General features: G+C 62.4%; 100 protein-coding genes, 1 tRNA gene and 1 riboswitch (1 of these 102 running past the window's edge). Of the genes, 58 read left to right on the forward strand and 43 right to left on the reverse strand.

The window, feature by feature from the left end; all coding sequences use genetic code 11:
* Positions 1-248: 248 nt before the first annotated feature.
* The 6 genes from ahpF to TRP66_RS03205 form a co-directional block, all read right to left on the reverse strand.
* A complete protein-coding gene (ahpF, locus tag TRP66_RS03180; protein ID WP_333399896.1) occupies positions 249-1,811 on the reverse strand; it encodes an alkyl hydroperoxide reductase subunit F in 1,563 nt (520 codons plus the stop codon).
* Between the two features lie 141 nt (positions 1,812-1,952).
* Positions 1,953-2,516 carry an alkyl hydroperoxide reductase subunit C gene (gene ahpC, locus TRP66_RS03185; RefSeq protein ID WP_333399897.1) on the reverse strand — a complete coding sequence of 188 codons (564 nt, stop codon included), beginning with the start codon at positions 2,514-2,516 and terminating at the stop codon, positions 1,953-1,955.
* Positions 2,517-2,894: 378 nt separating this feature from the next.
* Positions 2,895-4,154 carry a hybrid sensor histidine kinase/response regulator gene (locus TRP66_RS03190; protein WP_333400320.1) on the reverse strand — a complete coding sequence of 420 codons (1,260 nt, stop codon included), beginning with the start codon at positions 4,152-4,154 and terminating at the stop codon, positions 2,895-2,897.
* Positions 4,155-4,334: 180 nt separating this feature from the next.
* Positions 4,335-5,693: a glutathione-disulfide reductase gene (gene gorA, locus TRP66_RS03195; protein WP_333399898.1), complete on the reverse strand. Its 1,359-nt coding sequence runs from the start codon at positions 5,691-5,693 to the stop codon at positions 4,335-4,337.
* 103 nt (positions 5,694-5,796) lie between these two features.
* Positions 5,797-6,636, reverse strand: coding sequence for a UTP--glucose-1-phosphate uridylyltransferase GalU (galU, locus tag TRP66_RS03200; protein ID WP_333399901.1), 840 nt, complete (start codon positions 6,634-6,636; stop codon positions 5,797-5,799).
* A gap of 44 nt (positions 6,637-6,680) precedes the next feature.
* Positions 6,681-8,042 carry a UDP-glucose dehydrogenase family protein gene (locus TRP66_RS03205; RefSeq protein ID WP_333400321.1) on the reverse strand — a complete coding sequence of 454 codons (1,362 nt, stop codon included), beginning with the start codon at positions 8,040-8,042 and terminating at the stop codon, positions 6,681-6,683.
* Between the two features lie 221 nt (positions 8,043-8,263).
* On the opposite strand from TRP66_RS03205, the gene TRP66_RS03210 reads away from it, so the two are divergent.
* The gene (locus TRP66_RS03210) at positions 8,264-8,548 is read left to right on the forward strand and encodes a hypothetical protein (protein WP_333399902.1); all 285 of its coding nucleotides are present in this window, start codon (positions 8,264-8,266) and stop codon (positions 8,546-8,548) included.
* Positions 8,549-8,557: 9 nt separating this feature from the next.
* Here TRP66_RS03210 and TRP66_RS03215 read toward each other — a convergent pair whose 3' ends face one another.
* On the reverse strand, positions 8,558-8,908 hold the full coding sequence (locus TRP66_RS03215; protein WP_333399903.1) for a hypothetical protein: 351 nt from the start codon (positions 8,906-8,908) through the stop codon (positions 8,558-8,560).
* A 166-nt stretch (positions 8,909-9,074) separates the two neighbouring features.
* Between TRP66_RS03215 and TRP66_RS03220 the strand changes: the two genes are divergently transcribed.
* From TRP66_RS03220 to alkB, 3 genes are read left to right on the forward strand one after another with little or no spacing between them, the layout of a single operon-like run.
* Complete coding sequence (locus TRP66_RS03220; protein ID WP_333399904.1) at positions 9,075-9,380, forward strand: DUF1883 domain-containing protein; 306 nt, start codon at positions 9,075-9,077, stop codon at positions 9,378-9,380.
* 14 nt (positions 9,381-9,394) lie between these two features.
* Complete coding sequence (locus tag TRP66_RS03225; RefSeq protein ID WP_333399905.1) at positions 9,395-9,577, forward strand: hypothetical protein; 183 nt, start codon at positions 9,395-9,397, stop codon at positions 9,575-9,577.
* A 24-nt stretch (positions 9,578-9,601) separates the two neighbouring features.
* Complete coding sequence (gene alkB / locus TRP66_RS03230) at positions 9,602-10,279, forward strand: DNA oxidative demethylase AlkB (protein ID WP_333399906.1); 678 nt, start codon at positions 9,602-9,604, stop codon at positions 10,277-10,279.
* Here alkB and TRP66_RS03235 read toward each other — a convergent pair whose 3' ends face one another.
* Genes TRP66_RS03235 through gnd form a run of 3 tightly spaced genes read right to left on the reverse strand, consistent with a single transcriptional unit; the run spans position 10,280 to position 13,600 of the window.
* Positions 10,280-11,101, reverse strand: a complete 822-nt coding sequence (locus tag TRP66_RS03235) for an HAD family hydrolase (protein WP_333399907.1) — start codon at positions 11,099-11,101, stop codon at positions 10,280-10,282. It abuts the gene before it with no gap.
* Positions 11,094-12,626 carry a glucose-6-phosphate dehydrogenase gene (gene zwf, locus TRP66_RS03240; RefSeq protein WP_333399908.1) on the reverse strand — a complete coding sequence of 511 codons (1,533 nt, stop codon included), beginning with the start codon at positions 12,624-12,626 and terminating at the stop codon, positions 11,094-11,096. The genes TRP66_RS03235 and zwf overlap by 8 nt, the downstream gene beginning before the upstream one ends.
* The gene (gene gnd / locus TRP66_RS03245) at positions 12,626-13,600 is read right to left on the reverse strand and encodes a phosphogluconate dehydrogenase (NAD(+)-dependent, decarboxylating) (protein ID WP_333399909.1); all 975 of its coding nucleotides are present in this window, start codon (positions 13,598-13,600) and stop codon (positions 12,626-12,628) included. The genes zwf and gnd overlap by 1 nt, the downstream gene beginning before the upstream one ends.
* Before the next feature lie 322 nt (positions 13,601-13,922).
* Here gnd and TRP66_RS03250 point away from each other — a divergent pair, with 322 nt between their 5' ends.
* Positions 13,923-14,087 (forward strand): DUF6026 family protein, encoded by a 165-nt coding sequence (locus TRP66_RS03250; protein WP_333399910.1) that lies wholly within the window; start codon positions 13,923-13,925, stop codon positions 14,085-14,087.
* Between the two features lie 124 nt (positions 14,088-14,211).
* Here the strand turns inward: TRP66_RS03250 and TRP66_RS03255 are convergent, their stop codons facing one another.
* Positions 14,212-14,703 (reverse strand): GNAT family N-acetyltransferase, encoded by a 492-nt coding sequence (locus tag TRP66_RS03255; RefSeq protein WP_333399912.1) that lies wholly within the window; start codon positions 14,701-14,703, stop codon positions 14,212-14,214.
* A 619-nt stretch (positions 14,704-15,322) separates the two neighbouring features.
* Here TRP66_RS03255 and glgA point away from each other — a divergent pair.
* From glgA to TRP66_RS03295, 8 genes are all read left to right on the forward strand, one after another.
* The gene (glgA, locus tag TRP66_RS03260; protein WP_333399913.1) at positions 15,323-16,912 is read left to right on the forward strand and encodes a glycogen synthase GlgA; all 1,590 of its coding nucleotides are present in this window, start codon (positions 15,323-15,325) and stop codon (positions 16,910-16,912) included.
* Positions 16,913-16,931: 19 nt separating this feature from the next.
* The gene (gene treZ, locus TRP66_RS03265) at positions 16,932-18,743 is read left to right on the forward strand and encodes a malto-oligosyltrehalose trehalohydrolase (RefSeq protein ID WP_333399914.1); all 1,812 of its coding nucleotides are present in this window, start codon (positions 16,932-16,934) and stop codon (positions 18,741-18,743) included.
* Complete coding sequence (gene malQ / locus TRP66_RS03270) at positions 18,736-20,814, forward strand: 4-alpha-glucanotransferase (protein WP_333399915.1); 2,079 nt, start codon at positions 18,736-18,738, stop codon at positions 20,812-20,814. The genes treZ and malQ overlap by 8 nt, the downstream gene beginning before the upstream one ends.
* A complete protein-coding gene (locus TRP66_RS03275) occupies positions 20,811-23,594 on the forward strand; it encodes a malto-oligosyltrehalose synthase (RefSeq protein WP_333399916.1) in 2,784 nt (927 codons plus the stop codon). The genes malQ and TRP66_RS03275 overlap by 4 nt, the downstream gene beginning before the upstream one ends.
* Before the next feature lie 17 nt (positions 23,595-23,611).
* On the forward strand, positions 23,612-24,025 hold the full coding sequence (locus TRP66_RS03280) for a DUF2934 domain-containing protein (protein ID WP_333399917.1): 414 nt from the start codon (positions 23,612-23,614) through the stop codon (positions 24,023-24,025).
* Positions 24,026-24,184: 159 nt separating this feature from the next.
* Positions 24,185-26,368, forward strand: a complete 2,184-nt coding sequence (glgX, locus tag TRP66_RS03285; protein WP_333399918.1) for a glycogen debranching protein GlgX — start codon at positions 24,185-24,187, stop codon at positions 26,366-26,368.
* A 61-nt stretch (positions 26,369-26,429) separates the two neighbouring features.
* On the forward strand, positions 26,430-27,203 hold the full coding sequence (locus tag TRP66_RS03290; protein WP_333399919.1) for a PIG-L deacetylase family protein: 774 nt from the start codon (positions 26,430-26,432) through the stop codon (positions 27,201-27,203).
* Positions 27,200-27,820 (forward strand): class I SAM-dependent DNA methyltransferase, encoded by a 621-nt coding sequence (locus tag TRP66_RS03295; RefSeq protein WP_333399920.1) that lies wholly within the window; start codon positions 27,200-27,202, stop codon positions 27,818-27,820. Before TRP66_RS03290 ends, TRP66_RS03295 begins: the two co-directional genes overlap by 4 nt.
* A gap of 31 nt (positions 27,821-27,851) precedes the next feature.
* Here TRP66_RS03295 and TRP66_RS03300 read toward each other — a convergent pair whose 3' ends face one another.
* The 3 genes from TRP66_RS03300 to TRP66_RS03310 all read right to left on the reverse strand — a co-directional run bounded on the left by TRP66_RS03300 (position 27,852) and on the right by TRP66_RS03310 (position 30,817).
* A complete protein-coding gene (locus TRP66_RS03300; protein WP_333400322.1) occupies positions 27,852-28,895 on the reverse strand; it encodes an alpha/beta hydrolase family protein in 1,044 nt (347 codons plus the stop codon).
* A gap of 92 nt (positions 28,896-28,987) precedes the next feature.
* Positions 28,988-29,779 carry a 3-oxoadipate enol-lactonase gene (gene pcaD, locus TRP66_RS03305; protein WP_333399921.1) on the reverse strand — a complete coding sequence of 264 codons (792 nt, stop codon included), beginning with the start codon at positions 29,777-29,779 and terminating at the stop codon, positions 28,988-28,990.
* A gap of 207 nt (positions 29,780-29,986) precedes the next feature.
* Positions 29,987-30,817 carry an undecaprenyl-diphosphate phosphatase gene (locus TRP66_RS03310; protein ID WP_333399922.1) on the reverse strand — a complete coding sequence of 277 codons (831 nt, stop codon included), beginning with the start codon at positions 30,815-30,817 and terminating at the stop codon, positions 29,987-29,989.
* Between the two features lie 265 nt (positions 30,818-31,082).
* Here TRP66_RS03310 and pnuC point away from each other — a divergent pair, with 265 nt between their 5' ends.
* Positions 31,083-31,646 carry a nicotinamide riboside transporter PnuC gene (gene pnuC, locus TRP66_RS03315; protein WP_333399923.1) on the forward strand — a complete coding sequence of 188 codons (564 nt, stop codon included), beginning with the start codon at positions 31,083-31,085 and terminating at the stop codon, positions 31,644-31,646.
* Positions 31,643-32,221 carry an AAA family ATPase gene (locus tag TRP66_RS03320; RefSeq protein WP_333400323.1) on the forward strand — a complete coding sequence of 193 codons (579 nt, stop codon included), beginning with the start codon at positions 31,643-31,645 and terminating at the stop codon, positions 32,219-32,221. Before pnuC ends, TRP66_RS03320 begins: the two co-directional genes overlap by 4 nt.
* Here TRP66_RS03320 and TRP66_RS03325 read toward each other — a convergent pair.
* A complete protein-coding gene (locus tag TRP66_RS03325; RefSeq protein ID WP_333399924.1) occupies positions 32,165-33,490 on the reverse strand; it encodes a sigma-54 dependent transcriptional regulator in 1,326 nt (441 codons plus the stop codon). The two genes, TRP66_RS03320 and TRP66_RS03325, sit on opposite strands and share 57 nt — an antisense overlap.
* Before the next feature lie 375 nt (positions 33,491-33,865).
* Between TRP66_RS03325 and TRP66_RS03330 the strand changes: the two genes are divergently transcribed.
* Positions 33,866-34,132: a hypothetical protein gene (locus TRP66_RS03330; protein ID WP_333399925.1), complete on the forward strand. Its 267-nt coding sequence runs from the start codon at positions 33,866-33,868 to the stop codon at positions 34,130-34,132.
* A gap of 33 nt (positions 34,133-34,165) precedes the next feature.
* On the opposite strand, the gene TRP66_RS03335 is transcribed toward TRP66_RS03330, so the two are convergent.
* From TRP66_RS03335 to cobW, 4 genes are read right to left on the reverse strand one after another with little or no spacing between them, the layout of a single operon-like run.
* Positions 34,166-34,780, reverse strand: coding sequence for a vWA domain-containing protein (locus TRP66_RS03335; RefSeq protein WP_333399926.1), 615 nt, complete (start codon positions 34,778-34,780; stop codon positions 34,166-34,168).
* A gap of 53 nt (positions 34,781-34,833) precedes the next feature.
* On the reverse strand, positions 34,834-35,859 hold the full coding sequence (locus TRP66_RS03340; protein WP_442965160.1) for an ATP-binding protein: 1,026 nt from the start codon (positions 35,857-35,859) through the stop codon (positions 34,834-34,836).
* Between the two features lie 17 nt (positions 35,860-35,876).
* Positions 35,877-39,641, reverse strand: a complete 3,765-nt coding sequence (cobN, locus tag TRP66_RS03345; RefSeq protein ID WP_333399928.1) for a cobaltochelatase subunit CobN — start codon at positions 39,639-39,641, stop codon at positions 35,877-35,879.
* A 3-nt stretch (positions 39,642-39,644) separates the two neighbouring features.
* Positions 39,645-40,718, reverse strand: coding sequence for a cobalamin biosynthesis protein CobW (gene cobW / locus TRP66_RS03350; protein ID WP_333399929.1), 1,074 nt, complete (start codon positions 40,716-40,718; stop codon positions 39,645-39,647).
* Between the two features lie 106 nt (positions 40,719-40,824).
* Positions 40,825-41,036, reverse strand: a riboswitch (cobalamin riboswitch).
* An 89-nt stretch (positions 41,037-41,125) separates the two neighbouring features.
* Between cobW and TRP66_RS03355 the strand changes: the two genes are divergently transcribed.
* Complete coding sequence (locus TRP66_RS03355) at positions 41,126-41,584, forward strand: cobalamin biosynthesis protein (RefSeq protein ID WP_333399930.1); 459 nt, start codon at positions 41,126-41,128, stop codon at positions 41,582-41,584.
* A gap of 31 nt (positions 41,585-41,615) precedes the next feature.
* Complete coding sequence (cobM, locus tag TRP66_RS03360; RefSeq protein WP_333399931.1) at positions 41,616-42,362, forward strand: precorrin-4 C(11)-methyltransferase; 747 nt, start codon at positions 41,616-41,618, stop codon at positions 42,360-42,362.
* Between the two features lie 84 nt (positions 42,363-42,446).
* Here cobM and nfuA read toward each other — a convergent pair whose 3' ends face one another.
* Both nfuA and TRP66_RS03370 read right to left on the reverse strand, forming a co-directional pair.
* Complete coding sequence (nfuA, locus tag TRP66_RS03365; protein WP_333399932.1) at positions 42,447-43,040, reverse strand: Fe-S biogenesis protein NfuA; 594 nt, start codon at positions 43,038-43,040, stop codon at positions 42,447-42,449.
* A gap of 70 nt (positions 43,041-43,110) precedes the next feature.
* On the reverse strand, positions 43,111-44,133 hold the full coding sequence (locus TRP66_RS03370; protein WP_333399933.1) for an acyltransferase family protein: 1,023 nt from the start codon (positions 44,131-44,133) through the stop codon (positions 43,111-43,113).
* Positions 44,134-44,493: 360 nt separating this feature from the next.
* Here TRP66_RS03370 and metH point away from each other — a divergent pair, with 360 nt between their 5' ends.
* From metH to TRP66_RS03390, 4 genes are all read left to right on the forward strand, one after another.
* Positions 44,494-48,213, forward strand: a complete 3,720-nt coding sequence (gene metH, locus TRP66_RS03375; protein ID WP_333399934.1) for a methionine synthase — start codon at positions 44,494-44,496, stop codon at positions 48,211-48,213.
* A gap of 60 nt (positions 48,214-48,273) precedes the next feature.
* The gene (locus TRP66_RS03380; RefSeq protein ID WP_333399935.1) at positions 48,274-48,504 is read left to right on the forward strand and encodes a DUF2970 domain-containing protein; all 231 of its coding nucleotides are present in this window, start codon (positions 48,274-48,276) and stop codon (positions 48,502-48,504) included.
* A gap of 656 nt (positions 48,505-49,160) precedes the next feature.
* Positions 49,161-50,819, forward strand: a complete 1,659-nt coding sequence (locus TRP66_RS03385) for a nitrite/sulfite reductase (protein ID WP_333399936.1) — start codon at positions 49,161-49,163, stop codon at positions 50,817-50,819.
* On the forward strand, positions 50,803-51,297 hold the full coding sequence (locus TRP66_RS03390; protein WP_333399937.1) for a DUF934 domain-containing protein: 495 nt from the start codon (positions 50,803-50,805) through the stop codon (positions 51,295-51,297). Before TRP66_RS03385 ends, TRP66_RS03390 begins: the two co-directional genes overlap by 17 nt.
* A gap of 189 nt (positions 51,298-51,486) precedes the next feature.
* Here the strand turns inward: TRP66_RS03390 and sohB are convergent, their stop codons facing one another.
* Positions 51,487-52,521, reverse strand: coding sequence for a protease SohB (gene sohB / locus TRP66_RS03395; protein ID WP_333399938.1), 1,035 nt, complete (start codon positions 52,519-52,521; stop codon positions 51,487-51,489).
* A 200-nt stretch (positions 52,522-52,721) separates the two neighbouring features.
* On the opposite strand from sohB, the gene TRP66_RS03400 reads away from it, so the two are divergent.
* From TRP66_RS03400 to TRP66_RS03420, 5 genes are all read left to right on the forward strand, one after another.
* The gene (locus TRP66_RS03400; RefSeq protein ID WP_333399939.1) at positions 52,722-53,432 is read left to right on the forward strand and encodes a histidine phosphatase family protein; all 711 of its coding nucleotides are present in this window, start codon (positions 52,722-52,724) and stop codon (positions 53,430-53,432) included.
* A gap of 52 nt (positions 53,433-53,484) precedes the next feature.
* Positions 53,485-53,802 (forward strand): SCP2 sterol-binding domain-containing protein, encoded by a 318-nt coding sequence (locus TRP66_RS03405; protein WP_333399940.1) that lies wholly within the window; start codon positions 53,485-53,487, stop codon positions 53,800-53,802.
* A gap of 258 nt (positions 53,803-54,060) precedes the next feature.
* Positions 54,061-55,128 (forward strand): phosphotransferase family protein, encoded by a 1,068-nt coding sequence (locus tag TRP66_RS03410; RefSeq protein ID WP_333399941.1) that lies wholly within the window; start codon positions 54,061-54,063, stop codon positions 55,126-55,128.
* A 31-nt stretch (positions 55,129-55,159) separates the two neighbouring features.
* On the forward strand, positions 55,160-55,927 hold the full coding sequence (locus TRP66_RS03415; protein WP_333399942.1) for an SDR family oxidoreductase: 768 nt from the start codon (positions 55,160-55,162) through the stop codon (positions 55,925-55,927).
* 132 nt (positions 55,928-56,059) lie between these two features.
* The gene (locus tag TRP66_RS03420) at positions 56,060-56,839 is read left to right on the forward strand and encodes a TSUP family transporter (protein WP_333399943.1); all 780 of its coding nucleotides are present in this window, start codon (positions 56,060-56,062) and stop codon (positions 56,837-56,839) included.
* Here the strand turns inward: TRP66_RS03420 and nudC are convergent.
* On the reverse strand, positions 56,795-57,643 hold the full coding sequence (gene nudC / locus TRP66_RS03425) for an NAD(+) diphosphatase (RefSeq protein ID WP_333399944.1): 849 nt from the start codon (positions 57,641-57,643) through the stop codon (positions 56,795-56,797). The genes TRP66_RS03420 and nudC overlap by 45 nt on opposite strands.
* Positions 57,644-57,675: 32 nt before the next feature.
* Complete coding sequence (locus TRP66_RS03430) at positions 57,676-58,488, reverse strand: crotonase/enoyl-CoA hydratase family protein (RefSeq protein ID WP_333399945.1); 813 nt, start codon at positions 58,486-58,488, stop codon at positions 57,676-57,678.
* Positions 58,489-58,710: 222 nt separating this feature from the next.
* On the opposite strand from TRP66_RS03430, the gene TRP66_RS03435 reads away from it, so the two are divergent.
* The gene (locus TRP66_RS03435) at positions 58,711-60,195 is read left to right on the forward strand and encodes an ATPase domain-containing protein (protein ID WP_333399946.1); all 1,485 of its coding nucleotides are present in this window, start codon (positions 58,711-58,713) and stop codon (positions 60,193-60,195) included.
* On the forward strand, positions 60,192-62,225 hold the full coding sequence (locus TRP66_RS03440; RefSeq protein ID WP_333399947.1) for a response regulator: 2,034 nt from the start codon (positions 60,192-60,194) through the stop codon (positions 62,223-62,225). Before TRP66_RS03435 ends, TRP66_RS03440 begins: the two co-directional genes overlap by 4 nt.
* Before the next feature lie 34 nt (positions 62,226-62,259).
* On the opposite strand, the gene TRP66_RS03445 is transcribed toward TRP66_RS03440, so the two are convergent.
* The 5 genes from TRP66_RS03445 to TRP66_RS03465 form a co-directional block, all read right to left on the reverse strand.
* Positions 62,260-62,637: a response regulator gene (locus TRP66_RS03445; RefSeq protein WP_333399948.1), complete on the reverse strand. Its 378-nt coding sequence runs from the start codon at positions 62,635-62,637 to the stop codon at positions 62,260-62,262.
* 98 nt (positions 62,638-62,735) lie between these two features.
* The gene (locus TRP66_RS03450) at positions 62,736-63,917 is read right to left on the reverse strand and encodes a hybrid sensor histidine kinase/response regulator (RefSeq protein WP_333399949.1); all 1,182 of its coding nucleotides are present in this window, start codon (positions 63,915-63,917) and stop codon (positions 62,736-62,738) included.
* A complete protein-coding gene (locus TRP66_RS03455; protein ID WP_333399950.1) occupies positions 63,911-64,525 on the reverse strand; it encodes a chemotaxis protein CheB in 615 nt (204 codons plus the stop codon). The genes TRP66_RS03450 and TRP66_RS03455 overlap by 7 nt, the downstream gene beginning before the upstream one ends.
* On the reverse strand, positions 64,522-65,343 hold the full coding sequence (locus tag TRP66_RS03460) for a CheR family methyltransferase (protein WP_333399951.1): 822 nt from the start codon (positions 65,341-65,343) through the stop codon (positions 64,522-64,524). The genes TRP66_RS03455 and TRP66_RS03460 overlap by 4 nt, the downstream gene beginning before the upstream one ends.
* A 49-nt stretch (positions 65,344-65,392) precedes the next feature.
* Positions 65,393-68,923 (reverse strand): response regulator, encoded by a 3,531-nt coding sequence (locus TRP66_RS03465; protein ID WP_333399952.1) that lies wholly within the window; start codon positions 68,921-68,923, stop codon positions 65,393-65,395.
* Between the two features lie 340 nt (positions 68,924-69,263).
* On the opposite strand from TRP66_RS03465, the gene TRP66_RS03470 reads away from it, so the two are divergent.
* A complete protein-coding gene (locus TRP66_RS03470; RefSeq protein WP_333399953.1) occupies positions 69,264-69,626 on the forward strand; it encodes a response regulator in 363 nt (120 codons plus the stop codon).
* Positions 69,613-70,917 carry a glycosyltransferase gene (locus tag TRP66_RS03475; RefSeq protein WP_333399954.1) on the forward strand — a complete coding sequence of 435 codons (1,305 nt, stop codon included), beginning with the start codon at positions 69,613-69,615 and terminating at the stop codon, positions 70,915-70,917. Before TRP66_RS03470 ends, TRP66_RS03475 begins: the two co-directional genes overlap by 14 nt.
* Before the next feature lie 189 nt (positions 70,918-71,106).
* Here TRP66_RS03475 and cobF read toward each other — a convergent pair whose 3' ends face one another.
* Positions 71,107-71,865 carry a precorrin-6A synthase (deacetylating) gene (gene cobF / locus TRP66_RS03480; protein WP_333399955.1) on the reverse strand — a complete coding sequence of 253 codons (759 nt, stop codon included), beginning with the start codon at positions 71,863-71,865 and terminating at the stop codon, positions 71,107-71,109.
* Positions 71,866-71,962: 97 nt separating this feature from the next.
* On the opposite strand from cobF, the gene TRP66_RS03485 reads away from it, so the two are divergent.
* The 8 genes from TRP66_RS03485 (at position 71,963) to TRP66_RS03520 (ending at position 81,653) form a co-directional block, all read left to right on the forward strand.
* Complete coding sequence (locus TRP66_RS03485; protein WP_333399956.1) at positions 71,963-72,883, forward strand: AraC family transcriptional regulator; 921 nt, start codon at positions 71,963-71,965, stop codon at positions 72,881-72,883.
* A 240-nt stretch (positions 72,884-73,123) separates the two neighbouring features.
* Positions 73,124-74,446, forward strand: a complete 1,323-nt coding sequence (locus tag TRP66_RS03490) for an ABC transporter substrate-binding protein (RefSeq protein WP_333399957.1) — start codon at positions 73,124-73,126, stop codon at positions 74,444-74,446.
* A gap of 75 nt (positions 74,447-74,521) precedes the next feature.
* Positions 74,522-75,451 (forward strand): carbohydrate ABC transporter permease, encoded by a 930-nt coding sequence (locus TRP66_RS03495; RefSeq protein ID WP_333399958.1) that lies wholly within the window; start codon positions 74,522-74,524, stop codon positions 75,449-75,451.
* A 10-nt stretch (positions 75,452-75,461) separates the two neighbouring features.
* The gene (locus tag TRP66_RS03500) at positions 75,462-76,295 is read left to right on the forward strand and encodes a carbohydrate ABC transporter permease (protein WP_333399959.1); all 834 of its coding nucleotides are present in this window, start codon (positions 75,462-75,464) and stop codon (positions 76,293-76,295) included.
* 287 nt (positions 76,296-76,582) lie between these two features.
* The gene (locus TRP66_RS03505) at positions 76,583-77,686 is read left to right on the forward strand and encodes an ABC transporter ATP-binding protein (protein WP_333399960.1); all 1,104 of its coding nucleotides are present in this window, start codon (positions 76,583-76,585) and stop codon (positions 77,684-77,686) included.
* A 24-nt stretch (positions 77,687-77,710) separates the two neighbouring features.
* Complete coding sequence (locus tag TRP66_RS03510; protein WP_333399961.1) at positions 77,711-79,192, forward strand: mannitol dehydrogenase family protein; 1,482 nt, start codon at positions 77,711-77,713, stop codon at positions 79,190-79,192.
* A gap of 28 nt (positions 79,193-79,220) precedes the next feature.
* Positions 79,221-80,702 carry a xylulokinase gene (xylB, locus tag TRP66_RS03515; protein WP_333400324.1) on the forward strand — a complete coding sequence of 494 codons (1,482 nt, stop codon included), beginning with the start codon at positions 79,221-79,223 and terminating at the stop codon, positions 80,700-80,702.
* Between the two features lie 12 nt (positions 80,703-80,714).
* A complete protein-coding gene (locus TRP66_RS03520; RefSeq protein WP_333399962.1) occupies positions 80,715-81,653 on the forward strand; it encodes a carbohydrate kinase family protein in 939 nt (312 codons plus the stop codon).
* On the opposite strand, the gene TRP66_RS03525 is transcribed toward TRP66_RS03520, so the two are convergent.
* Positions 81,641-84,550, reverse strand: a complete 2,910-nt coding sequence (locus tag TRP66_RS03525) for a sensor domain-containing phosphodiesterase (protein WP_333399963.1) — start codon at positions 84,548-84,550, stop codon at positions 81,641-81,643. The genes TRP66_RS03520 and TRP66_RS03525 overlap by 13 nt on opposite strands.
* 328 nt (positions 84,551-84,878) lie before the next feature.
* Between TRP66_RS03525 and TRP66_RS03530 the strand changes: the two genes are divergently transcribed.
* Complete coding sequence (locus tag TRP66_RS03530) at positions 84,879-85,256, forward strand: hypothetical protein (protein WP_333399964.1); 378 nt, start codon at positions 84,879-84,881, stop codon at positions 85,254-85,256.
* Positions 85,257-85,360: 104 nt separating this feature from the next.
* On the opposite strand, the gene TRP66_RS03535 is transcribed toward TRP66_RS03530, so the two are convergent.
* Positions 85,361-85,437: transfer RNA gene (locus TRP66_RS03535), tRNA-Val, on the reverse strand.
* A gap of 144 nt (positions 85,438-85,581) precedes the next feature.
* Entirely contained in the window at positions 85,582-89,061 is a 3,480-nt protein-coding gene (locus TRP66_RS03540) for an indolepyruvate ferredoxin oxidoreductase family protein (protein ID WP_333399965.1), read from the reverse strand.
* A 171-nt stretch (positions 89,062-89,232) separates the two neighbouring features.
* On the opposite strand from TRP66_RS03540, the gene TRP66_RS03545 reads away from it, so the two are divergent.
* The 4 genes from TRP66_RS03545 (at position 89,233) to TRP66_RS03560 (ending at position 93,475) form a co-directional block, all read left to right on the forward strand.
* Positions 89,233-89,700 (forward strand): Lrp/AsnC family transcriptional regulator, encoded by a 468-nt coding sequence (locus tag TRP66_RS03545; protein WP_333399966.1) that lies wholly within the window; start codon positions 89,233-89,235, stop codon positions 89,698-89,700.
* 461 nt (positions 89,701-90,161) lie between these two features.
* Entirely contained in the window at positions 90,162-90,695 is a 534-nt protein-coding gene (locus tag TRP66_RS03550; RefSeq protein WP_333399967.1) for a sigma factor-like helix-turn-helix DNA-binding protein, read from the forward strand.
* A 234-nt stretch (positions 90,696-90,929) separates the two neighbouring features.
* Entirely contained in the window at positions 90,930-92,069 is a 1,140-nt protein-coding gene (locus TRP66_RS03555; RefSeq protein ID WP_333399968.1) for a M14 family metallopeptidase, read from the forward strand.
* Between the two features lie 92 nt (positions 92,070-92,161).
* Positions 92,162-93,475 carry a leucine-rich repeat-containing protein kinase family protein gene (locus TRP66_RS03560; RefSeq protein ID WP_333399969.1) on the forward strand — a complete coding sequence of 438 codons (1,314 nt, stop codon included), beginning with the start codon at positions 92,162-92,164 and terminating at the stop codon, positions 93,473-93,475.
* 171 nt (positions 93,476-93,646) lie between these two features.
* On the opposite strand, the gene TRP66_RS03565 is transcribed toward TRP66_RS03560, so the two are convergent.
* Positions 93,647-94,351 (reverse strand): YebC/PmpR family DNA-binding transcriptional regulator, encoded by a 705-nt coding sequence (locus TRP66_RS03565; RefSeq protein ID WP_333399970.1) that lies wholly within the window; start codon positions 94,349-94,351, stop codon positions 93,647-93,649.
* A gap of 302 nt (positions 94,352-94,653) precedes the next feature.
* Between TRP66_RS03565 and TRP66_RS03570 the strand changes: the two genes are divergently transcribed.
* A complete protein-coding gene (locus tag TRP66_RS03570) occupies positions 94,654-96,588 on the forward strand; it encodes a type VI secretion system Vgr family protein (RefSeq protein ID WP_333399971.1) in 1,935 nt (644 codons plus the stop codon).
* Here the strand turns inward: TRP66_RS03570 and TRP66_RS03575 are convergent.
* The gene (locus TRP66_RS03575; RefSeq protein WP_333399972.1) at positions 96,575-97,348 is read right to left on the reverse strand and encodes an enoyl-CoA hydratase; all 774 of its coding nucleotides are present in this window, start codon (positions 97,346-97,348) and stop codon (positions 96,575-96,577) included. The genes TRP66_RS03570 and TRP66_RS03575 overlap by 14 nt on opposite strands.
* Positions 97,349-97,423: 75 nt before the next feature.
* Positions 97,424-98,623 (reverse strand): acetyl-CoA C-acyltransferase, encoded by a 1,200-nt coding sequence (locus TRP66_RS03580; RefSeq protein WP_333399973.1) that lies wholly within the window; start codon positions 98,621-98,623, stop codon positions 97,424-97,426.
* Between the two features lie 180 nt (positions 98,624-98,803).
* Between TRP66_RS03580 and TRP66_RS03585 the strand changes: the two genes are divergently transcribed.
* Positions 98,804-99,280, forward strand: coding sequence for an LEA type 2 family protein (locus TRP66_RS03585; protein WP_333399974.1), 477 nt, complete (start codon positions 98,804-98,806; stop codon positions 99,278-99,280).
* Between the two features lie 35 nt (positions 99,281-99,315).
* On the opposite strand, the gene TRP66_RS03590 is transcribed toward TRP66_RS03585, so the two are convergent.
* Entirely contained in the window at positions 99,316-99,570 is a 255-nt protein-coding gene (locus TRP66_RS03590; RefSeq protein ID WP_333399975.1) for a hypothetical protein, read from the reverse strand.
* A 152-nt stretch (positions 99,571-99,722) separates the two neighbouring features.
* Here TRP66_RS03590 and TRP66_RS03595 point away from each other — a divergent pair, with 152 nt between their 5' ends.
* Positions 99,723-100,040, forward strand: coding sequence for a DUF883 family protein (locus TRP66_RS03595; protein ID WP_333399976.1), 318 nt, complete (start codon positions 99,723-99,725; stop codon positions 100,038-100,040).
* A 49-nt stretch (positions 100,041-100,089) separates the two neighbouring features.
* On the opposite strand, the gene TRP66_RS03600 is transcribed toward TRP66_RS03595, so the two are convergent.
* Complete coding sequence (locus TRP66_RS03600; RefSeq protein ID WP_333399977.1) at positions 100,090-100,458, reverse strand: SPOR domain-containing protein; 369 nt, start codon at positions 100,456-100,458, stop codon at positions 100,090-100,092.
* 295 nt (positions 100,459-100,753) lie between these two features.
* On the opposite strand from TRP66_RS03600, the gene TRP66_RS03605 reads away from it, so the two are divergent.
* From TRP66_RS03605 to TRP66_RS03640, 8 genes are all read left to right on the forward strand, one after another.
* The gene (locus tag TRP66_RS03605; RefSeq protein WP_333399978.1) at positions 100,754-101,821 is read left to right on the forward strand and encodes a M4 family metallopeptidase; all 1,068 of its coding nucleotides are present in this window, start codon (positions 100,754-100,756) and stop codon (positions 101,819-101,821) included.
* A gap of 16 nt (positions 101,822-101,837) precedes the next feature.
* Positions 101,838-102,134, forward strand: a complete 297-nt coding sequence (locus TRP66_RS03610) for a protealysin inhibitor emfourin (RefSeq protein WP_333399979.1) — start codon at positions 101,838-101,840, stop codon at positions 102,132-102,134.
* 273 nt (positions 102,135-102,407) lie between these two features.
* Entirely contained in the window at positions 102,408-103,037 is a 630-nt protein-coding gene (locus tag TRP66_RS03615) for a paraquat-inducible protein A (RefSeq protein WP_333400325.1), read from the forward strand.
* Positions 103,034-103,648, forward strand: a complete 615-nt coding sequence (locus tag TRP66_RS03620; protein ID WP_333399980.1) for a paraquat-inducible protein A — start codon at positions 103,034-103,036, stop codon at positions 103,646-103,648. The genes TRP66_RS03615 and TRP66_RS03620 overlap by 4 nt, the downstream gene beginning before the upstream one ends.
* On the forward strand, positions 103,641-105,323 hold the full coding sequence (locus TRP66_RS03625; protein ID WP_333399981.1) for a PqiB family protein: 1,683 nt from the start codon (positions 103,641-103,643) through the stop codon (positions 105,321-105,323). The genes TRP66_RS03620 and TRP66_RS03625 overlap by 8 nt, the downstream gene beginning before the upstream one ends.
* Entirely contained in the window at positions 105,320-105,940 is a 621-nt protein-coding gene (locus TRP66_RS03630; protein WP_333399982.1) for a PqiC family protein, read from the forward strand. Before TRP66_RS03625 ends, TRP66_RS03630 begins: the two co-directional genes overlap by 4 nt.
* A 297-nt stretch (positions 105,941-106,237) precedes the next feature.
* A complete protein-coding gene (locus tag TRP66_RS03635) occupies positions 106,238-106,687 on the forward strand; it encodes a helix-turn-helix domain-containing protein (protein ID WP_333399983.1) in 450 nt (149 codons plus the stop codon).
* A 210-nt stretch (positions 106,688-106,897) separates the two neighbouring features.
* Entirely contained in the window at positions 106,898-107,707 is an 810-nt protein-coding gene (locus tag TRP66_RS03640; RefSeq protein WP_333399984.1) for a class I SAM-dependent methyltransferase, read from the forward strand.
* A gap of 42 nt (positions 107,708-107,749) precedes the next feature.
* Here TRP66_RS03640 and araH read toward each other — a convergent pair whose 3' ends face one another.
* The 5 genes from araH to TRP66_RS03665 all read right to left on the reverse strand — a co-directional run bounded on the left by araH (position 107,750) and on the right by TRP66_RS03665 (position 113,282).
* Entirely contained in the window at positions 107,750-108,715 is a 966-nt protein-coding gene (araH, locus tag TRP66_RS03645) for an L-arabinose ABC transporter permease AraH (RefSeq protein ID WP_333399985.1), read from the reverse strand.
* Between the two features lie 61 nt (positions 108,716-108,776).
* Positions 108,777-110,300 (reverse strand): L-arabinose ABC transporter ATP-binding protein AraG, encoded by a 1,524-nt coding sequence (gene araG / locus TRP66_RS03650; RefSeq protein WP_333399986.1) that lies wholly within the window; start codon positions 110,298-110,300, stop codon positions 108,777-108,779.
* 100 nt (positions 110,301-110,400) lie between these two features.
* The gene (locus TRP66_RS03655) at positions 110,401-111,405 is read right to left on the reverse strand and encodes a substrate-binding domain-containing protein (protein WP_333399987.1); all 1,005 of its coding nucleotides are present in this window, start codon (positions 111,403-111,405) and stop codon (positions 110,401-110,403) included.
* A 125-nt stretch (positions 111,406-111,530) separates the two neighbouring features.
* The gene (locus TRP66_RS03660) at positions 111,531-112,349 is read right to left on the reverse strand and encodes an SDR family oxidoreductase (protein ID WP_333399988.1); all 819 of its coding nucleotides are present in this window, start codon (positions 112,347-112,349) and stop codon (positions 111,531-111,533) included.
* Between the two features lie 60 nt (positions 112,350-112,409).
* Complete coding sequence (locus TRP66_RS03665; protein WP_333399989.1) at positions 112,410-113,282, reverse strand: SMP-30/gluconolactonase/LRE family protein; 873 nt, start codon at positions 113,280-113,282, stop codon at positions 112,410-112,412.
* 256 nt (positions 113,283-113,538) lie between these two features.
* Here TRP66_RS03665 and TRP66_RS03670 point away from each other — a divergent pair, with 256 nt between their 5' ends.
* The 3 genes from TRP66_RS03670 to TRP66_RS03680 all read left to right on the forward strand — a co-directional run.
* On the forward strand, positions 113,539-114,687 hold the full coding sequence (locus TRP66_RS03670) for an aldose epimerase family protein (RefSeq protein WP_333399990.1): 1,149 nt from the start codon (positions 113,539-113,541) through the stop codon (positions 114,685-114,687).
* 119 nt (positions 114,688-114,806) lie between these two features.
* Positions 114,807-115,136, forward strand: a complete 330-nt coding sequence (locus TRP66_RS03675) for a hypothetical protein (RefSeq protein WP_333399992.1) — start codon at positions 114,807-114,809, stop codon at positions 115,134-115,136.
* A gap of 98 nt (positions 115,137-115,234) precedes the next feature.
* On the forward strand, positions 115,235-115,343 hold the 5' end (the start) of the coding sequence (locus TRP66_RS03680; protein ID WP_333399993.1) for a putative DNA modification/repair radical SAM protein. The gene runs 1,112 nt beyond the window's last position; 109 of the gene's 1,221 nt are visible here — the first part of the coding sequence; it begins with the start codon at positions 115,235-115,237; its stop codon lies beyond the right edge, outside the window.

The raw sequence follows: 115,343 nt of genomic DNA on the forward strand, positions 1-115,343 counted from the left end.
GCTTTGAGCCAAAGCGGGAAGAGTGGACGGCAGCTTGGCTCCTACACGTGCTCAAGGGCACCGCGATTAGACAGCTTGCCGTCCACCCCTCTCACCCCAGACTTTAGCCTGATGGAAGACACAAGCGGATTTATCCGCGATCCGGGTTGGCGTTCATCGCGGCTGAAGCCGCTCCTACAGATTCTGCCGATGCTGACGCAAAAAAACCCCATGATCGCTCATGGGGTTTTTTGTTCAGCGGCTATGGATCAAGCGGGAGCCGATGTGCGGATCAGGTGATCGAAGGCGCTCAGCGAGGCCTTGGCACCCTCGCCCAAGGCGATGATGATCTGCTTGTACGGCGTGACAGTCACGTCGCCGGCACCGAAGATGCCTGGTACCGAGGTTTCGCCCCGGGCGTCGACCACGATTTCACCGCGTGGCGACAGCTCGATGGCACCCTTGAGCCATTCGCTGTTGGGCAGCAGGCCGATCTGGACGAAGATGCCCTCCAGCGCCACGGTGATTTCCTCACCCGAAACGCGATCCTTGTAGCGCAGACCGTTGACCTTCTCACCGTCGCCGGTGACTTCGGTGGTCTGGGCGTTGGTCAGTACGGTCACGTTCGGCAGGCTGTGCAGCTTGCGCTGCAGAACCGCGTCAGCACGCAGCTTTACATCGAACTCCAGCAAGGTGACGTGGGAAACGATACCGGCCAGGTCAATGGCCGCCTCGACGCCCGAGTTACCGCCGCCGATCACCGCTACGCGCTTGCCTTTGAACAGCGGGCCGTCGCAGTGCGGGCAGTAGGCCACGCCTTTGTTGCGGTACTGCTGCTCGCCCGGAACGTTCATCTCCCTCCAGCGTGCGCCAGTCGCAAGGATCACGGTTTTGGCCTTGAGGCTCGCGCCGCTGGCGAATTTGACTTCGTGCAGCTCGCCGGCCTTGCCTGGAATCAACTGGTCAGCGCGTTGCAGGTTCATGATGTCCACGTCGTACTGCTTGACGTGCTCTTCCAGCGCAACGGCCAGTTTCGGGCCTTCAGTGTGCTGAACCGAGATGAAGTTCTCGATTGCCATGGTGTCGAGCACCTGTCCGCCGAAACGCTCGGCTGCCACACCGGTGCGGATACCTTTACGAGCCGAGTAGACCGCTGCTGCGGAACCGGCAGGGCCGCCGCCGACCACCAGCACGTCGAAGGCTTCTTTGCTGTTCAGCTTTTCGGCCTGACGAGCACCGGCGTTGGTGTCGATCTTGGCAAGAATTTCTTCCAGGCCCATGCGGCCCTGGCCGAACAGCTCACCGTTCAGGTAAATGCTTGGCACCGACATGATCTTGCGGTCGGTGACTTCGTCCTGGAACAGCGCGCCGTCGATAGCGACGTGCTCGATGTTCGGGTTGACCACTGCCATGAGGTTGAGCGCCTGAACCACGTCAGGGCAGTTCTGGCAGGACTGCGAAAAGTAGGTTTCGAACTTGAAGCTGCCTTCGAGTCCGCGAACCTGTTCGAGGGTCTCGGCGCTCACTTTGGGCGGATAACCACCCACTTGCAGCAGGGCCAGGACCAGCGAAGTGAATTCATGACCCATCGGGATGCCGGCGAAACGCAGGCTGATGTCCTTCCCGGGGCTGTTGAGCGAGAACGACGGGGTACGCACGTCGGTGCCGCTGTCATTGAGGGTGACATCCTTGGAAACGCTGATGATGTCATTGAGCAGAGCCAGCATTTCCTGAGACTTCGCGCCGTCATCAAGGGACGCAACGATCTCGATGGGGCGAGTGACCCGCTCCAGGTAGGACTTCAACTGGGCTTTAAGATTGGCGTCCAACATGTGTCGGCTTCCTTTTTCAATGAGTAGAAATAAAAACGCCCAGGCGAAGACCGCCCGGGCGTTTAGAGGGCGATGCGGTTTACTTGCTCAAGAGCTCAACGCCCTTGGCTGCTTCGAAAGATTCAGCCATTTCAACAGGACTCAGATCTTGCCGACCAGGTCCAGGGAAGGAGCCAGAGTGGCTTCGCCTTCTTTCCACTTGGCTGGGCAGACTTCGCCCGGGTGAGCGGCAACGTACTGAGCAGCCTTGATCTTGCGCAGCAGCTCGGTGGCGTCGCGGCCAACACCGCCGTCGTTGATTTCGACGATCTTGATCTGACCTTCAGGGTTGATCACGAAAGTACCGCGGTCAGCCAGGCCAGCTTCTTCGATCAGCACGTCGAAGTTGCGGGAGATAGCCAGAGTCGGGTCGCCGATCATGGTGTACTTGATCTTGCCGATGGCTGGCGAAGTGTTGTGCCAGGCAGCGTGCGCGAAGTGGGTGTCGGTCGAAACGCTGTAGATTTCAACGCCCAGCTTCTGGAAAGCTTCGTAGTTGTCAGCGAGGTCTTCCAGTTCAGTCGGGCAGACGAAAGTGAAGTCGGCTGGGTAGAAGAAAACGACAGACCACTTGCCCTTCAAGTCAGCGTCCGAGACGTCAACGAAAGCGCCGTTCTTGAACGCGGTAGCTTTGAACGGTTTTACCTGGCTGTTGATGATAGGCATCGGTACATCTCCTGATGGTGTGTGAACGTAAGGGGTTTGAAACTTTGATGGCGTGAATCTTAACGGTGATTCATGACGATGGCTCATTGGTAAAGCTCATGTCATCAATTGCTTTTGCCTATGAAACGCGCTTATCAATAGAAGAAACCTTTACACCGCCGCGGAGGATTGACGCCTCCGAGGGACGGCGAGGCGTCAATGTAGCGCATTGCGCGCCCGATGTCCTTTCAGCCTGCACAGGCTCCGGGGACGTGAAGGTCTGCTCGCCGGCCGGCTTCGTGCTGGCAGACCGCCAAGGCGGTGAGTTCCGGCTGTAACGTTGCCCTGACAGTCGACATCAATGCAACCGGAGCGATTCACACGCGCCCTGGCGTGATTTCAGTCCGATAACGAGGCGCCCTGGGTCTCGGTTGGCGCAGCGCAGCGCAAGTAGAGGCGGATGCAGGTTCCGCCGCCTTCAGCGCTGTCAATCTTTACATGCCCGTCGTTCTGTTTGACGAACCCGTAGACCATGGACAGGCCCAACCCCGTCCCCCGCCCTGGCGGCTTGGTCGTGAAGAACGGCTCACACACCCGTTCGACCAGCTCCGCCGGAATGCCGCAGCCGCTGTCGGTAACGCTCAGCTGCACATAGGTTCCCGGGGTGACGATGCCTTGCTGCCGGGTAACCTCGGCCAGTTCACTGCACACCCGTACCTCCCCGCCCTCGGCCATGGCATCGCGCGCGTTGATCACCAGATTGAGCAGCGCATTTTCCAGCTGGTGCTCGTCCGCGCGAATGGCTGGCAGCGGCTTGGCCAGATCAATGTGCAACGTGATGTTGTCGCCGATGGTGCGACACAACAGCTCTTCCATCGAGGTCACCATTCGGTTGACGTCCACTGATCCGGCGCTCAATGGCTGGCGCCGCGCAAACGCCAGCAGTCGATGGGTGAGCGCGGCCGCCCGATTGGCGGAGGTGATCGCCGCCTCGATATAACGGCCGATTTCGCTGACCCGACCTGAAGCGATACGCCGCTCGATCAACTCCAGAGCGCCCAGAACCCCGGTCAGCATATTGTTGAAATCGTGAGCGATGCCGCCGGTCAACTGGCCGATGGCGTCCATTTTCTGCGCATGACGCAAGACTTCCTCGGCCTGCGCCCGCTCGTCCATCTCGATCCGCAGCAGCTCATTGGCGCGCGCCAGTTCGCGGGTGCGCTCGGCGACCCGCAGTTCGAGGCTTTCATTGAGTTCTCGCAGCGCCTCTTCGGCCCGGACCTGAGCGGTGATGTCGGTGTGAGTGCCCAGCCAGTGGGTGATGTGACCCTGGTCATCCCGGATCGGCAAGGCTCGGGACAGGAACCAGTTGTAGCCGCCGTCCTGCCCGCGCATGGGAAAGGTGTCCTCCCAGATCGAGCCGGTCGCCAGACAATGCTGCAGTCGAGCGACCACGCGTTCGCGGTGTTCGGGGTGCAGCACCGACCGCCAGCCCAGCGCATGCATGGCCTCCGCCGACGCGCCGGTGTAGGCGCACCAGCGTTCGTTGTACCAATGCACGTGACCACGCGGGTCCGCGGTCCACGCCAGCTGGCTCATGTTCTCGGCCAGCGTCCGGAAATGGCGCTCACTGTCGCGCAAGCTGTCGATGTGGCGCATGAAATCCTTGGCATCCCGGTGCGGGAGCGCAGGTTCGGACGCCGAAGTGTCGTGACTCAACATAATGGACCTTCCTGGTATCACGGGTATGGCCCGACCCTCATCCTGACAGTCGGGCTTGCGTCGCGCGCTCAAGGCGGCGTGCAGAACGGCCCCATGGCCGGCTCTGCAGTCGCCCTGTCAACGCTCGACAGGGGTACGCATGGTGACGAATTCTTCCGCGGCTGTCGGATGCACGCCAATGGTGTCATCGAAGACCTGCTTGGTGGCACCCGCCTTGATGGCGATCGCCAGACTCTGCACGATTTCGCCAGCATCAGGGCCGACCATGTGGCAACCCAGCACTCGATCCGTGTCGGCATCGACCACCAGCTTCATCAGGGTGCGCTCCTGATCGGTAGTCAGGGACAATTTCATCGGCCGGAAACGGCTTTCGAAAATCTTCACCGAATGCCCCGCTTCGATTGCCTGCTCCTCCGTCAAGCCGACCGTTCCTATGTTCGGCAGACTGAAGACTGCGGTGGGTATGTGGTTGTAGTCCACGGGCCTGTACTGCTCAGGCTTGAACAGCCTGCGCGCGACGGCCATGCCTTCGGCCAGCGCGACCGGCGTCAGCTGTACACCGCCAATGACGTCCCCGATCGCCAGAATCGAAGGCTCGCTGCTCTCGTAGTGGTCGTTGACATCGATATAACCCTCTTCGGTGAGCCTGACATCGACCGTCTCCAGCCCCAGGTTGTCGAGCATCGGCCGCCGTCCCGTAGCGTAGAACACGCAGTCGGCTTCCATGACCCGCCCGTCCAGCAATGTCACTTGCAGCGTACCGTCCGTCTGCTTGTCGATGCGCTCGATGTCACTGTTGAACTGGATGCTCATGCGGCGCTTGATCAGCTCCTCATGCAAATGCGTGCGAACGCTGTTGTCGAAGCCGCGCAGGAACAGTTCCCTGCGGTACACGAGCGTCGTATCGGCGCCCAGGCCGTTGAAGATCGAAGCGAACTCGACCGCGATATAGCCGCCACCCACGACTATTACGCGTTTGGGCAGCTGCGGAAGATAAAAGGCTTCGTTGGAGGTGATGGCGTGCTCGCGTCCCGGTAAGTCCGGAACCTGCGGCCAGCCGCCGGTGGCGATCAGAACGCGTTCGGCGCTGTAGACCTGCCCGTTGACCTCGACTTTCTGTTTGCCGACCAGCCGGGCATGGCCTTCGAGCAACGTGACACCGCTGTTGACCAGCAGGTTGCGATAAATGCCATTGAGACGCTGGATTTCCCGGTCCTTGTTGGCAATCAGGGCTGGCCAGTCGAACGTAGGCTCACCCGCCGTCCAGCCGAAGCCCTGGGCATGCTCGAATTCGTCGGCAAAGTTCGCGCCATACACCAGCAGCTTCTTGGGCACGCAGCCGACATTGACGCAGGTGCCCCCAAGATAGCGGCTTTCCGCCACGGCCACTCTGGCGCCGAAGCCGGCGGCGAAACGCGCGGCCCGGACACCACCGGAACCCGCGCCGATTACAAACAGATCGAAGTCGTATGCCATTGCTGTCTCCTAAGCAGGTCGACAGCATACCTCCTCAGCGCTCTGTCACAAACGACAAAGCCACCCGAAGGTGGCTTTGCGTGAGATCAGGCGCGCCCGTGAATCAGTAGGCTTTGCCGGTCTTGTAGAAGTGCTCGAAGCAGAAGTTGGTCGCTTCGATATAGCCTTCAGCCCCGCCGCAGTCGAACCGCTGACCCTGGAATTTGTAGGCCAGGACGTTGCCTTCGGCCGCCTGCTTCATCAGCGCGTCGGTGATCTGGATTTCGCCACCCTTGCCAGGCTCGGTCTGCTCGATTTTCTCGAAGATGTCCGGGGTCAGGATGTAACGGCCGATGATCGCCATGTTGGACGGCGCGTCTTCAGGCTTGGGCTTTTCGACCATGTCGGTCACGCGGAACAGACCCGGCTTGATCTCGTCGCCGGCGATCACACCGTACTTGTTGGTTTCCTGCGGATCGACTTCCTGGATAGCGATGATCGAACAGCCGTAGTGGTTGTGCAGCTTGACCATCTGCGCCAGCACGCCGTCGCCTTCGAGGTTGACGCACAGGTCGTCCGCCAGCACCACAGCAAACGCTTCCTTGCCGATCAGCGGGCGACCGCTGAGGATTGCATGGCCCAGGCCTTTCATTTCAGTCTGGCGAGTATAGGAAAAGCTGCATTCGTCGATCAGCTTGCGGATCCCGACCAGATACTTTTCCTTGTCCGTGCCCTTGATCTGGTGCTCCAGCTCGTAGCTGATGTCGAAGTGATCTTCCAGCGCGCGCTTGCCGCGACCGGTCACGATGGAGATCTCATTCAAGCCAGCCGCAAGCGCTTCTTCCACACCGTACTGGATCAACGGCTTGTTGACGACCGGCAGCATTTCCTTGGGCATGGCCTTGGTCGCTGGCAAAAAGCGAGTACCGTAACCGGCTGCGGGGAACAAGCATTTCTTGATCATAAAGGTCCTTGTTAAGGGCTATGGGCATTAGCGGCGCAGTCTAATCAGGCGGCGGTCACCTTACAATGCCCCGCCGCTGGCCGTCCGATGCCATGATAGAGGAAGCCATGCGCGGATAGTTCCGCACAATCATAGATATTGCGACCATCGAACAGCATGGGCATGCGCATCAGACCACGCACCCGAACGAAATCCGGCTGGCGAAACTGCTTCCATTCGGTCAACAGGACCACTGCATCGGCGCCTTCGGCGCAGCTGTACAATGATTCGCACAAGCGTAGCTGACCAGCGGCAACGGCGTCGGGATAATGCGCGGCGATCGCCTCCATGGCGGCCGGATCGGTCGCCTGCACCCTGGCTCCCGCGCTCAGCAGCGCATCGATGAGCACCAGGCTGGGCGCCTCGCGAATATCGTCGGTGCCGGGCTTGAACGCCAGCCCCCAGAGCGCCACCACCCGCCCTTGAAAGTAACCGCCGAAGTGTTGCGCCAGGGCTTCGAACAGCACGGTTTTCTGAGTCGCGTTTCTGGCCTGTACCGCGCGCAGTATATGCGGCTCGAAGCCCTTCTCTTCGGCGCTGCGGATCAGCGCGCGCACGTCCTTGGGGAAACATGAACCGCCATAGCCGCACCCGGCGTAGATGAAGTGCGTACCGATGCGCTTGTCGCTGCCGATGCCGCGCCGGACCTGCTCGATGTCCACGCCCAGTTGCGTACACAACCCGGCCATCTCGTTGATGAAGGATATCTTGGTGGCCAGGAACGCATTGGCCGCGTACTTGCTGAACTCGGCGGCGCGCGGGTCCATCACCAGCACGCGTTCGCGATTGCGCAGGAATGGCGCATAGAGACGCTGCAGCAACTCGGCTGAGTCTGGCGCATCGCAGCCAATGATGACCCGCTCGGGGCGCATGAAATCCTCGACCGCCGCGCCCTCCTTCAGAAACTCGGGGTTGCTCGCCACTGTTATCCTCATGCCCAGCCCGCGCCGAGTCAGATGACTGTTGATGCGGCGCGCCACCTGCGCGGCGGTCCCCACCGGCACGGTGGATTTGTTGACCACCAGACAGGGGCGGTTCAGACACAGGCCCAGCTGGTCGGCAACGTTCAGGACATGAGACAGGTCGGCCCCGCCGTCCTCGTGACTCGGAGTGCCAACCGCAATGAACACCACGTCAGCGCCCGCCACTCCGGCGTGCAGGTCCGCGGTGAACGACAACAGGCCGCTCGCCTGATGCTCATCGAGCATCGCCTGCAGGCTGGGTTCATAAATGGGACACTCGCCCCGGCGCAGCATTGCCACCCGATCCAGCCTGGATTCGACGCAGCTGACCCGGTTGCCCATCTCTGCGAAACAGGCTGCGGTCACTAGCCCAACGTAGCCCGCGCCAATGATGCATAGCCGCATACCCAGACCCTCGTCCTGAATGTGCGTCGATTGCAACGCAGCGCGATTGCAGACGCGTGACATCCGGACGACAGCACCATGACGGCCATCGACTGTCGGCGTCCATTGCCGGAAATCGATGGTGGACGCGCGTTCATGGCGGAACGATGGCACAACAGACCAGTCAAACCGCTGTAACACTTACCCCAACCTGAACCTGTATCCCTAGCGAAGCAAACACCATGATCAGACTGATGCCGTTAATCCTAGTGCTGGGCCTGACCGGCTGCGCTACCGCCTCCAATACTTATCTGAAGAACGGCCAGCAAGCCCTGAGCATCGACTGCTCGGGCGAAGCCATGTCTTGGGCCGGCTGTTATGAGAAGGCCGACGCGTCCTGCGCCGGCACCGGTTATGAAATCGTCGGCACCGACGGCACGCCACAGCCTGCCGAGAGCGACAAGACACTGGGCGTCGACGTCGGCAACTACAAAAGCCGTAACGTGCTGGTGGTCTGCAAGTCCTGAAGCCTGGCGTCAGCCGGAGATGCAGGCTTCGGCGGCATGCTGAACGTCGCGGAAGCGAATCGGCAGGTTCGACAACCGTTCGTAGACCTTGATCGCGCTGCCGCCTGACCGGCTTTCGATGTCGACCACGGCGGCAGGTGACTCGCTCATCTTCTGCGCCACGATCAGGCGCAGACCGTCACGACGGGTTTCGACCACCGGCAAGTCGCGACTGCCGCTGATTTTACTGTTGAAGCACTCAGCATATTCCCGGGGGTTCTTGCCGGAAATCACGCTCATGGTGGCTGGGGTATGCTCGATATCCGAGACGGTCGCGCAGCCGGTCATTGCCAGTGCCAGGATTACAACAGCCGGTTTCATACAATCCCTCCAAATAAAGGTGCTACGACACGCCTGGCGGGAATTAAATCCCGATCACGCCGATTTTTGCTCGAAATGCCGTTTTTACCCGGACCTCGACGTCAACTGGCGTCTCTCGCGTGCTATCGTTTTGATTTTCAAGAAAACCGCTGTTTCGGAGTCCCGCATGAAGTTCGTACACCAGCGTGAGCATTTGAACGAGGACGACCAGGTCGTCATCGAGTGCTCGCAAACCTGCAACATTCGCCTGATGAACGATGCGAATTTTCGCAGCTTCAAAAATGGTGGCCGCCATACGTACCATGGCGGGGCATTCGACCGGTTTCCTGCCAAGATCACCGTGCCGAGCACCGGTTACTGGAACATCACCATCGACACCACCGGCCGCAAGCCCGATGCCCATCCCGGCCGCAGACCGCAATTCACCCATTCGATCAAAATCGTTCGCCGCTCGTCTTCCCGCTTGCGCTGACACCAGGAGCTCTCGTGACCAACCCCGATCCTCGCACCACCAAATTCGCCGTCAGCTACAAGCTCAATGGCGAACGACGTTTCGAATTCGCCAACCTGCACTCGGCGTCCATCGATGAAGCGCGCGCGGCGCTGGAGAAGATGCATGGGGAAAGCGGTGACCAGATCACCGATGTCAAAGTGAGCAAGGCTCTCTAACCCTAGCAGGCGTCTATCCGGTCCATGCGATCATCCGCCCCCTTTTCCGCTACCTCCGATCTGTTTGCCGACCAGCAGCCGGCATTCGAGTCCCGCGAACGCATCGGACCTGCCTCGATGCTGTTGCGCGGCTTCGCCCTGCCGGTGGCGCACTTGTTGTGGGAGTCGCTGCAACGAGGACTCGAGCAGGCGCCGTTGCGGCAGATGATCACGCCAGGCGGCCTGCTGATGTCGGCCGCCATGAGCAGCTGTGGTGAGCTGGGCTGGGTGACCGACCGCCACGGCTATCGCTACAGCAGCACCGATCCGCTCAGCGGTCTGCCCTGGCCGGCCATTCCCGAGGCCGGCATGGCGCTGGCTTGCGATGCCGCGCAGGCGGCCGGCTTTGAAGATTTCGTGCCCGACGCGTGCCTGATCAACCGCTATGTGCCAGGGGCGAAGATGTCGCTGCATCAGGACAAGGACGAGCGCGACCACGGCGCGCCGGTGGTCTCGGTTTCATTGGGGATAGCGGCGGTGTTCCAATTCGGCGGCATGATACGTAGCGAGCCTGCCCGGCGCATTCCGTTGCTACATGGTGACGTTGTCGTATGGGGCGGCGAAGATCGACTGCGTTTCCATGGGATCCTGCCGGTCAAACCGGCGATCCACCCCCTGCTCGGCGAACAACGCATCAACCTGACCTTTCGCAAGGCGGGTTGATCAGCTCGCCGAAAGGATGAAGCGATCGATCGCCATGGCGACGCCGTCTTCGAGATTGGTCGCCGTGACGCGGTCGGCCTGACCCACCACTTCGGCCTCGGCTTGCCCCATCGCGATGGCAAGCCCCGCAACACGAAACATCGCCACATCATTTCCGCCATCGCCAATGGCCGCTGTGTTCGCCAACGGAATATCTAGATAACGCGCCAGCGCGGCCAGCGCCGAACCTTTATTGGCCTCCAGCGCGGTGACGTCCAGGTAGTACGCTTGCGACCGCGCCGCCAGCGCCTGACCCTCGATGCGCGGATTGAGCCGGGCCTCCAGCCGCTTGAGCAACTCGAAATCCGCACTCGATGCCACGATCTTGTCGATCCGGTCCAGCCAGGGCTCGAAAGCATCGACGACTACCGGCTCGTAGCCCAAGGTGTCACGCTCGTGGGCAACGTAGTCCCCGGCCAGGTCGCGCAGCAACCACTGGTCATCGGCGAACACCCAGACCGCCACGGCGTGCTCGGCAAACAGCTCAAGACACGTTCGGGCGGCGGATTCGGGGATGTAATGCGCTGTCAGCACCTTGCCGTCAGCGTCGATGAGGGTCCCGCCATTGAATGCCACCGTCGGCAGCTCCAGACCCAGCGCCTCGATGATCGGGCGCATGGCCCGCGGGGGACGGCTGCTGGCGACCGTGAACTGCACACCCGCGTCGCGCAGACGCCGCACGGCGGCGACAGTCGCCTCGGCCAGGCTGTGATCAGGGCGCAGCAAAGTACCGTCGATGTCGGAAAGCAGCAGTCGGACAGCAGGCTCGGCGCGTTCAGACATCGATCTGCCGCCATTCCCGATCGTCGCGATCAAGCAGGTCGTCGGCCGCGGTCGGGCCGTTTTCGCCGGCGCGGTAGGTATGCAGCTCAGGGCTCTTGGCCCAAGCATCCAGGAAAGGCTGCACGGCGCGCCAGCCATTCTCGATGTTGTCCGCGCGCTGGAACAGCGTCTGATCGCCGGTCAGGCAGTCGTAGATGAGGGTTTCGTAGCCGGTGGACGGCTGCATTTCGAAGAAATCGCTGTAGGCGAAGCCCAGCTCGATGTCTTCCATATCCAGCGTCGGCCCCGGACGTTTGGCGAACAGGTCGAACCACATGCCCTCGTTGGGCTGGATCTGGATGCGAAGATAGTTGGGCTTGAGCCGGTCCACTTCCGTATCGCGGAACTGCGCGTAAGGCGCAGGCTTGAAGCAGATGGCGATCTCGGTGCTGCGGGCGCTCATGCGCTTGCCGGTGCGCAAGTAGAACGGCACCCCGACCCAGCGCCAGTTGTCGATCATCACCTTGAGTGCGACATAGGTTTCGGTGGTGCTGTCCGGCGCGACCCGCTCTTCCTGGCGATAGCCGGGCACTGTTTTGCCGTTCACCAGGCCTTCGGCATATTGCCCGCGTACCGAGTTGGCCAGCGCCTCCATCTCGCTCCACGGCCGGATTGCGCCCACCACCTTGGCTTTCTCGCCGCGTACCGCGTCGGCACCGAACGCCGCCGGCGGTTCCATGGCGACCATCGCCAGCAGCTGGAACAGGTGGTTGGGCACCATGTCGCGCAGAGCCCCGGTGTTCTCGTAGAAACTGCCGCGGGTTTCGACACCCACGGTCTCGGCGGCGGTGATCTGCACGTGATCGATGTAATGGTTGTTCCAGAAGGATTCGAACAAACCATTGGAAAAACGACTGACAAGGATGTTCTGTACGGTTTCCTTGCCCAGATAGTGGTCGATGCGATAAATCTGCTTTTCGCTCATGACCTTGAGCAGACAGGCATTGAGCGCCATGGCGCTGGCCAGATCGGAGCCGAACGGCTTCTCGATCACGACCCGGCGGAATTCGTCGCCGCTTTCCTGCAACAGTCCGGCTGCACCGAGCCGGGTGGCCACGTCGCTGAAGAAACGGGGCGCCGTGGCAAGGTAGAACACCGCATTGCCCGTTCCGGTGCTCTCGATCTTGCGGGCGATATCCTGGTAGGTGGAATCGTCGAGGAAATCGCCCTGCACGTAACTGATGCGCTCGGCCAGCCTGGACCAGAGCGCCGGGTCCAGCGGTTCCTGCCCGCTGGCCGCGACCTTGGCGGCGGCCTCCTGACGAATGAAATCCTCAAGCTTGCGGGCGAAGTCCCGGTCGCTGACCGGATTATGGTCGACCCCCACGATATGCAGGGAATCGTCCACCAGACCGTCGCGGGCCAGGTTGTAGAGCGCGGGCATCAACAGCCGCTTGACCAGATCGCCGTGCGCTCCGAAGAGGAACAAGGTCGTGGCCGGTGCGACCTCCGGTTTCTGCTCGATCTGCCCGCGCCCTGCTGCCATTACTTGGGTTCCTTGTGTCCACCGAAGCCGAAACGCATGGCCGACAACATCTTGTCGGCGTAAGAGCTGGTCTGACGCGAACGGAAGCGCGCCCACAATGCACTGGACAGCACCGGAACCGGAACGGCCTGTTCGATGGCCGCCTCGATGGTCCAGCGCCCTTCGCCGCTGTCGGACACCGAGCCCGAGAAGGCGTCGAGCTCTGGATCGGTCGCCAGCGCTTCGGCCGTGAGGTCCAGCAGCCAGGAGGACACAACGCTGCCACGGCGCCAGACTTCGGCGATGTCGGCGGTGTCGAGGTCAAAACGCTGGTCGGCAGGCAGCAGTTCGGAATTCTTCTGCTTGAGCAGATCGAAGCCTTCGGCGAAGGCCTGCATCATGCCGTACTCGATGCCGTTGTGAATCATCTTCACGTAGTGGCCCGAACCCGCGGGACCTGTGTGAATGTAGCCGCGCTCGGCGCGGTCGTCGGTCGAGCTGCGGCCGCGGGTACGCTCGATCGAGCCGATCCCCGGAGCCAGGGTCGCGAACAGTGGGTCCAGACGCTCGACGACCGAGGCCTCGCCACCGATCATCATGCAATAGCCGCGCTCCAGGCCCCAGACGCCACCGGAGGTACCGACGTCGATGTAGTGCAGGCCCTTGGCGCTCAGTTCCTGGCCGCGACGGATGTCGTCCTTGTAGAAGGTGTTGCCGCCGTCGATGATCACGTCGTCGGGTTCGAGCACTTCGCTCAGTATCTGAATAGTTTCTTCGGTCGGCGCGCCGGCGGGCAGCATCACCCAGATCGCCCGAGGCTTGTCGAGTGCCTTGACCAGTGATGCCAGGTCGTCGGCCGGAGTCGAACCTTCGTTGGCCAGGGCGCCGCGCAAAGCCTCATCGCGGTCGTAGACGACGGTGCTGTGCCCGTCGCGCATCAGTCGCCGCGCGATGTTGCCGCCCATGCGGCCCAGTCCAACAATCCCAAGTTGCATGAAGGTGCTCCTAAACTCTTGAAACGCGTAATGAAGGTGCCCCGTCGATCCGCGCAGCGAAGCGTGAAGCATGCTGCTTAGTCCAGCGGAGCCCGAATCGGTTCCCGCCCCGGAGGCGGAAAAGGCAGCCATCAGGCTGCCGGGTGACACATTTTGTCGCGATTGTGAAACGTTCGCGACCATTAAAAATAAAAAAGTTCCAATCCCGGGCAAAAGAAATCAGAATTAGCGCCGATAGAGAGGTAAGCAAAGACACTTCCGGGATGAAAAGTCATTGCCACGGGCCTCTTCGAGGTTGATTCCGCCATTTGCGAGGTGAGCAATGCGCACTGCACTACCAGTACTTGCACCACAAACCCTGTACGTCACGATTCGTCGCGATGAACTGCGCGCCCTGCGTGAAGAGCGCGAGCAACTGCAGAAGAAAGTCGCCAGCCTGAACCTGATGCTTCAGCAAGCACAACTGGGCGTCGCCCTGCAGGCCTGATTTCCAGCCTCGCCGACGAGCCCCGAGGGCAGAACCGCCGAACGGATCTGCCCCCTGCTTACGATTTCGACAGGCCTGATCCGAGCCACGACCGGCGTGCCGGACAGCCTGCCCCTCCCCCTGTTTACAGCGCCTTCTGCCAGAACATAGCCCGTCCCATGGCAGGGTCAAGCTGATAACCGTCGAAACCCATCTTGCGATAAGCGCCCTGGGCAACCTCGTTGCCTTCCAGCACTTCCAGGGTCAGTTTGCAGCAGCCCCGCTGGCGCGCGATCTCTTCGACCTTGGCGAGCATTTTCTGGCTGATGCCCAGGCCGCGGCATTTCGCGATCACCGCAACATCATGAATGTTGACCAGCGGCCGGCAGGCGAAGGTCGAGAATCCTTCGAAGCAGTTGACCAGTCCGACCGGCTCGCCGGCGATGAACGCCAGCACGCTGAAGGCATGGGGGCGCTTGCCCAGCTCGATAGCGATCTGCTCACGGGTATCGAGGGAAATCGGTACGCCGCCGCCCATCGCGTCCATGGCGTACTCATTCAGCACGAAGCCGATCGCTTCAGCATGCACCGGATTGGTGTAGCTCGCCTGCAGTACCAGTACCTCTGGGGAATCCATTGCCAACCTCTTTAACGCTTGAAACGAATTGATGCCTTGATACCGACCACTTCGCACGGGTCGGGGGCGACGATTCTAGCGTGTCACAGCCGTAAATGTGCCATCAGTGTCACAGGTTTTTTCCATACCCCGAACCGGTAGCCCTCAGCCGATGCACCGGCAGGAAGCACGATCGCGCAGCACGCACCCGATCGGACCCCGCTGGGCCGCACCTCACACCCCCGATTTTCCCTGTGTAATCAAAGCCTCCAGGCCAGCCGGGCGACCGGTCGTCCGAAACTTTTCGCAGGCCTTTGGACGGTGCTTTCCAGTCGAGACGGCCCCCCTGCGCTTGAAGGCTGGCTTGTTGGGCTCCCGTCCTGATCACGTGCCAGACATTTCGCCATCAAAAAGTCGAAACTTCTCCAGAACGGGTAGGTCATCTGCTTAGAGCGCCTATGCTGTTGGCTGGACACCTTGCATTTGGCTTCTTCGTGTCGCTCACCGCCGCGCAATTTTTCAGTCAGGTATCGATCTTGCGTAGCTGATATTGCGTAGCTCAGGTGAGCCACCCGGCCATAGGAAATGGCCATAAGAAAATCAATTGACGCACCAACACAGTTTTGTATGGGAGAAATCGATGATTAGCGCCGCTGTCAAAACCCAGCAGGGAGAGAGTTTTAATCAGACGGCCAGCGAGCTGACTCATCTGCCGGTCTTTGGCTCCAAGGTTCCAGTATTGCAGGTGGCCCCGTCGGCGGTTCAACCCACCATGTCTCAGGTCAACCGCCGCAAGGTCCTGTTCGTGACCTCCGAGCTCGCCGACCTGGTAAAGACCGGGGGCCTTGGCGACGTATCCGCCGCCCTGCCCCGTGCCATGCGTCATCTGCACGATGTGCGGGTCCTGATCCCCGGCTATCCGCAAGTGCTCAATAGCGGCAACCCGATTCACATCATCAGTGAGTTGGGCGGTTACGCCGCACTGCCGGCCTGCAAGATCGGCCGCATGGACATGAAGGACGGGCTGGTCATCTATGTTTTGATCTGCCCGGAGCTGTATGAGCGTGAAGGCACACCGTACGCGGACCCACAAGGTCGCGATTGGTCGGATAACCACATCCGCTTCGCCCGCCTGGGCCTGGCCGCCGCGGATTTTGCCGCCGGCGCCGTGAAGAGCCAGTGGTGCCCCGAGCTGGTTCACGCCCACGACTGGCCGGCTGGCCTGGCGCCCGCTTACATGCGCTGGCGCGGACAGACCACCCCGAGCATCTTCACCATCCATAACCTGGCCTATCAGGGGACCGTGAGCACCGGCTCGACCGTTGAGCTAGGCATTCCCGATGAAGCCTTGAGCACCGAAGGCATGGAGTTCTACGGCAAGCTGTCGTTCATCAAGGCCGGCATGGCCTACGCCAGCCACATCACTACCGTCAGCGCGACCTACGCCCAGGAAATCACCACGCCAGCGTTCGGTTGCGGCCTGGAAGGCTTCCTGCAGAGCAAGGCCGAACAGGGCAAGCTCAGCGGTATTCCCAACGGGATCGATGCCAGCTGGGATGCGTCGACCGACGAGCACCTGATCTGTCATTTCGCGCCCAACGAATGGCTGCGCAAAGAGATCAACGCCGATTACGTGCGGGAACTGTTCGAACTCGAACCCTCCAAAGGTCCGCTGTTCGCCGTGGTATCGCGTCTGGTCTATCAGAAAGGCCTGGACCTGACCATCGGCGTCGCTGAACACATCGTCAACAACGGCGGCCAGATCGCAATCATCGGCCGAGGCGAGCCTGAAGAAGAAGACGCGATGCGTGCGCTCGCGGCCCGCTTCCCAGGTCGTGTCAGCGTACGCGTCGGCTTTAACGAGACTGATGCACGGCGCATGTTCGCCGGCAGCGACTTCCTGCTGATGCCGTCGCGCTACGAGCCGTGCGGCCTGAGCCAGATGTACGCCCAGCGTTTCGGCTCGCTGCCGGTTGCGCGCAACACCGGCGGTCTGGCGGATACCATCGAAGATGGCGTGACCGGCTTCCTGTTCAACGAATCGACGGTGGAAAGCTACACCGAAGCCCTGAATCGTGCCTTCCAGGTCTACGCACACCCTGAACTGCTCAATGCAATGCGCTGCCGCGCCATGGCGGCCCCTTTCAACTGGCACCAGGCGGTTGAACCTTACGCGGAGCTGTATCAGGACCTGCTGAAGAAGAATTCGAGCGTCTCGCTCCACTATTGAAGAACAAAGGGGTTTATGGATGCCGCAGCGTAATGATGAAACCTGGCGCCACGGCGCGGTACTGTTGGACCCTGAACGCACACGGTTCGCCCTTTGGGCGCCGGACGCCTACTACGTAAGCGTCGAGCTGGAGCATGGCCAGTCACTGGCCATGCTGCCTCAGCAGGATGGCTGGTTCGTGCTGGAGGCCGATTGCCCGGCCGGCACGCGCTATCGCTTCAACATCGACGGTGAAATCGAAGTCCCTGACCCGGCTTCCCGGGCTCAGGTCGACGGTGTGCACTCCCACAGCATCGTCGTGGACCCCAAGGCCTATCGGTGGACGAGCGACGCCTGGCAAGGGCGGCCCTGGCATGAAGCGGTCATCTATGAGCTGCATGTGGGATCGCTTGGCGGATATGCCGGCGTTGAAAAGCACCTGCAGCGTCTGGTCGACCTCGGCGTCACCGCCATCGAACTGATGCCACTGGCGCAGTTCCCGGGCGACCGCAATTGGGGCTATGACGGCGTTCTGCCCTATGCGCCGCAGTCGTCCTATGGCACGCCCGAGCAGCTCAAACATCTGATCGACACTGCCCACGGCCTAGGTCTGTGCGTCATCATCGATGTGGTCTACAACCACTTCGGACCGGATGGCAATTACCTGGGTCGATACGCCAAAGGCTTTTTCCGAAGCGACCTGCATACCCCTTGGGGCGATGCCATTGATTTCCGCCGCAAGGAAGTGCGCAGCTATTTCATCGATAACGCCCTGATGTGGTTGCTGGAATACCGCTTCGACGGGCTGCGCATGGACGCTGTGCATGCCATTCGCGACGAGACCTTCCTGCCTGAATTCGCCGAGCGGGTACGCGCGCAGATCGACCCGCAGCGCCATGTCTGGCTGAACTTGGAAAACGAGTTCAATCAGGCCCGCTTGCTGGACAAGGGCTTCGACGCCCAGTGGAACGATGACGGCCATAACACGCTGCATGTGCTGCTGACCGGCGAGACCGACGCCTACTATTCGGACTTTGCCCAGGAGCCGACCCAGAAACTGGCGCGACTGCTTAGCCAGGGCTTCGTCTATCAGGGCGAATCGACGCGACACGGCCATGCACGCGGGGAGCCGAGTGCTCATCTGTCGCCGACGGCGTTCGTGCTATTTCTGCAAAATCACGATCAGATTGGCAATCGCGCATTCGGCGAGCGCCTGCATGCGCTCTGCCCTGCTCCCGCGCTCCGCGCCGCCACGGCGCTGTTGATGCTTTCACCGATGATCCCGCTGATGTTCATGGGCGATGAATGGGCCGCCAGCGAACCCTTTCTGTTCTTTACCAGCCATCACGGCGAACTGGTTGACGCCGTCCGTGAAGGCCGGCGCAGCGAATTTGCAGACTTCGCCGCGTTCACCGACGAGAAGCGCCGCGAGACCATTCCTGATCCCAACGATCCCAAGACCTTCGAAGCGTCGCGCCCGGCGCTGGATGCCCTGCAACTGGAAACCGATGTTGGCGAAGACCACCGCAGCTGGCTGGCGCTTTATCGCGAACTGCTAGCCATCCGCCACCGCTCCATTGTGCCTCGTCTGCCTCGGACCCAGGCACTGGGTGCCGAGGTCCTTGGCGACGCCGCCGTCAGCGCACGCTGGAGGATGGGCGATGGCAGCGTGCTGCGGATCGATCTCAACCTGAGTGAGCATTCGGTAACGGTGCCCGCGCTCGGCGACGGCTCACTGCTGTTCGCCAGCCCCCCCGGCGCGGTCGAGCCTTCCAGACAGGGCACGTTGAACGCCCATACGGCGATCGTCAGCCTGACAGCAAGCGATAGTGCGGAGACGCAGGATGAGTAATGAGCAGTTGGAACGCCTGGCGACCGAAGTCGGCCTGTCAGTACAGTGGGTGGACGCCAATGGGCGTCCCCAGACCGTCAGTCCTGACGTGCTGCGCAAAGTCCTCGCGGCGCTCGGGTATCCGGCCGACGGCAGCGAGGCCATCGACGCCAGCCTGACGAAGCTGAACAGTTCACGCCACGGCACGACCGCCCCGCCGCTGCTGACCGTCGATGAAGGGCGGAATCTGGACCTGTCCGAGTGGTTCGCGCCTTCCACACCCTTCATCCTGCACCTTGAAAACGGCTCGTCTCTCGATGCACGTCTCACCGCCAACGCCGAGCTGCCCGCACTGGCGCCGCCCGGCTACCAGCAGCTGGAGATCGACGGCCAGCATCTGACCATCGCAGTCGCTCCGAAGCATTGCTACAGCACGGCGATGGCGACCGAGACGGCACGCCCGAATGTATGGGGTCTCACGGCGCAGCTCTACAGCTTGCGTCGCGAGGGCGATGGCGGTTTTGGCGACACCCAGGCGCTGGAAAACCTGGTGCGCGCCGCGGGCGAACGCGGAGCCGACGCTCTGGGCATCAGCCCGATCCATGCCATGTTCGCCAACGACCCGCATCGCTACAGCCCCTACTCGCCGTCCAGCCGACTGTTTCTAAACGCACTCTACGCCTCGCCCGGCACTATTCTGGGCGAGCGGTCCTGGCGGCAGGCCATCGAAGACGCGGGCGTTGCCGAAGAGTTCAAGCGTCTGGAGCAGATGCCACTGGTGGACTGGCCCGCAGCGGCCACTGCCAAGTGGAAAGCCTTGCGACATCTTTACGATTCCTTCAGCGCCACGACTCATCCGCTGTTCGAGGACTTCAGCAGCTTCCGCCATAACGGCGGCGAGGCGCTGGAAAACCATTGCCGATTCGAAGCGCTGCGAGCGCAAAGCGGCAGTCTGGGTATCAGCGATAACTGGCACGAGTGGCCTGACGAACTCAAGGATCCGCGCAGCGAGGCCATACGCCGCTTCGCGGCGGAGCATGGCGAACTGATCGGCTTCCATGCATTCGCCCAGTGGCTGATCGCTCGAGGACTGGAGCGGGCCCAGATTGCGGCTCGCAGCAGCGGCATGCGCATCGGCCTGATCGCAGACCTGGCGGTAGGCGCGGACGGCGCTGGCAGTCAGGCGTGGAGCCGTCAGGACGAGCTACTGTCGGCTCTGACGGTCGGCGCGCCCCCGGACATTCTCAACCGCGCGGGCCAGAGCTGGGGCATTTCTGCCTTCTCGCCGGACGGACTGCGTCGCAACGGCTTCCGTGCCTTCATTGAAATGCTGCGCGCCAACTTCGCCCATGCCGGCGGCCTGCGTATCGATCACGTGATGGGCCTGCAACGCCTGTGGGTCATCCCGATGGGCTCGCCTCCCAATGAGGGTGCCTACCTCAACTTCCCGCTCGACGACATGCTGCGTCTGCTCAGCCTCGAGTCCGTGCGGCACAAGGCGATCGTGCTCGGCGAAGACTTGGGCACCGTGCCTGAAGGCCTGCACGAGAAGCTTTCCGAACGGGAAATCCTTGGCATGCGGGTGCTGTTGTTCGAACAGGACAATGCCCAGTTCAAACCGGTCGAGGACTGGGCGGATGACGCCCTGGCGACCACCAGCACCCACGACCTGCCGACCCTGGCCGGCTGGTTGAGCGAACTGGATATCGAATGGAACGCGCGGCTGGGCCAGATCGACGAACAGGCCGAGCGGCAGTGGCGCGACGGGCGCGCCCGTGAAATGGACGGTCTTCGCCAGGCGCTGGCTCAGCACAGCGACAGCTTGCCGACCGATTCCGACGATGCGCGGCAGACCATCGATGCCAGCGTGCGCTTCCTGGGTCATACCCCGGCTCCACTGGTGCTGCTGCCCCTCGAAGATGCCTTGGGCATCCAGGAACAAGCCAATCTGCCGGGCACCATCGACAGCCATCCCAACTGGCGTCGTCGGCTGCCGGGTGACAGTTCAACCCTGTTAGACCATGAAGATGCCGCGCGCCGACTGGAGCTGCTCTCCCAGGCCCGGCTACAAGCTGCGGAGCGTAATCGATGACCCCCCCTTTGCAACCGTTACGTGCAACTCAACGCCTGCAGTTCCACAAGGATTTCACCCTCGACGACGCCGTACCTCTGGTGCCTTATTTCGCCAGTCTGGGCATCAGCCACATTTATGCCTCGCCCCTGCTCAAGGCCCGCGCCGGCTCCATGCACGGCTACGATGTCGTAGACCCCACCGTCATCAACCCGGAGCTGGGTGGCGAGCCGGCACTGCACCGGCTGGTCGCGGCGCTGCGCGAGCATGGCATGGGGCTGATCCTGGATATCGTGTCCAACCACATGGCCGTCGGCGGTGCCGACAACCCTTGGTGGCTCGATTTGCTGGAGTGGGGCCGACGCAGCCCTTACGCGGACTTCTTCGATATCCAGTGGAATTCGCCGGACCCGCTGCTCGAAGGCCAGCTGCTGCTGCCATTCCTGAGCAGCGATTACGGCGCGGTACTGCAAGCGGGCGACATTCCGCTGCGGTTCGACGCCGAACGCGGTGCGTTTCACATCGAACACTACCAGCACCACTTCCCGATCAACCCCAGCACCTACGGACCGCTGCTGCACCTGGTCGCCCATCCCAAGCTCACCGAACTGGGCCAGCGTTTCTCGGCGCTGGAGCAGTACCCGCAGGCGTACGAACGCGCACGCCAGGCCAAGGCCGAGCTGGCGACGCTGGCCAGGGATCCGGAGATCCTCGAAGCCATTCAGCGTGGCCTGGAGCAGTTCGATTCCACCACCCCTGAAGGTTTCGAGCGCCTGCACCAGTTGCTCGAGCGCCAGCATTACCGGCTGGCGAGCTGGCGCACGGCGGGCGACGACATCAACTGGCGGCGCTTCTTCGACATCAATGAGCTGGGCGGCCTGCGGGTCGAACGGCCGACGGTGTTCGAAGCCACCCATGGCAAGATCTTCGAGCTGATCGCCAATGGACTGGTGGACGGCTTGCGTATCGACCATATCGACGGGCTGGCGAATCCGCGCGGTTATGGCCGCAAGCTGCATCGGCGGGTCAAGAGCCTGCTGGGCAAGCGTCCGGCGGAGGCGCGCCTGGAACATCTGCCGATCTTCGTCGAGAAGATTCTCGGCCACGACGAACCACTGCGCGAAGACTGGAGCGTCGACGGCACGACCGGCTACGAATTCATGAACCAGGTCTCGCTGCTGCAGCATGACCCCAAGGGTCAGGCACCGCTCACCGACTTGTGGAGCCGTGTCTCCGAGCGACCCGCCGACTTCCATCAGGAAGAGCTGATTGCACGCGACCTGGTACTGCACGGCACCCTGGCCGGTGATTTCGAAAACGTCGCGCAGGCGCTGCTGCAAGTCGCCCGCAGCGACCTGATGAGCCGCGACCTGACCCTGGGCGCCATTCGCCGCGCGCTGCTGGCGCTGGTGGTAAATTTCCCCATTTATCGCACTTACATCAGTGTCCGCGGCCGCTCGGAGCAGGATGAACGCTTCTTCCAGCAAGCCATGGAAGGCGCGCGGGCAACGCTCAACGAGGGCGACTGGCCGGTGCTCGACTACCTTCAGCGCTGGCTCGGCGGAGAAGCCTGGCGCGACCTGCCGCGCGGCAAGCGTCGCAAGCTGTACAAGAATGCCTGCGTGCGCTTCCAGCAACTGACCTCGCCGGTCGCCGCCAAGTCCGTCGAAGACACGGCGTTCTACCGCTCGGCCGTGCTGCTGTCGCGCAACGATGTAGGCTTCCATCCGGCGCATTTCAGTGCCCCGGTGGAAGATTTCCATGCCGCATGCCTCAAGCGCCACGAGTCCTTCCCGGACAACCTGCTGGCGACCGCGACCCATGACCACAAGCGTGGTGAAGACACCCGTACGCGTCTGGCGGTGCTCAGCGAACATGCACAGTGGTACGGCGAGCAGGTCGAGCGCTGGCGGCAACTGGCGATTCCTCTCAAAGGCGAGGAAGTCACCATCACCGGCGGCGACGAGCTGATGCTGTATCAGGCGTTGCTCGGCAGCTGGCCGCTGACGCTCGAAGGTGAAGAGGCGCACGAAACCTACGCCAAGCGCATGATTCAATGGCAGGAAAAGGCGCTGCGCGAAGCCAAATTGCTGAGCAGCTGGGGCGCACCCAACCAGGCTTACGAGACCGCGTGCCGCGAGTTTCTGCAGCGAGTCTTGCTGACGCCCGAAGGTCTGGCGCTGCGTCAGTCGCTGGGCGCGACCGCGCACCGGATCGCAACCGCCGGTGCGCTCAACAGCCTGGCGCAAACGTTGCTACGCTTGACCGTGCCAGGGGTGCCGGACCTGTACCAAGGCACCGAGTTCTGGGACTTCAGTCTGGTCGACCCGGATAACCGGCGACCTGTGGACTACCCTGCACGTGAGCGCGCGCTTGCCGAGCAGCTGGACGTTGGCCAGCTGCTCGCGCAATGGCAGGACGGCCGGGTCAAGCAGGCGCTGATAGCCCGTGCTCTGAACGTGCGCGCCAGTCATGCGGAGCTGTTCGCCCGCGGCGAGTACATACCGCTGGAGGTCACCGGCAGTCAGGCCGCTCATGTGGTCGCGTTTGCACGAAAGTGGCAGCACACGCATGCCATTATCGTGGTTCCTCGCACATGCAGTGAACTATTGGGCACCGCGCAAACTCCATTCATCAGCGCGGCCAGTTGGGGCGATACCCGCATCATGGTGCCGTTCGCCGATCCGGGCTCTGAATGGACAGGCCTGTTCTCCGAAGTCGTAGCGATAAACGACGGGGGAATCGCGGTAAGTGCAACGCTTGAACAGTTTTCTGTGAATCTGCTTATTCAAACTAAGTAATACCTGGGAGTGTCGAGATGAGTGCCGACGAAAAAAGAATTCGCGAGTTTGCGTATCAAATATGGGAATCGGAAGGGCAACCTGCCGGTCAGGAAGAACGTCATTGGGAAATGGCCCGCAAACTGGCCGAGGCTGAAGCGCTGGCCCCGAACAAATCCACGGTTCGCAAGTCGAGCAAGCCCAAGCTGCCAGCCGTGGACGGCGCCAAGGAACCCAAGACCGCTTCCAAGACCGTGAAGTCCGCACCGGTTCCAAAGCCTGCTGATCCTGCCAAGGCCAAGACTGCCACCAAGGCAGCCGACCCCGCCAAAGCCAAGACCGCTGCCAAGCCGGCGCCAAAGACCAAGGGCAATACCGCTGCCGCGCCGCTGCCTGAAGGCCAGGCGAGCGCTCCTGCCGCGAAGAAAACGCGCAAGCCATCGGCTACTTGAAACTCTGACAGCGCAACACCTGTCCACTGCCGCAGGAACCGCACTGGCTCGCCATGCGGACTGCGGCTCCCCAGCTCTCTCATCCAGCAATATTGAAGCCGTCCAAGCTTCGATAGCGGTTACGGCCGCGCAAAAAACACTCGACGTCAGGAAGGCATCATGACCACCAAGACAAAGAAATCGGGCAAAGAACAACCCGCGGTTCAGGAAAAACCTGCTGCGTCGACTTCTCGCATTCGCGAAGGCCTGCCCTTCCCGCTCGGCGCGAACTGGGATGGCCTGGGTGTCAACTTCGCCATTTTTTCGGCCCATGCCACCAAAGTGGAACTGTGCCTGTTCGACTCGACCGGCGAGGTGGAACTGGAACGCATCGAACTGCCCGAATACACCGACGAGATCTACCACGGCTATCTGCCTGACGCCCATCCGGGGCTGATTTACGGCTACCGTGTGCACGGGCCTTATGACCCGCAGAACGGGCATCGCTTCAACCCCAACAAGCTGTTGATCGATCCCTATGCCAAGCAGCTGGTCGGCCAGCTCAAATGGTCCGAGGCACTGTTCGGCTACACCATCGGCCACCCGGATGGCGACCTGAGCTTCGACGAGCGTGACAGCGCCCCCTTCGTTCCCAAGAGCAAGGTCATCGACCCGGCCTACACCTGGGGCCGTGACCAGCGCGTTGCGACGCCCTGGGACAAGACCATTCTCTATGAAACCCACGTTCGCGGTTTCACGATGCAGCATCCGGATGTACCTGAAGAGCTGCGCGGTACTTTCTCCGGTCTTGCGGTGAAAGAGGTCACCGACCATATCCGCAAGCTGGGCGTAACCTCGGTCGAGCTGTTGCCCATTCATGCTTTCGTCAATGACCAGCATCTGCTGCAGAAAGGCATGACCAACTATTGGGGTTACAACAGCATTGCCTTCTTTGCCCCGGACCCGCGGTATCTCGCCCACGGCAAGATCGCCGAGTTCAAGGAAATGGTCGCCCGCATGCACGATGCCGGGCTGGAGGTGATCCTCGACGTGGTCTACAACCACACCGCCGAGGGCAATGAACTGGGTCCGACCCTGTCGATGCGCGGCATCGACAACGCCTCGTACTATCGCCTGATGCCGGACGACAAGCGCTACTACATCAACGACTCGGGCACCGGCAACACGCTGGACTTGAGCCACCCCTGTGTCTTGCAGATGGTCACCGACTCGCTGCGCTACTGGGCGTCGGAAATGCATGTCGACGGTTTCCGCTTCGACCTGGCGACCATTCTGGGCCGTTACCACGAAGGCTTCGACGAACGGCACAGCTTCCTGGTCGCTTGCCGCCAGGACCCGGTGCTTCGTCAGGTCAAGCTGATCGCCGAGCCATGGGACTGCGGTCCGGGCGGCTATCAGGTCGGCGGTTTCCCGCCGGGCTGGATGGAATGGAACGACCGCTTCCGCGATACCGTGCGGGCCTTCTGGAAAGGCGACGAAGGTCAACTGGCTGATTTTGCCGCGCGCCTGACGGCCTCCGGTGAGATGTTCAACCAGCGCGGGCGTCGTCCGCAGGCTTCGGTCAACTTCATCACCGCCCACGACGGCTTCACGTTGCACGACCTGGTGTCCTACAACGACAAGCACAACGAAGCCAACGACGAAAACAACCAGGACGGCAGCAACAACAACCTGTCCTGGAACCACGGCGTCGAAGGCCCGACCGACGATCCGGAGATCAACACCCTGCGTCTGCGCCAGATGCGCAACTTCTTCGCGACCTTGCTGCTGGCCCAGGGCACGCCGATGATGGTGGCCGGCGACGAATTCGCCCGTACCCAGCACGGCAACAACAACGCCTACTGCCAGGACAGCGAAATCGGCTGGGTGAACTGGAACCTGGATGACGATGGCAAGGCGCTGCTCAAATTCGTCAAGCGCGTGATCAAGCTGCGCCAGAGCTATCCGATCCTGCGCCGCAGCCGCTTCCTGGTCGGCGACTACAACGAGGACATCGGCGTCAAGGACGTGACCTGGCTGTCGCCCGCGGGCACTGAGATGACCACCGAGCAATGGGAAGAGGCACACGGCAAATGCCTGGGCATGCTCATGGACGGCCGCGCGCAGGAAACCGGTATCCGCCGTCCTGGCGCCGACGCCACGCTGTTGCTGGTGGTCAACGCGCACCACGAGGGGGTCAACTTCACCCTGCCGGAAGTGCCGGAGGGCACCCACTACGTCTGCCTGATCGACACCAACCAGGAAGACGTGAAGAGCAAAGAGAAGTTTGCCTTCGGCTCCGAATACACAGTGACGCCGCGCTCGCTGCTGCTGTTCGAGCTGCAACGCGAAGATCAGCAATGATCGACGCGGCGGCCGGCTGCGTCCTGCGCGGTCGGCCGCCGCTGCATAAGATGGAGTCGCCATGAGCGAGTTCTTTGTGGACAGCGAAGACGCGCGCGGTCGCGGCACTTCGCTGGCAGCCTGGCACAGTTCTTCCAAGCTGGCCGCAGTGCCGGCCATCACCGCCGACATCCTGGTGCCGCCTAACAGCCGCGCCGTGATTGTCGCGCCTCATCCCGGCGACGAAGTCTTGTGCTGCGGTGGACTGATGTCGCAACTGGCGTTCTTGCAGCGCACGCTGGCGCTGATATCGGTCAGCGACGGTGAAGGCAGCCATCCCGGCTCCGCACTCTGGCCCGAACAACGGCTCAAGATCCTGAGGCCTCAGGAGAGTGTCGATGCACTGGTGCGTCTGGGCCTCGGGTCGACCGCCATCGACTGGTCCCGTGGCGGCTACCCGGACGGCCAACTGGCCGAATATGAAGATCAGCTGGTCGATTTCCTCTCGTACCATTTGCAGGCCACTGACAGGGTCTTCGCCACCTGGGCGCAGGACGGCCTCCCGGATCATGAAGCGGTAGGCCGGGCCGCGGCCCGTGCTTGTGAGCAGGTCGGCGCCCAGCTGTACGAGGTACCGATTCGGGCCTGGCATTGGGCCGGCCCCGAAGATGAGCGCCTGCCCTGGGAGCGAGCACGCAAGCTGCTGCTGGATCCGGCCACCCAGGCACGCAAACGCGAGGCTGCGCTTGCCTTCTCCAGCCAGTTGCAGGGCGATCCGGGGGTCGCCCTGTCGCCGGCTCTTCCCTCGGGCATCCTGGAGCGACTGCTGCAACCCTTCGAGCTGGTGTTTACATGAGTGTGGCAAACCATTACTTCGATGAGCTCTTTCGGGACAGTGATGACCCGTGGGCCTTCCGAGAGCGATGGTACGAACGACGCAAGCGCGCACTCACCCTGGCCGCGCTGCCTCGTGAGCGCTACGAATCGGTGTTCGAACCCGGCTGTGCCAATGGCGAGCTGAGCGCAGAGCTGGCGAACCGGTGCGAGCGCTTGCTTTGCTGTGACACGTCGGCGCGAGCAGTCGAGTTGGCGCGACAACGGCTGGCCGGGCTGAATCACGTAGAGGTCCTGCACGCGCGTCTTCCGGCGCAGTGGCCGGAAGGACGTTTCGATCTTATCGTGCTAAGCGAGATGGGTTACTACCTGGACAGCGACGATCTGGATCTCTGGATCCAGCAGGCCGTGGAATCCCTCACGTTTGACGGCCACCTCCTGGCCTGCCATTGGCGGCCCCACATACAGGGCTGCAGCCTGAGCGCCGAGCGGGTTCACCGGACACTGAGCATGAGTCTGCCCATGCAGAAGCTTTTTACCCATCACGAACCGGATTTTCTGCTCGACCTGTGGAGTCGGGACGGCACTTCCGTGGCCGAACAGGAAGACATGCTCGAACGCCCCGCTCTGCTTCTCTGAAACCCCGGAGCCGGGCCGCCCGGACACAGGTTCAGGGGTGATGAGCGGTCTGCATGCCAGCCCGCTCGTCGCTATCTCGCCCCAGCGCGTCCGCGAAGAAGCGCGCCGCTTCGGCGCTCAGGGTGCGATGGATGCCTTCCCGGTCTACACCTTCCCGGTCGGTACAGATCACCGGCATGCTGGCCCGCTGTTCGGCACTGCACGGCGCCATGAACACGAAATGACCGGCACCCGCGAGCAGCCGGTAATCAGGCGTTTGCGGCAGCTTGCGTGCCAGTGCCTCGGCGTTGCGGTCCAGCGCGAGCAACTCGTCGTTGTCACCGGCGTACATCAGCACCGGCACATGCACATCTCCCAGCGTCTGACGGCCGAACATCAGGCTCAGCGGCGCCATCAGCATCAGGGCAGCGACCCGTGGATCGGCCTGGGCATGCAGGTCGTCGCGATCGGCGACCAGCTCGCCCTGGGTGCGGCAAGCGTCGTGGTCATCCGGACGCTCCAGACAGTAACGCCGCAAACGGTTGAGGTCGGGGGTCGCGCCTGCCAGGATCAACGCGGTTTCTCCTCCCGCCGAATAACCGATCACCCCTACCCGACGATCATCCAGATAAGGCGCCAGGACCGGGTCCTGGAACGCGGCGCTGATGGCTTCGGAGATCTGCAAGGGTCGTCCGTACAGATTGCTCAGGCTGCCCAGGCGACTGTGGTCCAGATCGTTGTCGCCCGGATGCACGACCGCCACGATCACGAATCCGCGCCGTGCCAGAGACGTCGCCAGATCATGCAGGGCAAGTGGGTTGCCGGTATTGCCATGGGACAGCATCAGCATGGGGAAACGCCCCATTGCAATAGCACCGTCACGCGTGGCATCGATACGATAACCTTGCAGCGGACCCTGCCGCGACGGCTCAGTGGAGGGATAGAAGGCAATGGCGCGCATGGGGCCGGCGTCCAGCGGGTCGCGGAAACTCAGTTCGCGAAAGCCGGCGCTCCACTGCCCCTCGGCGGCCTGCAACTGCACTGACAAGAGGCCATTGAGCAAACAGACCAGCAGCGCTGCACCAATACGTGTCATGGTACTCATTCCCTGTCCTGAGGCCTTGCAAGCATTCAAGCTATAGAGCATCCGAACAGGGATTAGTGCACAAGCCGGGCCAGTTCGACCGATCAGTGCCCGGTCAGGAAATCCAGCACGGGGCGAGTGAAAGCGTCTTTGGCCTCGACATTGGACAGGTGTGCCGCCGGTAGCTCCACAAGCCGCGCGCCAGACACGCGTTGCACGATGAATTCGCCATCGGCCGTGGTCGTGACCGGATCCCGACCGCCGCAAACGACCAGCACGGGAAGCGTGACTGAACCGATCTGCTCACGGAAATCGGCGTCGCGCACCGCAGCGCAGTTCGCGGCATAGCCTTGGGGCGAAGTGCCTGCCAGCATGCCGACGATGGTCTCGACCGCAGCAGGTTCAGCCTGGGCAAATGCCGGTGTGAACCAACGCTCGATGGACGCGTCGCGCAACGCGGCCATGGCGGCCTGTCCATCCCGGCGAACGGTTTCGATGCGTGGATTCCAGATCTCGGGGGTGCCGATCTTCGCTGCGGTGTTGCACAACACCACGCGACGCAACCGCTGGGGCGCATTGATCGCCAGCCATTGCCCGATCAGCCCACCCATGGACAAACCGCAGAAATCCACAGTCTCGATCTCCAGCGCGTCGAGCAGCGCCAGCACATCGCGGCCGTTCTGCTCGATGCTGTAATCACCGGGTGTCACCAACGAGCGGCCATGCCCGCGGGTGTCATAACGAAGGACCTGGAAATGGCGGGTGAAGGCCGGAATCTGCTCGTCCCACATGTGCAGATCGGTGCCCAGCGAGTTGGACAGCACCAGAACCGGTGCGTCGCTTGGGCCATCGAGCTGATAATTGAGATCGCCATCGGCGAGTTGCGCGCTGGGCATCGAAGTCTCCTGACAGGCAAAAGCCCAACACTAGCCAGCTCGAGACGCACGAGCAACGTGCGTCACGTGGTTGTGTTCGGCTATCGCACGGGTTTCAGGGCCCTGTAGGAGCCAGGTTGCTGGCGATCTGCCGCGCAGCGGCTGCATCAGGCACATGGCGTAACCGTTCATCGCCAGCAAGCTGGCTCCTACAGAAGGAGGGCTGCATTACCCCTGCGCCGACGCCCAGTCGATCCAGCCGAACTGCCAGGTGGCCAGAATCAGCAGCCCGAACACGATCCGGTACCAAGCGAATACTGCGTAGCTGTGGGTCGCGATGAACTTGAGCAGGCCGCGCACAGCGATCATCGCGAAGATGAAGGAGACCACGAAGCCGACCGCAAACACCATGAAATCATCGGGTCGGAACAGATCCCGGTACTTGTAGCCCGAGTACACCGCCGCTCCGACCATGGTCGGCATGGCGAGAAAGAACGAGAACTCGGTGGCCGCCTTGCGCGACAGGCCGAACAGCAGCCCGCCGATGATCGTTGAGCCGGAACGCGATGTGCCCGGAATCATCGCCAGACACTGAACCAGACCCACTTTCAGCGCATCGCTCCATTTCATGTCGTCCACCGCCGGCACGCTGATCACGTGGTCGCGGCGCTCGGCCCAGATCATGATGATCCCGCCGATCACCAGCGCCATGGCCACTGTGATGGGATTGAACAGGTAATGATGGATGAGATCGGCGAACAGCACGCCCAGCACTACCGCCGGCAGGAACGCGATCAAAAGGTTGATGGTAAAACGCTGCGCCGAACGCTCCTTGGGCAGTCCCAGCACCACATTGAAAATCTTGCGCCGAAATTCCCAGACTACGGCCAGAATCGCCCCCAGCTGGATGATGATGTTGAACGCCATCGCGCGCTCGCCACCGAAGCCGATCAGGTCGGCGACGATGATCTGGTGCCCGGTACTGGAAATCGGCAGGAACTCGGTCAGCCCTTCTACAACACCCAAAATCAACGCCTGAGCGGCCGTCCAAAGATCCATCGTTCCTCCATGTGGCGCGGCCTTTAGCCCACCGGTTAAGTGACTGTTCGACTGAAGATTACTAACGATTACTATGAGCGGTGGAACCTGTACGGCGCTTGACCCGAACACTCATGCAAAAAACCGGGCAGATGCTAGCAGACCTGTTCCGGCAAAACCTGTGTTGCCTTGCGGGAAATTCGCTCTCGACTCGCGAGGCTCCCCGCGCACCGCGGAAATGCTTACAATCGCCGCCCTCGATCCTTCACCTGATTCCGGAGCCACCATGTCTGCGGTCGAACTGTTCGCTGCCGCCCTCGGCGTGATCGCCGTCTGGCTGACGGTCAAGCAGAACCCCTGGTGCTGGCCGGTCGGGCTGGTGATGGTGGTGATCTACATCTGGATCTTCTTCGACGTGAAGCTGTATTCCGACATGCTCTTGCAGGTGGTCTACGCAGGGCTGCAGGTCTATGGCTGGCTGCAATGGACGCGTCATGGCAACCGGCGCCCGCCCCGCGCGGTCAGCGTGCTGGGCGGTGGTTCCGTGCTGGCGGGCCTGGCGGTCGGCGCGTGCGTCAGCCTCGCATTGGGCGCGGCGATGGCGCATCTGACCGATGCCGCGCAGCCCTGGCTTGACGCCGCCCTGACCGGTTTCAGCCTCGTCGCCCAGGTCTGGATGGCCCAGAAACGGGTCCAGTGCTGGCCGCTGTGGATAGTGCTGGACGTGATCTTCGTCGGCCTGTTCATCTACAAGGCCCTGTTTCTGACCGCCGCGCTGTATGCGCTGTTCACCCTGCTCGCGGTGCAGGGCTGGCGCGAGTGGCGCAACGACCTGGCGCCGGCGCGATGAAGGTCCTGGTGCTCGCAGGTCCCGAGTCCAGCGGCAAAAGCTGGCTTTCGGCCGAAATACAACAACGCTTCGGCGGCGTGCTGGTCGGGGAATACGTGCGGCACTTTATCGACTTGCACGGTCGCGATACCTGCTACGCGGATATCCCGGCCATTGCCCGGGGCCAGCTGGAGTGGGAAGACGCGGCGCGCGCGAAAGCTCCCGAGCTGTTGATTCTCGATACGCATTTATTGAGCAACCTGTTATGGAGCCGGACGCTGTTCGGCGATTGCCCCGCCTGGGTCGAACAGCAATTGCTGAACAGGCACTACGACCTGCATCTGCTGCTGTCACCCGAGGGCGTGGACTGGGTCAGCGATGGCCAACGCTGTCAGCCGCAACTGGAGGAACGACTGGCGTTCTTCGCCGCCAGCCGGGACTGGCTGCACGACCATCGACAGCGCTACACAATCCTTGACGGCGACTGGACCGCCAGGCGTGAGCGAGCCCTGGCGCTGGTAGCGCGACTTCTGGCCGACTCACCGGATCTGATGCTTGTGCAGCAGGCGGTAGAAGGTCGGCCGGGAAATCCCTAGTACCTTGGCGGCGACGCTCAGGTTGTCGCTGTGCCGGGTCAGCACGTCACACAAGGCCTGACGCTCGGCGCGGGATTTATAGTCGTCCAGCGTTCCCATGCTGCTGGCGATGTCCTCCTCGCCCAACAGTCCCAGATCGGCCGCTTCGATCTGCCTTCCTTCGGCCAGCACCAGTCCGCGTCGTACCCGGTTGGCCAGTTCGCGGACGTTGCCCGGCCAGTCATGCTTGCCCATGGCGATCAGCGCGTCCTGGCTGAAGTTGCGCGCGCGCCTGCCGGTTTCCTGGCTGTAAAAATGCGCAAAGTGATTCGCCAGCATCGCCAGGTCGCCATGCCGCTCACGCAGAGGCGCCGTGCCGACCTGCAAGACGTTGAGCCGGTAGTAAAGGTCCTCGCGGAAACGCTTCTTGCGAATCGCCGCTTCCAGATCGACATGGGTCGCAGCCAGCACCCTGACGTCCACCGGGATGGGTTCGCTGCCGCCAAACCGTTCGATCTGCCGGTCCTGGAGAAAACGCAGCAGATGCGCCTGGGTTTCCAGCGGCAGATCGCCGATCTCGTCGAGAAACAGGGTGCCACCGTCCGCCGCCTCGATACGACCGACCTTCGCCTCCTGAGCGCCGTTGAACGCGCCTTTTTCATAGCCGAACAGTTCGGCATGGATCAGGTGCTCGGCGATGGCCCCGCAATTGACCGCCACAAACGGCTTGTTACGGCGCTGAGACTGCGCATGTAAGGTGCGCGCAACCAGTTCCTTCCCGGTACCCCGCTCGCCGCGGATCAACACCGGGGACTCGGTGGGCGCCAGCTTGCCCAGCAGCCTGCGCAGTTCGCGGATCGGCCGGCTTTCACCCAGCATTTCCTGGTCGCCCGCCGCTGCCTGGACCGTGCCTTGCGCCCGCAACCGGGCCATGCCGTAGGCACGTCCCAGGGTGACTTGCATGCGTGCTACGTCGAACGGCAAAGTATGGAAGTCGAAAAACCACTCGCAGACAAAATCGCCGATCTTTTCCCGGCGCAGATCTTCCGGCGCAAGCACTGCGATCCACTGGGTACCGCTGCGTGTTATGAGCTCCTTGACCACTTCGGGATGCTCGAAGTGGTTAGGCATCAAGCGTATCAGGCCGACGTCACAGCCGAGGTGGAGCGCTGACTCGATCGTGCTGCTGTCGACCGCCCATCCGGCCGCATGCAGCACGGGGATCAACTGGTGACAGTCGTCGCAGGGGTCCACTATCAGAAGACGTCGTGTTGGGGCCGACTCATGCATATAGGTTCCTTGGCGCCCGGCGTCTGGTTGGAGTTATAAAAATCGTTTTATAAACAGCATGTTGGCGAGCCCGACTGTTACATTAGCAAATATTTGACACAGCCTTGTACCGTTTACATCTAACCCTAATAACCAAACGTCATTAAGACTGTCACGCCGGTTTTACACCTCCTCTGAAACGCCCGCCTGATGGGCGGCACGAACTTGGTCACTTGCCCTGAGTCAATACGCACCGTTCGCCGATGTAAAAAAATTGAAATTAAGCGACGCCCTGTGTGACTCACTGCACCCTCACGCGCATCAACACCATTAACCAGCCGGACGGTAAGCCCGCCGACCCGACTGAACTGATATGGGCCTTTTGAGGAAACGACCATGAACGCCCCACTGCGCTTCAACGATGCACTTCTCATCGCTGGACACGCTTTCGAACCCTTCCGCTGCATCGCCTGGGCGCCGCAGTATGGGGATGGCGAATTGAGCCTGACGGTGCTCGATCGCATGAGCACTCGCATTGGCCGCAAGCACCTTTCAAGCAGCACCTATTCCGACAAGGCCCAACTGGCCAGCGCCCTGGAACAGGCGCGCGCCGAGCTGAGCAACGAGGGTTACACCCTCGAGCCATGGACCATGCCTGCCTGACGAGGCGTGCGACGGAGGGCGTTGCGCCCTCCGCTAGCGCAAGCGCCGCAGCTCTTCCAGATGCCGGTAATCGGCACCCAGTTGTCTCGCCAGATCGCGGGCCCGCCCCAGGCGAATCGGCCCGGTTTCAATATCCACCAACAGACTTTCGCAGCCCAGCGCATTCAGCTCGGGCACGGCTTTGATGCGGCCATCAGTCAGCAGCAGCGCGCGCTGTCGCTCGGCGGGATAGCGTTCGCGACGTCGGGCCAGCCAATCGCTGGCCTGCTCCAGCGCCTGACGCAATGGCGTCCCGCCTCCCGCGCCAAGGGCATCAAGCCAGGGCGTCAGTGAACGCGATGCCTTGAGACCCTGGTGCTGCCAGCGCGGCGCGGCGCCACTGGCCGTCAGCAAGGCCAGTCGCGCGCGTCGCCGGTAAGCGTCATCGAATACTTGGGCGAGCAAGCCCTTGGCCTGACTCAAGGCGCCGTTGCGACGAGTTGATGCCGAGGCATCGACAATCACCAACAACAGTTCGACGGGTCGGCTGCTGCGCGGCTGTCGCACCAGATCCTGCCGGGTGCGCGGACGCCCCTTGAGCAAGGTCGGGACCCAGGCCACCGGCCCGTCGCTCCCGGTTCGCGCGGCACCCTGCTTACCCATTCGCAACCGGCCGGGACCGGGGCGGGCATCCGCTCCTTGCGAAGGGCGAGAGCGGATGCCTAGGGCTTTTTTGGCCAGCTCGGGACCTCCCGGCGCGCACCCGTCGCGACCGGCCGTGCCGGCAATTGCCCCCACTGGCCCTGCCCGCCGTCAGGCTGGTCGGCCTCCGGCGGCTGCGGACGTGAACGGGGCGACTCCGACGCTTGTGGCTGCTCGGGTTCGCTGGCTTTCGGCTGGGCACGACGGCGGTGGCGCAACGCAAATTCGGCGACCGCATCGATATCGAGCGTCTCGATCCGGTGAACGCCTCGCCAGGCCGCGTGCGCCCGAGCCGCCCGTAGCCAGACGAGGTCGGCGCGCATGCCGTCCACGCCGGCGGCGAAACAGCGCTCGGTGATCTGCCCCAGGGAATCATCGTCCAGCTCGATGCTCGTCAACAATCCACGGGCTGCGGTGCACCGCTGCGCAAGGGCTGTCTGTTCATCGTTCCAGCGCTGACAGAAGCCCTGGGGATCCGCATCGAATTCCAGGCGCCGACGAATGATCTGTCCGCGCTCGGCAGGCGGCGTCTGCCCGTCCAGCGCCACGTTCAGTCCGAAACGGTCCAGCAGCTGCGGCCGCAGCTCGCCTTCTTCGGGGTTCATGGTGCCGATCAGCACGAATCGCGCGGAATGACGATGCGAAAGGCCATCGCGCTCCACCAGGTTGATACCGCTGGCGGCCACGTCGAGCAGCAGATCCACCAGATGATCGGCCAGCAGGTTGACCTCGTCGACGTAGAGCACCCCGCCATCGGCCTTCGCCAGCACGCCCGGAGAAAACCGCGCCTGACCTTGCGCCAGCGCCGCATCGAGATCCAGAGTGCCGACCAGTCGCTCTTCGGTAGCCCCCAGCGGCAGCGTGACGAAGCGACCGTTTTCCAGCAGATCGGCGACGCCGCGCGCCAGCGTCGACTTGGCCATGCCACGCGGCCCTTCGATCAATACGCCGCCGATCCGCGGATCGATGGCGACCAGGCACAGGGCCAGTTTCAACTCGTCGGCACCGACCACGGCGGCCAGCGGAAAATGCAGTGTGTCAGTCATGGAATCGGCCAGAGTCATCAGTTTTCTTCTATATCCAGCAGCAGCTCTTCCAGAGCATGACGGTAGTCGCCCGGCTCCTCCCAGAGTCCGCGTTGCTGGGCTTCGAGCAGCCGCTCGGTCATGTCGCGCAGGGCATCGGGGTTGTGCTCCCGGATAAAGTCGCGGGTCGACGGGTCCAGCAGGTAGGCGTCGGTCAGCAGCGCGTACTGGTGGTCGTCGATCAGCTCGGTGGTCGCGTCGAAGGCGAACAGGAAATCCACCGTCGCCGCCATTTCGAACGCGCCTTTATAGCCGTGGCGCTTCACGCCCTCGATCCATTTGGGATTGGCCGCCCGGGAGCGAATCACCCGATTCAGTTCTTCCTTGAGCGTGCGGATTCTGGGCAGGTCGGGCTGGCTATGGTCGCCGTGATAGCCGACGGCTTTTTGCCCACCGAGACTCTCTGCCGCCGCCAGCATGCCGCCCTGAAACTGGTAATAGTCGTTGGAGTCGAGCAGGTCGTGCTCGCGGTTGTCCTGATTCTGCAGCACAGCCTGTACCTGAGACAGACGTCGGCCGAACTCCTGACGCGCCGGCGTGCCTTCATCTCCGGCACCATAGGCATAACCGCCCCAGTTGAGGTAGACCTCGGCCAGGTCTTCGCGGCTCTGCCACAGCCGGCCGTCGATGGCACCTTGCACACCCGCGCCATAGGCGCCGGGCTTGGCGCCGAAAATGCGCCAGCCGGCCTGTCGCTCCGCCTGTCCCTGACTCAGGCCCGCCGCGAACAACTCATCACGCTCCGCGCGGACCCGGGCGGCCAGCGGGTTCAGATCGTCCGGCTCGTCCAGCGCCGCCACCGCCTGCACCGCGGCATCGAACAAGCGGATCAGGTTGGCGAAGGCATCGCGAAAAAAGCCCGACACGCGCAAGGTCACGTCGACCCGCGGCCGGTCCAGCAGGCTCAGGGGCAAGATCTCAAAATCGTCGACCCGCTGGCTGCCGGTGGCCCACACCGGCCGCACGCCCATCAACGCCATGGCCTGGGCAATATCGTCGCCGCCGGTGCGCATCGTGGCAGTGCCCCAGACCGAAAGGCCGAGCTGGCGCAGGTGGTCACCGTGGTCCTGCAGGTGACGCTCCAGCAGCAGGTCGGCGGACTTGAATCCGATGCGCCAGGCGGTGGTGGTCGGCAGGTTACGCACGTCGACGCTGAAGAAATTGCGCCCGGTGGGCAGCACGTCCAGACGTCCCCGGCTCGGCGCGCCACTGGGGCCGGCCGGTACGAAGCGACCGCTCAAAGCATCCAGCAGACCCTGCATTTCCGCCGGCCCGCAACTGTCGAGCCTTGGCGCGACCAGGGTTCGCAGATGTTCGAGGATCAACCGCAGATCGTCACCGGCCGGCACGTCCGCCAGCGGCTCGCCCCGCTCGACCCGCTCGATCAGCCGGGCGGCGAACAACTCCAGCCGCTCCCGGGTGTCGCCGGTGGTGCGCCACGGCTGTTCGGTCATCGCCGCCAGCGGTTCAGGCCGAGCGCCTGTCCAGGGGGCCGCCAGCTCGCAGTCCAGCGGGTCGAAGCCCAGTCCGAACGCTTCGCTCAATGCGCGCAGCAGACTGGAGTGCGCGCCCCGGCCGTCGCCACGCGGGATGCGTAGCAGCGCCAGCAGCGTGTCGGTGCGCAGCCGTCCCTGCGGCGACTCACCGAACACGTGCAGCCCATCCCGAATCTGTGACTCCTTGAGATCGCACAGGTAGGTGTCCAGACGCGGCAGCCAGACCGCCGCGTCTGCCTCGTTGTCCGCCGTGTCGTCCATCGCCAGCTCCCGGTCAAGACGCGTCTCGCGGACCAGCTTGAGAATGTCGCGTTGCAGTTCTTGGGCACGACGCGGATCGAGCAACTGCGCTTCGTAGTATTCGTCGGCCAGCTGTTCGAGATCGCGCAGCGGTCCGTAGGTTTCGGCGCGGGTCAGCGGCGGCATCAGGTGGTCGATGATCACTGCCTGAGTCCGACGCTTGGCCTGGGCGCCCTCGCCCGGATCATTGACGATGAACGGATAGATATTGGGCAGCGGGCCGGGTATTGCGTCGGGCCAGCATTCAGCCGACAGGCCTACGCCCTTGCCGGGTAACCATTCAAGGTTGCCGTGCTTGCCCACGTGGATCAACGCGTGGGCGCCGTACACCTTGCGCAGCCAGAAATAGAAGGCCAGATAGCCATGCGGCGGCACCAGATCCGGGTCGTGGTAAACCGCGCTCGGATCGACCTGATAACCGCGCGCCGGCTGGATGCCGACGAACGTCAGGCCGAAGCGCACCCCTGCCACCATCATCCTGCCGTCACGGAACATCGGGTCCGCTTCGGGCGAGCCCCAGCGCTGGATCACTGCCTCGCGATTGGCCTGCGGCAACGTGTCGAACGCAGTCCGATAATCATCCAGCGACAGACTTTGCTGGCAGGGGCGCTCATCGAGGGTTTCCAGATCATTGGTCACCCCGCCCAGCAGGGTTTGGATCAGCTCGGTGCCGTCCTGCGGCAACTGCGCCAGCGGATACCCCTCGACCGCCATGGCCCGCAGGATGTTGAGCGCCGCCGCGGGCGTATCCAGCCCTACCCCGTTGCCAATGCGTCCGTCGCGGGTCGGGTAATTGGCCAGGATCAGCGCCACGCGCTTGTCCGCATTGGCCAGCCGCCCCAACTCGATCCAGCGCCGCGCCAGCTCGGCGACGAAATCCATGCGTTCGGTCTGGGCGCGGTAGCACACCACATCGGACTGACTGCGCTCGCTGCGCCAGGCCAGGTCCTTGAAACTGACCGGGCGGCTGATGATCCGGCCGTCCAGCTCCGGCAGCGCAATGTGCATCGCCAGATCCCGCGCGCCCAGCCCCTGCTCGCTGGCCTGCCAGGCTGGCTCGTTGTCCTGCGCGCAGATCGCCTGGATCACCGGCACGTCACGGCGGAACGGCCGCAAATGCGGCGCCTCCGGGCTGGACTGGGCGAAGCCTGTGGTATTGAGGATCAGCTCGACCTCGGCTTCGTCGAGCCACGCCTGCACCTGATCCAGACAGCCAGGCTCCTTGAGGCTGGCGACCGCGATCGGCAGCGGATTGATGCCCCGCGCTTGCAGGCGCGCGCAGAACTCGTCGATGAACGCGGTGTTGGCCGCCTGCAGGTGGGAGCGATAAAACAGCAGCGCCGCCACCGGCTGGCCGACCGTCCAGTCGCAATGCCAGAGCGCCGGGCCGGAGCCTGTCAGCCGGGGATGATAGGCCGCCGTACGCGGCAGAGGCTGTGGCTCGGACCAGGGATAGTCCCGGCCCAGCCACTGACTGGCAATGCACCGATAAAGATCCAGCGCGTTGCCCAGCCCGCCCTGGCGCAGAAACTGCCAGAGCCGGTCACGATCCGCCGCCGGCACGGTGCTCAGGTCGCTGAGTTCCGGGTCAGGTCGGTCGTCGCCCGGCACCAGAATCACCTGCACCCCGGTGGCGGCCAGTTCCATCAGGCGCTCGACACCATAGCGCCAGTAGCCGATGCCGCCATGCAGCGAGATCAGGATGACCTTGGCATGGCGCAGGACTTCCTCGACGTAGAGGTCGACCGAGGCATGGTTCTGCACCTGCATCGGATTGGCCAGACGCAGGCTGGGGTACTCGTCCGGCAGCTGCTGCGCGGCCTGCGCCAGCAGCGCCAGACTCGAATCGCCGCTACAGAGAATCACCAGCTCGGCCGGCGTCTGACCAAGGTCGGCAATACTGTCGTCCGGGACGAATCCGCCGGGCTGGGTTCTCAGCAGGTGCATGGATCAACCGGCGAGCGCAGCGAGCGCAGCGGTGAGTTGCGCTTCCAAGGCCGGCGCATCCAGGGCCTGGCCGATCAGCACCAACCGGGTCAGACGCGCTTCGTCCGCGCCCCACTTGCGGTCGAAGTGCTTGTCGAACCGCGTGCCGACGCCCTGGATCAACAGACGCATGGGTTTGCCCGGAATCGCCGCGAAGCCCTTGACCCGCAGAATGCCGTGCTGCACCACCAGCGCGGTCAGCGCATCGAGCAGCACGCTCTCGTCGGCTTCGGGCAGCTCGATGGAGATCGAGTCGAAGGCATCATGGTCGTGGTCGTCATGATCTTCGTCGTCGTGGTGATCGTGGTGAGTCTTGCGGCCATCGATATGCAGCTCGGATTCGGCGTTGACGCCCAGCAGGACGCTCAGTGGCAGGCGGCCGTTGCTGGCCTCCACTACCTTGACCGCCGGCGACAGCTCTTCGGCGATTTCAGCCCGCACCGCAGCTAGCCCTTCGGCGTCGATCTGGTCAACCTTGTTGAGAATGACCAGATCGGCGCTTGCCAGTTGGTCGGCGAACAGCTCGTGCAGCGGCGACTCGTGGTCCAGGTTCGGATCCAGCTTGCGCTGGGCGTCCACCTGTTCGGGATAAGCAGCGAAGGTGCCGGCCCGTACCGCCGGACTGTCGACCACGGTAATCACCGCGTCGACCGTGCAGGCATTGCGGATCTCCGGCCACTGGAACGCCTGCACCAGCGGCTTGGGCAGGGCCAGGCCGCTGGTTTCGATCAGGATGTGATCCAGATCGCCACGGCGTGCCACCAGCTCGCGCATCACCGGGAAGAACTCTTCCTGCACGGTGCAGCACAGGCAACCGTTGGCCAGCTCATACACCCGGCCGTTGGCCTCCTCCTCGGTGCAGCCGATGCTGCACTGCTTGAGAATTTCGCCGTCGATGCCCAGCTCGCCGAATTCATTGACGATGACCGCGATACGGCGGCCTTGCGCGTTGTCCAGCATATGGCGCAACAGCGTGGTCTTGCCCGAGCCGAGGAAGCCGGTGACGATGGTGACGGGAAGCTTGGCCAGTGTTTTCATCAGATGCCCTTTGGCGCGGCGGGCAGACAGGACGACAGCCGGGCACGGCGCCCAAGGCTCGATTCGCCACCGGATCACCCCGCCCGGTTGTAGTGAGAATTCGCGGGCACAAGCCCGGTTCGAGGCAGGTCTCCTGGCTTCCGGTGGCGCGACGCGGCAGTAGAGGCCGCGTGACGCGTGTCGCCCGCGCCTTCCCGCGTGTGCAGTGGCTGTGCGAACGACCTGACCGATTACAGTTGCGGGGGCAGCTGCGGCCTATACCGCATTCCCGTCTTAGCTCCAGCCTTCAGCTGGAGAACCTCGAACCCGCAAGGCTACGCAGTGCCTGCGGGCAGGTCAATCGTTCAGATTGACGATGCCCGCCCTGCCGTGATTTGCTGCGGCGCATTTGCCGGCCGCAGGCAGCCATGATCGACAATTTTCCAACATCCGGAAGCGCCACTCACCGCCCGCTGCGCGCCAAGGTTCTGGTCGTCGGACTTGGCTGCCGGCAGGACTGCGAGGCCGCTCATCTTCGCGAACTGATCGACGGCGCGCTGGCCGAGCACGGTCTGGACATCCAGCGCATCGACGCGCTCGCCAGCACTACGGCCAAGGCGGAAGAGCCCGGCCTGCTGGAGCTGGCCCGGCAGCTCGGTTTGCCGCTTGTGCTGATGCCACCCGCGCAGCTGGCACCCTTCGATGCGCAACTCACCCATCGCTCGGCGCTGGCGTTCGCTCGCACCGGCTGCCATGGCGTCGCCGAAGGCGCTGCATTGGCGGCAGCCAGTCAGCTGGCCGGCGGTGGGGCGCGCCTGCTGATTCCGCGGCGCAAATCCCGTCTGGCGACATTTGCCTTGGCGTTGGCAGGTCCGGGTAACGGATAATCACTCGTCACCTTTCTGTCTGGAGAACCCATTGACCGTCTATTTTATCGGTGCCGGCCCCGGCGACCCGGAGCTGATCACCGTCAAGGGCCAGCGTCTGATCCGCAGCTGCCCGGTCATCATTTACGCCGGCTCGCTGGTGCCGTTGGCGGTGCTCGAAGGCCATACCGCCGATGAAATCACCAACAGCGCCGAACTGCATCTGGAGCAGATCGTGGCGCTGATGAAACTTGCTCATGAACGCGGCCAGGACGTCGCGCGCGTTCACTCCGGCGATCCGAGCCTCTACGGCGCCATCGGCGAGCAGATCCGCCATCTGCGCCGGCTGGGCATTCCCTTCGAGATTGTCCCAGGCGTAACGGCGACCGCCGCGTGCGCCGCGCTACTGGGCACCGAACTGACGCTGCCTGACCTGTCCCAGAGCGTGATCCTGACCCGATACGCGGACAAGACGTCGATGCCCGAAGGGGAAAAGCTCGGGGACCTGGCCCGCCATCAAGCGACCATGGCAATTCATCTCGGCGTCAATCACCTGGAAAAGATCGTCGCCGAACTGACGCCGCACTATGGCGTGGAATGTCCGATCGCCGTCATTCACAGGGCCAGCTGGCCGGATCAGGATTGGGTGCAGGGTACGCTGGCCGATATCGCCGCGAAGGTGAAGGCAAAGGATTTTCGGCGTACGGCGTTGATTCTGGTGGGAAAGGTGCTGGGGGATGACCCGTTCAGCGAGTCATCGCTGTATCGCGCCGGGCATGCGCATTTGTATCGACCGTAAATAAGCTATCGCCAGCAAGCTGGCTCCTACAACGGAACTGTAGGAACCAGCGGGCGGCGATCCGCATTGCTGGCGATCAACTGATCAGTAATACGCGTTTTCTTTCTGGGTATGATCGGTCACGTCGCGCACGCCGGACAGCTCAGGAATGCGTTCGAGCAAGGTGCGCTCGATACCGTCCTTGAGGGTGACGTCAGCCTGACCGCAGCCCTGGCAACCGCCGCCGAATTGCAGCACGGCGATGTTCTGCTCGCCCTCTTCGACCACGTCGATCAAGGTGACCTGCCCGCCATGGCTGGCCAGACCGGGGTTGATCTCGGTCTGCAGGTAGTAATTGATGCGCTCGTTGATCGGGCTGTCGGCGTTGACCATCGGCACCTTGGCGTTTGGCGCCTTGATGGTCAGCTGGCCGCCCATGCGATCGGTGGCGTAATCGACCACCGCATCTTCCAGAAAGGCTTCGCTGAAGCCGTCGATCCAGGCGGTGAAACGCGCAAGGCCGATAGCGGTGTCTTCAGGTTTTTCTTCCCCCGGCTTGCAGTAGGCAATGCAGGTCTCGGCGTACTGGGTGCCAGGCTGAGTGATAAACACGCGGATGCCGATGCCGGGAGTGTTCTGCTTTTCCAGCAGATCGGCCAGGTAATCGTGGGCGGCATCGGTAATTGTGATAGCGGTCATGAAAGTTCCTCGCAGACGTGCCGGCAGTTTACGCCAATCCGGCGCCTCGTACAAAGTCCTAGTATTTTTGTCAGGAAAGCACCCGGACCTCGCCGAGGCTGCGCCGGGCATCCAGCCAGGCGCGCATGCGACGGTACAGGCCCTTCTCGATCCACTCGTAGCTGAGCCATGCGCCGATGCCGATCACCGGCACGCAGAACGCGAAGACCGTGTAGGGGTCGAGCGCGTAGCGCTGCGCCATGAGCAGGCCGCCATAGAGCACCAGCACGTGCAGCAGGTAGACCGAATACGAGCAGTCGCCGAGCATTTTCAGCAGTCGACTGCCGCGGAACCAGGGTTCCATCGCCACGCAGGACAGCACGATCAGGGCGCTGGGCAGCCCCCAATTGAGCAACCGGCGCTCGTTGCCGAGCAGATAGATGGCGGTAAACCCCAGCGCGACGCCCGCCAGCGGCAGCCACAGCCCTTCCTTGATCCAGCCGCGCCGGTAGATCAACCCGATGCCGATACCTAGCAGAAATTCATAGACAATGTCGTTGCCATAGAAGCGGCTGATCAGCCCGGTGCGTGCCAGAACCTCGGTGACCAGCAGCAGCGCGGCGGCGATGATCACAGGCCGGTGACGGCGCTCGAACAGGAACACCATCGAGAACAACAGGTAGAAGAGCATTTCATAGTTGAGGGTCCAGCCCACGTTCAGCGTGGGGTACAGCCCGTAGCCGCCGGGGTTCTCGGAAGGAATGAAGAACAGCGACAGCATGAAGTTCTGCCAGCCGATCACCTGGTGCGGCAGGAACGGCGCCGCGACCAGCAACAGCAGGCCCATGGCCGCCGTGTATAGCCAGTAGGCGGGAACGATGCGAATCAGCCGATGAACGATGAAACGCCCCGCCGGCATATCGCTGTTCTGCGTCGACAGGAAGATCACCAGCCCGCTGATGACGAAAAAGATATCGACGCCTACCGCGCCTTTGGTCACGAAGAAATCTTCCACCGGCCCGCTGGCCTTGAAGTCGAAGAAAATCTGCATGAAGTGATGACATACCACGATCCATGCGGCGAACGCCCGCAAGGCCTGAACCGAAATCAACATCCTGAAAAACCTCTACCGCTTGCCAGTCTGACGCGCTTGGGCTCGACGACGAACCGTCTCCGCTACGCAGGCTTGGGACAACCATCGCGACGCAATGGTCAGGCGAATGCCGAGTTCGTTCAGGAAACTGCAATGGCGGCGGGCCATGTTTCGTCGTGTCACGGGCGCGAATACCCCACGTGTGCGGGCTGACAGCAAAGTGGCTGAAACGAAAACAGCGTTCAGGTTTGCCGGCGGACCAATGGCCCGTATACCCGCTCAACATGAGCGATTTTCATGAGAAACCCCGACCACCGCAAAAACCGCTCTGCTTTGCTATGATTCGGGCTTTTCTGTCATCGCGTTTTCCAGGTAGCTCCCATGTCCGATCGCAGCGCCCGCCAGCAAGCTCTTCTCAATGCCCTGAATCAGAGGATCCTGATCCTCGACGGCGGCATGGGCACCATGATCCAGAGTTATCGACTCGAAGAAGCCGACTATCGTGGTGAGCGCTTCGCGGAGTGGCCGAGCGACGTCAAGGGCAACAACGATCTGCTGATCCTGTCGCGCCCGGACGTGATCGGTGCCATCGAAAAGGCTTACCTGGATGCCGGCGCTGACATTCTGGAAACCAACACCTTCAACGCCACCCAGGTGTCCCAGGCCGACTACGGCATGGAGTCGCTGGCTTATGAACTGAACGTCGAAGGCGCACGCCTGGCCCGGCAGGTAGCGGATGCCAAGACGCTGGAAACCCCGGAAAAACCGCGCTTCGTGGCCGGTGTCGTCGGACCTACCAGCCGCACCTGTTCGATATCCCCAGACGTCAACGACCCCGGTTACCGCAACGTGACCTTCGACGAACTGGTCGAAAACTACACCGAAGCTGCCCGCGGCCTGATCGAAGGCGGCGCGGACCTGATCCTGATCGAAACCATTTTCGACACGCTCAACGCCAAGGCTGCGATCTTTGCGGTCCAGGGTGTCTTCGAGGAAGTCGGGTTCGAGCTGCCGATCATGATTTCCGGCACCATCACCGACGCATCGGGCCGCACGCTGTCCGGTCAGACCACCGAAGCCTTCTGGAACTCGGTTCGCCATGCCAAACCGATCTCGGTGGGCCTCAACTGCGCCCTCGGCGCCAAGGACCTGCGTCCCTACCTGGAAGAGCTGTCAACCAAGGCCGGCACCCGGGTTTCCGCGCACCCCAACGCCGGCCTGCCCAATGCGTTCGGCGAGTACGACGAAACCCCGGCGGAAATGGCCGCGGTGGTCGAAGAATTCGCCGCCAGTGGATTTCTCAATATCATCGGCGGCTGCTGCGGCACCACGCCCGCGCACATCCAGGCCATTGCCGAGGCAGTCGCCAAGTATCAGCCGCGCGAGATCCCGGACATTCCCCGCGCCTGTCGCCTGTCCGGTCTGGAGCCGTTCACCATCGATCGCCAGTCGTTGTTCGTCAACGTCGGCGAGCGGACCAACATCACCGGTTCCGCGCGATTCGCCCGCCTGATCCGTGAAGAAAACTACACCGAGGCACTGGAAGTCGCCCTGCAACAGGTGGAAGCCGGCGCCCAGGTGATCGACATCAACATGGACGAGGGCATGCTGGACTCGAAGAAGGCCATGGTGACCTTCCTCAACCTGATCGCGGGCGAGCCGGACATCTCCCGCGTGCCGATCATGATCGACTCGTCCAAATGGGAAGTGATCGAAGCCGGCCTCAAGTGCATCCAGGGCAAGGGCATCGTCAACTCCATCAGCATGAAGGAAGGCGTCGAGCAGTTCATTCATCACGCCCGCCTGTGCAAGCGCTACGGCGCGGCGGTGGTGGTCATGGCGTTCGACGAAAAAGGTCAGGCCGACACCGAGGCGCGCAAAAAAGAAATCTGCAAGCGCTCCTACGACATCCTGGTCAACGAAGTCGACTTTCCGCCGGAAGACATTATCTTCGACCCGAACATCTTCGCCATCGCCACCGGTATCGAAGAGCACAACAACTACGCGGTCGATTTCATCAACGCCTGTGCCTACATCCGCGACAACCTGCCCTACGCGCTGACCTCGGGCGGTGTCTCCAACGTGTCCTTCTCTTTCCGTGGCAACAACCCGGTGCGCGAAGCGATCCATTCGGTGTTCCTGCTGCACGCGATTCGCAACGGCCTGACCATGGGCATCGTCAACGCCGGACAGCTGGAGATCTACGACCAGATCCCCTTGCAACTGCGCGACTGCGTCGAAGACGTGGTGCTCAACCGCAATGCCGATGGCACCGAGGCGCTGCTGGCAATTGCCGACCAGTACAAGGGTGACGGCAGCGTCAAGGAAGCCGAAACCGAAGAGTGGCGCAGCTGGCCGGTCAACCAGCGCCTGGAACACGCGCTGGTCAAGGGCATCACCACGCACATCGTCGAAGACACCGAGGAATCGCGACTGTCGTTCAGCCGGCCGATCGAAGTCATCGAAGGACCGCTGATGTCGGGCATGAACGTAGTCGGCGACCTGTTCGGTTCGGGCAAGATGTTCCTGCCGCAGGTGGTCAAATCGGCCCGCGTCATGAAGCAGGCCGTGGCGCACCTGATTCCCTTCATCGAGGAAGAGAAAGGCGACAAGCCCGAAGCCAAGGGTAAGATCCTGATGGCGACCGTCAAAGGCGACGTGCATGACATCGGCAAGAACATTGTCGGCGTGGTGCTGGGCTGCAACGGCTATGACATCGTCGACCTGGGCGTCATGGTGCCCGCGGAAAAGATCCTGCAAGTGGCGCGCGACGAGAAGTGCGACATTATCGGCCTGTCCGGCCTGATCACCCCGTCGCTGGATGAAATGGTGCATGTTGCCCGGGAAATGCAGCGCCAGGACTTCCACCTGCCGTTGATGATCGGCGGCGCGACCACCTCCAAGGCGCACACGGCGGTCAAGATCGAACCCAGGTACAGCAATGACGCGGTCGTCTACGTGACCGACGCCTCCCGGGCGGTCGGGGTCGCGACTCAGCTGCTGTCGAAGGAGCTGAAGGCAGGCTTCATCGAGAAGACCCGTCAGGAATACGTGGAAGTGCGCGAACGGACCTCTGCCCGCAGCGCCCGCACCGAGCGTTTGAGCTACGCAGCTGCGGTCGCCAAAAAGCCGCAGTTCGATTGGGCCGCCTACACTCCTGTCAAGCCCACCTTCACCGGCACCCGCGTGCTCGAAGACATCGACCTCAACGTGCTGGCGGACTACATCGACTGGACGCCGTTCTTCATTTCCTGGGACCTGGCCGGCAAATACCCGCGCATCCTGAATGACGAAGTGGTGGGCGAAGCCGCGACCGTGCTGTTCGGCGACGCGCAACTGATGCTGCGCAAGCTGATCGACGAAAAACTGATCCGCGCCCGCGCCGTCTTCGGGTTCTGGCCGGCCAGCCAGGTCAACGATGATGACCTGGAAGTCTACGGCGAGAACGGCGAGCCGCTGGCGACCCTGCATCACCTGCGTCAGCAGACCATCAAGCCGGATGGCAAGCCCAATCTGTCCCTGGCCGACTTCGTCGCGCCCAAGGGCAGCGGCGTGACCGACTACCTCGGCGGCTTCATCACCACCGCAGGCATCGGCGCCGAAGAAGTGGCCAAGGCTTACCAGGACAAGGGCGACGACTACAACTCGATCATGGTCAAGGCTCTGGCCGACCGTCTGGCCGAAGCCTGCGCCGAATGGCTGCACGAGCAGGTGCGCAAGGAGTATTGGGGCTACGCCCGGGACGAGCAGTTGTCCAACGAGGCCCTGATCAAGGAAGAATACGCCGGCATCCGCCCTGCCCCCGGCTATCCGGCCTGCCCGGACCACACCGAGAAGGCGACCCTGTTCAACCTGCTCGACCCGCTCCCGGCCGACGCGCCGGTTCACACACCGGGCCGAAGCGGCGTGTTCCTCACCGAGCACTACGCGATGTTCCCGACCGCGGCCGTCAGCGGCTGGTACTTCGCTCACCCGCAGGCGCAGTATTTCGCCGTCGGCAAGGTGGACCGGGATCAGGTCGAGAACTACACCGCGCGCAAGGGCCAGGACATCAGCGTGACCGAGCGCTGGCTAGCGCCGAACCTGGGCTACGACGACTGACCCGCCGCCGCTGCGCCCCGCTGGCTATGCTGAGATTTTCGGCCCGGCCAGCGAGGGCGCATGAACGACTCTGGCGACGATCACCCTGACGGAAAACCGCCCACCTTCTGGCAGATGGTGCACAGCGTGCTGGCCGCGGCGCTGGGCGTGCAGAGCAACAGAAATCGCCAGCGAGACTTTACCCACGGCAAGCCAGTGCACTTTCTGTTGTTGGGGGCGGTGTTCACCGTGCTCTTCGTGGGGATTCTGTTCTCGGTGGTGCAGTTGGTGCTGTATCTGGCAGTGTCTTAAACGTGCTTTACCGTCGCGCTCAGCGGCTCTGCACCACCTCGTAGGAGCCAGCTTGCTGGCGATGGATTGCACAGACGCAACCTTTTTATCGCCTGTTCGACTGTATCGCGGCTGAAGCCGCTCCTACACCAATCCCGTAGGAGCGGCTTCAGCCGCGATAAATAGAACGCACACGATGTCTTGATCGTCTTGTCAATGGTTTCGCGCCAGACGTTGCGGGTATCACTGCCCGCTCACCCAGAACACCGCGCCACCTACCACCAGCACGATCAAAAAGAAAATGGCCCAGGCGTCGACTTTGCTGTCGGGTTTGGTGATCTTGGGGTGCTTGCTCATTGCATCGCCTCTTGTCTGTCTTGTCGGTGATTGCATACGAAAGAGCCCGGCAGCGCCGGGATGTTCTGAGTAAAGACCAGCTTTGTCCATACGACAATCATGGCTATTACCCACCCGTGATGCGCTTATCGTTTTTAGTGATTTGCATATATATAAACATCACTTTTACCGATAACCCCTTGCTGGTATCTTCGCCACCGCTCCCGCGGGGAGTGCGCGACCGTGCGCGCAGATTGTTGAATGGCGCGGGGCGGCCGAGCGGGATGCCCAGCATCCGCCGCTGCCTCAGTTCCATGACGAAGCCTGAGAACAGGACCTATATGTACGTATACGACGAGTACGATCAGCGGATCATCGAGGACCGCGTCAAGCAGTTCCGTGATCAGACACGCCGCTATCTGGCAGGCGAGCTGAGCGAAGAAGAGTTTCGACCGTTGCGCCTGCAAAACGGTCTTTATGTCCAGCGTTTCGCGCCCATGCTGCGTGTCGCGGTGCCTTACGGCCAGCTGACTTCGCGCCAGACGCGCATGCTGGCGAAGATCGCGCGGGACTACGACAAGGGCTACGCCCACATCAGTACCCGCCAGAACGTGCAGTTCAACTGGCCGGCGCTGGAAGACGTGCCGGACATCCTCGCCGAGCTGGCCACGGTGCAGATGCACGCGATCCAGACCAGCGGCAACTGCCTGCGCAACGTCACCACCGATCAGTTCGCCGGCGTCGCGGCGGACGAACTCGTCGACCCGCGCCCCTGGTGCGAGATCGTGCGTCAGTGGACGACCTTCCACCCGGAATTCGCCTACCTGCCGCGCAAATTCAAGATTGCGATCAATGGTTCGACCACCGATCGCGCCGCCATCGAAGTGCATGACATCGGTCTTGAACCGCTGCGCAACGCGGCCGGCGAACTGGGTTTCCGCGTGCTGGTCGGCGGCGGTCTGGGCCGCACACCGGTGGTCGGCTCGTTCATCAACGAATTCCTGCCATGGCAGGACCTGTTGAGCTACCTCGACGCCATCCTGCGGGTCTACAACCGCTACGGCCGTCGTGACAACAAGTACAAGGCGCGGATCAAGATCCTGGTCAAGGCCCTCACGCCGGAAGTCTTCGCCGAGAAGGTCGAGGCCGAAATGGCCCATCTGCGCGGCGGACAGACCACACTGACCGAAGCCGAAGTGCATCGCGTTGCGAAGCATTTCGTCGACCCTGACTACAAGTCGCTTGCCGACCAGACCGCCGAACTCGCCGCGCTGGAAGCCGAGCATCCAGGCTTCGCGCGCTGGCGCCAGCGCAATGTCGTGGCCCACAAGCAGCCGGGCTATGTGGCCGTGACGCTGTCGCTCAAGCCTACCGGCGTTGCGCCGGGTGATGTTACGGACAAACAACTCGACGCCATCGCCGACCTCGCCGATCGCTACAGCTTCGGCCAGCTGCGCACGTCCCACGAACAGAACATCATTCTCGCCGACGTCGAGCAGGCGCAATTGTTCACGCTGTGGAACGAGCTGCGTGAAAACGGTTTCGCCACGCCGAACATCGGCCTGCTGACCGACATCATCTGCTGCCCTGGCGGCGATTTCTGCTCGCTGGCGAACGCCAAGTCGATCCCGATCGCCGAATCCATCCAGCGGCGCTTCGACGACCTGGACTACCTGTTCGACATCGGCGAGCTGGACCTGAATATTTCCGGTTGCATGAACGCATGCGGTCACCACCACGTCGGCCACATCGGCATTCTGGGCGTGGACAAGAAAGGCGAAGAGTTCTATCAGGTGTCGCTCGGCGGCAGCGCCAGCCGTGACGCCAGCCTGGGCAAGATCCTCGGCCCGTCTTTCGCACAGGAAGCCATGCCTGACGTGATCGAGAAGCTGATCGACGTGTACGTTGAAAAACGCACCGAAGACGAGCGTTTCATCGACACCTACCAGCGGATTGGCATCGACCCTTTCAAGGAGCGCGTCTATGCAGCGAATCATTAAGAACAACCAGGTCATCGACGAAACCTGGCACCTGCTGCCCAAGGACACCACCTTCGACAGCTTGTCCAACTGCGACGACCTGATCGTGCCGCTGGCGCTGTGGCGTGAGCATGGCCATGCGCTCAAGGCCCGCGACGGCGGCCTGGGCGTCTGGCTGGACAGTGACGAAGAAGCGGAAGAAATCGGCGATGCCGTGGACCAGTTCCAGGTCATCGCCCTGAACTTTCCGGCGTTCACCGACGGCCGCAGCTTCTCCAATGCGCGCTTGCTGCGCGACCGTTACGGCTTCAAGGGCGAGCTGCGGGCCATCGGCGACGTGCTGCGCGACCAGCTGTTTTATATGCGCCGCTGCGGTTTCGACGCCTTCGCGATCCGTCCCGACAAGGACCCATACGAGGCGCTGGAAGGTCTGAAGGATTTCTCCGTGACCTACCAGGCCGCGACAGACGAGCCGCTGCCACTGTTTCGTCGTCGCTGAGCGAGTCGAGTGATACAAAAAAGCCCGGGCCTTCATTGAAGATCCGGGCTTTTTGTTACAGCTGATTTTCCGGTTGACACTGTCCAGTGGGAGGGAGCTTGCTCGCGACAGCGTCGGGTCAGTCAACAGCGAGGCGTCTGATTCAACGCCGTCGCGAGCAAGCTCCCTCCCACATGGATCAGGCTGCCGCTACCAGAACCGCTGCTGACTCAACCGCCCCCACAACTTCGTCAACACGCCATCCGCCGTGGTCGCCGCGGCCATGCCCATGCGTTCCTGCAGGCTTTTGCGCTGCACGTAATGCAGATGGAACACGTCCGCCTGTTTCGCCCGCTCGGCCAGGTATTCGTCGCTGGTCTTGAGCTCGTCGACCAGCTGATTGTCCAGAGCGGCCATGCCGAGCCAGACCTCGCCCGTCGCTACTTCATCGATGGACAACTGCGGGCGATAACTGGCGACGAAGCGCTTGAACAGGTCGTGGGTAATGTTCAGGTCCTGCTGGAACTTCTCGCGGCCCTTTTCAGTGTTTTCGCCAAATACGGTCAGGGTGCGTTTGTATTCGCCCGCGGTCAGCACTTCGACGTCGATGTCGTGCTTCTTGAGCAGACGATTGACGTTCGGCATTTGCGCCACCACACCGATGGAGCCCAGGATAGCGAACGGCGCGCTGATGATGCGGTTGCCGATACAGGCCATCATGTAGCCGCCACTGGCCGCCACCTTGTCGATGCAGATGGTCAGCGGGATGCCCGCTTCGCGAATCCTCGCCAGCTGCGAAGAGGCCAGGCCATAGCTATGGACCATGCCGCCGCCGCTTTCCAGACGCAGTACCACCTCGTCCTGCGCGGTAGCGAGGGTCAACAACGCGGTGATTTCGTGGCGCATGCTTTCGGTGGCCGACGCCTTGATATCGCCGTTGAAGTCCAGCACGTAGACCCGAGGCTTGCCCTCGGCAACGGACTGCTTGGCGGCCTTTTCCTGTTTCTGCGCCTTGCCCTGCTCCTTGCGCAGCGCCTTGAGCCGCGCCTTGTCCAGCAGCGACTGCTCAAGGCGCTCACGCAGTCCCTTGTAGAAATCGTTCAGCCGGGTGACCTGCAACTGCCCGCCCGTACGGCGCCGTCCCTTGCCACGCAGCGATGCGACAGTCACCAGCACGACCACGATGGCGACGACCAGCGTGACGGTCTTGGCCAGAAAAATGGCATAGTCGGCAATGAAATCCACGGATACTCCTCACTTGCATTTCGCTCTTCCAATCGAGAGCCGCGTTGCCGCAAGCATACCGACGCGTCATGCGCCGCACCAGTCGCGTACCGGGGCGCAGCTTAAACGGTGATTTCAAACGCCCGTATGTTTTTCCGTTGACAGGCTACCCGCATCGGTCCTAACCTCGCCCAATCTTCAACCCGCCGGATGACTCGGACGTGGGCAGCATCTACCTGATACGACATGGCCAGGCCTCTTTCGGTGCCGACGATTACGACGTCCTGTCGCCCATCGGCATCCGCCAGGCACAGGTGCTCGGCGCACACCTCGCGGAGCTGGGGCTTCAATTCGACCGCTGCCTGTCCGGCGATCTGCGCCGTCAGAAGGATACCGCCCGTCATACCCTTGCCGTGCTCGGCGAGGCGGGATTCGCGGCGCCCGCGCTGGAAATCGACAGCGCCTTCGATGAGTTCGATGCCGAGGGAATCCTCCGGGCATTGCTGCCCGAGATGCTGGATGAGGAACCTCAAGCGTTGCACATCGTGCAGAACGCCGCGGGCAACCCTGTCGAGTTCCAGCGCCTGTTTTCCCTGGTCATCGCCCGTTGGCTGGCCGGAGAGCATGACAGCCTGGGGCTGCAAAGCTGGACCGCTTTCGTGGCCAGGGTTCAGGCGGGACTGCGCGGTATCCTGGAGGCGGCGGGCGAGCATGAACGCATCGCGGTTTTCACTTCCGGCGGCACCATTACCGCCCTGCTCCACTCTATAACCGGTATGCCTGCCCAGCAGGCGTTCGAGCTCAGCTGGCATATCGTCAACGCCTCGTTGCACCAGCTCAGATTCCGTTACAACGAAGTGTCCCTGGCGTCGTTCAACAACTACACCCATTTGCAGCTGCACAAGGCGCCAGAGCTTATCACCTGGCGTTGAAGACGAGCACCGCATCCCACGAATGCACCACCCATCACATAAGGATCGAGACATGAGTTCAGCACGCGAATATGTCGAAACCATGCAGAGCAAGTTCAACCCGGCTGCCGCCGCGGGGCTGGATCTGGTTTTCGGATTCCATATCACCGATATCGACAGGCACTATGCGCTTATCGTTAAGGACAGCACCTGCGAGTTCCAGGACGGCGAAAATCCTGATGCCAATGTGACCCTCGTCATGGATAGCGTAACCTTCAAGGGTATCGTCACCGGCGAGACCGACGGCATGCAGGCTTTCATGCAAGGCAAGCTGCGCGCCGAAGGCGACATGATGCTGGCGATGAAACTGAGCGAACTGTTCCCGCAGTAATTGCGCCGCAGCGTTGCACAACAAAACCGGAACCCTGGGCTCCGGTTTTTTTTGGCCCGCGGTTCTTGTCCGAGCCGGGCTGCCCGGCGCTATGCTGGACTAAACCGCTCGATTGCCGCCGGGCATCAGTGGCGATGATCGCGCGGCAACAGCTTGACCTATAACACAGGGCCACGGTTGTTCCCGGATCGCCGGATGATTAGATTGCCCTGAAAGGACGCGAACGACGACCGACACTAACAAGCTGGAAGGACCGGCATGACCTCCATCGACCAAGCCACCGACATTCGCACCGGGGAGGAGCTGGACGCACAGCTCATCGACACCTGGCTCAAGGCCCATATGCCCGCTCTGAACGGCACGCCGGTCATTCGCCAGTTCCCGGGCGGCGCTTCCAACCTGACCTATCTGATCCGCTACCCGGAGCGCGAGCTGGTCCTGCGACGCCCGCCGTTCGGCCACAAGGCCCGGTCGGCCCACGACATGGGGCGCGAGTTTCGCATCCTCAACGGCTTGCGGGACGCCTTCCCCTACTGCCCCCGGGCACTCGCGCTGTGCGATGACGAGGCGGTGATCGGCTGCCCTTTCTACGTCATGGAGCGGCTTGAAGGCATCATTCTGCGCGAAGACCTGCCTCCCTCCCTGGGCCTGAACAGCGCTGACACCGAAGCGCTGTGCAAGAGCTTCATCGACAGGCTCGTGGAACTGCATCGGGTCGATTATCAGGCGTGCGGGCTGGGCGACCTCGGTCGGCCGGACGGTTACGTGCGGCGCCAGGTCACCGGCTGGAGCGAGCGCTATGCGAAGGCGCTGACGCCGGATGCGCCGCGCTGGGAACACGTCATGACCTGGCTGGCCGAGCGCATGCCCGCTGACCATCCCAAACCATGCATCGTGCACAACGACTATCGCTTCGATAATGTCGTGCTCGACCCTGAAAACCCGCTGCGCATCGTCGGGGTGCTCGACTGGGAGATGGCGACGCTCGGCGACCCGCTGATGGACCTGGGCAATACCCTGGCCTACTGGATCCAGGCCGACGATCCGGCGCCGGTCAGACTCATGCGCCGCCAGCCCAGCCATGTGCCCGGCATGCTGACCCGTCGGCAATTCGTCGACTACTACGCGCAGCAGGCCGGTCTGCGGATCGACAATATCGACTTCTACTACGCCTTCGGCCTGTTTCGTCTGGCCGGGATCGTCCAGCAGATCTACTACCGCTTCTACCACGGCCAGACCCAGGACAAGCGCTTCGCACCCTTCGTGCAGATGAACGCCTTGCTCGAACGCATGACGCTGCAGGTCATCGAACGCTCGGATGTCTGATCCGCTTCCCGCACTTCACAAGGAGTTTTGCATGTCCCCGACCGACCTTTTCGACTTGAATGGCAAGATCGCGCTGGTATCCGGCGCCAGCCGCGGCATTGGCGAGGCCATCGCCCGTCTTCTGGCGCGCCAGGGAGCCCATGTGCTGGTTTCCAGCCGCAAGGCCGAAAGCTGTCAACACGTGGCGGACGCGATCATTGCAGACGGAGGCCAGGCCACGGCGCTGGCCTGTCACATTGGCGAGCTGGAGCAGATCGACGCGCTGTTCGGGCAGATCCGCGAGCGGTTCGGACGACTGGATATCCTGGTCAACAACGCTGCCACCAACCCGCAGTTCTGCAACGTGCTCGACACCGATCCGGGCGCTTTCCAGAAGACGGTGGACGTGAACATCCGCGGCTATTTCTTCATGTCGGTGGCCGCTGGCAAGCTGATGCGCGAAAACGGGGGCGGCAGCATTATCAACGTGGCCTCGATCAATGCGATATCGCCTGGGGCCTTTCAGGGAATCTATTCCATGACCAAGGCCGCGGTGGTCAACATGACCAAGGTGTTCGCCAAGGAATGCGCCGGTTTCGGCATTCGCTGCAACGCGTTGCTACCAGGTCTCACGGACACGAAGTTCGCTTCGGCGCTGGTCAAGAATGAGGCCATTCTCAATGTCGCGCTGGCGCAGATTCCGCTCAAGCGCGTCGCCGAACCACGGGAAATGGCCGGCGCGGTGCTCTACCTCGCCAGCGATGCGTCGAGCTACACCACCGGCGTCGCGCTCAACGTGGACGGCGGTTTTCTGTCCTGAGACCTGCCCGGCAATTGGACCTTGGTCGCGCCGGCAGCGGCGCCCGGCAACTTCCTGCGAATGTGGCATGCGGGTAGAATGCCCGGCTTTCGGGCAGCCTTTCTGCCCCCCTGCCGATAAGCCCTGCCCGCCATGCCATTCGAACTGAGTGTCGATCTGACCACCCTTGCCGTCCTCGCCCTCGTCGCTTTCGTCGCCGGATTCATCGATGCCGTCGCCGGGGGTGGCGGCCTGCTGACCACCCCCGCCCTGATGACCGCCGGCCTGCCGCCGCACCTGGTGTTGGGGACCAACAAACTCAGTTCGACCTTCGGCTCGGCCACCGCCAGTTTCACTTATTACCGGCGCAAACTTTTCGACCCGCGCCAGTGGGTGCACGCGCTGGTGGGCACGGCAATCGGCGCGATCATCGGCGCGGTGGTGGCGCACTACCTGCCAGCGGAATGGCTGAACCAGATGCTGCCGCTGATCGTCTTCGCCTGCGGGCTGTATCTGCTGTTCGGTGGCACGCCCAAGGCGCCGGTGGACAGCAGCGCACCGATCAAGAAAAAGCGCCAGGTGCCGCAGAGCCTGGCCTTGGGGTTCTATGACGGAGTTGCTGGCCCTGGAACCGGCGCGTTCTGGACGGTCAGCACCTTGATGATGTACCCGCTGGATCTGGTCAAGGCCAGCGGCGTGGCCCGCAGCATGAACTTCGTCAGCAACGCGGTGGCGCTGTCGGTGTTCATCTTTTCCGGGCAAGTCGACTTCGTCATCGGCCTGAGCATGGGTTTGGCCGTCATGCTCGGCGCCTACTTCGGCGCCGGCACCGCGATCAAGGGCGGAGCCAAATTCATCCGCCCGGTGTTCATCACCGTAGTCCTGGGACTAACCGTGCGGCTGGCCTGGCAGCACTGGTTCGGGGGCGCCTGATCGCTCGGCGAGGTAGTGCTCGATGAGATAGCGAGCGATGGAGCGACTGGCAGGCAGCGGCGGCAGGTCGTCGATGCGGAACCAGCGCGCATCCTCGATCTCGTCGGCCTGGGGCACGATCTCGCCGCTTTCGTATTCGGCGTGAAACCCGAGCATCATCGAATGCGGGAACGGCCAGCACTGGCTGCCCATGTACTTGATGTTATGCACCCGCACCTGCACTTCCTCCATCACCTCCCGCCGCACACAGTCCTCGATCGACTCGCCAGGTTCGGCAAAGCCTGCCAACGTGCTGTAGACCCCCGGCACGAAGCGTGGCGAGCGCGCCAGCAGCACCTCCTCGCCCCGAGTGATCAGCACGATCATGCTGGGTGAGATGCGCGGATAGAAACGCAGGTTGTCATGCTCGCAGTACATGGCGCGCTCACCAGGAATTTGCACGGTGGGCTGCCCGCAGGCGCCGCAGAACCGGTGTTCCCTGGCCCATGTGGCGATCTGCGCCGCATAGCCGAGCATCTGGAATACCACGAACTCGCCTTCGAGCATGAACTGGCGCAGCCCCTGCCAGCCGCAGCCGTCGGCCGTGACCGGCTGTTCGAGCACCAGCATGAACACCGCCTCGCCATCAAAGTGGCCGATGCCGTGTTCGCTCTGCACCGGCAATTCCAGCCCCTTGAGCCAGGCACGGGAAAACAGTACGCCACTGGGGTCCAGCAAAAAGCCCTGAGGGCTGCAGACCACGGCCATTCCGCCCTCGGCCTGGGGGTCGAGCACGGCGGTAGTCCAGCGCTGCGGGGGTGTCATGAAAAACTCCTTTACGATGGGTGCATGGCCGATCAGTCGTCGAACACCGGCTTCTGCTTGCTCAGATGCGCAGCCATGGCCACGCGAAGATCGGCGGATTGCAGCATGGCGGCGTTCCAGATGGCAACCTGCTCCAGACCATCGTCGACCCTGTGATCGCGCATGTAGCCGATCATCTGCTTGGTGCCTTCGATGGCGATCGGCGATTTGGCGGCGATTTGCGACGCGATCTCGAACACGCCGGCGAGCAACTGTTGCTGATCAGCAAACACCCTGTTCACCAGCCCGATGCGCTGCGCCTCCTCGCTTCCCAGCATCCGGCCGGTGTAGGCCAGTTCCCGGAGCACGCCGTCGCCGATGATACGCGGCAACCGTTGCAGCGTGCCGACATCGGCCGCCATGCCCATGTCGATCTCCTTGATGCTGAACTGTGCGTCCTGGGCGGCGTAGCGCATGTCGCAGGCAGAGATCAGGTCGACGGCGCCACCCAGGCAATAACCGTGGACCGCCGCCAGCACCGGCTTGCGGCAGCGGTCGATCGCCGTGAAAGCCGCTTGCATTTGAAGTATCCTGCGCCGCAGCGATCGAGCGTTGCGGCCCGCGTCGGTGCCAAGTTCGGCGGCCACCGAAGCCAGCAACGCGAGATCGATGCCCGAGGAAAAATGCCGGCCTTCCCCGCTCAACACCACGACCCGCACTTCGTCATGGCTTTCTATCCACTCGAACAGCTCGACCATTTCGGTCCAGAATTCGGCGCCCATCGCGTTGAGCTTGTCCGGGCGGTTCAGACGTACCTGAGCAATGGAGCCGGTCAGCTCCAGGGCCAGGGATTGATAGTCGGGCATGGCGTGCTCCTTTTGGTGATTGAAGGTCGAACTGCGCTGGACTATAACAAGCGCCCGGACCTCGCCGTACCGGACGATCAGGACAATCGCAGGACGCTCTGGCAGAGCGTTCCCGGCTTGCCGGGCAGGCCGACAAACGCTGAAAAAGTCTGAACTGCAACCGCCGGCGGAGGTCCAGTGTCTTGGGCCGCGAAAACCTCCAGAGCCATACGAGGGTGTTACTTGGAAACGTCAAAAGCTGCAACCGGAATCACGGGCCTGGATGACATCCTTGCGGGCGGACTGGCTCGGGGGCATGTATTTTTGCTCGAGGGCCAGCCCGGCACCGGCAAGACCACGGCCGCCCTGCACTTTCTGCAGGCCGGCGCGCAGGCGGGCGAGAAGACGCTGTACATCACGCTCTCGGAAACCGAGGCGGAACTGCGATCCGGCGCGCGCTCCCATGGCTGGGAGCTGGACGACCACATCCAGATCTACGAGCTGACACCGCCGGACAACCTGCTCGATCCCGAGCAGAACCAGACGCTGCTGTATTCTTCGGATCTGGAACTGGGCGAAGCGACCCGACAGATCTTCGAAGTCGTTGAACAGGTCAGGCCGGTACGCGTGGTCATCGACAGCCTTTCTGAAATCCGCCTGCTCGCCCAGAGTTCCCTGCGGTACCGGCGCCAGATTCTGGCGATCAAGCATTACTTCGCCCGCTATGACGCCACGGTCGTGCTGCTCGACGACCTGACCACCGAAGCCCACGACAAGACTGTGCACAGCGTTGCCCACGGGGTCATTCGCCTTGAGGAACTAACCCCCAACTACGGTGCCGAGCGGCGACGTCTGAAAGTCATTAAATACCGCGGCCAGAAATACCGTGGCGGTTTCCACGACTTCATCATTACTCACGGCGGGCTCAATGTGTTCCCGCGTCTGGTGGCCGCCGAGCATCGGCAGCGCTATATCCCAATCCAGAGCAGCAGTGGCATCCAAGAGCTTGATGCGTTACTGGGAGGCGGCGTGGACAGTGGTTCAAGCACCCTGATTCTAGGCCCCGCCGGCACCGGCAAGTCCTTGATGGCTCTGGTGTTCGCAATGCAGGCGGTGGCCCGCGGCGAGCGGGCGGCACTGTTCATTTTCGACGAGGAGCGTGGGCTGCTCATCGAACGCATGCGCAAGATGGGCATGGACCTGGCGGCGATGGAGGAAACCGGCAATCTGCTGATCGAACAGGTGGACGCCGCCGAATTGTCACCCGGCGAATTCGCGCACCGCGTGCGCCGCGCCGTGGACGAGCGGCAGATCAAGACCGTGGTGATCGACAGCATCAACGGCTATCAGGCGGCGATGCCGGAAGAGAATGCCTTGATCCTGCACGTGCATGAGCTGTTGCTGTATCTCAATCGCCAGGGTGCGTCGACTTTCCTGACCGTCGCTCAGCACGGGCTGCTCGACCATGCGCAGTCCCCGGTGGACATCACCTACCTGGCGGACACCGTCGTCCTGCTGCGTTATTTTGAAGCGCTCGGACAGGTGCGCCGGGCGATCTCGGTCATCAAGAAACGTACTGGCTCTCACGAATCGACCATCCGCGAGTACCGCATCGGCGCTCAGGGCCTGCGCATCGGCGAGCCGCTGGAGGCTTTCCAGGGCGTGCTGCGTGGCGTCCCCAGTTATCAGGGTGAGGGCAAGCCCCTGCTGGTGGATGAGCCGTCGTGAACACGCGTGGATTGTTGGCGGAAAGAGCAGTCATCCTGACCCCGATCGGTCGGGACAGTCAGATTGCGGTGCGCATCCTGGCCGAGGCCGGCTACCCGGCGTTCGTGGTCACCGATTTGCTCGAACTGGTCAAGGAGCTCGACGCAGGCGCGGGGCTGGCGCTCATTGCCGTCGAGGCGCTGCTGCAGAGCGACGTCAAGCCGCTGCTCGGCTATCTCGCCGGACAGCCGGCTTGGTCGGACATGCCGATCGTATTGCTCACCCACCACGGCGGACAGGCTGCGAACCCGGCCGCGCATCTGGGCGATTTGCTGGGCAACGTGACCTTTCTCGAACGCCCCTTCCACCCGGTGACTCTGGTCAGTCTGGTCGCGACCGCCGTACGCGGCCGTCGCCGCCAGTACGACGCGCGGACGCGCATGGAGGATCTGGTCGAAGGCGAGCGTCGGCTACAGAACGCGCTCAAGGCCGGGCGGCTGGGTTCCTGGCAGCTGGAAGCCGATTCCCTGAAGCTGTCCTGCTCGGCCATCACCAAGTCGCACTACGGGCGCGAAGAGCAAGACTCGTTCAGCTATCACGAGTGGCTGGAAACCGTTTACCCCGAGGACCAGCCGCGCATGCTTTCGGCACTGCAGCGCAGCCTGGACACGGGGATCGACTTCGTCATCGAATACCGCACGGTATGGCCGGACGGCACGCTCAACTGGGTCGACGTACGCGCCCGGGCGATTCTCGGCAAGTACGCCCGGGTGACCGCGCTCTCGGGGGTGACGTCGGACATCACCGAGCGCAAACAGGCCGAAGAACAGCTGCGCAAGCTCAATGAAACCCTGGAACAGCAAGTCGAGGAACGCACGTCGCAGCTTCAGCACAAGGATGAAGTGCTGCGCCAGTCGCAGAAAATGGAAGCGGTTGGTCAGTTGACCGGAGGCATCGCCCACGACTTCAACAACATGCTGACCGGCATCATTGGCAGTCTGGAACTGATCCGTCGCCGCCTCGCCCGCGGACGTACAAACGATCTCGATAATCTGATCGATCTGGGCGTGACGTCCGCCAACCGCGCGGCCTCCCTGACCCACCGGCTGCTGGCGTTCTCGCGGCGCCAGTCGCTGGACTCCAAACCCATGGAGATGAACCACCTGATCACCGCCATGGGCGAACTGATCAGGCGCAGCATCAACGAAAATATCAAGCTGGAAATGCATCTGGCGGAAAACCTCTGGACCGCAGTGGCCGACGCCAACCAGCTGGAGAACGCCCTTCTCAACCTGGTGCTCAACGCCCGGGATGCGATGCCGGGCGGCGGCCTGTTGTTGATCGAGACCTCCAACCAGCGACTGGACCGAAACTATACCGACGCCCATGAAAACCTGCAGCCGGGCGATTATGTAGTGCTCAGTGTCAGCGACACCGGCAGCGGCATGCCCGAAAGCGTGATCAACCGGGCATTCGACCCGTTCTTTACCACCAAGCCCATCGGCCAGGGCACGGGACTGGGTCTGTCGATGATCTACGGTTTCTGCAAACAGTCGCACGGTCACGTGGCCATCCACAGCGAACTGGGCCGCGGAACCACAGTGCAGCTGTATTTGCCGCGCCATCAGGGCGAGGTGACCGAGGAAGAAGAGCTTTACCAGAGCAACGCCTTGCAGGCCAACGAAGGCGAGACAGTGCTGATCGTCGAGGACGATCCGGCTGTGCGCGCCCTGGTCAGCGAGGTGCTGAGCGAGCTCGGTTACCTGTATGTCGAGGCCGAGGACGCCCCCAGCGCAGTACCGGTGCTGGAGTCCGGTCAGCGAATCGACCTGCTGATCAGCGACGTTGGGCTGCCGGGCATGAACGGTCGGCAACTGGCGGAAATCGCCCGTCAGCTGAGACCGGACCTCAAGGTACTGTTCATCACCGGCTACGCCGAGCATGCGACCGTGCGCGCGGGCTTTCTGGACACCGGCATGCAGATGATCACCAAGCCTTTCGCCTTCGACCACCTGACGTCCAAGGTGCGGGAGATGATCGAAGAACTCTGAACCGGCCGACATTCGCCGGCCGGTTCAGAGCAGGTCAGGCCAACAGCACCTGGATCTGGGAGTGAAGTGTTTCCATGGTGAAGGGCTTGGCAAGGATCGGCGCCTTGGCCGCGATAGGGCTGCCCGAGTCGACGATTTCCGCCGGATAGCCGCTGATGAAAATCACTTTGAGCTCGGGGCGAAGCTTGACCGCCGGTTCAGCGATCATGACCCCCGAGATACCGCCCGGCAGACGATAGTCAGTGATCATCAGGTCCAGATGGGGCTTGGTCGCCAGGATCTCGAAAGCCTGCTCGCCGTTTTCGGCCTGCAGCACGCGATACCCCTCGCCCGACAGATAGTCGGACAGCAACATCAATATCAGGGGTTCGTCTTCCACGATCAGGACGACATTTTCTGCATCAGCACTCATTGAACTGCCTTTGATCTTAAATAGCTGCCATTACGACCACAGCCGTCATGGGAGGTTGCGCCTGTTTTCGATAATTCGAGAAATCTCGTCGAATTGTCTTACAAAGGCAGAACGACCCGAAAGGTCGAACCCAGACCTGGCGTGCTTTCCACCTCGATCTTCCCGCCGTGGGCAAGCACGATCTGCTCGGATATGAACAGTCCCAGGCCCAGGCCGGCCACCGCGTGACTGGCGGAAACCCGCTCGAACTGCTGGAAAATACGCTTCTGGTTCTCCGGCGTGATGCCGATGCCCTGGTCCTTGACCTCGACGCAGGCTCGGTCGCCGTCCTGGTAGACGCGCACGTTAATGGGTTTGTGCGCGCCATAGCGCAGCGCGTTGGTCAGCAAGTTGGAAACCACCTGCTCGATACGGAATTCGTCCCAGACACCTGTCACCGGCTGGTCGGCCTGCAGGTTGACTGTGCACTCGGCAGCGGCGATCTGCGCGGCGTAATTCTCCATCAACTGGCGCACCAGCTCGCTCAGGTCGAACGGACTGGTGCGGATCGACAACTTGCCGGTGCGGATCCGCGACACATCGAGCATGTCTTCGATCAGCCGGATCAGGCTCTGGATCTGTCGCTCGTCACGTTCGACCATGGCGTGCAGCTTGTCCATGGTGAAGGCGGCGGCGTTGTTCTTCGCCAGGTGCAGCTTGCGCAACTGGGTTTCCAGGATCAGGCCATTAAGCGGGGTGCGCACTTCATGGGAAACGATGGACATGAAGTCATCGCGCATGCGCACGGCGTGTTCGAGATCGGCCTGGGTCGCCTGCAACTGGGTCAGCAGGGCTTCCTGCTCACGACGACTCTGCTCCAGCGCCTCGACCTGCAGCTTGACCGCCTTGCGCTGGCGGTAGAGGTCGACGAACACGTTGACCTTGCTCTTGACCGCATGGATGTCCAGCGGCTTGTGCAGGAAATCCACCGCGCCGCTCTCATAGCCCTTGAAGGCGTAATTGAGCTCGCGGCCGGCGGCGCTGACGAACACGATGGGAATGTTCTTGGTCTTCTCGGTACTGCGCATCAGCTCGGCCAGCTGAAAACCGTCCATGCCCGGCATCTGCACATCGAGGATAGCGAGGGCGAATTCGTGTTGCAGCAACAGGGACAAGGCCTCGTCGCCCGACGACGCCCGGAAGACCAGGCGGTCTTCGCGCTTGATCAAGGCTTCGAGAGCCAGCAGGTTTTCCGGCAAATCGTCGACGATCAGCAATTTCGCCTGGATGTCATTTAGCATGCGATTCGTTCCAGCTCGACCAGCAAGTGGCCAATTTCGTTCAAGGGCAACAGGTAGTCCGGTGAGTGCAGCGCCAGCGCGGCCTCGGGCATCGTACGTGCCTGAGCCTGCGCCGGGTCCTGCACTGCGGTCATTCCGCCAAGGGATGCGATATGCGCCAGTCCCTGCGCTCCATCGTTGTTTGCCCCGGTCAGCAGTATGCCTGCCAGAGCCTTGCCGTATGCGTCGGCGGCGGACTCGAACAGAATGTCGATGCTGGGACGTGAGTAGAACACCCGGTCTTCCTGACTCAGGGAAAAGCTGCGATCGGCTTCGACCGACAGATGATAGCCGGCGCTGGCGAAATAGAGCGTGCCGGGCTTGACCGGTTCCTTGTCGTCCGCTTCCTTGACCGGCATCCGCACGCGGCTGCCGAACACGTGAACCAACTGGCTGCGGTGATCGTCCGGCAGATGCAGCACGGTGATGATCGGCAGGCTGAAGCCGGTGCGGATGCCACTGAAAATCCGCAGCAGCGCCTCGACACCGCCCGCCGAGGCGCCGACAACGAGCGCTTCGACCCGCGGCAGCGACGGCCCGTCGATTGCGCTGGAAAAGGAAGTCTTCATGACTTGCGGTAGATCCGCTCGGGTTTGATCAACGGCTCGAATGCACCGCTGTAGGCGGAGAATTCAAGGGTTTCCTTGCTGCCGAGCGCCAGGAAGCCGCGGTGACACAGCGAGTCATGAAACAACCCGAACGCCCGATCCTGCAGTTTCTTGTTGAAATAGATCAGCACGTTGCGGCAGGAGATCAGCTGGGTTTCGGAAAACACGCTGTCGGTCGCCAGACTATGGTCGGCGAAGGTGACGTTTTCACGAAGGGTCTTGTCGAAGATCGCGTACTCGTAGGCCGAGGTGTAGTAGTCGGAAAAATCTCGTTGCCCGCCGGCCTGGATGTAGTTCTGGTTGTAGGCGCGGACGTTTTCCATCGAAAAGATCCCCTGCTTGGCCTTTTCCAGCGAAGTGGGGTTGATGTCGGTGGCATAAATGATGGTGCGTTCCAGCAGACCTTCCTCGCGCAGCAGGATCGCCATCGAGTAGACCTCTTCCCCGGTACTGCAACCGGCGATCCACACCTTCAGCGAAGGATAAGTGCGCAGCAGCGGCACGACTTCCTGGCGCAGCGCCAGAAAGTGCGGCGGGTCGCGGAACATCTCGCTGACCGGGATGGTGAGCAGCTGCAGCAACTGCATGAACATCGCCGGGTCATGCAGCACCCGTTCCTGCAGCGCGGAGATCGTGCTGCATTCGAACTGACGCAACGCATGGGCAACGCGTCGTTTGATCGACGCGCCGGAGTAGTCGCGAAAGTCGTAGCTGTATTTGAGGTAGATCGCCTCGATCAACAGCCTCAGTTCGATGTCAGCGTTTCGATCGAGAAGCATGGGTGAACCTGAAGAAACTCATGGGGATGCTCGCTTTGGCCGTTGCGCTTCAAATACGTTCCATTTTAGGCAGCCAGACCCGGATCAGCGAAAACAGCCGGTCCAGATCGATGGGCTTGGCCAGGTAATCGTTGGAACCGGCCTGCAGGCAGCGTTCCTGGTCGTCCTTCATGGCCTTGGCGGTCACCGCGATGATCGGCAGCTTGCGCCAGCGCGGATCCTTTCGGATCTCGGCGGTCGCTTCGTAGCCATCCATTTCCGGCATCATCACGTCCATCAACACCAGGTCGATATCAGGAATCTCGTTGAGCCTGGCGATGGCTTCCAGGCCATTGCGCGCGATCTCCACGACCGCGCCCTTGTGTTCCAGAGCGCTGGTCAGAGCGAAGATGTTGCGCACATCGTCATCCACCACCAGTATCTTGCGGGCCTCGAACACCTTGTCGCGGCTGCGGGCGGTCTTGAGCATCTTCTGCCGCTCGTTGGAAAGCTGCGATTCCACCTTGTGCAGGAACAGCGTCACTTCGTCGAGCAGGCGCTCCGGCGAACGCGCGCCCTTGATGATGATCGAGCGCGAATATTTCATCAGCTCGGTTTCTTCGTCGCGGGTCATGTTGCGGCCGGTGTAGACGATGACCGGCGGGAAGGCGCAGATGTCCTCGGTGGACATGCGCTTGAGCAGCTCGTCGCCGTGCATGTCGGGCAGCTTGAGGTCGATGATCATGCAGTCGTAGACGTTATCGCGCAGCAGATCCAGACTTTCCTGGGCCAGCCCGACGGCGGTGATTTCGATATCGTCGTCGCCGATCAGCCGCGCGATACTGTCGCGCTGCAAGGCGTCATCCTCGACCACCAGCACGCGCTTGACCTTCTGGGTCAGCTTGGCTTCCAGCTTCGCGAAGACGTCCTTGAGCTCTTCCCGGGTGGTGGGCTTCACGGCATAACCGATGGCGCCCATGTGCATCGCGGCCTCTTGACGGTCCTCGACGGAGATCACATGCACCGGTATGTGGCGAGTGACCGCCAGTTCCTTGAGCCGCTGCAACACGGTCAGGCCCGAGTGGTCCGGCAGGCGCATGTCGAGCAGGATCGCGTCCGGTTCGAACTGTGCCGCAAGGTTGAAGCCATCGTCGGCGGCGTGGGCGACCAGGCACTGGTAGTCGAGTTCGTGAGCCAGATCAAACAGGATCCGGGCGAACGCCACGTCGTCCTCGATGACCAGAATGCGCCGCTTGCCCTCTGCCGACAGATCGCGGTCATCGGCGAACGCCGGCGCTTGGGCGCCGACCGACACGGCAACGGGTGCCGGCTGGGGCGCGACGGGCGCTACAGGGGGGGCAATCGCAACGGGCGCCGGCGAGACTTGCGCGATCAGCGGCTGGACTGCATCGTCCCCCGGACTCTGCTCGGTCTGCCCGCTGTAGCGTTCCGGCAGCACCAAGGTGAAGATACTGCCCTGCCCCGGCGCGCTGGTGACGCTGATAGAACCACCCAACAAGGCGGCCAGGTCGCGGGAAATCGACAGGCCCAACCCCGTGCCGCCGTAGCGCCGGTTGGTGGTGCCGTCGGCCTGACGGAACGCCTCGAAAATGCTCTGTTGATGCTCTTCGGCGATACCGATCCCCGAATCACGCACGGTAAAGGCAATGCCTTCGCCGGGCTGACGCGAGACGGTCATGCTGACCGAGCCGGTCTCGGTGAACTTGATCGCGTTGGACAACAGGTTCTTGAGAATCTGCTCCAGACGTTGCCGGTCGGTGTGCAGCATGGTCGGCGCGCCGGCTTGCAGTTCGACGCTGAATTCCAGGTTCTTGTCCATCGCCAGCGGCTGGAACATGCCGCGCAGGCCTTCCACCAGACGAGGCACGCTGCTGGTTTCCGGTCGCACTTCGAGCTTGCCCGCCTCGACCTTGGAAATGTCCAGAATGTCGTTGATCAGGTTCAGCAGGTCATTGCCCGCCGAGTAGATCGACTCGGCGAACTTGACCTGTTCCTCGGTGAGGTTCTCGTGCGGGTTCTCGGCCAGCAACTTGGCGAGGATCAGCGAACTGTTGAGCGGCGTGCGCAGCTCGTGGGACATATTGGCGAGGAATTCGGACTTGTAGCGACTGGAGCGCTGCAGCTCTTCGGCCCGCGCCTGCAATTCGACCTGCGCGATACTGAGTTCTTCATTGTTGCGGTCCAGCGCATCGCGCTGGTCGGCCAAGGCCTGGCTCTGTTCGGCAAGCTGTTCGTTGGTCTGTTCGAGTTCGGCCTGCTGGGTTTCCAGATTGACCTGGGATTCCTTGAGGATCCGCGACTGCTCTTCGAGTTCTTCGTTGGCCGTGCGCAGTTCTTCCTGCTGAACCTGAAGTTCTTCGTTGAGCTGCTGGGTTTCGGTCAGCACTTCCTGAAGGCGCTGGCGATAGCGCGCCGCTTCGATGGAGGTGCCGATGTTGTCGGAGATCAGCTCGAGGAATTCCTGATCGCGCTCGGTCAGCGGTCGCAGGAAGCCCAGTTCGATCACGCCGTTGACCTGGTCGTCGTTGCTGGTCGGCGCAATGATCACGCTGCGCGGCGCACCGTCGCCCAGACCCGAGGCAACCTTGAAGTAGTCGCCTGGTACTTCCTCCAGTGTGATGATGCGATCCTGCTGCGCGGCCTGGCCGACGATGCCTTCGTCGCTGTAAAGAGTCTGCTCGCGCTGCTCCTGTTCGCGGGAGAAACCGTAGGACGCGACGCGAACCAGGCTGCCGTGCTCCTGGCGCACATAAAGCGCTGCCACCGCGGCGCCCAGGTAGCGCGCCATAAACTGCAGCGTATTGCGACCCAGCATGTTGAGGGTCAACTGACCGAGCACCTGCTCGGCCAGTTCGGTCTGGCCGTTGCGCAGCCACGCGGCCTTTTGCAGGCGTTCGGCGTTGAGTTCCTGTTGCTTGATGTTTTCGCTGTAAGTTTCTGACAGGTTAAGCAAGTCCCTGCGCCCGATATAGGCCAGGATGCCGCTTACCACCAGCACGAAGATCAGGTACAGGGTCACGGACGTGATGGTGGTACGGGTGACTTCAGAATTGCGCGCCTGGCGCAACTGCTGTTCCATCGCGACCGCCTGGTCGTATTCCATGCGGATTTCGTCGGTGATGCGCTTGCCGCGGCCGGTCTGCACCGGACTCAGGTAATTGCCGTTGCTGCGCCGCAGATCGATCATCTCCTGAGCGAACTTGTTCCATTCGGTCTGCAGGGTCAGCAGACGACGGAAGCGATCGAGCTGGGTCGGATTGTCGGTCACCAGCTCCTTGATGCCCGCCAGCTCCGCCATCAGCACCGGCTTGGCAATTTCATAAGGATCGAGAAATTGCTGGTCGCCGGTGAGCAGGTAACCGCGCATGCCGGTTTCCATGTCGATCGACAGCTTCATCGCCCGGTTGGTGTTGTTGATCACCCGATCGGTATGCTCGACCCACTGGATCACGGACAGCAGATAGGTGATCAGGAGAATGAAAAAGACCGCACTGAGTACGCCGACACCCAATGGTAAACCGACGTTGCGCCCCAGCAGTTTGCGGAAGCGTTGTTCATCGACTACAGACGTCCGATTCATGAAAATTCCTTGGCGGGATAATTCAAACCGGGGAGTTTGCCGTAAATCGCTGAAAAAGACTCATTTTTCCTACAGGAGATGTTGAAATTTCACACGTAAATAAGCGATAAGCTGCGCCCAATTCCTGTCAGGTGCCAAAAATGACCGGTCGCTTCGAATGTCGTCGCATCCTGTGACCTGATGTACGGAACTTCCAGCGTCGTTTCATTTACTGATGGAGGACCTGCGCGGAATCTATTGGCGAGTCTGCCCATGCAGGCCGTCCGGCGGCTTCGGCGTGTCGCCGAGCAACAGCCTCCTGGCCCCATCGCGCCATTTTTCTTTTCAAAGGAGTCAACCAATGCCTGACGCAGCCAGCACGATTCTGGTGGTTGAAGATGACAATATCGTACGCATGCTCATCGTCGACGTGCTCGAAGAGCTTGAATACACCGTACTCGAAGCCGCGGATGCGGCCGAAGCGCTGAACGCGATCGAGAATGGCGCCCAGGTCGATCTGATGATGACCGATCAGGGGCTGCCAGACATGAAAGGCACCGAGCTGGCGACCCGCGTCCGGGCGCTGCGCCCGCAGTTGCCGATCCTGTTCGCCAGCGGCTACTCCGAAAACATCGACGTGCCCGACGGCATGTATTCGATCGGCAAGCCGTTTTCCATCGACGATCTTCGCGACAAGGTAAAAAGCATTCTTGGCCAGCTCTGATCCATTACAGGCCGGCACCCGCCTGCTGATCATCGGCTACGTATGGCCGGAACCTCGCTCTTCGGCCGCCAGCGGCCATGTGATGCAACTGATCCGGTGTTTTCTCGAACAGGGCTGGCAGATCACCTTCGCCAGCCCCGCCACCGAAGGCGAGCACAAGGCCGATCTGGCAAGCCTGGGCATCGACGAAGTACGCATCGAGCTGAACGACAGCAGTTTCGACGTCTTCATCAGCGAACTGGCGCCGGACGTGGTGCTGTTCGATCAGTTCATGATCGAGGAACAGTTCGGCTGGCGAGTGGAACAGCATTGTCCGAATGCGCTGCGCATTCTGGAAACCTCCGACTTGCAAAGCTTGCGACATGCACGTCATGAGCTGATCAAAGAGCACTTGAAAACCCATCCGCAACAGAACGATTTTTCAGGCGTCTTTGCCCTGGATAATCCAGATCTGTACAGCGCTGTCGCGCCCGGCGACCTGGCACAGAGAGAGATCGCCGCGCTGTATCGCTGCGACCTGAATCTGATGACTTCGGATGTCGAGATCGGCCTCTTGACCAGTCAGTTCGGCCTGCCGGCGTCAATTCTGCACTGGTGCCCGCTGATGCTGGACGTGGTGCCGGAAACGGCTCCTTCTTATGACCAGCGGCAGCACTTCCTGACCATTGGCAATTTTCGCCACGCGCCCAATTGGGATGCCGTGCTCTGGATGAAGAATGCCGTCTGGCCGCTCATTCGCCAGCGGTTGCCCGACGCACAATTCCATGTGTACGGCGCGTACACCCCGCCCAAGGCGACGGCGCTGCACAATGCCGCGCAGGGGTTTCTCGTCAAGAACTGGGCCGAGGATGCCTTGGCAGTCATGTCCCAGGCGCGCGTGTGCCTGGCGCCGCTGCGTTTCGGTGCGGGGATCAAGGGCAAGCTGATCGACGCGATGCTGTGTGGCACGCCTTCGGTCACCACGGCGGTAGGCGCCGAGGCCATGGGCGATGTGGAAGGACGCTGGCCGGGGCTGATCGCCAACAGCGCCCAGGGACTGGCAGATGCCGCGGTGCGGCTCTATGAGGACCGCGGCCTCTGGGATCAGGCTCAGGCCGATGGCCTGGCGTTGCTCGGCGCCCGCTATCGACACGCCACGCATTGCGCCAGCCTCATCGAGCGTATCCAGGCCATCCGCGCCGACCTGCCCCGCCACCGCCTGGGCAACTTCACCGGCATGATGCTGCGCCACCACCACCTCAAGAGCACCAAGTACATGGCGCAGTGGATCGAGGCCAAGAATCGCAAGTAACTGCCAATAACGCCCGTCGCGACCAAGGTCCCTCCCACAAATGATCGGCGTACACCCGTGGGAGGGAGCTTGCTCGCGACAGCGGTGGCGCGGTTGGCAGATAGACGGCGGCGACTGTATCGCCAGCAAGCTGGCTCCTACCAGATCACGGTGCCGTAGGAGCCAGCTTGCTGGCGATAATCCCCGAGCTCAGAGCGGTTTGCGCAGCAGATAAGTATCCATGATCCAGCCTTTGCGCAGACGAGCCTGGTGGCGGGCCTGCTTGATGGGCTCGCACAGCTCATCGAGCTTGCCGGCCATGAGGATTTCGTCGGGCGTTCCCAGGTACGCACCCCAGTAGATCTCCAGACCCTGGCCGAGAAAGCGTTCGAAAGTGCAGTGCGCATCCAGCATGATCACTTCGTTGCGGATGTCCGCAGGCGCGCATTCGGCGAGGCGACGGCCGGGCATGATCCGCACCGGCTCGCCGATTCGGTTCAGAGGGATGCGATGGCGGGCGGCCAGCGCCTGGACGCTGGTGATACCCGGAACGACCTCATACTCGAAGATCTCCCGCCCACGCGCCAGGATCCTCTCGATGACGCGCAAGGTGCCGTCATACAGCGCCGGGTCGCCCCAGATCAGCAAAGCCCCGGTTTCATCCTCACCGACATGCTCGCCGATCAAACGCTCGAACAGTTGTGCGCGTTGCCCATGCCAGGCTTCGACGCCCTGGGCGTAGGCTTGCGGCTGGTCGTCTCGCTGCGGATCGCGGACCTCGACCCAGCGGCAGTCCTGGTGCTGCAGATAACGTGCGCAGATTTCCTTGCGCCAACGCAACAGCTCGTCACTGTCCGGACCCTTGTCGAGCAGAAAAAAGACCTGGGTGCGGTTCAGCGCCTTGATCGCCTGCACGGTGATCTGTTCGGGATCGCCGGCACCGACTCCGATCAACAGAATCCGTTTCATCGTCATCGCCTCCAGGTACGGTCAAGGCACAGGTTACAGACACGGCCAGGAAAAATAAGGCACATTACCGGCTGCCATTCTGCGAAGCGGCCATCCGATGATTAAAACAACAAAAATCACCGATCCTTCCTACGAGCTGATGGACGACCATAACGGCCTGTCGATCATCTACCGCGAACATGGTTTCCCCTGCCCGCTGGTGCGCTGGCACTTTCACAAGGAGTACGAGCTGCACCTGATCGTTGCCAGTTCCGGCAAGGTGTTCATCGGCGACTACATCGGCAATTTCTCGCCCCACAGCCTGTTCCTCACCGGGCCGAACCTGCCGCACAACTGGATCAGTCAGGTGGGCGACGGCGAGGTCGTTCCCCAGCGCGACATGCTGGTGAACTTCACCGGCGAGCTGCTGGAAAGCGCCAATCAGGCGTTCGCCGAGCTGCGCACCCTGGCCCCGCTGCTGGAGCGCGCCGAGTACGGCATCGAGTTTCGCTGCCGGCGTACCATCGTCAAGGCTACGGAGCTGATGCACACAATCGCGGCCTCCCGCGGCATCACCCGCCTCGGCCACTTTCTGATTCTGCTGGAGCTTCTGGCCGCCTGCGACGACTACCAGTTGCTCTCCGCCACCGCCGCGCCGCACATGGCCGACGAGCAGAGTGTGGACCGCACCAACCGCGCCGTCGATTACATCTTTGCCCACTACGGCCGCGAGCTTCCACTCGAAGAAGTCGCCGAGCACATGGGCATGAAGCCGACCTATTTCTCTCGGGTGTTCAAGCAGGCCACCGGGCGCTGCTTCGTCGAGTTCGTCAACCGGCTGCGTATCAGCAAGTCCTGCGAACTGTTGGCCGATGTCAGCAAGCCGGTCACCGATGTGTGTTTCGAGTCGGGTTTCAGCAACATCTCCAACTTTAACCGGCGGTTTCTGCAACTCAAGGGCATGACGCCCTCCCATTACCGGCGCCTGGCCACCCAGCGCCTTGCCGTTCAGCCTCCCGGAGCCCGGAATCTGTACTGATCCGACCTGCGCTGCGGTGCATCGTCTAAGCTGAAACGGCGGCGCGACAGGTCCCGGCAGTCTTTGTCTGGATGGGCCGGCACGTCTCCAGTGCAAAAAAGTATCGGTTGGAGTGCGGTGCAGGATTTGTCAAGCGGACCGTGGGCCGTTGTAATCAGCGCACATCTTCCTCGCCTCCGGAAGACACAAAAACAATAACCAACCTTCTATCCCTCAGCGGCCATGGAAGAGGAGTGATCAATGAAGACCACCGCAAAACTGCTGCTGGCAGGCTCGATCCTCAGCGCCGGCGCCCTCGTGACCCCAGGCGCAACCGCTGGCACCGTCACCATCGCCACGGTCAATAACAGCGACATGATCCGTATGCAGCGGCTCTCCAAATCCTTCGAGCAGAAAAACCCGGAGATCAAGCTGAACTGGGTGGTGCTCGAAGAAAACGTGCTGCGTCAGCGCCTGACCACCGACATCGCCACCAAGGGCGGCCAGTTCGACGTGCTGACCATCGGCATGTACGAAGCCTCGCTGTGGGGCGCCAAGGGCTGGCTGCAGGAGATGAAAGACCTGCCCGCCACTTACGAACTGGACGATGTCTTCCCGTCGGTGCGCGACGGGCTGTCGGTGGACGGCAAGCTGTACGCCCTGCCGTTCTATGCCGAAGCTTCGATCACCTACTACCGCACCGACCTGTTCAAGGCCGCCGGGCTGACCATGCCCGAGCGCCCTACCTGGACCCAGATCGCCGAATTCGCCGGCAAGCTGACCGACCGGTCCAAAGAGCAGTACGGCGTATGCCTGCGCGGCAAGGCGGGCTGGGGCGAGAACATGGCGCTGATCACGACGCTCGCCAACGCCTACGGCGCGCGCTGGTTCGACGAGCAGTGGAAGCCGCAGTTCGACCAGCCGGAATGGAAGAACGCGCTCAATTTCTACGTCACCACCATGAAACAGTCCGGCCCGCCCGGCGCGTCCAGCAACGGCTTCAACGAAAACCTGGCGCTGTTCAACAGCGGCAAGTGCGCCATCTGGGTGGATGCCAGCGTGGCCGGCTCGTTCGTGACCGACAAGAGCCAGAGCAAAGTGGCCGACAGCGTGGGCTTCACTTACGCGCCCACCGAGGTCACCGACAAGGGTGCTTCGTGGTTGTACTCGTGGGCCTTGGCGATCCCGACCAGCGCCAAGAACACCAAGGACGCTGCCGCCTTCACCCAATGGGCGACATCCAGGGAGTACGCGGCTCTGGTCGCCGAGAAAGACGGCGTGTCCAACGTGCCGCCTGGCACTCGCGCCTCCACCTACAGCGATGAATACAAAGAGGCGGCGCCCTTCGCCAATATCACGCTGGAATCGCTCAAGGCCGTGACGCCCAAGTCGCCGACCCTCAAGCCGGTGCCCTATGTCGGCATCCAGCTGGTGACCATCCCTGAGTTCCAGGCCATTGGCACCAGCGTAGGCCAGCAGTTCTCCGCCGCGCTGATCGGTCAGACCTCGGTCGACAACGCCCTGCGCAGCGCGCAGAACTCCACCGAGCGCGACATGAAACGCGCCGGCTACGCGAAGAAGTAACCGCTCGGACACAGGCCGGACGCCAAGGCGTCCGCGCCTCTCGCGCATTGGCGTCACCCGGTTCGGAGCCCCTTCATGAAAACCTCTGCCTTGCCTTCTTCTACAGATGCCGGCCATGAGCACCGGCCCGCGGGCCGTCGCCTGAAACCCGGCTGGTTCCTGGTCAGCCCCTCGGTCGCCCTGCTTCTGGTCTGGATGATCGTGCCGCTGGGCATGACCATCTACTTTTCTCTGATCCGCTACAACCTGCTTTCGCCCGGCGAGAACGAGTTCGTGGGTCTGGAGAACTTCGAATACTTCGTCACCGACAGCGGCTTCCTGCCAGGCGCGGGCAACACCCTGCTGCTGGTCGGCAGCGTGCTGGCGATCAGCGTGGTGCTGGGCGTGCTGATTTCCGCGCTGCTGGAGGCGAGCGACTTCTTCGGCCGCGGCATCGTGCGCGTATTGTTGATCTCGCCCTTCTTCATCATGCCCACGGTCGGCGCGCTGATCTGGAAGAACCTGATCTTCCATCCGGTCTCCGGCGTACTGGCGGCCGTCTGGAAATTCTTCGGCGCGGAACCGGTGGACTGGTTCGCCCATTATCCGATGCTGTCGATCATCATCATCGTCTCCTGGCAGTGGCTGCCGTTCGCCATTCTGATCCTGATGACCGCCATGCAGTCGCTCGATCAGGAGCAGAAAGAGGCGGCGCGGCTGGACGGCGCGGGACCCATCGCAATCTTCTGGCACCTTACCCTGCCGCACCTGGCCCGGCCCATCGCCGTGGTGGTGATGATCGAGACCATCTTTCTGTTGTCGGTGTTCGCCGAGATCTTCACCACCACCAACGGCGGACCGGGCTTCGCGTCCACCAACCTGGCGTATCTGATCTACATCCAGGCGCTGTTGCAGTTCGACGTGGGCATGGCCTCCGCCGGCGGGTTGATCGCGGTCGTGATCGCCAATATCGCAGCCATCATCCTGATCCGGATGATCGGCAAGAACCTCACCGACAAGTCCTGAGGAACCGGCCATGATGACCCTCAAACAATCCCGGCGCGTGCAGAGTGTGCTGCTCGGCCTGCTGTCGTGGCTGGTGGCGGCGCTGATCTTCTTCCCGATCTTCTGGATGCTGCTGACCAGCTTCAAGACCGAGATTGATGCGTTCGCCACCCCGCCGCAGCTGTTCTTCACTCCCACGCTGGAAAACTATCTGCATATTCAGGAGCGCAGCGACTATTTTCATTTCGCCTGGAATTCGGTGGTGATCTCTTTCAGCGCGACGATCCTGTGCATGCTGGTGGCGATTCCCGCCGCCTATTCGATGGCGTTTTTCGAGACAAAGCGCACCAAGAGCACCTTGCTGTGGATGCTGTCGACCAAGATGCTGCCACCGGTGGGCGTGCTGATGCCCATTTACTTGCTGGCGAAGACGTTCGGCCTGCTAGACACGCGGCTGGCGTTGATCATTATCTATACGCTGATCAACCTGCCGATCGTGGTGTGGATGATTTACACCTACTTCAAGGACCTGCCGGGCGAAATCCTTGAGGCGTCAAGGCTGGACGGGGCGACCACGCGTCAGGAGATCTTTCGGGTGCTGATGCCGATCTGCAAGGGCGGGCTAGCGTCCACGGCGTTGCTGTCGCTGATCCTGTGCTGGAACGAGGCATTCTGGTCGTTGAACCTGACCTCGTCCGGCGCCGCGCCGCTGACGGCGCTGATCGCCTCGTATTCCAGCCCCGAGGGGTTGTTCTGGGCCAAGCTGTCGGCCGTCTCCACGCTGGCCTGCGCGCCGATCCTGATCTTTGGCTGGATCAGCCAGAAACAATTGGTACGCGGGTTGTCGTTCGGGGCGGTGAAATGAAAACAACGTATACCGGCGCGCTTGCCCGCAATGGCGTTGCTCCCGGGACCGCGTTCGACGGTGTCTGCACGATCTGCGTAGGAGCCAGCTTGCTGGCGATGAGCCGTGACGCGGTGTTTCTGATAATTCGCGCGTCCTCGTTGCTGCCGCCTCGCGGCAGATCGCCAGCAAGCTGGCTCCTACGGAACCGTGTTCAGTTGAGTGCCGCCGACCGCAGGCGACGCGAAACTGGCACCGACAAATTGAGCCAGCGTCCGAACAATGAAAAACAATAACCGGAGGCCATCATGGCTAATCTGAGCATCAGAAATCTGCAGAAAGGCTTCGACGGTCATCAGATCATCAAGGGCATCGATCTCGAGGTGCGGGATCGTGAATTCGTGGTGTTCGTCGGCCCTTCGGGCTGCGGCAAGTCGACGCTGCTGCGACTGATCGCGGGGCTGGAGGAAGTGACCTCGGGCACCATCGAGCTCGACGGTCGCGACATCACCCAGGTGACGCCGGCCAAGCGCGACCTGGCGATGGTGTTTCAGACCTACGCGCTCTACCCGCACATGACCGTCGGCAAGAACCTGTCGTTCGCGCTGGATCTGGCCGGCGGCGACAAGGCGACCATCAAGCGCAAGGTGGACGAAGCGGCGCGCATTCTGGAACTCGGCCCGCTGCTGGATCGCAAACCCAAACAGCTGTCCGGCGGGCAACGCCAGCGCGTCGCCATCGGTCGCGCCATCGTGCGCAACCCCAAGATATTCCTGTTCGACGAGCCGCTCTCCAACCTGGACGCGGCGCTGCGGGTGCAGACCCGTCTGGAATTGTCGCGGCTGCACAAGGAACTGCAGGCGACGATGATTTACGTCACCCATGACCAGGTGGAAGCCATGACCCTGGCCGACAAGGTCGTGGTGCTCAACGGCGGCAGGATTGAACAGGTCGGCTCGCCGCTGGAGCTCTACCATCATCCGGCCAACCTGTTCGTCGCCGGCTTTCTCGGCACGCCGAAGATGGGCTTTCTCAAGGGCCGGATCAGCCGGGTCGAAACCACAGGCTGCGAAGTCGAGCTGGACGCGGGCACCCGCGTCGTACTGCCGGTCAGCGGCCCCGCGCTGAGCGTCGGCGATCCGGTGACCCTGGGCATCCGCCCGGAGCATCTGAACATCGCGCGCGCCGGGGAATGTCAGTTGCAAGTCGTGGCCGACGTCAGCGAACGACTGGGCAGCGACACCTACTGCCACGTACGCACTCAGGCGGGCGAGGCGCTGACCATGCGCATCCGGGGCGATCTGGCCAGCCAGTACGGCGAGACGCTCAATCTGCACCTGGACAGTGCCCACTGCCACCTGTTCGATGCCCAAGGTCTGGTAATCGCCAGAACCCTGCAAGTCGCCGCCTGAAGCCCGCGTCCGGAGAGCCGAACCATGAAACTCGACAAGCACACCCTTTCGCAGTTGCCGGCGGATATCGCCCGGCCCGCCTACCTGCCGGCGGATACGCGCCAGGGCATCGCCCACATTGGCGTCGGCGGTTTCCATCGCGCCCATCAGGCGTTCTATACCGACGCCTTGATGAACCACGGCCAGGCGCTGGACTGGGCCATCTGCGGCATTGGCCTGCGCCCCGAGGATCGCAACGTGCGCGATGCGCTCGCCGGCCAGAATTACCTGTATACCCTGTTCGAACTGGGCGACACGCCTGACACCGAAACCCGGATCATCGCCTCCATCAGCGGCATGCTGCTGGCCGAGGACGGCGCCCAGGCGCTGATCGACAAGCTGTCCAGCCCTGAAATCCGCATCGTATCTTTGACCATCACCGAAGGTGGCTATTGCATCGACGACAGCAACGGTCAGTTCATGGATCACCTGCCGCAGATCCGCCACGATCTGGACCACCCCTATCAGCCGACCACGGTATTCGGCTTTCTGTGCGCCGCTCTCGCCCGACGCCGTGCCGAGGGTACGCCGGCCTTTACGCTGATGTCCTGCGACAACCTGCCGCACAATGGCGCGGTGACCCGCAAGGCGCTGCTGGCGTTTGCCGGACTGCTCGACCCGAATCTGCGCGACTGGATCGACCGGCACGTAAGCTTCCCCAACGCCATGGTCGACCGCATCACGCCCATGACCAGCGCGCAGCATCGCCTCAAGCTGGCGGACGAGAAGAACATCGACGATGCCTGGCCGGTGGTCTGCGAACCTTTCGTGCAGTGGGTGCTGGAAGACAAGTTCGTTGCCGGGCGGCCGGCCTGGGAGCAGGTCGGCGTGCAGTTCACCGACGATGTCACGCCCTACGAAGAAATGAAGATCAAGCTGCTCAACGGCAGCCATCTGGCCCTGACCTACCTGGGTTTTCTCAAAGGCTACCGTTATGTCCACGAGACCATGAACGATCCACTGTTCGTGGGTTTCATTCGGGCGTATATGGACCTGGACGTCACGCCGCAGCTGGCGCAGGTGCCGGGCATCGACCTGACGAACTATAAAGACACCCTGATCCACCGATTCTCCAACCGGGCCATCGCCGACCAGCTGGAGCGCGTCTGCTCTGATGGGTCATCGAAATTTCCCAAGTTCACGGTGCCGACGATCAATCGGCTGATCCAGGATCAAGGCAATCTTGAACGCGCTTCGCTGGTAGTCGCGGCCTGGGCCTTGTACCTCAAGGGCGTCGACGAAAACGGCGTGCACTACCGGATTCCAGACCCGCGTGCCGATTTCTGCCAGGCGCTGGTGGCCGACGACGTTCTGATCACCCAGCGCCTGCTGGAAGTCGAGGAGATTTTCGGCCTGGCGATCCCCCGGTCAGCCGAGTTCGTCGCGGCGTTCGAGCAGAATCTCAACAGTTTGCGGGAGCTGGGCGTCAGCGGCACCCTCGAAAAAATCCTCGCCAGACACGCCTGAGGCCACGATGAGCTACGCAAACACTCCGTTGTTTCTCGGCATCGATTGCGGCACCCAGGGCACCAAGGCGGTCGTGCTGGACATCGACAGCGGTCAGGTGCTGGGCGAAGGTTCGGCGCCGCACAGCATGATCAGCGACGCTTCCGGGCGTCGCGAGCAGGACCCGGCCGAATGGGTCGCCGCGCTTGAGCAAGCCACGCGCTCGGCGCTGGCGGTCGCGGGAGTGGCCGGCGAGCGTATCCGGGGCATCGGCGTGTCGGGCCAGCAACACGGGCTGGTGCTGCTGGATGCCGAAGGACAGGTGCTGCGCCCGGCCAAGCTGTGGTGCGACACCGAAACGGCGCCTGAAAACCAGCGGCTGCTCGACTACCTCGGCGGGGAAGCAGGCTCGCTGCAACGCCTGGGCATCGCCATCGCGCCCGGCTACACGCTTTCCAAACTGCTCTGGACCAAGGAGCGGCATCCGCAGGTATTCGAGCGAATCGAGCGGATTCTGCTGCCCCACGACTATCTCAACTACTGGTTGACCGGACGCTGTTGCACGGAGCCGGGCGACGCCTCCGGGACCGGCTATTTCGACGTACGGCGACGCGACTGGGACCGCCCGCTGCTGGATCATATCGACTCGAGCGGACGCCTGAGCCGCGCGCTGCCCGAATTGCTTGACGCCCGCGCGCCGGTCGGCCGGCTACGACCCGAGATCGCCCAACGGTTGGGCCTGAGCGATGACGTGCTGGTGTCCAGTGGCGGTGGTGACAATATGATGGGCGCCATCGGCACCGGCAACATCGAGCCCGGCCTGATCACCATGAGCCTGGGATCGTCCGGCACCGTGTACGCCTGTGCCGACCAGCCACGGATCAGCGAGCACCCCTCGGTCGCGACCTTTTGTTCGTCTGCCGGCGACTGGCTGCCCTTGATCTGCACCATGAACCTGACCAACGTCACCGCCGCGGTTCGCCAGTTACTGGCGCTCGACCTCGATGCCTTCAATCGAGCCCTGGATCAGGCGCCGATCGGCGCGCAGGGCGTCATGATTCTGCCCTTTCTCAACGGCGAACGGGTGCCGGCCCTGCCCCACGCCACCGGCAGCATCCTGGGGCTGGACAGCACCAATCTGACGGCCGAGAACCTGTGTCGGGCGGCGGTCGAAGGCACGACGTTCGGATTGCGCTACGGGCTGGATCTGCTGCGCGCCAGCGGCATCAGAAGCGAGACCATCCGACTCACCGGTGGCGGCTCGAAGAGCGCGATCTGGCGACAACTGGTCGCCGATATCATGGACACTCCGGTGATCTGCCCGGTGTATGCCGAAGCTGCCGCGCTGGGTGCCGCCATTCAGGCGGCGTGGTGCTGGTCGGCCAGCGAAGGAGCGGCACTGGAACTGGGCCTGCTCTGTCAGCGCTGTGTGCGGGTGGACCCGGCCAGTGAAACGATGCCAAGTGCCCCGAATGTCGCGGCCTATGAAACGCTGTACCAGACATACCGTATGCGGGTGTCAGCCCTTTAGATTGGAGCCTCTATGTTTCTCGTTTGCGGTGAAGCGCTGTTCGATATTTTCACCCGCCCCGATGACGGCGGTGCACTCAACCGGTTGGGTCTGGACGCCGTCGCGGGCGGGTCGCCGTTCAACGTCGCGATCGGTCTGCGCCGGCTCGGTGTCGAAGCCGCGCTGTTCACCGGCCTCTCCAGTGATTATCTGGGTCGCAGGCTCAGGTCAGTGCTGACCCATGAGCAAGTCGATCTTCAGCACCTGCGCGAGTTCGAGGCGCCGACCACGCTGGCGATGGTCGCGGTCGGTCCCGATGGCTCGCCGACCTACAGTTTTCGCGGCGAAGGTTGCGCGGACCGACAGCTGCGCCTTGAGCATCTGCCCGACCTGGGAAGCCATGTGCGCGGCATCCATGTCGGCTCCTTTTCGCTGGTGGTGCAACCTGTCGCGGACACCCTGCTGGCACTGGTCGCCAGGGAAGCCGACCGCCGTCTGATCAGTCTAGACCCCAACGTGCGCTTGAATCCGGCGCCGGACATTCATCTCTGGCGCGACCAGATACGAGCCTTTGCGGCCCACGCGCATCTGATCAAGGTCAGCGACGAGGACCTGCATCTGCTTTACCCGGACATCGAGCCTCAGCAGATCGCCGAGGCCTGGCTGCGCAAACGCTGCCAGCTGGTGGTGGTCACCCGCGGCGCGCACGGGGCGAGCATTTTCACCCGCGACCAGGGCACCTGGTCGGTCCCGGCCTGCGAGGTCGAGACGGTCGATACCGTAGGCGCGGGAGACACCTTTCAGGCGGCGCTGCTGACATTCCTCAGCGAGCGCCGCCTGGATACGCCCGCAGGGCTTGCCACGCTGCAGCGCGACACCCTGGACCAGATGCTGCGTTTCGCCACCCGGGCGGCAGCGCTGACCTGCACCCGGGTCGGGCCGGACCTGCCGTATCGCAGTCAGCTGGGCTGAAGCGACACCTGCGCGCAAGCGGAGGCCAGCGCCAGTTGCTCCTGCGGCATAGGCCTGGCGAAGTAATAGCCCTGAGCCTGAAGCGTGCCGATCTCGCGCAGCATCTCCAGGGTCGCGAGGTCTTCCACGCCTTCGGCCACCACCGTCAGGCCCAGCGACTCGGCCATGCGCACGATGGCCCGCACGATAGCGCGGCTGCGATCGCTGGTGCTCAGTTCGAGGATGAACGACTTGTCGATCTTCAGGCCGCTGAAGTGATACTGGTGCACGTAGCTCAGGGATGAAAACCCCGAACCGAAATCATCGAGCACCACCGACATGCCCTGGTCGGCCAGTTCGCGCATCGACTGCCGCGCCTGATCGGGATCCGCCACCAGCGCCCCTTCCGTCAGCTCAAGGCAGAGCCTCGATGGCGGCACGGAATGCTCGGCAAGCATCGCCAGCACTTCAGCGGCGAAGTCGGAACGGGTGATGCTGTAGCTGGAACAATTGACGTGGACCGGCGGCCAGTGCGCGTTTTCCGGTTTGGCGAGCATTGAGATCACGCTCGCCAGCATGTACAGATCCAGCCTTCCGATCAGGCGCAGCCCCTCCAGCGCCGGGAGAAAGCTGCCGGGGGCGACCACCCGCCCGTCGGGCTGACGCCAGCGAATCAGTGCTTCGAGGGCGTGCAGCTTGCCGGTCTTGACGCAGACGATGGGCTGGAAATAAGGCACCAGCTCGTCGCTGCGCTTGAGTGCGTTGCGCAGCGCGGCTTCCTGTTCGACCAGGTCGGACGCCTCGCGACGCAGCTCCTGATTGAACACCGCGAAGCTGTCGCGCCCGCCGTTCTTTACCCGGTACATGGCAGCGTCGGCGTCGCGCAGCAGATCGGCCGGCTCGTGGTGGAACTGGCGGTCGGCACTGACGATGCCGATGCTGCACGAGGAAAAGATCGAATGCCCGTCGATATGGAACGGCAGGTCGAAAGCGGCCAGGATACGTTCGGCGATGCTGACGCCGGTATCCTGCGAAGCGCCGATGCTGAGCACGGCGAATTCGTCGCCGCCCAGACGCGCCAGCAGGTCGCAGTCGCGCATGCAGTTGCCCAGGCGCTCCGCCGCCTGCACTAGCAGCAAATCTCCGCAATGATGGCCCAGACTGTCGTTGACGATCTTGAAACGGTCCAGGTCGATGAACATGACGATCAGCGGGTTGCCCGTCTGACAGAACGCCTGCCAGGCCAGGCTCAGTTGCTGTTGCAAATGGCTGCGGTTGGCCAGCCGGGTCAGCGAGTCGTGGGAGTTTTCGTATTGCAACCGCGCGTTGGCCTGATCCAGCGCGCGGGTGCGGTCCTGGACCCTGGCTTCGAGTTGCAGGTTGGCCCGCTGCACGGCCTGCGCCGCGCTGCGCCGTGACAGCGCGGTATCGATATGCCGGGAGACGAACGTCAGCAGCTCCTGATCCCGTTGCGTGTAGCGCACGTTCAGCGAGTAACTCTGCACCACGAGCACGCCGCGCACCCGCTCTTCCTCGAACAGAGGAATGCCCAGCCATGACGAAGACCGGGAATATTCCTGCTGAACCTCGATCTCGCCCAGGCGCTCCAGCTCGAAGGCATCTTCCCGATCGATCAGACACGGGCGCCGCTGGCGGATGACGTACTCGGTAAAGCCTCGTTGGCCGCGCCGGGAGCGCGGCGCATCGAGCGTGCGCTCGTCGACGTAATAAGGAAAGGTCACCTCGCCCGTGACGCTGTCATACAGAGCGATATAGAAGTTGAGCGCCACCAGCAGCTCGCCGACGATCGTGTGCAGGCGGTGGAACAATTGCGCCATGTCGCCGGGCTGGCTGGACAGCTCGGCGATCTGGAACAGCGCGGTTTGCAGATGCTCGGCGCGCTCGCGGTCGGCGATCTCCTGGCGCAGGGCCTGGTTGGCCGCCGAGAGCTGCTGGGTGCGCAGCAGCACGGTATGCTCCAGGTGCGCGCGATGCAGCAGGCGGTCGAGTGCCATTGCCACGTGGCCCGAGACCACTTCGAACAGCGCCCGATCTTCGACGCTATAAACTCTTGCGACGTCATACACCTGCATCGCGAGCATGCCGAACACCTCATCGGCCGCGTTCTTGAGCGGCGCGCCCATCCAGAATTCGGGCCGCCGCCCCACGCAGAAGAACCGCCCCTGCTCCTGCGCCTGCTGAATGCCTGCGGCGTCGACGAACAGCGGCTCGCCGCTGACCAGCACATGACCGGTCATGGACATGCGTTGCCGGTCCAGATATTCGAAGGTTTCCGGCTGCATGGCGTCGGCGTCGGCCGGGTCCACGTAATAGGGATAGGTGATTTTATCCAGCGCGTTGTCATAGAGCGCCAAGTAGAAATGCTCGGCATCAATCAGCGTTGCCAACTGCCGATGAATACCTCTGAGGAAAGTGCTTCGGTCACGGGTCGAGCTGGCGAGATGGCTGATCTCGTACAGCACTTTCTGGGTGTTCTGCGCACGGATCAGCGCCATGCTCTGCAACGCCGAGCCCAATCGGATCGCCAGGTCGGCCACGGCGCGATTGCACGCCTCCGCCGCCGGCGCGACGATCCAGCCCAACGCCTGTTTTCCGGCCCCGGCTACCCACGCCTGCAAACCCCGCGCGCGGCACCAGGCGTCGAATTCATGCTCGGCGATTTGTTCGGGCCAATCGAACGGCAACCGGCCCTTGCCCAGCAGGCTGCACCACGGCCCCGCGCCGTACGCAGCCCAGGCAAAGCGGGTCAGATACCCTTGGCCAGCCGCGAGCAGTACATCCACGGCGAGGTCCTCGCCGGATACCCTCGACGAGTCGTGGGGGGCTGCGGGGGCTGCATGCAGATCCGCGCCGTCACGGGCAACCTGAGAGTCCGGAATCCTTGGCGAAACATTCATGTACAGACCCGCTCCATTAACCGACCACGGCTATCATCGAGTGCCAGCACAATAGTGGCAAGCATGTTCTGCGCCAGCGTCGCTCCGCCGCCCGCAATCTCTCTGCCAATGTGTAAAGCCGGCGTTGCACATCGCTGGACATTGAAGCATCTCGGCGCAACTTCTCCATCTGACGGCGGGTACTGTTTGCATGATCATGTCGGTAACGTCCTTGAAACCTGGCGCTACCATTCGTCTTTCGAGCCTTTTCAGCGGTCACCCGGTGGTTGACACGCACTGTTTCGGGGCGCCGAATGCCAGCTCACTCTGCAACAGAGGAGAGACGCACATGGCCAGGATCAAGGTGTTAGCGGGAGATTTTCTTCAAGGTGATGGCGAATACTGCGCAGGCACGATCACGCTTGTAACGTCGCTGTGCCCATGGCCAGGCGTGAGCCTGAAACGGACCGATATCAGCCACATGGAAATTGCCAGCGAAGCGTCGGGCACACGCATGGAAGACGCTCTGGGACTGGGACTGGCTGGAGCGCTCGTAGCGGGCCCGGTAGGCGCTGCGGCCGGCGTGATGTTCGCGGGCGAACATAAAGAAGTGACGTTTCTGGCAACCCTGAAAGACGGCCGAACGCTGCTCGCGGCGACCGACGACAAGACTTACCAGAACCTTGCGCTGCATTCGGCCGGTTCGGATTTCGCCAGGATGCATTGACTGCGGCGCGGACGTGCGTCAGCGCCCAAGGAACACCGGAACGAAAAAAGGGCGATCCTCTCGGATCGCCCTTTTCACTACCGCCCAGCAGAGCGGATTTTATCTGGTAGGCGCGATTGGACTCGAACCAACGACCCCCACCATGTCAAGGTGGTGCTCTAACCAACTGAGCTACGTGCCTGCTGTGGGTCGGCATTCTACGGATATTGAAATGTGTGTCAACGGCTTTTTTCCCTAAGCGACTGAAAAAACGTATTTTTCAGCGGATGTCCGCCGAGCGCGTCTCCAGGCAAAAAGGACGGGGACGCGCTCGGCGAGACCAGACTCAGGCCGCTGCCTCGTACAGTTTCGGCGCGGTGGTCTCCCCGCTTTCCAGACTGCGTCTCAGGCTCTGCGCCTGCAGTGCCGCGGCATCCATGGCTTTCTCCTTGATGTAGCCATAGCCACGGATACGCTCAGGCAGTCGCGCCAGCGCCAGCGCGGTATGACGGTTACGCGCTTCAAGATGGCGCAGGATCAGTTCCACATCAGCGACGTAGTGTGCGATCAGCTCACGCTCATGACGTCGTTCCTTGCCATAGCCGAACGGATCCAGCGGCGTACCGCGCAAGAAGCGTAATTTCGCCAGGACGCCAAAGGCCTTGAGCATCCAGGGCCCGAAGCTGCGCTTGCGCGGCTGGCCGGTAGCGGGATCGGGCCTGGCCAGCCAGGATGGCGCAAGGTGGAATTGCAGGCTGTAGTCGCCTTCGAACCGCGTTTCCAGTTCTCGGATGAAATCACCATTGGTGTACAGCCGCGCGACTTCGTATTCGTCCTTGTACGCCAACAGCTTGAAGTAGTTGAACGCCACCGCTTCCGTCAGCGCCAGCGGCTGCCCGGGAAAGCTCTGCGATTCGGCTTGCCGGACACGTTCGACCAGATCCGAATACCGTTTGGCATAAGCGCGCCCTTGATAAGCGCGTAGCGTCTCGACGTTATTCGCGACGCGCTGATCAAGCGTCAGTTCGACAGGGGTCTGCTGCCCTTGCGGCCGGGCCAGCGCTTCGACCGCCGGCAAGTCATGGGCGGCCCTGCGGCCCCAGACGAACGCCTGGCGATTCAGCGAGACGGCAACGCCGTTCAATTCGATGGCCTTTTCGATCGCCGCCGCGCTCAACGGTATGAGGCCCAGCTGATAGGCGTAGCCCAGCATGAACAGGTTGCTGGCGATGCTGTCGCCCAGAAGCCGCGTGGCAAGGTCGGTGGCCTCGACGAAGTGAGTCTTCTCCGCGCCGACGGCGTCGATCAGGGTCTGTTTCATGGCCTGCGCGGGAAATACTGCATCGGGATTGCGGGTGAATTCGGCGGTCGGGGTCTGCTGACTGTTGACCACCGCGTGGGAAATCGCGGCGTCCAGCTTGGCGACCGCATCGGGGCCGGAAGAAACCAACAGGTCACAGCCCAACAGCAGATGGGCTTCGCCCGCAGCGATACGTACCGCGAACAGATCGTCCTGACGCTCCGCAATACGGATGTGGCTCACCACAGGGCCGAACTTCTGGGCCAGGCCCGCCTGGTCGAGCACGCTGCACCCCTTGCCTTCGAGGTTCGCCGCATAGCCGAGCATCGCTCCAACCGTGGTCACGCCGGTGCCGCCCACCCCCGGCAGCAGGATGTTGTAGGGCCGGTCGAGCGACGGCAGGCGAGGCTCGGGCAGTGCGCCGAACTCCACGCCGCCTGCCGCAGGGGCGGGCTTGCGCAGCTTGCCGCCATGCACGGTCACAAAACTCGGGCAGAAGCCTTCGACACAACTGAAGTCCTTGTTGCACGCGCTCTGGTCGATCTCACGCTTGCGTCCCTGAGCGGTTTCCCTGGGAAGCACCGACAGACAGCCCGACTTGGTGCCGCAGTCACCACAACCTTCACAGACTGCGGCGTTGATCATGACCCGCTTGTCGACATCGGCCAGCGAGCCGCGCTTGCGGCGCCGACGTTTTTCGGTCGCGCAGGTCTGTTCGTAGATGATCACTGAGACGCCCTTGAACTCCCGTAGCTCGCGCTGCACGGCATCCAGATCGCGTCGGTGGTGGAAGCTGGTGATGGGCGCGAACCCGGCCTTGTCGACATGCTTGTCGGGGTCGTCTGACACCAGCGCGATGCGCCGCACGCCTTCATCGAATACCTGACGGCTGAGCTGATCGACGCGCAGTACGCCGTCAATAGGCTGGCCGCCGGTCATGGCCACCGCATCGTTGTACAGAATCTTGTAAGTGATATTGACGCCGGAAGCGACAGCGGCCCGGATCGCCAGATGACCCGAATGGAAATAAGTCCCGTCGCCCAGGTTCTGGAACACATGGGGCGTTTCGGTGAACGGCGCCTGGCCAATCCAGGTCACGCCCTCGCCGCCCATCTGGGTAAAGGTGTCGGTGGCGCGGTCCATCCAGATGGTCATGTAATGACAGCCGATGCCCGCCAGGGCACGGCTTCCCTCGGGTACGCGGGTCGAGGTGTTGTGCGGGCAGCCCGAGCAGAAGTGCGGGGTCCGCTGGGTATTGAACAACGGGTCTTGCAGAGCCTTTTCCTTGTCGGCCAGGAACCGCAGGCGCGCTTCGATCTGTGGGCTGCTGTAGAACGGCGCGAGGCGTTTGGCAATGACCCGGGCGATCATCGCCGGGGTCAGCTCGCCCAGGTTGGGCAGCAACGACTGACCCTGCTCGTCGAATTCGCCGACCACCACCGGGCGACGGTCCACCGGCCAGTTGTAGAGCTGACCGGTCAGTTGGTCTTCGATGACGCTGCGCTTTTCTTCGACCACCAGAATCTCGTCCAGCCCCTGGGCGAAATCATGCACGGACACCGGCTCCAGCGGCCAGCTCATGCCGACCTTGAGCAGGCGAATGCCGACTTCGGCACACTTCTGCTCATCGATTCCCAGCTCTTCGAGCGCCTGACGGACGTCCAGATATGACTTGCCGGTGGTCACGATTCCCAGACGGGGCTGCGGCGAATCGAGCACGACCCGGTTGAGCTGATTGACCCGGGCGAAGGCCCGCGCCGCGTAGATCTTGTAGGTATTGAGCCGGGCTTCCTGAGCCAGCGGCGGGTCCGGCCAGCGAATGTGCAGGCCGCCTTCAGGCAGCTGAAAGTCTTCGGGTATCCGGGTCTGCATACGCAGCGGGTCCACTTCCACCACCGCCGAGGAGTCGACGTTCTCGGCGATGGTTTTCATCGCTACCCAGCAACCGCTGTAACGTGACAGTTCCCAGCCGATGATGCCGTAGTCAAGGATTTCCTGGACGTCGCACGGGTTGAGCACCGGCATCATCGCCGCGATGAATGCATGTTCGCTCTGGTGCGCGATGGTGGAGGACTTGCAGCCATGATCGTCGCCGGCAAGGACCAATACCCCGCCGTTCTCGGCGACGCCGGCCGAGTTGCCGTGCTTGAAGACATCGCCACAGCGGTCGACCCCCGGGCCCTTGCCGTACCACATAGCAAAGACGCCATCGTACTTGCCCTGTGGAAACAGATTGACCTGCTGGCTGCCCCATACCGCAGTTGCGGCGAGCTCTTCGTTGACCCCGGGCTGGAAATGAATGGCGTTCTGTTGCAGGTATTCCTTGGCGTCCCACAGGCTCTTGTCGAGGTTGCCCAGCGGCGAACCCCGATAGCCGGAGATGAATCCCGCGGTATTGAGCCCCCGCGCTTCGTCGCGCTGCTTTTGCAGCATGGGTAGCCGGGTCAGCGCCTGCGTACCGGTCAGGTACAGGTTTCCGGTGGCGAGCCGGTATTTGTCGTCCAGACGAATATCTGCCAGTGACATACGGATACCTCTGTTGTTTTTATTGGCGGTGGCGCGTGCGCCGGGACGGTCGGCCCGGCAGTCCTGACAATAGACTGCCTGTAGAAAACAGGCTTTTTCTTTCTAAAATCCAAAACATCTGCTGATATTGAGCATGTTTTCTTCGATAAAAATAAAAAACAGGGACAAATCATGCAGCTCAAGCTCAGCCCTATCGACCGCCGGATCCTGCGCCTGCTCCAGCACGACGCCAATCTGTCGGCCGCCGAAATCGCCGAGCGGGTCGAACTCTCCCAGTCACCCTGCTGGCGGCGGATTCACAGGCTTCAAGAGGAAGGGGTGATCGAACGCACGGTGGCCTTGCTCGATGCACAGAAGCTTGGTCTGGGAATGACAGTGTTCGTCAACGTCAAGCTTTCGGGCCATGGACGTCGCTATCTGGCGGAATTCGAGAACGCGATCATCGGCCACCCCGAGGTCCTGGAGTGCTACACCATGGCCGGCGAGATGGATTTCATGCTCAAGGTCATCGCCCAGGATATTTCCGGGTACGAACGCTTTCTGCGGGACCACCTGCTGCAACTGCCTCATGTGCAGGAAGCGCACTCGAATATCGCGATGAGTACGGTCAAGCGCACCACCGAATTGCCGTTGGGCTAAGCAGTGTGGTCAGGAAGGGGGCTGGAGGCGGGGTCAGACAATTCTTTCTATCGAGCGTAGAAAAAGGTTTGACTTGCAAATGATAATGATTACTATTGCATCAGCCGGTCGCGAGACTGGCTGGATAAGCCAGGGGCTTAGGTCGCCCCCGGATTATCTCCTCATCAGGCTAATCACGGTTTTTGACCCGGCTCTTTTGCCGGGTCTTTTTTTGCTTTCGTTTTGGTTCCGCTGCTTCAGGCTAATGAAGTCTTGTGGTGACGCCTGCCGCGCATCATAACAAAACGACCTGACAAGTCAGGCTATCTGCGATGTCAAACAGGTCAGGCGTCCGGTTTTTTACGCAACAGAAAGCCATTTTTACTTGAGAATGATTCTCGTGTGCACTATGCTGCATTCGTCATGGACGCAGCCTATCGACTCGAGGAGCACTTTCTATGGAAGATCAGCGGGAGCACAGCATGAGCACTTCACTCGCATCATTGTTGCATCTGCCCTCTCACAGCGGCGGGGCCGAGGCTACTGCGCAATCCAGAGCCCTGAGTCGGCGCCTGGCAAAACTATCGCGCCGTACTCGGCAGGTATTTCTGCTCAGCCGTCTCGATGATTACTCCTACGCGCAGATCGCCAGCCTCCTGGAAATCGACGTTCCGAAAGTCGAGCGCGACATGGCTCGCGTCCTGCGTCATGCACAGCGACACGAGGCGCAACCGGACGACCCGGTGCAGGAGCAGGCCAATCGCTGGTACGTTCATTTGCAGAGCCCGGCGGCGACCGCCAGCCAGCGTATCGAGTTTCGTCACTGGCTGGATGCCGACGCGGCTCACCTGACGGCGTTTCAGGTCAGCGAACACTCCTGGCGTCAGCTTCGCGCCCCAGCGGCCCTGCTCGGCGCAACCGGCTGGCATCACCGCAAACGGCGCGCCGGGCTGCTGTGGTGCGTCCTGGCGGCGTTCGTCTGCGGTCTGATGATGACCGCGGAAGCTTTCAGCTGATTTGATCCAAATGCGTCGCATTTCTGCCGATCTGCCCTGTAGGAGCCAGCTTGCCGGCGGTTTGCAATGCAACCTGTGTTGGGGTATCGCCAGCAAGCTGGCTCCTACAGGGTGCGCCTTACACATTGCTCTCGTGCGTCAGCTCAGCAGTCACGGATGCCACCCTCCGAGTTCACAACTGTTCGGTGTAGAGTAGCCGCTTGCTCCGGCACTCAACCTGAACAGGAACCTACCGTGACCCTCTCCATCAGCGCAGATTTCGACAGCGGCAACATTCAGGTACTCGACGCCAGCGACCGTGAACGCGTGACGCTGGCCATCCGGCCTGACGTCGCAAGCGCTCACTTCCAGTGGTTTCATTTTTGCGTCGAAGGACTCGAAATCGGCGAGGATCACCATTTCAGCCTCGTCAATGCCAGCGAATCGGCGTTCAACAGTGCCTGGACGGGCTATAACGCGGTAGCGTCGTACGATCATCAGCACTGGTTTCGGGTCCCGTCGAACTTCGATGGCAAGGCGCTCAATTTCAGCCTGGCTCCGAGCGAGAACCGGGTCTGGTTCGCCTACTTCGAACCCTACCCGCGCGAGCGTCATGCGTGGCTGATCAAGCAGGCCCTCGCGCAACCCGGCATCCAGTGCCTGGCGACCGGGCGCAGCGTTGAAGGTCGCGACATCCCGTTGCTGCGCAAGGGCGACGGCGCACCGGGCAAACGCAGGATCTGGATGATTGCCCAGCAGCATCCCGGAGAGCACATGGCCGAATGGTTCATCGAAGGCGTGATCGACCGGCTGCAGCGCAATGACGATCCCGTCATCGTCGAGCTGCTGGCCCGCGCCGATCTCTACCTGGTGCCGAACATGAATCCCGACGGCGCTTTCCACGGCAACCTGCGGACCAATGCGCGGGGCAAGGATCTCAACCGCGCGTGGCAGGACAGCAGCGAAGCGCTCAGTCCCGAAGTGTTCTTTGTCCAGCAGCAGATGGAGCACCATGGCGTCGACATGTTTCTGGACGTGCACGGCGATGAAGAAATTCCCTACGTATTCACCGCCGCCTGCGAAGGCAATCCCGGCTATACGCCGCATCAGGAACAGTTAGAGGCTCACTTCCGTCGCAGGCTGGGTGAAATCACCGTGGACTTCCAGAGCGTTCACGGCTACCCCCGCAGCGCCCCGGGCCAGGCCAACATGAACCTGGCATGCAACAGCGTCGGCGAGCGCTACCAGTGCCTGTCACTGACGCTGGAAATGCCCTTCAAGGACAACGACAACGCGCCAGACCCACACACCGGCTGGAACGGCAAACGTTCGGCGCAACTGGGCCGAGACGTGCTGACCGTATTGTCGGAAATGGTGCCTCTGTTGCGACCTTGACCGGGATCTCGCGCGAATGGTGACGTTCGCGCGAGCCTGGCCGCCCGTCACCCGTTATCATGGCGACTTTTTTCCAGACCAGGCCCTCTCTCATGCATACCCTCGCAGACCTGCGTGCCGGCAGACTCGCCGGCATCAAACGCCTGGACCTGTCCTGCGGGCTGACCGACTTCCCGCCGGAAATATTCGAGCTTGCCGACTCGCTGCAAGTCCTGAACCTGAGCGGTAACGCTCTGGACAGCCTGCCCCATGACCTGCACCGCCTGCATCGGCTCGAAGTGCTGTTCGGCTCCGATAACCGGTTCAATGAGCTGCCGGCCTGCATCGGTCAGTGCCAGCGACTGCGCATCGTCGGATTCAAGGCCAACCGGATTCAGCACGTACCGGCCGAGGCGCTGCCGCCTGCCTTACGCTGGCTGATCCTGACCGACAATTGGATCGAGTCGCTGCCCGATGAACTGGGCAAGCGAACGCAGCTGCAGAAGCTGATGCTGGCGGGCAATCGCCTGACGCGCCTGCCTGATCTGTCGGCCTGCCACCAGCTTGAGCTGCTGCGGATCTCGGCCAATCGTCTGACCAGCCTGCCCCACTGGTTGCTCAACCTGCCCGCGCTGGCCTGGCTGGCGCATGGCGACAATCCGTTGAGCAGGCCACCGGTTCAGAGGGCAATTCGAGAGATTCCCTGGGAAGACCTGCATCTGGAGCAACGCCTGGGCGAAGGCGCTTCCGGGGTCATTCAGCAGGCGCGGTGGAACGCCGAATCGGGACCGCTGCCGGTCGCGGTCAAACTGTACAAAGGCGAGGTGACCAGCGATGGCTCGCCGCTGAACGAAATGGCGGCCTGCATCGCCGCCGGCGCTCATCCGCAACTGATCGGCGTGCTAGGCCGGATCGACCGGCATCCGCAAGCGACTCGCGGGCTGGTGATGGAGCTGATCGCGCCGACGTTCTCCAATCTCGCCGGGCCGCCCAGCCTGGACTCCTGCACGCGAGACGTCTATCGAGCAGATCTGCGCATCGCACTTGGGGTACTGCTGCGGCTGGCAACCGATATCGCCTCGGTCACGGCGCACCTGCACACACAGGGCATTACCCATGGCGACCTGTATGGACACAATATCCTGTGGGAGCCGGACGGCCGTTGCCTGCTGGGAGACTTCGGCGCTGCGTCCTTTCTGCCCGAGCCCGCCTCAGGGTCCGAAGCGAGCCTCGCGCTGCAGCGCATCGAAACCCGGGCCTACGGAATACTGCTGGGCGAGTTACTGGACAGGTGTGAACGCCCGACCGGAGAAACCGGGCCTCTGGATCAGCTACGCCAGCTGGAGCGGGACTGCACCCAGGCCGACGTCGAACGCCGTCCAGCGATGCCGGAGGTCGCCCGCCGTCTGCGGGCAATGAGCATTTGATCCGTCCGTCGCCCATTGCCCGGTCTGCTGCCTCTGTGCGGCAGATCGCGAGCAAGCTCGCTCCTACACCGTGGGAGCCAGCTTGCTGGCGATGAATGATGAGGCGATCTACCTGACACACCGCACCCGCGGCCACCTCGACAGGTGTCCGCGGGCTGTGCGGGCGCCTTCTTAACCGGCCAGACCGACGTAGACGTTCTGCACGTCGTCATGGTTGTCGATGGCTTCGAGGAAGGCCTCGACTTCCGCCATCTGCTCGTCGCTCAGGCCGTCGACCGTGCTCTTGGGGCGGTAGCCCAGTTGCGCCGACTGCACCGTGAAACCGAATTCAGGCAGCTGCTTGCAGACCGCGTCCATGTCGGTCGGCTCGGTGAGGAACAGCGTAACGCCGTCCTCTCCCGGCTCGCAGTCCTGGGCACCGGCTTCGATGGCGGCTTCGTCCGGGTCAGCGTCCGGCGAGGTCGGCACCGCTTCGATCATGCCCTGATACAGGAAGTCCCAGGAAACCGAGCCCGCCGCGCCCAGCTGGCCCTTGCGGAACAGCACGCGGATTTCCGACACGGTGCGGTTGATGTTGTCGGTCAGGCATTCGACGATCACTGGCACCCGGTGCGGCGCGAAACCTTCGTAGGTCAGGCGCTCGAAGGTGACGCTGTCGCCCAGCAGTCCGGCGCCCTTCTTGATTGCACGCTCCAGGGTTTCACGCGGCATCGAAGCCTTTTTGGCCTGCTCGACGACCAGGCGCAGGCGCGAGTTCATGTCGGGGTCGGCACCTGAGCGCGCAGCGATCATGATTTCCTTGGACAGCTTGCCGAAAATCTTGCCCTTGGCATTGGCTGCCGCTTCTTTATGCTTGACCTTCCACTGTGCGCCCATGTTCTGCTCTCTTGATCCGTAGGCCTCGCCGTCGGCATCCGCATCAGGTGCGAAAGTCGGCGACGACGAAGCGCTGAAAAATGGTTACCGATGATGACGCCTCGGCCGCGCGCATTTTATACGCGCTGGCGCCAGATGAAACCCCTGAGGCCGTCGATCGCTCCTGCCAGAGTTTTCATGCGTGCCCTCACCCCGCGATTCGTTTTGATTTGTAGGCATTTTCCGAATTGTCGCTCACGCACGCTGTTCTCCCGCCGCATCTCGTACTCTGCGCACCTTCATGTCAAGGAGCGAGAACCTGTATGCACGACAACCAGCCGATGCCTGTCACCCTGGCGATTGCCGATTGCCGGCTGGAACTGCGGGTCCTGGGTTTCCGGGGACGGGACGGCCTGAACGAGGTGTATCGCTATGACATCGATCTGATCGCAAATGATCCTCATACGGACGTCTCGGACTGGGCAGGACGCACTGCCTTTCTCGGTTTCGGAACGGCGGACCACGGGATTCACGGCCAGATTCAACAGGCCGTTCAGCTTTATGCCGGGACCTGCCAGAGTCATTATCGACTCACTCTCGCGCCCGGACTGCAGCGCCTGGAACAGCGTCGTCGGCGCCGCGTGCACACCAATCTCACGACTCCGGGCCTCATCGCTCGCCTGCTGGACGAGCACGGCCTGGAGAACTGTGATTATGCGTTCGACAGGCTGACCGGGCTTTATCCCCTCCTGGCCGTACGGGTCCAGTATGACGAGACCGATCTACAGTTTCTGTGCCGGATCTGCGAAGAAGAAGGCATACACTTTCGCTTCGAGCACAGCCGCCAACGGCATCGTCTGGTGTTCGCCGACGACCCAGCCAGTTTCGCCGAACATTCGTCGCCACTGCGCTTTGATCCGGACAGCGGCGAGCCGGCGTTGCGGCATTTCGCGCAGCATTGGTCAGCCGCCTGCGTGGCGGCGCCGATGCCCGTCGGCACCCCGGACACGGAAGCTTTGACGTCATCCGAGTTCGACGCCTGCATCGTGAATTCTGCGCTCAACGAAACAATCGATATGGCCGACGCGCCTCATCTTGCCGATATCGACCGGGGCCTGCAGCGGCAGCGCGCCATGCGCGAACTCGAACGGCTGCGCTGCGCGCGGTACCGGGTGCGCGGCGCCAGCGACCAGCCTGACCTGCGTAGCGGGATGGTCGTTCAGGTCCTGGACCACCCGCAAGCCTTGCTCAACGACCAGTGGCTGACCACCGGCGTTGAACACCGTCTTGCCCGATTCGAGGTACTCGAAGGCCTGGACCCTCATGACATTGCCGCCATTGTCGCCGGCGTCCAGCAAGGCTCGTCGGATTGGGACGACGGCGCCCCACCCCAGGGATATCGCAACCGTTTCGAGGCCCTGCCCTGGGCCATGACCTTTCGCCCTCGGCTCGAACACCCTGGGCCGCGGGTGCACGGCGAACAGCCGGCCACGGTCATGAACGCCCCGCTCGATGATCCAGGGCTGGTATCGGTGCGTTACGACTGGCAGACGGTCCAGCCACCTGGGTCAACTTCGGCATGGCCGCTGGCGCAAGTGCTGCGCGGCACGCAGACCGATCTCGCTACCCTGCCCCCGGGCGCGCGGGTGCTGGTAGCGCATCTCGACGGTGATCCGCAGCGCCCCGTCATCTGTGGTCTCGAAGCCGAACAGGAGCGCTCGACGCCCCTGCAGATTCGTCTGGATGGAGTGGACGTTTGCGCGTCGCAGGCCGTCGTGAGCGCCGCCAGCGGTCAGCGCCTGCAGGTTCGCGCACGGCACACACTGCGCTTTCAGAGCGCGCACGGCACAGTCGAGCTTTCCGAGCGTGGTATTCAATTGAATGGAATGCCCGCCGTACGGCTGTCTGCCTGGCAGCCGGAACCCGGCGCGGGCCCCGACCTGCGGCTGAGCCTCCAGGCGGGTCCGCAAGGTGAGCCCCTGGCCGACTGCGCCTGGTACATCGTCCGCATGGCTCAGCCCGGCCTGGAGCATCTACCGAGAATCGATCCGCGCCATATCCTGTTCGAAGGCACAACCGACGCCCAAGGCTACCTCGGTCTGAGCGCCACTCAGCGCCGGACCCTGGCAACCCTGTATAACGCCGAGCCCCAAACGTTGTGCCTGGTTTATCCCGGGCACTGCCTGACGCTGCGCGCCTGGTTTCAGCAGAACTGGACCGAGCGGCAGCGCCGGGCTTTTAGGCTCAACAGCCTTTGAACTGCGGCTCGCGCTTTTCGATGAAGGCCTGCATGCCTTCCTTCTGGTCCTGGCTGGCAAAGGCCGCATGGAAAACTCGACGCTCGAAACGGACACCCTCGGCCAGCCCGACCTCGAAAGCCCGGTTGACGCTCTCCTTGACCATCATCGCCACCGGCAGCGATTTGGCGGCAATGCTTGCCGCGGCAGCCAGCGCTTCCTCCAGCAGACGTTCGACCGGTACCACACGGGCCACCAGGCCGGCGCGTTCCGCTTCGTCGGCATCGATCAGCCGGCCGGTCAGGCACATATCCATCGCCTTGGCCTTGCCCACCGCCCGGGTCAAGCGCTGGGTGCCGCCCATGCCCGGCAACACTCCCAGATTGATCTCGGGCTGGCCGAACCGCGCGTTATCCGCGGCCAGAATGAAATCGCACATCAGCGCCAGTTCGCACCCACCGCCCAGGGCGAAGCCGGCGACTGCCGCGATCATCGGCTTGCGCCGGGCCGCCACGCGATCACTCTCGGCGAACAAGTCGTCAAGATAGATCTGCGGATAGACCAGATCCGCCATTTCCTTGATATCGGCGCCCGCCGCGAATGCCTTGGCCGATCCGGTGAGCACGATGCAGCCGACGCCCGGATCTCGCTCCAGTGCGTCGAGCGCGTGATTAAGCTCGTCGATCAGCTGCGCGTTCAGCGCGTTGAGCGCCTTGGGGCGGTTGAGGGTCAGCAGTGCCACCCGGCCCTGGCGCTCCAGAAGAAGGGTCTCGTAACTCATGCAAGGGTTCCTGTTCAGACTGATTGACCGTGGCGCACGGGTAACATCGCCCGCGCGCTCACTGTCCATGTCACATCAAAGCACTTCGATTGCCATTGCCGTCGCCTCGCCACCACCGATGCAGATGGCGGCGACACCCCGCGTCAGCCCGCGACGCCGCAGGGCCGCCAGCAGGGTCACTAGGATGCGCGCGCCCGACGCACCCACCGGATGGCCCAGCGCACAGGCCCCGCCATGCACGTTGACCTTGTCATGCGACAGTTCCAGACGCTTCATCGCCACCATCGGCACCACCGCGAAGGCTTCGTTGATTTCGAACAGATCGACGTCGTCCACGGTCCAGCCTGTCTTGGGCAGCAGACGCTGGATCGCACCGATCGGTGCTGTGGTGAACAGCCCCGGCTCGTCGGCGAACGCCGCGTGCCCGACAATTTTCGCCAGGGGTTTCAGACCACGGCGCGACGCCTCGGACAGACGCATCAACAGCAGTGCGGCGGCGCCATCGGAGATGGAGCTGGAGTTGGCCGCAGTGACGGTTCCGTCCTTGCGGAACGCAGGCTTGAGGGTGGGAATCTTGTCGGGACGGGCCCGTGGAGGCTGTTCGTCATGACGAATCTCCCGGGTTTCCTTGCCGATGGTGGCCTGGACCGGAACGATTTCCTCGTCGAACCAGCCGTTCTCGATCGCCGCCTGGGCGCGGGTCAGGGACGCCATGGCGTAGGCATCCTGAGCCTCGCGATCAAAGCCGTTGGCCTGCGCGCAGTCTTCGGCATAAGTGCCCATCAGACGACCCGGCTCGAATGCATCCTCCAGTCCGTCGAAGAACATATGGTCCAGCACCCGGCCGTGGCCCATGCGGTATCCGCCGCGAGCCCGGTCCAGCAGGTAAGGCGCATTCGACATGCTCTCCATGCCGCCGGCTACCACGACCCTCGCGCTGCCGTTGATCAACAGGTCGTGGGCAAGAATCGCAGTCTGCATCCCCGAGCCGCACATTTTGTTGACTGTCGTGCACAGGGTCGCGGTGCCCAGCCCTGCTCCCAGCGCCGCCTGCCTGGCCGGCGCCTGACCGAGACCCGCCGGCAGCACGCAGCCGAACAGAACCTCTTCGACAGCGCCCGGCTCGATGCCGGCGCGCTCCACGCAGCCCTGGATGGCCGCCGACCCCAGGCGCGTCGCGCTGAGGCTTTGCAGTTCCCCCTGGAATCCGCCCATCGGGGTGCGGGCGGCACTGACGATGACGACCGGGTCGGTCTGCTGCTGTTCAAGGGCCATGGTTCACCTCCTGACGATTGTTATTATTGGCATCGCACAGATCATCGACCCGCAGGCTGCGTCGGGCAATGGTCAGATTGGGCAGATTAGCGGGTATTTGAGCGAAGGCGAGCGGCCACGGCCGCGAATATCCGCGCGCGGCTGTGGTCAGAGCGCATATTGCCCCTGGAGCCGCAGAAGATGACCGGTTTTGTCCGCTTGTTATGCACAATGGCCGCTGTACTGGCCTTGACCGCCTGTGCGCTGTTCCCCAACCGCGACCCGCTGAATATCAACGTGGTCGGTATCGATCCGCTTCCTGGCCAGGGGCTGGAGGTGCGAATGGCGGTCAGGCTGCGGTTGCAGAACCCCAATGAGACGACCATCGAATACAGCGGCGTGGCGCTGGAGCTGGACGTGAACGACCGGTTGCTGGCGTCGGGCGTGAGCGATCAGCAAGGCACCATCGGCAGGTTTTCGGAAGTCGTGCTGGTGGTGCCGGTCAGCGTCTCGGCCTTCGCGGCCTTGCGTCAGGCGGTGGGCCTGACGGAGACCGGGCGCCTGGACAACCTGCCTTATACGCTGCGTGGCAAGCTGGCGGGCGGCGTCTTCGGCACGATGCGGTTCGAAGACAGCGGCACGCTGAGCCTGCCGCGAGGCTATGGCAGCGGCTACTGACGGGACTCTGGTAAAGGGACTCTGGTACCGGGACCCTAGCGGGCCGCCGCCATCAGACGATTGACTTCACTGCGCACCATATTGGCGTATTCGGGCGGACTCATGGCATCCAGTTCGGAGCGAACCCACTCCGACCACTTGCCCTTGCGCTTGCCGCGCTCCGCCATCAGCCGGGCCGCTTCGCCCTTGGCCTTGCCCAGGTTGCTCTGCCACAGCTCGAACAGACGGGATTTTTCGTCCTCGATGGCGGCGCGCTCAGGAAGAGACCGATTGGCCAGATTGAAACTCATACGATCACCTGTAACTGAAAACTTCGCCATGTTACACCGCCGCGTGCCATGACTGAACGCCTGCGCCAACCGACCGCGAGACCGCCGTGCAACTTTTCACGGGTTCGTGGACTCCATTGGTCACTTACGCCATCAACTGAAGGAAAAACACCATGGCCCGTAACACCACTGCCAAGAACGCCGCCGACCAGATCAAGGATCAGGCGTTCAGCGAGCTGCAGGCGCTGATCGAAGAATCGGACAAACTGCTCAAGGACAGCTCGACCCTGGTGGGCGAAGAAGCCGAAACCCTGCGCGCTCAGGTCAGCCTCAAACTGCGTCAGGCAATGGACTCGGTCGCCAGCGTGCGCGAAAAGACCAAGCCCGTCGTCGAAGCGACTGAAAACTACATCGGCGTGCATCCGTGGCAGACCGTTGCGGCCTCGGCTGGCTTCGGACTGATCGTCGGCCTGCTGCTGGGTCGTCGTTGATCGTTCGGCATGGCAGGCCGGTATCAGGCCGGTCCGTCATGCCGCAGGGTCATTCGGCGCGCCGAACAACCGAAGGCTCCGCCAGCCGGTGTGACTTGGCGACCTTGGCCTGCAGCGCGACGCGCTGTTCTTCCGCCGCCGCCTGACTCTCATACGGCCCTACCTGCATCTGCTGCTTGCCGTCCACCACCACGATGACCGGCGCATAGCCACGCTCCAGCAACCAGGCACTGATATCGCTGACCGCCTCGCGGGAGTTCATCTGGATGAACCACTTGCCGCTCGCTGTCGCAGGGTCCTGCTCGGCCTGTCGAATCGGGGCCGGCGGTTGCGATGAAGCTGACTGCGAACTCTTGGAGCTACCTGCATCGCAGCCTGCCAGCGCCAGCACTGCCATGATCATTACCGTTTTGCGCACGAACGTCTGCTCCTCGTCTGAAGTGGCGCGAGTCTAGCACTGCCGCCCGGCGATGTGCCGAGGTGCGTCGTGGTGCCGCGGGCGCGGCAGCCGTGTAATCGAGGATAACGCCCGCACATCGGGCTTGGGCCACGCCGCCTGATCCTGTAATGAAATATTTCCTGGCGCTGATTCCCGCTGCCCGCGCCTGTCTGTCACTGCGGGTCAGAGTGTGAAGCTTGAAGCTCGTTATTCCGAACTGTCTATGCTCTGCCAAGGCGAAGCTGCCGTCGTGATGATCAACAGGAGTCCGTCAATGTGCAATCGCAACCCGCTGCAGTGCATCATCCCGCCGTATATCCTCGAACACATGGCGCTATCGGGGCAGGCCGTCCCCAGGGCGCGGGCAATCGTCAACCTCGCCAGCAGCTCGGCATTCGTGGCCTCGCGCCTGACCGCGCGGGTCATGCCCACCCTGCTGGCCGTGCAGTCTCCCGACGGAAACCGCCACAGGATGGTCTACGACGCCCAGGGCACCGACCGTCTGCCCGGTGTCCTCAAGCGCTCCGAAGGTGACCGGCCGACCGGTGACCCGGCGCTGGACGAAGCCTTCGATGGCTCGGGGGATGTCTATGACTTCTTTCTTGAACTGTTCGGCCGCAACTCTCTGGATGACGCGGGCATGAGCCTGGTGTCGACGGCGCATGTGGCCGAAGTCGGATTCGACGGGGATTTCGTGCCGCTGAGCAACGCCTACTGGAACGGCAGCCAAATGGCCTACGGCGATGGCGATGGCGTGGTGTTCAACCGTTTCACCAGCAGCCTGGAGGTCATCGGCCACGAACTGACCCACGGCGTCCAGGCGTTTACCTCCAATCTCGTCTACCAGGGTCAGCCGGGTGCGCTGAACGAGCACTTCGCCGATGTGTTCGGCATCCTTGTACGCCAGTGGAAACAAGGCACCAGCGCGGAACAGTCCAGCTGGTTGATCGGCAGCGAACTGCTGGTGCCCGCCCCCACCCGCCGCGGGATCCGGGACATGGAAAACCCTGGCACCGCGTACAACGACGACCCCGATCTGGGCGACGATCCGCAACCGGCGCACATGGCCGATATCTATACCGGTCCCAAAGACCGCGGCGGCGTGCATATCAATTCTGGCATTCCGAACCGTGCCTTCGTGCTGGCTGCCAAGGCGCTGGGTGGCAATGCCTGGGAAGCGGCCGGAAAAATCTGGTATGAAACCCTGCTGCAATTACCGTCGGACTGCTCGTTCGTTGAATGCGCCCAGGCGACCGTCAGAGTGGCCGCCGATCCTCGCTTCGGCCCGTCCGCGAAAAAAGCCGTGCAGACGGCTTGGAAAACGGTTGGTATAGACATCTAAGCCACAGGAGATCGTGATGAGAGTGTGTCTGGTGCAATCCGGCGGGTTCGTCGGAGCGATCAAAAGGTGCGAGGTCGACACCACCACCCTCGACCGGCCCGAAGCCGAGCGCGTGCACCGACTGGTCGAGGAAAGCGGTCTGCGCCAATCGGGCCAGAGGTTTTCCGAGGTCGCCACCGATCTCAGGCAATACGAGCTGACGATTGAAGACGACACGCGGGCGGTGTGCCTGACCTTCGATGACCACAACGTCCCCCAGTCGGCGCGGCAGCTGCTGGGGTATTTGCAGAAGCGTGGCGGAGCCGGTCGATAGGGCCTTGTGGGAGCCAGCTTGCTGGCGATGACGGCGATGCGGTCCTACCTGGTCCACCGCAGGCCAGATAGCTGCCGCTTCACGGCAGATCGCCAGCAAGCTGGCTCCTACGGGACGGTGGGCGGCATAATGGCCCGATGATACTGAACCCCGCCATCCGGCCGCGGTCCATGCTTGAGATGTGGCGATCAAGCACAAAAACATGCCATGGCAGCATTAAACAGGTATCTTCCCGTGCCGTCCGCCTACCCTACCACTGCATTAACGGCATCCATGACGACCGAGCCTTCCACAGCCCCCGACCAAGGCCTGCTCATTTGCGAGCATTGCGACTCGCTTTATGAGGCCTTGCCGCTCCAGCGCGGCGAATCGGCCCATTGCCTGCGCTGTCACGCCTTGCTGGGTCGCGGTCATCGATTGAGCATCGAACAGTTGCTCGCGCTAACCATCGCCGCGGCGTTGTTCTTTCTGTTCGCCAATCTGTTCCCGGTGATCAGCATCAACATGAAAGGCCTGACCAACGAGGTCACGCTGTGGGAATCGGTGGAAGCCCTCGCCCAGGGGCGCATCACCCTGATCGCCCTGGTGGCCGGTCTTGCAATCATCTTCGCGCCGCTGTTGCAGATCGCCCTGCTCTTCTGGGTACTGATCCATGCCCAGCAAGGCGTGATCGCGCCCGGTTTCAGAACCTGCATGCGCGCGCTAGAGCATCTGCGGCCCTGGAGCATGCTGGAGGTATGCATGCTCGGGGTACTGGTGGCGATCATCAAACTCTCGGGCATGCTCGATGTGCACCCGGGCGTGGGCCTGTGGGCCATGGCGATGCTGATGGTGTTGATTCTGCTGATTGCCAATCGTGACATCCGGCGTCTCTGGGACGAACTGGGGGTTCGTCCGCAATGAACGGGATTCCCTTTGCCCGGGAACGCAAGCTTGCCCTCTGCCATATCTGCGGCTACGCCTGCGATGAACAGGCCACCTGCTGCCCGCGCTGCGACTCGGCCGTACACCGGCGCAAGCCCAACAGCCTTGCGCGTACCTGGGCGTTTCTGATCGCGGGGCTGATCTTCTACGTGCCGGCCAACCTGTTACCGGTGATGTACACCTCGCTACTGGGCAACAGCAGCGAGAACACCATCATGAGCGGCGTGATCGAGTTTTTCGAAAGCGGCTCATGGGATATTGCCATCCTGATCTTCATTGCCAGTGTCGTGGTACCCGGCATCAAGTTTCTGGTCCTGGGCATGCTGCTGATCACCTGCCAGCGTCGCAGCCGCTGGGCGATGGTGGAGCGGGCGCGCCTGTACCGTTTCGTCGAGCTGATCGGCTACTGGTCGATGCTCGATGTGCTGGTCGTCGCGCTGGTCGCGTCTCTGGTGCAATTCCGCGAGCTGAGCACGATCGAACCGCGGATCGGTATTCTGTTTTTTGGTCTGGTAGTGGTGATGACGATGTTCGCCGCCATGAGTTTCGATCCCCGGCTTATCTGGGACGCAGAGGTTGAAGATGTCTGAAAATAATCCTCCCCACCACCCCGTGACGCCCGCGCGCCCGGAGGTCAAGCGCCGTCGGGTGCGCGTCTCGCTGATCTGGCTGGTGCCCATCGTGGCGGGGATCATCGGTCTGTCCATGGCGTTTCACGACTGGATGAACCTGGGCCCGCGCATCACCGTGAGCTTCCTGACCGCCGAGGGTCTGGAGGCCAACAAGACCCAGGTCAAATACAAGAACGTGGTGATCGGCATGGTGACCGACATCAGCCTGAGCGACGACCGTACCCACGTGCTCGCCACCATCGAGCTGAACAATACCGCCGGCCCGTTCACTCGTGTCGACAGCCAGTACTGGGTGGTGCGTCCGCGGATAGGCGCCCATGGCGTGTCCGGCGTCGATACGTTGCTGTCCGGCGCATTCATCGGTTCCGATCCGGGCAGTTCCGAGGACACCAAGAGCGATTTCACCGGACTGGAAACACCGCCCCCCGTCACCTTTGGCGAAAAGGGCAAGCGTTTTACCCTGCATACCGATGACCTTGGTTCGCTGGACATCGGCTCGCCAGTGTATTTCCGCCGCATTCAGGTCGGTCAGGTCGTTTCCTACAACCTGTCGCAGGATGGCAAGGGCGTCGACCTGCAGATCTTCATCAATTCGCCCAACGACCAGTTCATCACCACCGATACGCGTTTCTGGAATGCCAGCGGCGTGGACGTGTCCGTGGGCGCTACAGGGCTGAAGGTCAACACCCAGTCGCTGACTTCAATCCTGTCGGGCGGCATCGCCTTCCGCGAGCCGAACTGGAGCCCCAACGCGGTGCCGGCCGAAGAAAACGCAGAGTTCAAGATCTTCGACGACCAGACCACCGCCATGGCACCGCCCGATGGAGAGCCGATCTACGTGCGCATGCGCTTCAACCAGTCGCTGCGCGGGATGGCGGTCAATTCGCCGGTCGAGTTCGTCGGCGTGAACATCGGCCGCGTGGTGTCGGTGGATCTGGACTACGACCCGGCGACCAAGTCGTTCCCAGGCATCGTCGGTGCGGTGATTTATCCGGACCGGCTGGGTATTGCGCAATCGAAGATCGAACAGCTGGCGGGCAGCGGCAGCGAGGAAGAGAAATCGGCCCGGGTGCTGGGCATGTTCGTCAACAATGGTCTGCGCGCCCAGGCGCGCACCGGCAATCTGCTGACCGGGCAGTTGTACATCGCTCTGGACTTCGAGCCACGCGCCGGCAAGGTCGCGTTTAATCCCAAGGCCCGGCCGATGGAAATCCCGACCGTGCCCGGCAGCTTCGACAAGCTGCAGGAGCAGCTGCAGGCCTTCGTCGACAAGGTCAGTCGCCTGCCTCTGGACGAACTGGCCGGCAACCTCAACGGCAGCCTGAGCGAACTGCAGAAGACCCTCAAGCAGGTCAACGGCAGCGTATTGCCGCAGATGCGCGGCACGCTTGAGCAGGCGCAGAAGACCCTCGGCACCGCCAACGAATCTCTGGCGGACGACTCGCCGGCTCGCCAGCAGTTGGGCCATGCGCTTGAGGAAGTCCAGCGTACCGCCCGCTCCGTTCGGGTGCTGACCGACTTCCTCAGCCGTCACCCCGAAGCGCTGATCCGTGGCCGTACCAGCGAGGCCGCGCCCCGTTCGTTCAACGCGCCCCGTTCCTCCCGAGCCATCGACCTGGAAGCCAACCCATGATCCCGCGCCTCACATTTGCCGTACTGGCGGCCGCCCTTGGCCTGGTAGCCTGCTCGTCGCCCCAGACCAATTACTACACCTTGATCGCGCCGATGGATGGCGGCGCCCCGAATACCAGGCCGGCGCCCTTCCAGTTCGAAATGCTGCCGGTACTGATGCCGGTTCAGGTCGATCAGCCGCCGCTGGTCGTGCGTCAGGGCAATGGCAGCCTGGGTATTCTGGACACCGAGCGCTGGGGCTCGCCGCTCGGCGACGAGTTCCACGACGCCCTGACCGCGCAGCTGGAACAGCGCTTCGGCGGCCGCGACATGGCCGGTCTGCCCAAGGATGGCAGTCGGCCGGTGCTGTCGGTGCGCACGGACGTGCGCCGCTTCGAATCGGCGCCCAACGCCTATGCCATGACCGATGTGGTCTGGACCCTCAGCCTGCGCAATGGCGACGCGGTTCCGGGCAGCAAGCGCGCCAACCTGACCTGCAGCAGCGTGATCCGCGAACAGGCTGGGGAAGGCATGGATAGCCTGATCGTGGCGCATCAGAAAGCCGTGGCGCGTCTTGCCGACGAGATCGCCGAGACGGCCCGGGACTGGAGCCGTGACACCGCTGCCGGTTGCCGCTGACCCGTGCATCGAGGTGCGATGCACGCGTTCGACCTACCGCCCTCGCCAGACCCACTCATCTGGCGGGCTTCAACCTTCAGACTTATCCAAAACAGGTGTTGCAGATTCTTTTCAAATCCGCGTATATGTATAATGTGCCATCATCCCGCGGGATGAAATAAAAGTCATACCGGACATGTTATAGGCGCGCGCCCTGATTATTGGACCGACCCCGTTGTAGGCGGATGTGCCTGTTCCTTCCCTTAAAGTGCGGTACAGCCGGCATTGATCGGCAAGCGATTTCTTGAGGATAGAAAAATGACAGGCATAGGCCCCCGGTTGAAGCGGGAAAGGCTGCGACTCAAGCTGTCCCAGAGCGCGATGGGCGCCATCGGCGGCGTCGAGACCAACGCTCAGGGCAACTATGAAAACGGAATACGCTCTCCCCGAGCCGATTACCTCTCGCGGATTTCCGCGGCCGGGGTCGACGTCAGCTATGTGGTGACCGGCCATAGCCCGGAGCGCCCGGGTTTTGCCGACGGGCCTCTGGACCAGCACAGCCTGGAGCCACTGAGCCGGGCCATCAACCGGTTGCACGGCAGCCTGCACGATGTCAGCCAGAACCTCTATCACATGGCGCGTCTGGCGGAAGCTCGCGTACAGGCCGCGGATCTGGACAAGGCCCAGCTCGAACATATCAAGGGCGACGCCGAAGCCCTCACCATCGCCGCCGTGCGGCTGATCTACATGACCTCGCGCCTGGTCTGAGCGCGGGTTGCGGCTTGGCCCTGCCGACTGTCCGAGACACCCGCGACGCGCCCCTGAGCCATAGGGCGCCGACTATGCTCTAGGATTGTCAGCGAGCGCTCCCGACGCCGGGCCCCTGTAGCGCCGTGAGCCATACCAGGACTCACCTCGTTGCCCGATTCGCAGGTCAGGATCCTCGCATCCTCAATCTGCCATGACAGGAAACGACCCATGAACACTCTGGACCTGCAAGCGCTCAAAGAGCGTCAGAAGGAAGCCTGGGGCAGCGGCGATTACGCTGTGATCGGCACTACCCTGGCATTGACCGGCGAACTGCTGGCCGAAGCTTGCGACCTGCGCTATGACGAACGCGTGCTGGACGTCGCGGCGGGCAATGGCAATGCCACGCTGGCCGCCGCGCGGCGCGGTTGCGTGGTCACTTCAACCGACTATGTGCAAGGCCTGCTCGAACGCGGCCGTGAGAGAACCCGCGCTGAGCATTTCGATGTCACCTTTCGCGAAGCCGATGCCGAGAATCTGCCCGATGAGGACGCCAGCTTCGACGCCGTGCTGTCGACGTTCGGCGTCATGTTCACCCCCGATCAGCCGCGTGCGGCCGCAGAGGTGTGTCGGGTTTGCCGTCCCGGCGGGCGGATCGGCCTGACGTGCTGGACACCCGAGGGCTTCATCGGCCAGATGTTCAAGATTCTGGGCCGCTATGCGCCACTGCCGGCCGGCGTCGCTTCGCCGCTGATGTGGGGCGTGGAATCGCATCTGCACACGTTGTTCGACGGTAATGCCGGCCGTATCGATGTCACTCGGCGGATTTTCAACTTCCGTTACCGCTCGGCGGAGCATTTCGCGGAGATCTTCCGCCTCTGGTACGGCCCCGTGCACAAAGCCTTCGGCCGACTGGAGGAAGACCAGGCCAAGGCGCTGTATGGCGAACTGGTAGATCTGCTGGAACGCAGCAACCGGGCGGGGAGCAGCTCGCTGGTAGTACCGTCGGAGTATCTGGAAATCGTGGTTCAGCGAGCCTGACCGCGCCATGCCCCGGCGCGCGCGCCGGGGCACGTCAAGACGTTAGCGACGCTTCATGCGGTCGATGATGACCGCCAGCAGCAGAATGGTGCCGCGAATCACGTACTGGTAGAAGGTGTCGATGTTCTTGAGGTTCATGGCGTTTTCGATGATCGCCAGGATCAGCACGCCGGCGATGACATGACGGATCATGCCAATCCCGCCGCTGAGCGATACGCCGCCCAATACACAGGCTGAGATCACGGTCAGTTCGAAGCCCTGGCCGATCATTGGCTGGCCGGAAGTCATGCGCGATGCCAGGATCACGCCCGCCAGCGCACCGATCAGACCATGCACTGCGAAAATGATGATTTTGGTCCGGTCGACATGCACCCCGGCGAGCAACGCGGCTTCCTGATTGCCGCCAATTGCCATGGTGTTGCGGCCGTACGTGGTGTAATTCAGCAGCCAGCCGAAGAATACGAAGCAAGCGATGGTGATCAGGATCGGCACCGGCACGCCATAGAGCTGGCCGTTGCCGAACACGAAGAAGCCTTCGTTGGACACCCCGACCGCCTTGCCGTTGGAAAAGATGTAGGCCAGGCCGCGGACGATCTGCATGGTCGCAAGGGTCGTGATCAACGCGTTGATGCGCAGTTTAGCGATCACGATGCCATTGATCAGGCCGACCACCACGCCCATGGCCAGAGCGGCGCTGACGCCCAGCACCACGCTGTCGGTATCACGGATCACGATCCCGGCGATCACCCCCGCGCAGGCAAGGACCGAACCCACCGACAGGTCGAAGTGCCCCGAAGCCAGGCAATACAACATGGTGCAGGCGGCAATGCCGACGGTGGAGATCGCCAGGCCCAGCCCGCGCATGTTCAACGGCGACAGGAAGTTATCGATGAACACCGCGCACAGCACGAAGATGCCAAGTGCCGCCAGCAGCATGACCCACTCATCGACGAACCGGCGCAGGTTCAAGCCCTGCCGGGGAGCCCGCAGGCTTGTTTCGGTAGACATACGCACCTCTTTCTTGTTTTTCATTTTGAAGTTGTCGCGTTCAGGTCGAAGACGCCCCAGGTCAACCGCGCGTGCGCGGCAATGCCAATTGCAGGAGTCGTGACTCCTGGGCTTCGTCGCGGTTGAGCTCGCCGGTGATTGCGCCTTCGCTCATCACCAGAATCCGGTCGGAAATGCCCATGACCTCCATCAAGTCGCTGGACACTACGATCACCGCGATGCCCTGAGCGGCGAGGTCGTGAATGATCTGATAGATTTCCGACTTGGCACCGATATCGATCCCCCGCGTCGGCTCGTCCAGCAACAGGACTTTCATCGGCATCGACAGCCAGCGACCGAGGATCGCCTTCTGCTGGTTGCCGCCCGACAGATACAGGATCTGCTGCTCAGGCGAAGGCGTCTTGACGTTCATCGAGCGAATCCGCTCACGGGCATTGTCCCGCTCCCACTGCCGCTGGATCAGGCAGCCCAGGTTCACATGCCGGGGCCGTGCACCGATGTTGATGTTCTCGGCGACGCTGGACAGCGGCACGATGCCCTCTTTCTTGCGGTCCTCCGGGCACAGCAGAATGCCCGCCGCAATGGCATCGCGAGGAGATCGCAGGGTCAGGGTCTCGCCATCGAGTTGCAGGGTTCCGGCACTGCAGCGGGTCAGGCCGGACAGCAGGCGGAACAACTCCGTGCGTCCGGCACCCACCAGACCGAAGAAGCCCAGCACTTCGCCCTTCTGCACGGCAAAGCTCACCGGCTCCTGCAATCCCGGGCCAAGCAGGCCCGTGACACGCAAACTCGGTCCCAGATGCGGGCGCGGCCGGTAGTTGTAGATGTCCTGAATATCGCGACCGACCATGCAGGTCACCAACCGGTCGTGGTCCAGCTCGCCCATGTCCTCGAAGGTGCGCACGAAACGGCCGTCCTTGAACACGGTAACGGCATCGCAGACGCGGAAGATTTCTTCCATGCGGTGCGACACGTAGAGAATCACCCGCCCCTCGTCGCGCAGACGCACGATGATCGCCATCAACCGGTCGATTTCTCGCGCCGAGAGACTGCTGGTTGGTTCGTCGAAAGCGATGACGTGCGCGTTGCGCGACATGGCCTTGGCGATTTCCACCAGTTGACGCTGCCCCAGGGACAGATCGCCCAGACGAGTACCGGGATCGATTTCGTCGGCCAGCCCCTTGAGCAACTGCGCGGCCTTTTGCATCAGAGCCCGCCGATTGATCAGCCCGAAGCGGCTGGGCATGTGCCCCAGCAGCAGGTTCTCGGCGACGGTCATCTCCGGGACCAGATGCAGTTCCTGATGGATGACCGCAATGCCGGCGGCGATGCTGTCAGCGGTGGATTTGAAGCGGTGAACCTGCTCGCCGATCTGCAAGGTGCCACTGTCAGGGTAATAGGAGCCGCCCAGAATCTTGAGCAGCGTGGACTTGCCGGCGCCATTCTCGCCCATCAGCGCATGAACGCTACCGGGCCGCGCCACGAAGCTGATGTCAGATAGCGCCTTGACGCCGGGAAAGACCTTGCCGATCCCGTTGAAGCGCAACGCCCCGCCCGCGGGATGTAATTCGATTGCCTGTTGCATGACTCGCCCTCCTCGGCCGTCCGTGCCTGCCCTGAAAGGAAATGAAACGAAGCTGAGAAGGTGCGCCGCGCAGCGGCCACCCTCTCAGGTCTCGCTCAATTCACTTCCAGAGACCGATTTTGGTCAGCACTTCCTGGAAGTTGGCGCGGGTGATCAGCGTCACGTCATCCATGGCGGTGTACTTGGGCGGCTCCTTGCCGGTGGTGACCCACTGGAACATCTGGTAGGCCGTGTCGTAGCCCTCCTTGTCCGGGCTGGGCAGCATCGAGCCGTGGAAACCGCTCTGTTTCTTCTTGAGCTCGTCGATCGCATCGGTGCCGTTGATGCCGATACCGATGACGTTGGCCGGAGCGAACCCGTTCGAGGCTGTGGCGCGCACGCCCCCAAGGACCGTGTTGTCGTTCATGCCGCCGATGATGAGGTTCTTAGCGTTGGCAGGCAGCTTGGGCAGCGCCGAGCTGGTCGCATCCATGCTGCCGGGCACGTCGAGGGTCTTTTGCGCGGTAAACAGGATCTGACTTTCCGGCAGGCCGGCTTTTTTCAACGCATCCACCGAGCCGTCGGTGCGTTTCTTGCCAGTGTCCAGTTCGTTGTAGGTATTGATGATGGCGTAGGTTTCTTTCCAGTCCCAGTTGCGATTCTTCGCTTCGGCGGCCATCGCCTCACCTTGTTTCTGGCCGACCTCGAAGGCCGCCATCCCGAGGTAAGGCACGTCTTCCATGAAGTTGCCCTTGGCATCGACGAAACGGTCATCGACGGCCATGACTTTCAGGCCGTTGGCCTTGGCCTTGGCGACGATTGCAGGGCCCAGCGAAACGTCCGGCGGGCAGATCACGAAACCCTTGGCGCCGTTGGCGGCCAGGTTGTCGATGGCGGCCAGGGTTTTCTCGCCATCGGGAACGGCGATCTTGAGCACCTCGAAACCATGTTCCTTGCCGGCTTTTTCGGCAAAGGCCCATTCGGTCTGGAACCAGGGTTCTTCGGCTTGCTTGACCAGAAAGCCGATCTTGACCTTTTCGGCGGCGGTCAGGGCGCCACTGCTGCCAAGGATGGCGGTGGCGACGGCGGCACAGCACAGGGAACGAATCCCGTGACGACTCAACATAGCTAACTCCTTATTGTTATTGAATAGCTACAGCGTCCAGCGGTGAGAGAACGGGTCTTGGGATAACCTGGCTGACCCGTCAAATAGTCATACCATATTGCGAATCGCAGCAATGTAACCGAGTGTCACTCGTGGTAGAGCACCGAGCGCCCGCCATCGATCATGATGCAGCTGGCGTTGATGAATGGGGCTTCGTCGGTGGCCAGGAACAGCGCGGTCATCGCCACCTCGATCGGCTGCCCGATGCGGCGCGGCGGGTGCAGATCGAAAGCCCGCTGACGCTCGGCCTGGGGATCGTCGAAGCCGTTCCAGTAATCGACGTTGAGCTGGGTTTCGATGTAGCCCGGCGCGATGGCGTTGACGCGGATGCCCTTGGGCGCGTACTCGATGCCCAGCGCGCGGGTCAGCCCCATCAGGCCGTGCTTGGCGACCGGATACGGGAAGCAGCCCGGAATGATGTTGGTCGAATGGGTCGAAGCGATGTTGATGATATTGCCCGCGCCCTGTTCGATCATGCCGGGCAGCACGCTGCGGCAGCCGTACCAGGCGCCGTCCAGATCGATGGCAAAGCAGCGTTTCCAGTCCTCGTCGGTCATCTCCAGCGGGTCGCGGAACACGTTGACCCCGGCGCAGTTGATCAGCACGTCGATGCGGCCAAAGTGCTCCAGCGCCAGCTCGACCATCGAGCGCCACTGGTCCTGCCGTGTCACGTCGACCGTCAACGCATGCACGTCGGCACCCTGCTCGCGCCAGCGCGCGGCCACCGCCTCGACCTTTTCTCCCTGCACGTCGCTGATGATCAGCTTCGCCTGCTGAGCCTGGAAACAGGCGACGATCGCTTCGCCGATGCCCTGGGCGGCACCGGTGACCAGTACGACCTTGCCCTTGAGCCGTTCGCCGCGAACCGGCTCCGGCACGGGCGGTAAAGACAGAGGTGTTGCCATCCTGATTCTCCTTGAAAATGGAAATGACCGTGGGACCCGACGCGGGTCCGACAGGGAACACTAGCCGGCGAATCGCCGGCACGCCTGGCCGGACACGCCAACGTCGGCTTGCAAAACCGCGCCATCGAATCGGCCGTGGGCATCGGCAGGCGCTGCGCTGGTGACATACAGCGTCGACAGGCCGGGGCCGCCGAATACGCAGCTGGTGGGATGACTGACCGGCAATTCGACTACCCGGTCCAGGCAGCCGTCGGGCGCGAATCGCAACAGGCAACCTCCGCCCCAGCGCGCATTCCACACGTAGCCGTCGACGTCCATGGCCGAGCCGTCCGGCGAACCACGCTCATGTTGCGCGGCCCAGACCGTACGCGGGCCGAGACTGCCATCGTCGTGCAGCGGGTAGCGGTAAATGACTTCGTCGAGCGTGTCGGCGCACAACAGCTCGTCTGCGCGGAAAGGCCACAGCAAGGTATTGACGATGCCCTGTCCTTCCAGCAGCTGAGTGACCCTGCCCTCGGCATCGATACGGGCCAGCACCCCGGACCTTCGGGTCAACGGCAGATCGCCGCCCGAGGCATCGAGATTGTTCTGCATGCTGCCCACCCACAGCCTGCCGTGGGGATCGCAGCGCGCTTCATTGGCGCGGTTGCCGGGCGTGGGATCGGCTACGCAGAAGCGCTGAAGAGCGACCTTGGGTGAGTCAGTGTCGAGGCGGTAGACGCCACTGGCCAGGGTGACCAGCGCATCTCCGCGCTCGGTGGGAATGAACGCGGAAACCGGCTCGGGCAGATGCCATTGCTGAAAACGGCCGGCGACGTATCGACACGCCAGACGACCGGCGATATCCACCCAGTAAAGGGCGTGTTGCGTGCCATCCCAGAAAGGGCCTTCGCCCAGCCTGAAACGGTGCTCGGAAACGGGCGACCATTGCATGAACCTGTCCTTTTTTATTGTTGTAAGGCACTTGTGTCGTCGAGCACGGTCTGGATCACCATCCAGCCGCGCCTCATTCGCGCTACTAAATAGTATTACGATTTATTTTTCAAGCCGCATTTCTTCGACTATAAATCCATCCATCGGATGAAATCCGATCCAATAGTCTGACCAATACGCAAGGCGAGCCGGTTGTCACGCGTTTCCTGTCAACGAAGGCCAGCCTCTTATCACTACAACAATGCGGGTAGAACAGATGAAAACGCGGGTTCTGATCGCCACTTTCGGACTGTCCATGATGATCGCCAACTTCAACGCCCAGGCCGCGCAGCTGTCCAGCGAGCGCACCGGTTTCGGCGCCCTGCCGGACGGCACTGCCGTCGAAAAATACACCTTGCGCAACAGCCATGGGCTTGAGGCGAGCATTATCACCTACGGCGCCACCTTGCAGTCCGTGCTCGCGCCCGACAAACACGGCAAAGTGGAAGACGTCGTGCTGGGTTTCGATGATCTCAAGGGTTATCAGGACAATGGCACCGTGTATTTCGGCGCCACCATCGGCCGTTTCGGCAATCGTCTGGCCGGCGGCACCTTCGAACTGGACGGCCAGACGTATCGGATTCCTCTGAACGACAAGACCAATTCGCTGCATGGCGGCAGTCAGGGTTTCGACAAGCGGATCTGGAAGGCGCAGCCGACCCGCTCCGGGGATTCGGTCGGCGTGAAACTGAGCTATCTGTCGCCCGATGGCGAGATGGGCTTCCCAGGCGCGCTGCTGACCGAGATCACCTACAGCCTCAACGACCGCAACGAGCTGCGCATCGACTACCGCGCCACCACCGATAAACCCACGGTGCTGAACCTGACCAACCACAGCTATTTCAACCTGGCCGGCGCTGGCAACGGCGATATCCTCAAACAGGTGGCAACGCTGCACGCCTCGCGCTACACGCCAGTCACCGAAAAGCTGATTCCCACCGGCGAACTGCCCGGCGTCGCAGGCACGCCGCTGGATTTCCTGAAACCGGTCGCGTTCGGCCAGCACATCAAGGACGACCACCCGCAGCTCAAATACGCCGAACCGAAACAGGGCGGCTTCGACTTCAACTGGGTACTCGACACCCAGGGCGACGTGAAGAAACTGGCAGCGGAAGTGCGCGATCCAGCCTCCGGTCGTCGCCTGCAACTGTTCACCACCGAGCCCGGTGTGCAGCTCTACACCTCCAACTTCCTGGACGGCAGCATCCGCGGCAAGGCCGGCAAGCAATACCCGCACTGGGGCGCTTTCACGCTGGAAACCCAGCATTACCCGGACTCGCCGAACCAGGCAGCGTTCCCGAGCACGCGCCTCGACCCGGGCAAGACCTATACCCAGACCACCGTCTTCAAATTCCTCACCGATTGAGACGTTCTGTCGCACAGGCCCCGCTCGACGGGCCTGTGTCATCAAAACGGTTTAAGCTGAACCGGTCGCGATCTGAGCAGTACGACATCCCATCACATCCAGATACCGAGGATGAAGCCATGTCCACTCAGTACAACGACCCGCAACACCTGCCGGAATCGCCGCACAGCGTCCGTCCCCGCCTGATCGGAGGCATCGATCATCAGGGCGTGGCGCTGGACTGGCTGCGTCACGACGAATGCATTCACGCTCTTCGGGTTCCCGACCCCGGACGTCGCCGCTTTTCCCCGCTCACGGGCCAGACCGGCGCTATCGATGCTCCGCCCGACTGGACGCCCTGGACCGCCGGACAACCCCGGATCGAACAGTTGTTTCTCGACTGCCGACGGCTGCTGAAAGTGCACGGCGACTGGATTGTCTGGCAAGAGCCCTACAGCGTTTCCGAGTGACTCTGCCATTCATCGGCAAGCTCCGGTCCAGAGCCCGCGCAGCTTGTCGATAACCCTGCAAACCGATACTGTACATGCAAACAGTGACGGGAATTTTCATGCAGCTTATCGACAAGCTCAGCATTCTGGCGGACGCCGCCAAGTACGATGCTTCGTGCGCCAGCAGTGGTGCGCCGAAGCGCAGTTCGCAAGGCAAGTCGGGCCTAG

Origin of the sequence: Pseudomonas sp. JDS28PS106, assembly GCF_036706555.1 — a bacterium.
GTDB lineage: Bacteria > Pseudomonadota > Gammaproteobacteria > Pseudomonadales > Pseudomonadaceae > Aquipseudomonas.

What these genes read in the sequence shown, in the direction of transcription:
- ahpF (WP_333399896.1), bottom strand. Translation starts at nt 1,811, where the DNA reads ATGTTGGACGCCAATCTTAAAGCCCAGTTGAAGTCCTACCTGGAGCGG.
- ahpC (WP_333399897.1), bottom strand. Translation starts at nt 2,516, where the DNA reads ATGCCTATCATCAACAGCCAGGTAAAACCGTTCAAAGCTACCGCGTTC.
- TRP66_RS03190 (WP_333400320.1), bottom strand. Translation starts at nt 4,154, where the DNA reads ATGCGCCACATCGACAGCTTGCGCGACAGTGAGCGCCATTTCCGGACG.
- gorA (WP_333399898.1), bottom strand. Translation starts at nt 5,693, where the DNA reads ATGGCATACGACTTCGATCTGTTTGTAATCGGCGCGGGTTCCGGTGGT.
- galU (WP_333399901.1), bottom strand. Translation starts at nt 6,636, where the DNA reads ATGATCAAGAAATGCTTGTTCCCCGCAGCCGGTTACGGTACTCGCTTT.
- TRP66_RS03205 (WP_333400321.1), bottom strand. Translation starts at nt 8,042, where the DNA reads ATGCGGCTATGCATCATTGGCGCGGGCTACGTTGGGCTAGTGACCGCA.
- TRP66_RS03210 (WP_333399902.1), top strand. Translation starts at nt 8,264, where the DNA reads ATGATCAGACTGATGCCGTTAATCCTAGTGCTGGGCCTGACCGGCTGC.
- TRP66_RS03215 (WP_333399903.1), bottom strand. Translation starts at nt 8,908, where the DNA reads ATGAAACCGGCTGTTGTAATCCTGGCACTGGCAATGACCGGCTGCGCG.
- TRP66_RS03220 (WP_333399904.1), top strand. Translation starts at nt 9,075, where the DNA reads ATGAAGTTCGTACACCAGCGTGAGCATTTGAACGAGGACGACCAGGTC.
- alkB (WP_333399906.1), top strand. Translation starts at nt 9,602, where the DNA reads ATGCGATCATCCGCCCCCTTTTCCGCTACCTCCGATCTGTTTGCCGAC.
- TRP66_RS03235 (WP_333399907.1), bottom strand. Translation starts at nt 11,101, where the DNA reads ATGTCTGAACGCGCCGAGCCTGCTGTCCGACTGCTGCTTTCCGACATC.
- zwf (WP_333399908.1), bottom strand. Translation starts at nt 12,626, where the DNA reads ATGGCAGCAGGGCGCGGGCAGATCGAGCAGAAACCGGAGGTCGCACCG.
- gnd (WP_333399909.1), bottom strand. Translation starts at nt 13,600, where the DNA reads ATGCAACTTGGGATTGTTGGACTGGGCCGCATGGGCGGCAACATCGCG.
- TRP66_RS03250 (WP_333399910.1), top strand. Translation starts at nt 13,923, where the DNA reads ATGCGCACTGCACTACCAGTACTTGCACCACAAACCCTGTACGTCACG.
- TRP66_RS03255 (WP_333399912.1), bottom strand. Translation starts at nt 14,703, where the DNA reads ATGGATTCCCCAGAGGTACTGGTACTGCAGGCGAGCTACACCAATCCG.
- glgA (WP_333399913.1), top strand. Translation starts at nt 15,323, where the DNA reads ATGATTAGCGCCGCTGTCAAAACCCAGCAGGGAGAGAGTTTTAATCAG.
- treZ (WP_333399914.1), top strand. Translation starts at nt 16,932, where the DNA reads ATGCCGCAGCGTAATGATGAAACCTGGCGCCACGGCGCGGTACTGTTG.
- malQ (WP_333399915.1), top strand. Translation starts at nt 18,736, where the DNA reads ATGAGTAATGAGCAGTTGGAACGCCTGGCGACCGAAGTCGGCCTGTCA.
- TRP66_RS03275 (WP_333399916.1), top strand. Translation starts at nt 20,811, where the DNA reads ATGACCCCCCCTTTGCAACCGTTACGTGCAACTCAACGCCTGCAGTTC.
- TRP66_RS03280 (WP_333399917.1), top strand. Translation starts at nt 23,612, where the DNA reads ATGAGTGCCGACGAAAAAAGAATTCGCGAGTTTGCGTATCAAATATGG.
- glgX (WP_333399918.1), top strand. Translation starts at nt 24,185, where the DNA reads ATGACCACCAAGACAAAGAAATCGGGCAAAGAACAACCCGCGGTTCAG.
- TRP66_RS03290 (WP_333399919.1), top strand. Translation starts at nt 26,430, where the DNA reads ATGAGCGAGTTCTTTGTGGACAGCGAAGACGCGCGCGGTCGCGGCACT.
- TRP66_RS03295 (WP_333399920.1), top strand. Translation starts at nt 27,200, where the DNA reads ATGAGTGTGGCAAACCATTACTTCGATGAGCTCTTTCGGGACAGTGAT.
- TRP66_RS03300 (WP_333400322.1), bottom strand. Translation starts at nt 28,895, where the DNA reads ATGACACGTATTGGTGCAGCGCTGCTGGTCTGTTTGCTCAATGGCCTC.
- pcaD (WP_333399921.1), bottom strand. Translation starts at nt 29,779, where the DNA reads ATGCCCAGCGCGCAACTCGCCGATGGCGATCTCAATTATCAGCTCGAT.
- TRP66_RS03310 (WP_333399922.1), bottom strand. Translation starts at nt 30,817, where the DNA reads ATGGATCTTTGGACGGCCGCTCAGGCGTTGATTTTGGGTGTTGTAGAA.
- pnuC (WP_333399923.1), top strand. Translation starts at nt 31,083, where the DNA reads ATGTCTGCGGTCGAACTGTTCGCTGCCGCCCTCGGCGTGATCGCCGTC.
- TRP66_RS03320 (WP_333400323.1), top strand. Translation starts at nt 31,643, where the DNA reads ATGAAGGTCCTGGTGCTCGCAGGTCCCGAGTCCAGCGGCAAAAGCTGG.
- TRP66_RS03325 (WP_333399924.1), bottom strand. Translation starts at nt 33,490, where the DNA reads ATGCATGAGTCGGCCCCAACACGACGTCTTCTGATAGTGGACCCCTGC.
- TRP66_RS03330 (WP_333399925.1), top strand. Translation starts at nt 33,866, where the DNA reads ATGAACGCCCCACTGCGCTTCAACGATGCACTTCTCATCGCTGGACAC.
- TRP66_RS03340 (WP_442965160.1), bottom strand. Translation starts at nt 35,859, where the DNA reads ATGACTGACACACTGCATTTTCCGCTGGCCGCCGTGGTCGGTGCCGAC.
- cobN (WP_333399928.1), bottom strand. Translation starts at nt 39,641, where the DNA reads ATGCACCTGCTGAGAACCCAGCCCGGCGGATTCGTCCCGGACGACAGT.
- cobW (WP_333399929.1), bottom strand. Translation starts at nt 40,718, where the DNA reads ATGAAAACACTGGCCAAGCTTCCCGTCACCATCGTCACCGGCTTCCTC.
- TRP66_RS03355 (WP_333399930.1), top strand. Translation starts at nt 41,126, where the DNA reads ATGATCGACAATTTTCCAACATCCGGAAGCGCCACTCACCGCCCGCTG.
- nfuA (WP_333399932.1), bottom strand. Translation starts at nt 43,040, where the DNA reads ATGACCGCTATCACAATTACCGATGCCGCCCACGATTACCTGGCCGAT.
- TRP66_RS03370 (WP_333399933.1), bottom strand. Translation starts at nt 44,133, where the DNA reads ATGTTGATTTCGGTTCAGGCCTTGCGGGCGTTCGCCGCATGGATCGTG.
- metH (WP_333399934.1), top strand. Translation starts at nt 44,494, where the DNA reads ATGTCCGATCGCAGCGCCCGCCAGCAAGCTCTTCTCAATGCCCTGAAT.
- TRP66_RS03380 (WP_333399935.1), top strand. Translation starts at nt 48,274, where the DNA reads ATGAACGACTCTGGCGACGATCACCCTGACGGAAAACCGCCCACCTTC.
- TRP66_RS03385 (WP_333399936.1), top strand. Translation starts at nt 49,161, where the DNA reads ATGTACGTATACGACGAGTACGATCAGCGGATCATCGAGGACCGCGTC.
- TRP66_RS03390 (WP_333399937.1), top strand. Translation starts at nt 50,803, where the DNA reads ATGCAGCGAATCATTAAGAACAACCAGGTCATCGACGAAACCTGGCAC.
- TRP66_RS03405 (WP_333399940.1), top strand. Translation starts at nt 53,485, where the DNA reads ATGAGTTCAGCACGCGAATATGTCGAAACCATGCAGAGCAAGTTCAAC.
- TRP66_RS03410 (WP_333399941.1), top strand. Translation starts at nt 54,061, where the DNA reads ATGACCTCCATCGACCAAGCCACCGACATTCGCACCGGGGAGGAGCTG.
- TRP66_RS03415 (WP_333399942.1), top strand. Translation starts at nt 55,160, where the DNA reads ATGTCCCCGACCGACCTTTTCGACTTGAATGGCAAGATCGCGCTGGTA.
- TRP66_RS03420 (WP_333399943.1), top strand. Translation starts at nt 56,060, where the DNA reads ATGCCATTCGAACTGAGTGTCGATCTGACCACCCTTGCCGTCCTCGCC.
- nudC (WP_333399944.1), bottom strand. Translation starts at nt 57,643, where the DNA reads ATGACACCCCCGCAGCGCTGGACTACCGCCGTGCTCGACCCCCAGGCC.
- TRP66_RS03430 (WP_333399945.1), bottom strand. Translation starts at nt 58,488, where the DNA reads ATGCCCGACTATCAATCCCTGGCCCTGGAGCTGACCGGCTCCATTGCT.
- TRP66_RS03445 (WP_333399948.1), bottom strand. Translation starts at nt 62,637, where the DNA reads ATGAGTGCTGATGCAGAAAATGTCGTCCTGATCGTGGAAGACGAACCC.
- TRP66_RS03450 (WP_333399949.1), bottom strand. Translation starts at nt 63,917, where the DNA reads ATGCTAAATGACATCCAGGCGAAATTGCTGATCGTCGACGATTTGCCG.
- TRP66_RS03455 (WP_333399950.1), bottom strand. Translation starts at nt 64,525, where the DNA reads ATGAAGACTTCCTTTTCCAGCGCAATCGACGGGCCGTCGCTGCCGCGG.
- TRP66_RS03460 (WP_333399951.1), bottom strand. Translation starts at nt 65,343, where the DNA reads ATGCTTCTCGATCGAAACGCTGACATCGAACTGAGGCTGTTGATCGAG.
- TRP66_RS03465 (WP_333399952.1), bottom strand. Translation starts at nt 68,923, where the DNA reads ATGAATCGGACGTCTGTAGTCGATGAACAACGCTTCCGCAAACTGCTG.
- TRP66_RS03470 (WP_333399953.1), top strand. Translation starts at nt 69,264, where the DNA reads ATGCCTGACGCAGCCAGCACGATTCTGGTGGTTGAAGATGACAATATC.
- cobF (WP_333399955.1), bottom strand. Translation starts at nt 71,865, where the DNA reads ATGAAACGGATTCTGTTGATCGGAGTCGGTGCCGGCGATCCCGAACAG.
- TRP66_RS03485 (WP_333399956.1), top strand. Translation starts at nt 71,963, where the DNA reads ATGATTAAAACAACAAAAATCACCGATCCTTCCTACGAGCTGATGGAC.
- TRP66_RS03490 (WP_333399957.1), top strand. Translation starts at nt 73,124, where the DNA reads ATGAAGACCACCGCAAAACTGCTGCTGGCAGGCTCGATCCTCAGCGCC.
- TRP66_RS03495 (WP_333399958.1), top strand. Translation starts at nt 74,522, where the DNA reads ATGAAAACCTCTGCCTTGCCTTCTTCTACAGATGCCGGCCATGAGCAC.
- TRP66_RS03500 (WP_333399959.1), top strand. Translation starts at nt 75,462, where the DNA reads ATGATGACCCTCAAACAATCCCGGCGCGTGCAGAGTGTGCTGCTCGGC.
- TRP66_RS03505 (WP_333399960.1), top strand. Translation starts at nt 76,583, where the DNA reads ATGGCTAATCTGAGCATCAGAAATCTGCAGAAAGGCTTCGACGGTCAT.
- TRP66_RS03510 (WP_333399961.1), top strand. Translation starts at nt 77,711, where the DNA reads ATGAAACTCGACAAGCACACCCTTTCGCAGTTGCCGGCGGATATCGCC.
- TRP66_RS03520 (WP_333399962.1), top strand. Translation starts at nt 80,715, where the DNA reads ATGTTTCTCGTTTGCGGTGAAGCGCTGTTCGATATTTTCACCCGCCCC.
- TRP66_RS03525 (WP_333399963.1), bottom strand. Translation starts at nt 84,550, where the DNA reads ATGAATGTTTCGCCAAGGATTCCGGACTCTCAGGTTGCCCGTGACGGC.
- TRP66_RS03530 (WP_333399964.1), top strand. Translation starts at nt 84,879, where the DNA reads ATGGCCAGGATCAAGGTGTTAGCGGGAGATTTTCTTCAAGGTGATGGC.
- TRP66_RS03540 (WP_333399965.1), bottom strand. Translation starts at nt 89,061, where the DNA reads ATGTCACTGGCAGATATTCGTCTGGACGACAAATACCGGCTCGCCACC.
- TRP66_RS03545 (WP_333399966.1), top strand. Translation starts at nt 89,233, where the DNA reads ATGCAGCTCAAGCTCAGCCCTATCGACCGCCGGATCCTGCGCCTGCTC.
- TRP66_RS03550 (WP_333399967.1), top strand. Translation starts at nt 90,162, where the DNA reads ATGAGCACTTCACTCGCATCATTGTTGCATCTGCCCTCTCACAGCGGC.
- TRP66_RS03560 (WP_333399969.1), top strand. Translation starts at nt 92,162, where the DNA reads ATGCATACCCTCGCAGACCTGCGTGCCGGCAGACTCGCCGGCATCAAA.
- TRP66_RS03565 (WP_333399970.1), bottom strand. Translation starts at nt 94,351, where the DNA reads ATGGGCGCACAGTGGAAGGTCAAGCATAAAGAAGCGGCAGCCAATGCC.
- TRP66_RS03570 (WP_333399971.1), top strand. Translation starts at nt 94,654, where the DNA reads ATGCACGACAACCAGCCGATGCCTGTCACCCTGGCGATTGCCGATTGC.
- TRP66_RS03575 (WP_333399972.1), bottom strand. Translation starts at nt 97,348, where the DNA reads ATGAGTTACGAGACCCTTCTTCTGGAGCGCCAGGGCCGGGTGGCACTG.
- TRP66_RS03580 (WP_333399973.1), bottom strand. Translation starts at nt 98,623, where the DNA reads ATGGCCCTTGAACAGCAGCAGACCGACCCGGTCGTCATCGTCAGTGCC.
- TRP66_RS03585 (WP_333399974.1), top strand. Translation starts at nt 98,804, where the DNA reads ATGACCGGTTTTGTCCGCTTGTTATGCACAATGGCCGCTGTACTGGCC.
- TRP66_RS03590 (WP_333399975.1), bottom strand. Translation starts at nt 99,570, where the DNA reads ATGAGTTTCAATCTGGCCAATCGGTCTCTTCCTGAGCGCGCCGCCATC.
- TRP66_RS03595 (WP_333399976.1), top strand. Translation starts at nt 99,723, where the DNA reads ATGGCCCGTAACACCACTGCCAAGAACGCCGCCGACCAGATCAAGGAT.
- TRP66_RS03605 (WP_333399978.1), top strand. Translation starts at nt 100,754, where the DNA reads ATGTGCAATCGCAACCCGCTGCAGTGCATCATCCCGCCGTATATCCTC.
- TRP66_RS03610 (WP_333399979.1), top strand. Translation starts at nt 101,838, where the DNA reads ATGAGAGTGTGTCTGGTGCAATCCGGCGGGTTCGTCGGAGCGATCAAA.
- TRP66_RS03615 (WP_333400325.1), top strand. Translation starts at nt 102,408, where the DNA reads ATGACGACCGAGCCTTCCACAGCCCCCGACCAAGGCCTGCTCATTTGC.
- TRP66_RS03620 (WP_333399980.1), top strand. Translation starts at nt 103,034, where the DNA reads ATGAACGGGATTCCCTTTGCCCGGGAACGCAAGCTTGCCCTCTGCCAT.
- TRP66_RS03625 (WP_333399981.1), top strand. Translation starts at nt 103,641, where the DNA reads ATGTCTGAAAATAATCCTCCCCACCACCCCGTGACGCCCGCGCGCCCG.
- TRP66_RS03630 (WP_333399982.1), top strand. Translation starts at nt 105,320, where the DNA reads ATGATCCCGCGCCTCACATTTGCCGTACTGGCGGCCGCCCTTGGCCTG.
- TRP66_RS03635 (WP_333399983.1), top strand. Translation starts at nt 106,238, where the DNA reads ATGACAGGCATAGGCCCCCGGTTGAAGCGGGAAAGGCTGCGACTCAAG.
- TRP66_RS03640 (WP_333399984.1), top strand. Translation starts at nt 106,898, where the DNA reads ATGAACACTCTGGACCTGCAAGCGCTCAAAGAGCGTCAGAAGGAAGCC.
- araH (WP_333399985.1), bottom strand. Translation starts at nt 108,715, where the DNA reads ATGTCTACCGAAACAAGCCTGCGGGCTCCCCGGCAGGGCTTGAACCTG.
- araG (WP_333399986.1), bottom strand. Translation starts at nt 110,300, where the DNA reads ATGCAACAGGCAATCGAATTACATCCCGCGGGCGGGGCGTTGCGCTTC.
- TRP66_RS03655 (WP_333399987.1), bottom strand. Translation starts at nt 111,405, where the DNA reads ATGTTGAGTCGTCACGGGATTCGTTCCCTGTGCTGTGCCGCCGTCGCC.
- TRP66_RS03660 (WP_333399988.1), bottom strand. Translation starts at nt 112,349, where the DNA reads ATGGCAACACCTCTGTCTTTACCGCCCGTGCCGGAGCCGGTTCGCGGC.
- TRP66_RS03665 (WP_333399989.1), bottom strand. Translation starts at nt 113,282, where the DNA reads ATGCAATGGTCGCCCGTTTCCGAGCACCGTTTCAGGCTGGGCGAAGGC.
- TRP66_RS03670 (WP_333399990.1), top strand. Translation starts at nt 113,539, where the DNA reads ATGAAAACGCGGGTTCTGATCGCCACTTTCGGACTGTCCATGATGATC.
- TRP66_RS03675 (WP_333399992.1), top strand. Translation starts at nt 114,807, where the DNA reads ATGTCCACTCAGTACAACGACCCGCAACACCTGCCGGAATCGCCGCAC.